The sequence below is a fragment of the Pseudomonas delhiensis genome (assembly GCF_900187975.1).
GTDB lineage: Bacteria > Pseudomonadota > Gammaproteobacteria > Pseudomonadales > Pseudomonadaceae > Pseudomonas > Pseudomonas delhiensis.
Map to the genome: position 1 here is coordinate 1 of NZ_FZPC01000013.1, position 112,693 is coordinate 112,693.

The 112,693-nt window shown below is 68.4% G+C and carries 99 protein-coding genes and 2 pseudogenes; 50 read left to right on the plus strand and 51 right to left on the minus strand.

Translation table 11 applies throughout. The features are described from left to right. Positions 1-443 precede the first annotated feature (443 nt). The 5 genes and pseudogenes from CHC02_RS13180 to CHC02_RS13200 form a co-directional block, all read right to left on the minus strand. Positions 444-872 (minus strand): annotated as a pseudogene (locus tag CHC02_RS13180) (proteasome-type protease); the annotation flags it as partial. Between the two features lie 363 nt (positions 873-1,235). Then, entirely contained in the window at positions 1,236-1,970 is a 735-nt protein-coding gene (locus CHC02_RS13185) for a proteasome-type protease (RefSeq protein WP_089391908.1), read from the minus strand. Positions 1,971-2,040: 70 nt separating this feature from the next. After that, positions 2,041-2,835, minus strand: a complete 795-nt coding sequence (locus CHC02_RS13190) for a transglutaminase family protein (RefSeq protein ID WP_089391909.1) — start codon at positions 2,833-2,835, stop codon at positions 2,041-2,043. Further along, on the minus strand, positions 2,832-3,782 hold the full coding sequence (locus CHC02_RS13195) for an alpha-E domain-containing protein (RefSeq protein ID WP_089391910.1): 951 nt from the start codon (positions 3,780-3,782) through the stop codon (positions 2,832-2,834). The genes CHC02_RS13190 and CHC02_RS13195 overlap by 4 nt, the downstream gene beginning before the upstream one ends. Before the next feature lies 1 nt (position 3,783). Then, a complete protein-coding gene (locus tag CHC02_RS13200; RefSeq protein WP_089391911.1) occupies positions 3,784-5,193 on the minus strand; it encodes a circularly permuted type 2 ATP-grasp protein in 1,410 nt (469 codons plus the stop codon). A gap of 372 nt (positions 5,194-5,565) precedes the next feature. Here CHC02_RS13200 and ydcS point away from each other — a divergent pair, with 372 nt between their 5' ends. The 5 genes from ydcS to CHC02_RS13225 all read left to right on the plus strand — a co-directional run bounded on the left by ydcS (position 5,566) and on the right by CHC02_RS13225 (position 11,080). Beyond that, positions 5,566-6,705, plus strand: coding sequence for a putative ABC transporter substrate-binding protein YdcS (gene ydcS / locus CHC02_RS13205; protein WP_089391912.1), 1,140 nt, complete (start codon positions 5,566-5,568; stop codon positions 6,703-6,705). 182 nt (positions 6,706-6,887) lie between these two features. Continuing rightward, positions 6,888-7,907, plus strand: coding sequence for an ABC transporter ATP-binding protein (locus tag CHC02_RS13210; RefSeq protein WP_089391913.1), 1,020 nt, complete (start codon positions 6,888-6,890; stop codon positions 7,905-7,907). Beyond that, entirely contained in the window at positions 7,904-8,809 is a 906-nt protein-coding gene (locus tag CHC02_RS13215; RefSeq protein ID WP_089391914.1) for an ABC transporter permease, read from the plus strand. Before CHC02_RS13210 ends, CHC02_RS13215 begins: the two co-directional genes overlap by 4 nt. Next, on the plus strand, positions 8,799-9,605 hold the full coding sequence (locus CHC02_RS13220; RefSeq protein ID WP_089391915.1) for an ABC transporter permease: 807 nt from the start codon (positions 8,799-8,801) through the stop codon (positions 9,603-9,605). Before CHC02_RS13215 ends, CHC02_RS13220 begins: the two co-directional genes overlap by 11 nt. A gap of 50 nt (positions 9,606-9,655) precedes the next feature. Further along, a complete protein-coding gene (locus tag CHC02_RS13225; protein WP_089391916.1) occupies positions 9,656-11,080 on the plus strand; it encodes a gamma-aminobutyraldehyde dehydrogenase in 1,425 nt (474 codons plus the stop codon). A 478-nt stretch (positions 11,081-11,558) separates the two neighbouring features. On the opposite strand, the gene CHC02_RS13230 is transcribed toward CHC02_RS13225, so the two are convergent. The 5 genes from CHC02_RS13230 to CHC02_RS13250 all read right to left on the minus strand — a co-directional run bounded on the left by CHC02_RS13230 (position 11,559) and on the right by CHC02_RS13250 (position 18,273). After that, positions 11,559-12,521, minus strand: coding sequence for a PDR/VanB family oxidoreductase (locus tag CHC02_RS13230; RefSeq protein ID WP_089392057.1), 963 nt, complete (start codon positions 12,519-12,521; stop codon positions 11,559-11,561). A 62-nt stretch (positions 12,522-12,583) separates the two neighbouring features. After that, the gene (locus tag CHC02_RS13235; protein ID WP_089391917.1) at positions 12,584-14,032 is read right to left on the minus strand and encodes an NAD-dependent succinate-semialdehyde dehydrogenase; all 1,449 of its coding nucleotides are present in this window, start codon (positions 14,030-14,032) and stop codon (positions 12,584-12,586) included. A gap of 52 nt (positions 14,033-14,084) precedes the next feature. Beyond that, complete coding sequence (locus tag CHC02_RS13240; RefSeq protein ID WP_089391918.1) at positions 14,085-15,206, minus strand: aromatic ring-hydroxylating oxygenase subunit alpha; 1,122 nt, start codon at positions 15,204-15,206, stop codon at positions 14,085-14,087. 137 nt (positions 15,207-15,343) lie between these two features. Beyond that, complete coding sequence (locus CHC02_RS13245; protein ID WP_089391919.1) at positions 15,344-16,948, minus strand: BCCT family transporter; 1,605 nt, start codon at positions 16,946-16,948, stop codon at positions 15,344-15,346. Positions 16,949-17,187: 239 nt separating this feature from the next. Further along, positions 17,188-18,273, minus strand: coding sequence for a tartrate dehydrogenase (locus CHC02_RS13250; RefSeq protein ID WP_089391920.1), 1,086 nt, complete (start codon positions 18,271-18,273; stop codon positions 17,188-17,190). A gap of 135 nt (positions 18,274-18,408) precedes the next feature. Between CHC02_RS13250 and CHC02_RS13255 the strand changes: the two genes are divergently transcribed. Further along, positions 18,409-19,323, plus strand: a complete 915-nt coding sequence (locus tag CHC02_RS13255; protein WP_089391921.1) for a LysR substrate-binding domain-containing protein — start codon at positions 18,409-18,411, stop codon at positions 19,321-19,323. A gap of 174 nt (positions 19,324-19,497) precedes the next feature. On the opposite strand, the gene ung is transcribed toward CHC02_RS13255, so the two are convergent. Continuing rightward, on the minus strand, positions 19,498-20,193 hold the full coding sequence (gene ung, locus CHC02_RS13260) for a uracil-DNA glycosylase (protein WP_089391922.1): 696 nt from the start codon (positions 20,191-20,193) through the stop codon (positions 19,498-19,500). Between the two features lie 71 nt (positions 20,194-20,264). On the opposite strand from ung, the gene CHC02_RS13265 reads away from it, so the two are divergent. Further along, the gene (locus tag CHC02_RS13265) at positions 20,265-21,134 is read left to right on the plus strand and encodes an HDOD domain-containing protein (RefSeq protein ID WP_176450326.1); all 870 of its coding nucleotides are present in this window, start codon (positions 20,265-20,267) and stop codon (positions 21,132-21,134) included. A gap of 6 nt (positions 21,135-21,140) precedes the next feature. Here CHC02_RS13265 and CHC02_RS13270 read toward each other — a convergent pair whose 3' ends face one another. After that, positions 21,141-22,022 (minus strand): AraC family transcriptional regulator, encoded by an 882-nt coding sequence (locus CHC02_RS13270; protein ID WP_089391923.1) that lies wholly within the window; start codon positions 22,020-22,022, stop codon positions 21,141-21,143. Positions 22,023-22,164: 142 nt separating this feature from the next. Here CHC02_RS13270 and CHC02_RS13275 point away from each other — a divergent pair, with 142 nt between their 5' ends. From CHC02_RS13275 to CHC02_RS13295, 5 genes are all read left to right on the plus strand, one after another. Next, on the plus strand, positions 22,165-23,328 hold the full coding sequence (locus tag CHC02_RS13275; protein ID WP_089391924.1) for an isobutyryl-CoA dehydrogenase: 1,164 nt from the start codon (positions 22,165-22,167) through the stop codon (positions 23,326-23,328). A gap of 280 nt (positions 23,329-23,608) precedes the next feature. Next, entirely contained in the window at positions 23,609-24,427 is an 819-nt protein-coding gene (locus CHC02_RS13280) for an enoyl-CoA hydratase (RefSeq protein ID WP_089391925.1), read from the plus strand. Between the two features lie 10 nt (positions 24,428-24,437). Beyond that, entirely contained in the window at positions 24,438-25,541 is a 1,104-nt protein-coding gene (locus CHC02_RS13285; protein WP_089391926.1) for an enoyl-CoA hydratase/isomerase family protein, read from the plus strand. Positions 25,542-25,686: 145 nt separating this feature from the next. After that, a complete protein-coding gene (gene mmsB / locus CHC02_RS13290) occupies positions 25,687-26,577 on the plus strand; it encodes a 3-hydroxyisobutyrate dehydrogenase (protein WP_089391927.1) in 891 nt (296 codons plus the stop codon). Between the two features lie 108 nt (positions 26,578-26,685). Next, entirely contained in the window at positions 26,686-27,327 is a 642-nt protein-coding gene (locus CHC02_RS13295; RefSeq protein WP_089391928.1) for an NAD(P)-dependent oxidoreductase, read from the plus strand. A 306-nt stretch (positions 27,328-27,633) separates the two neighbouring features. Here the strand turns inward: CHC02_RS13295 and CHC02_RS13300 are convergent, their stop codons facing one another. Then, positions 27,634-29,619 carry an alkyl/aryl-sulfatase gene (locus tag CHC02_RS13300; protein ID WP_089391929.1) on the minus strand — a complete coding sequence of 662 codons (1,986 nt, stop codon included), beginning with the start codon at positions 29,617-29,619 and terminating at the stop codon, positions 27,634-27,636. 100 nt (positions 29,620-29,719) lie between these two features. On the opposite strand from CHC02_RS13300, the gene CHC02_RS13305 reads away from it, so the two are divergent. Then, complete coding sequence (locus CHC02_RS13305) at positions 29,720-30,649, plus strand: LysR family transcriptional regulator (protein WP_089391930.1); 930 nt, start codon at positions 29,720-29,722, stop codon at positions 30,647-30,649. A gap of 30 nt (positions 30,650-30,679) precedes the next feature. Here the strand turns inward: CHC02_RS13305 and CHC02_RS30205 are convergent, their stop codons facing one another. Next, positions 30,680-30,841, minus strand: coding sequence for a hypothetical protein (locus CHC02_RS30205; protein WP_167364830.1), 162 nt, complete (start codon positions 30,839-30,841; stop codon positions 30,680-30,682). A 108-nt stretch (positions 30,842-30,949) separates the two neighbouring features. After that, positions 30,950-31,195: a DUF1145 domain-containing protein gene (locus CHC02_RS13310; protein ID WP_089391931.1), complete on the minus strand. Its 246-nt coding sequence runs from the start codon at positions 31,193-31,195 to the stop codon at positions 30,950-30,952. 265 nt (positions 31,196-31,460) lie between these two features. Between CHC02_RS13310 and CHC02_RS13315 the strand changes: the two genes are divergently transcribed. The 12 genes from CHC02_RS13315 to cobA all read left to right on the plus strand — a co-directional run bounded on the left by CHC02_RS13315 (position 31,461) and on the right by cobA (position 46,958). Next, entirely contained in the window at positions 31,461-32,534 is a 1,074-nt protein-coding gene (locus CHC02_RS13315; protein WP_089391932.1) for a DUF2157 domain-containing protein, read from the plus strand. Continuing rightward, positions 32,534-33,358 (plus strand): DUF4824 family protein, encoded by an 825-nt coding sequence (locus CHC02_RS13320; RefSeq protein ID WP_089391933.1) that lies wholly within the window; start codon positions 32,534-32,536, stop codon positions 33,356-33,358. Before CHC02_RS13315 ends, CHC02_RS13320 begins: the two co-directional genes overlap by 1 nt. Before the next feature lie 312 nt (positions 33,359-33,670). Continuing rightward, positions 33,671-34,867: a CmpA/NrtA family ABC transporter substrate-binding protein gene (locus tag CHC02_RS13325; RefSeq protein WP_089391934.1), complete on the plus strand. Its 1,197-nt coding sequence runs from the start codon at positions 33,671-33,673 to the stop codon at positions 34,865-34,867. Between the two features lie 13 nt (positions 34,868-34,880). Further along, on the plus strand, positions 34,881-35,459 hold the full coding sequence (locus CHC02_RS13330) for an ANTAR domain-containing response regulator (protein ID WP_089391935.1): 579 nt from the start codon (positions 34,881-34,883) through the stop codon (positions 35,457-35,459). Positions 35,460-35,681: 222 nt separating this feature from the next. Continuing rightward, positions 35,682-36,374, plus strand: a complete 693-nt coding sequence (locus CHC02_RS13335; protein ID WP_089391936.1) for a polysaccharide lyase family 7 protein — start codon at positions 35,682-35,684, stop codon at positions 36,372-36,374. A gap of 82 nt (positions 36,375-36,456) precedes the next feature. After that, positions 36,457-36,903, plus strand: coding sequence for a thioesterase family protein (locus CHC02_RS13340; protein ID WP_089391937.1), 447 nt, complete (start codon positions 36,457-36,459; stop codon positions 36,901-36,903). Positions 36,904-37,225: 322 nt separating this feature from the next. After that, on the plus strand, positions 37,226-38,437 hold the full coding sequence (locus CHC02_RS13345) for a nitrate/nitrite transporter (RefSeq protein WP_089391938.1): 1,212 nt from the start codon (positions 37,226-37,228) through the stop codon (positions 38,435-38,437). Between the two features lie 317 nt (positions 38,438-38,754). Next, positions 38,755-40,428 carry a bifunctional protein-serine/threonine kinase/phosphatase gene (locus CHC02_RS13350; protein WP_089391939.1) on the plus strand — a complete coding sequence of 558 codons (1,674 nt, stop codon included), beginning with the start codon at positions 38,755-38,757 and terminating at the stop codon, positions 40,426-40,428. 254 nt (positions 40,429-40,682) lie between these two features. After that, complete coding sequence (gene nirB / locus CHC02_RS13355; RefSeq protein WP_089391940.1) at positions 40,683-43,133, plus strand: nitrite reductase large subunit NirB; 2,451 nt, start codon at positions 40,683-40,685, stop codon at positions 43,131-43,133. A gap of 19 nt (positions 43,134-43,152) precedes the next feature. Next, entirely contained in the window at positions 43,153-43,479 is a 327-nt protein-coding gene (gene nirD / locus CHC02_RS13360; protein ID WP_089391941.1) for a nitrite reductase small subunit NirD, read from the plus strand. A gap of 25 nt (positions 43,480-43,504) precedes the next feature. Further along, positions 43,505-46,213, plus strand: a complete 2,709-nt coding sequence (locus CHC02_RS13365; protein ID WP_089391942.1) for a nitrate reductase — start codon at positions 43,505-43,507, stop codon at positions 46,211-46,213. A gap of 10 nt (positions 46,214-46,223) precedes the next feature. Next, complete coding sequence (gene cobA, locus CHC02_RS13370; RefSeq protein WP_089391943.1) at positions 46,224-46,958, plus strand: uroporphyrinogen-III C-methyltransferase; 735 nt, start codon at positions 46,224-46,226, stop codon at positions 46,956-46,958. Positions 46,959-47,711: 753 nt separating this feature from the next. Here cobA and CHC02_RS13375 read toward each other — a convergent pair. The 8 genes from CHC02_RS13375 to ppsA all read right to left on the minus strand — a co-directional run bounded on the left by CHC02_RS13375 (position 47,712) and on the right by ppsA (position 56,066). Next, a complete protein-coding gene (locus tag CHC02_RS13375) occupies positions 47,712-48,770 on the minus strand; it encodes an OmpA family protein (RefSeq protein WP_089391944.1) in 1,059 nt (352 codons plus the stop codon). A gap of 117 nt (positions 48,771-48,887) precedes the next feature. Continuing rightward, positions 48,888-49,478, minus strand: coding sequence for an RNA polymerase sigma factor SigX (gene sigX, locus CHC02_RS13380; RefSeq protein WP_089392059.1), 591 nt, complete (start codon positions 49,476-49,478; stop codon positions 48,888-48,890). Between the two features lie 71 nt (positions 49,479-49,549). Continuing rightward, positions 49,550-50,374, minus strand: coding sequence for a mechanosensitive ion channel family protein (locus CHC02_RS13385; RefSeq protein ID WP_089391945.1), 825 nt, complete (start codon positions 50,372-50,374; stop codon positions 49,550-49,552). A 2-nt stretch (positions 50,375-50,376) separates the two neighbouring features. Beyond that, complete coding sequence (locus CHC02_RS13390; protein WP_089391946.1) at positions 50,377-50,625, minus strand: CrfX protein; 249 nt, start codon at positions 50,623-50,625, stop codon at positions 50,377-50,379. 54 nt (positions 50,626-50,679) lie between these two features. Continuing rightward, entirely contained in the window at positions 50,680-51,678 is a 999-nt protein-coding gene (locus tag CHC02_RS13395; protein ID WP_089391947.1) for a zinc transporter ZntB, read from the minus strand. Between the two features lie 73 nt (positions 51,679-51,751). Beyond that, the gene (gene rraA / locus CHC02_RS13400; protein ID WP_089391948.1) at positions 51,752-52,240 is read right to left on the minus strand and encodes a ribonuclease E activity regulator RraA; all 489 of its coding nucleotides are present in this window, start codon (positions 52,238-52,240) and stop codon (positions 51,752-51,754) included. A 391-nt stretch (positions 52,241-52,631) separates the two neighbouring features. After that, complete coding sequence (locus CHC02_RS13405) at positions 52,632-53,621, minus strand: alpha/beta fold hydrolase (RefSeq protein ID WP_089391949.1); 990 nt, start codon at positions 53,619-53,621, stop codon at positions 52,632-52,634. 75 nt (positions 53,622-53,696) lie between these two features. Next, on the minus strand, positions 53,697-56,066 hold the full coding sequence (ppsA, locus tag CHC02_RS13410) for a phosphoenolpyruvate synthase (RefSeq protein ID WP_089391950.1): 2,370 nt from the start codon (positions 56,064-56,066) through the stop codon (positions 53,697-53,699). 167 nt (positions 56,067-56,233) lie between these two features. Between ppsA and ppsR the strand changes: the two genes are divergently transcribed. The 4 genes from ppsR to CHC02_RS13430 all read left to right on the plus strand — a co-directional run bounded on the left by ppsR (position 56,234) and on the right by CHC02_RS13430 (position 60,317). Beyond that, positions 56,234-57,052, plus strand: a complete 819-nt coding sequence (gene ppsR / locus CHC02_RS13415) for a posphoenolpyruvate synthetase regulatory kinase/phosphorylase PpsR (RefSeq protein ID WP_009618715.1) — start codon at positions 56,234-56,236, stop codon at positions 57,050-57,052. A gap of 203 nt (positions 57,053-57,255) precedes the next feature. Further along, positions 57,256-57,795, plus strand: coding sequence for a retropepsin-like aspartic peptidase RloA (gene rloA, locus CHC02_RS13420; protein ID WP_089391951.1), 540 nt, complete (start codon positions 57,256-57,258; stop codon positions 57,793-57,795). 5 nt (positions 57,796-57,800) lie between these two features. Then, the gene (gene rloB / locus CHC02_RS13425) at positions 57,801-59,327 is read left to right on the plus strand and encodes an osmotic stress tolerance membrane protein RloB (RefSeq protein ID WP_089391952.1); all 1,527 of its coding nucleotides are present in this window, start codon (positions 57,801-57,803) and stop codon (positions 59,325-59,327) included. A gap of 3 nt (positions 59,328-59,330) precedes the next feature. Next, a complete protein-coding gene (locus CHC02_RS13430; protein WP_089391953.1) occupies positions 59,331-60,317 on the plus strand; it encodes an alpha-L-glutamate ligase-like protein in 987 nt (328 codons plus the stop codon). Positions 60,318-61,156: 839 nt separating this feature from the next. On the opposite strand, the gene CHC02_RS13435 is transcribed toward CHC02_RS13430, so the two are convergent. The 7 genes from CHC02_RS13435 to CHC02_RS13465 all read right to left on the minus strand — a co-directional run bounded on the left by CHC02_RS13435 (position 61,157) and on the right by CHC02_RS13465 (position 71,971). Next, on the minus strand, positions 61,157-62,326 hold the full coding sequence (locus tag CHC02_RS13435; RefSeq protein ID WP_089391954.1) for a MalM family protein: 1,170 nt from the start codon (positions 62,324-62,326) through the stop codon (positions 61,157-61,159). 11 nt (positions 62,327-62,337) lie between these two features. Then, on the minus strand, positions 62,338-63,936 hold the full coding sequence (locus CHC02_RS13440; RefSeq protein WP_089391955.1) for an outer membrane protein transport protein: 1,599 nt from the start codon (positions 63,934-63,936) through the stop codon (positions 62,338-62,340). Between the two features lie 18 nt (positions 63,937-63,954). Then, positions 63,955-64,959, minus strand: coding sequence for a transporter (locus CHC02_RS13445; RefSeq protein WP_089391956.1), 1,005 nt, complete (start codon positions 64,957-64,959; stop codon positions 63,955-63,957). Positions 64,960-65,005: 46 nt separating this feature from the next. After that, positions 65,006-65,767 (minus strand): C39 family peptidase, encoded by a 762-nt coding sequence (locus CHC02_RS13450; RefSeq protein ID WP_089391957.1) that lies wholly within the window; start codon positions 65,765-65,767, stop codon positions 65,006-65,008. Between the two features lie 74 nt (positions 65,768-65,841). After that, on the minus strand, positions 65,842-66,306 hold the full coding sequence (locus tag CHC02_RS13455; RefSeq protein WP_009618705.1) for a DUF6160 family protein: 465 nt from the start codon (positions 66,304-66,306) through the stop codon (positions 65,842-65,844). Between the two features lie 231 nt (positions 66,307-66,537). Further along, the gene (locus CHC02_RS13460) at positions 66,538-69,258 is read right to left on the minus strand and encodes a helix-turn-helix transcriptional regulator (protein ID WP_089391958.1); all 2,721 of its coding nucleotides are present in this window, start codon (positions 69,256-69,258) and stop codon (positions 66,538-66,540) included. A 1-nt stretch (position 69,259) separates the two neighbouring features. Continuing rightward, positions 69,260-71,971: a winged helix-turn-helix domain-containing protein gene (locus CHC02_RS13465; protein ID WP_089391959.1), complete on the minus strand. Its 2,712-nt coding sequence runs from the start codon at positions 71,969-71,971 to the stop codon at positions 69,260-69,262. Between the two features lie 174 nt (positions 71,972-72,145). Here CHC02_RS13465 and pabB point away from each other — a divergent pair, with 174 nt between their 5' ends. Next, entirely contained in the window at positions 72,146-73,516 is a 1,371-nt protein-coding gene (pabB, locus tag CHC02_RS13470; protein ID WP_089391960.1) for an aminodeoxychorismate synthase component I, read from the plus strand. Here pabB and CHC02_RS13475 read toward each other — a convergent pair. From CHC02_RS13475 to CHC02_RS13490, 4 genes are read right to left on the minus strand one after another with little or no spacing between them, the layout of a single operon-like run. Then, entirely contained in the window at positions 73,513-74,835 is a 1,323-nt protein-coding gene (locus tag CHC02_RS13475; RefSeq protein WP_089391961.1) for a sensor histidine kinase, read from the minus strand. The genes pabB and CHC02_RS13475 overlap by 4 nt on opposite strands. Further along, entirely contained in the window at positions 74,832-75,509 is a 678-nt protein-coding gene (locus CHC02_RS13480) for a response regulator transcription factor (protein ID WP_089391962.1), read from the minus strand. The genes CHC02_RS13475 and CHC02_RS13480 overlap by 4 nt, the downstream gene beginning before the upstream one ends. Then, on the minus strand, positions 75,509-75,814 hold the full coding sequence (locus CHC02_RS13485; RefSeq protein WP_089391963.1) for a PepSY domain-containing protein: 306 nt from the start codon (positions 75,812-75,814) through the stop codon (positions 75,509-75,511). The genes CHC02_RS13480 and CHC02_RS13485 overlap by 1 nt, the downstream gene beginning before the upstream one ends. Then, the gene (locus CHC02_RS13490; protein ID WP_089391964.1) at positions 75,814-76,122 is read right to left on the minus strand and encodes a PepSY domain-containing protein; all 309 of its coding nucleotides are present in this window, start codon (positions 76,120-76,122) and stop codon (positions 75,814-75,816) included. Before CHC02_RS13490 ends, CHC02_RS13485 begins: the two co-directional genes overlap by 1 nt. Positions 76,123-76,274: 152 nt before the next feature. Here CHC02_RS13490 and CHC02_RS13495 point away from each other — a divergent pair, with 152 nt between their 5' ends. Continuing rightward, on the plus strand, positions 76,275-77,354 hold the full coding sequence (locus tag CHC02_RS13495) for a hypothetical protein (protein ID WP_089391965.1): 1,080 nt from the start codon (positions 76,275-76,277) through the stop codon (positions 77,352-77,354). 477 nt (positions 77,355-77,831) lie between these two features. On the opposite strand, the gene CHC02_RS13500 is transcribed toward CHC02_RS13495, so the two are convergent. From CHC02_RS13500 to hmpA, 3 genes are read right to left on the minus strand one after another with little or no spacing between them, the layout of a single operon-like run. Then, complete coding sequence (locus CHC02_RS13500; protein WP_089391966.1) at positions 77,832-79,022, minus strand: NnrS family protein; 1,191 nt, start codon at positions 79,020-79,022, stop codon at positions 77,832-77,834. After that, the gene (locus CHC02_RS13505; protein WP_089391967.1) at positions 79,009-79,266 is read right to left on the minus strand and encodes a transmembrane sensor/regulator PpyR; all 258 of its coding nucleotides are present in this window, start codon (positions 79,264-79,266) and stop codon (positions 79,009-79,011) included. The genes CHC02_RS13500 and CHC02_RS13505 overlap by 14 nt, the downstream gene beginning before the upstream one ends. A 55-nt stretch (positions 79,267-79,321) precedes the next feature. Then, the gene (gene hmpA, locus CHC02_RS13510; RefSeq protein ID WP_089391968.1) at positions 79,322-80,503 is read right to left on the minus strand and encodes an NO-inducible flavohemoprotein; all 1,182 of its coding nucleotides are present in this window, start codon (positions 80,501-80,503) and stop codon (positions 79,322-79,324) included. A 156-nt stretch (positions 80,504-80,659) separates the two neighbouring features. Between hmpA and norR the strand changes: the two genes are divergently transcribed. From norR to queD, 5 genes are all read left to right on the plus strand, one after another. Beyond that, positions 80,660-82,207, plus strand: coding sequence for a nitric oxide reductase transcriptional regulator NorR (norR, locus tag CHC02_RS13515; protein WP_089391969.1), 1,548 nt, complete (start codon positions 80,660-80,662; stop codon positions 82,205-82,207). Between the two features lie 148 nt (positions 82,208-82,355). Beyond that, positions 82,356-82,775 carry a DUF3592 domain-containing protein gene (locus tag CHC02_RS13520; protein ID WP_167364829.1) on the plus strand — a complete coding sequence of 140 codons (420 nt, stop codon included), beginning with the start codon at positions 82,356-82,358 and terminating at the stop codon, positions 82,773-82,775. Further along, on the plus strand, positions 82,772-83,344 hold the full coding sequence (locus tag CHC02_RS13525) for a hypothetical protein (protein WP_089391971.1): 573 nt from the start codon (positions 82,772-82,774) through the stop codon (positions 83,342-83,344). Before CHC02_RS13520 ends, CHC02_RS13525 begins: the two co-directional genes overlap by 4 nt. 177 nt (positions 83,345-83,521) lie before the next feature. Continuing rightward, the gene (locus CHC02_RS13530; protein ID WP_089391972.1) at positions 83,522-84,010 is read left to right on the plus strand and encodes a carboxypeptidase-like regulatory domain-containing protein; all 489 of its coding nucleotides are present in this window, start codon (positions 83,522-83,524) and stop codon (positions 84,008-84,010) included. A gap of 87 nt (positions 84,011-84,097) precedes the next feature. Continuing rightward, on the plus strand, positions 84,098-84,454 hold the full coding sequence (queD, locus tag CHC02_RS13535) for a 6-carboxytetrahydropterin synthase QueD (protein WP_089391973.1): 357 nt from the start codon (positions 84,098-84,100) through the stop codon (positions 84,452-84,454). A 944-nt stretch (positions 84,455-85,398) separates the two neighbouring features. Here the strand turns inward: queD and CHC02_RS13540 are convergent. After that, a complete protein-coding gene (locus tag CHC02_RS13540; protein ID WP_089391974.1) occupies positions 85,399-86,160 on the minus strand; it encodes a GntR family transcriptional regulator in 762 nt (253 codons plus the stop codon). 386 nt (positions 86,161-86,546) lie between these two features. On the opposite strand from CHC02_RS13540, the gene CHC02_RS13545 reads away from it, so the two are divergent. Together CHC02_RS13545 and CHC02_RS13550 are read left to right on the plus strand one after the other, a co-directional pair. Then, entirely contained in the window at positions 86,547-87,896 is a 1,350-nt protein-coding gene (locus CHC02_RS13545; RefSeq protein ID WP_089391975.1) for an NCS2 family permease, read from the plus strand. Between the two features lie 65 nt (positions 87,897-87,961). After that, the gene (locus tag CHC02_RS13550) at positions 87,962-88,588 is read left to right on the plus strand and encodes a LysE family translocator (RefSeq protein WP_089391976.1); all 627 of its coding nucleotides are present in this window, start codon (positions 87,962-87,964) and stop codon (positions 88,586-88,588) included. A 380-nt stretch (positions 88,589-88,968) separates the two neighbouring features. On the opposite strand, the gene uraH is transcribed toward CHC02_RS13550, so the two are convergent. After that, on the minus strand, positions 88,969-89,322 hold the full coding sequence (gene uraH, locus CHC02_RS13555; protein ID WP_043272145.1) for a hydroxyisourate hydrolase: 354 nt from the start codon (positions 89,320-89,322) through the stop codon (positions 88,969-88,971). Positions 89,323-89,732: 410 nt separating this feature from the next. On the opposite strand from uraH, the gene puuE reads away from it, so the two are divergent. From puuE to CHC02_RS13585, 6 genes are all read left to right on the plus strand, one after another. Continuing rightward, positions 89,733-90,662, plus strand: a complete 930-nt coding sequence (puuE, locus tag CHC02_RS13560) for an allantoinase PuuE (protein ID WP_089391977.1) — start codon at positions 89,733-89,735, stop codon at positions 90,660-90,662. Beyond that, positions 90,659-91,174, plus strand: coding sequence for a 2-oxo-4-hydroxy-4-carboxy-5-ureidoimidazoline decarboxylase (uraD, locus tag CHC02_RS13565; RefSeq protein WP_089391978.1), 516 nt, complete (start codon positions 90,659-90,661; stop codon positions 91,172-91,174). Before puuE ends, uraD begins: the two co-directional genes overlap by 4 nt. A gap of 38 nt (positions 91,175-91,212) precedes the next feature. Next, entirely contained in the window at positions 91,213-92,208 is a 996-nt protein-coding gene (alc, locus tag CHC02_RS13570) for an allantoicase (protein ID WP_089391979.1), read from the plus strand. A gap of 135 nt (positions 92,209-92,343) precedes the next feature. Further along, the gene (locus CHC02_RS13575) at positions 92,344-92,850 is read left to right on the plus strand and encodes an ureidoglycolate lyase (protein WP_043272149.1); all 507 of its coding nucleotides are present in this window, start codon (positions 92,344-92,346) and stop codon (positions 92,848-92,850) included. 52 nt (positions 92,851-92,902) lie between these two features. Next, complete coding sequence (locus CHC02_RS13580) at positions 92,903-94,219, plus strand: urate hydroxylase PuuD (RefSeq protein ID WP_089392060.1); 1,317 nt, start codon at positions 92,903-92,905, stop codon at positions 94,217-94,219. Between the two features lie 472 nt (positions 94,220-94,691). Then, positions 94,692-96,038: a nucleobase:cation symporter-2 family protein gene (locus CHC02_RS13585; RefSeq protein WP_089391980.1), complete on the plus strand. Its 1,347-nt coding sequence runs from the start codon at positions 94,692-94,694 to the stop codon at positions 96,036-96,038. A gap of 430 nt (positions 96,039-96,468) precedes the next feature. Here CHC02_RS13585 and CHC02_RS13590 read toward each other — a convergent pair whose 3' ends face one another. Continuing rightward, positions 96,469-98,172 (minus strand): methyl-accepting chemotaxis protein, encoded by a 1,704-nt coding sequence (locus tag CHC02_RS13590; RefSeq protein ID WP_425262412.1) that lies wholly within the window; start codon positions 98,170-98,172, stop codon positions 96,469-96,471. 72 nt (positions 98,173-98,244) lie between these two features. Further along, a complete protein-coding gene (gene gstA / locus CHC02_RS13595; RefSeq protein WP_089391982.1) occupies positions 98,245-98,847 on the minus strand; it encodes a glutathione transferase GstA in 603 nt (200 codons plus the stop codon). A 128-nt stretch (positions 98,848-98,975) separates the two neighbouring features. On the opposite strand from gstA, the gene CHC02_RS13600 reads away from it, so the two are divergent. Continuing rightward, positions 98,976-99,314, plus strand: coding sequence for a winged helix-turn-helix transcriptional regulator (locus CHC02_RS13600; protein ID WP_089391983.1), 339 nt, complete (start codon positions 98,976-98,978; stop codon positions 99,312-99,314). 34 nt (positions 99,315-99,348) lie between these two features. Here CHC02_RS13600 and CHC02_RS13605 read toward each other — a convergent pair whose 3' ends face one another. Further along, entirely contained in the window at positions 99,349-99,915 is a 567-nt protein-coding gene (locus CHC02_RS13605; RefSeq protein WP_089391984.1) for a DUF4124 domain-containing protein, read from the minus strand. Between the two features lie 206 nt (positions 99,916-100,121). On the opposite strand from CHC02_RS13605, the gene dusA reads away from it, so the two are divergent. After that, positions 100,122-101,120: a tRNA dihydrouridine(20/20a) synthase DusA gene (gene dusA, locus CHC02_RS13610; protein ID WP_089391985.1), complete on the plus strand. Its 999-nt coding sequence runs from the start codon at positions 100,122-100,124 to the stop codon at positions 101,118-101,120. 62 nt (positions 101,121-101,182) lie between these two features. Continuing rightward, entirely contained in the window at positions 101,183-102,103 is a 921-nt protein-coding gene (tal, locus tag CHC02_RS13615) for a transaldolase (protein ID WP_089391986.1), read from the plus strand. A 76-nt stretch (positions 102,104-102,179) separates the two neighbouring features. Here the strand turns inward: tal and rssC are convergent, their stop codons facing one another. The 4 genes from rssC to CHC02_RS13635 form a co-directional block, all read right to left on the minus strand. Then, on the minus strand, positions 102,180-102,662 hold the full coding sequence (rssC, locus tag CHC02_RS13620; RefSeq protein WP_043266908.1) for an anti-sigma factor antagonist RssC: 483 nt from the start codon (positions 102,660-102,662) through the stop codon (positions 102,180-102,182). Beyond that, positions 102,659-103,843: a two-component system response regulator RssB gene (gene rssB, locus CHC02_RS13625; RefSeq protein ID WP_089391987.1), complete on the minus strand. Its 1,185-nt coding sequence runs from the start codon at positions 103,841-103,843 to the stop codon at positions 102,659-102,661. The genes rssC and rssB overlap by 4 nt, the downstream gene beginning before the upstream one ends. A 171-nt stretch (positions 103,844-104,014) precedes the next feature. After that, positions 104,015-104,719 carry an MlaA family lipoprotein gene (locus CHC02_RS13630; RefSeq protein ID WP_089391988.1) on the minus strand — a complete coding sequence of 235 codons (705 nt, stop codon included), beginning with the start codon at positions 104,717-104,719 and terminating at the stop codon, positions 104,015-104,017. Positions 104,720-105,949: 1,230 nt separating this feature from the next. Continuing rightward, entirely contained in the window at positions 105,950-106,666 is a 717-nt protein-coding gene (locus tag CHC02_RS13635) for a UTRA domain-containing protein (RefSeq protein ID WP_089391989.1), read from the minus strand. A 123-nt stretch (positions 106,667-106,789) separates the two neighbouring features. Between CHC02_RS13635 and pcrP the strand changes: the two genes are divergently transcribed. From pcrP to CHC02_RS13650, 3 genes are all read left to right on the plus strand, one after another. Further along, a complete protein-coding gene (pcrP, locus tag CHC02_RS13640) occupies positions 106,790-107,539 on the plus strand; it encodes an HAD superfamily inactivated hydrolase PcrP (protein WP_089391990.1) in 750 nt (249 codons plus the stop codon). Next, entirely contained in the window at positions 107,536-108,117 is a 582-nt protein-coding gene (locus tag CHC02_RS13645; RefSeq protein ID WP_089391991.1) for a phosphonate degradation HD-domain oxygenase, read from the plus strand. The genes pcrP and CHC02_RS13645 overlap by 4 nt, the downstream gene beginning before the upstream one ends. 77 nt (positions 108,118-108,194) lie before the next feature. Further along, entirely contained in the window at positions 108,195-108,458 is a 264-nt protein-coding gene (locus CHC02_RS13650; protein ID WP_089391992.1) for a DUF4404 family protein, read from the plus strand. A 47-nt stretch (positions 108,459-108,505) separates the two neighbouring features. Here CHC02_RS13650 and CHC02_RS30535 read toward each other — a convergent pair. The 5 genes and pseudogenes from CHC02_RS30535 to CHC02_RS13670 all read right to left on the minus strand — a co-directional run. Further along, positions 108,506-108,657 (minus strand): annotated as a pseudogene (locus tag CHC02_RS30535) (outer membrane porin, OprD family); the annotation flags it as partial. 75 nt (positions 108,658-108,732) lie between these two features. Continuing rightward, complete coding sequence (locus tag CHC02_RS13655) at positions 108,733-109,584, minus strand: HpcH/HpaI aldolase/citrate lyase family protein (protein ID WP_089391993.1); 852 nt, start codon at positions 109,582-109,584, stop codon at positions 108,733-108,735. Next, on the minus strand, positions 109,581-110,066 hold the full coding sequence (locus CHC02_RS13660; protein WP_167364827.1) for a MaoC family dehydratase: 486 nt from the start codon (positions 110,064-110,066) through the stop codon (positions 109,581-109,583). Before CHC02_RS13660 ends, CHC02_RS13655 begins: the two co-directional genes overlap by 4 nt. Positions 110,067-110,101: 35 nt before the next feature. Beyond that, positions 110,102-111,400, minus strand: a complete 1,299-nt coding sequence (locus CHC02_RS13665) for a CitMHS family transporter (RefSeq protein WP_089391995.1) — start codon at positions 111,398-111,400, stop codon at positions 110,102-110,104. A gap of 109 nt (positions 111,401-111,509) precedes the next feature. Beyond that, entirely contained in the window at positions 111,510-112,655 is a 1,146-nt protein-coding gene (locus CHC02_RS13670; protein ID WP_089391996.1) for a CaiB/BaiF CoA transferase family protein, read from the minus strand. Positions 112,656-112,693: the final 38 nt, after the last annotated feature.

Consider the following 112,693-nt stretch of genomic DNA (forward strand, 5'->3'; position numbering starts at 1 on the left):
ATGTTCATCGTGACTCCCCCTCCGGGACTGTTGCCAACACATCAGTCTGGCACCTAGATGCCGTAGGAGGGAGGAGTCCATTTCATTGCCCTACGAGTTTGCCGGCTGACTCTGCGTTATCCGACAGCTCGGGACAGCCCCCTCTCCCTTCAGGGAGAGGGTTGGGGAGAGGGGACGGACTTCGCTCTGGCACCTCTGCCAACCCTGACTCCGCTCCCCCTCCCTAACCCTCCCCGCAAGCGGGAGAGGGGACCGTTCGGTGTGATGCGAAACCACGAAGCTCCCGGATTCCCATGTAGGGCGCATAACGCCTACGGCGTTATCCGCCAAATCGCGGACAAGGTCCGCGCCTACGGTTCCAGGAAGCACAGTCGTAGGAGCGGACTCCGTCCGCGATTGCCCCCCGCCACACAAAACCCTCCGGTGGCACAGCCCTCCCCCGGCTAGATGTTGTACTCCGGCGGCGGCGCCGGCAGTTGCGCCAGCAGTTCGTGCAGCCCCGCCGACCACTGCTTGCGGATGCTCGCGTAGTAGGCGTCCTCCTCCGTCACCCGGTAGCCCGCCGGGACGATCAGGCTGTCGCGGTGGTACACCAGCAGGTCCAGCGGCATGCCCACCGAGAGGTTGCTTCGAATCGTCGAATCGAAGGACACCAGCGCGCAGCGCAGGCCTTCGGCCAGGCTGGTGGTGAACTCCAGGTTGCGGTCGAGGATCGGCTTGCCGTACTTGCTCTCGCCCAGCTGCAGGAAGGGCGTGTCTTCCGTGGCCTGGATGAAGTTGCCCTGGGGGTAGATGCTGTACAGCTCCGGCGGGCCGCCGGCGATCTGCCCGCCGACCAGGAAGGAGCAGCTCAGGTCGGTGTTGCCGGCCAGGGGCGCGCCCTACGAGTTTGCCGGCTGACTCTGCGTTATCCGACAGCTCGGGACAGCCCCCTCTCCCTTCAGGGAGAGGGTTGGGGAGAGGGGACGGACTTCGCTCTGGCACCTCTGCCAACCCTGACTCCGCTCCCCCTCCCTAACCCTCCCCGCAAGCGGGAGAGGGGACCGTTCGGTGTGATGCGAAACCACGAAGCTCCCGGATTCCCATGTAGGGCGCATAACGCCTACGGCGTTATCCGCCAAATCGCGGACAAGGTCCGCGCCTACGGTTCCAGGAAGCACAGTCGTAGGAGCGGACTCCGTCCGCGATTGCCCCCCCGCCACACAAAACCCTCCGGTGGCACAGCCCTCCCCCGGCTAGATGTTGTACTCCGGCGGCGGCGCCGGCAGTTGCGCCAGCAGTTCGTGCAGCCCCGCCGACCACTGCTTGCGGATGCTCGCGTAGTAGGCGTCCTCCTCCGTCACCCGGTAGCCCGCCGGGACGATCAGGCTGTCGCGGTGGTACACCAGCAGGTCCAGCGGCATGCCCACCGAGAGGTTGCTTCGAATCGTCGAATCGAAGGACACCAGCGCGCAGCGCAGGCCTTCGGCCAGGCTGGTGGTGAACTCCAGGTTGCGGTCGAGGATCGGCTTGCCGTACTTGCTCTCGCCCAGCTGCAGGAAGGGCGTGTCTTCCGTGGCCTGGATGAAGTTGCCCTGGGGGTAGATGCTGTACAGCTCCGGCGGGCCGCCGGCGATCTGCCCGCCGACCAGGAAGGAGCAGCTCAGGTCGGTGTTGCCGGCCAGGGGCGCGGCGTCGCGGGCCACCACCTCGCGCACGGTGGCGGCCACCAGGGCGGTGGCTTCGTAGAGGGTGGGCACGCTGTGCAGGTTGGCCTGGGCGGTGTCGCCCAGGCGTTGCTTCAGCAGGTTCACCACCGACTGCGAGGTGGCCAGGTTGCCGGCGCTCTGCAGCACGATCAGGCGCTCGCCGGGCACGCCGAAGGTGAACAGCTTGCGGAAGGTGGCGATGTGGTCGATGCCGGCGTTGGTCCGCGAGTCCGAGGCGAACACCAGGCCCTCGTCCAGGCACATGGCTACGCAATAGGTCATGGGATGGCCTTCTTCTGGGGTGCCCGGGGAATACTAGACCACCGGGCGCCTTCGCCCGGCCCCGTCGGGCTCACTGCTGGCCGCGCAGCAGCGGCGCCACCACCCGCGCGTGCATCTGCTCGCCCAGGCCGCTGCCGCGGCGCATGCCGCGCACCGGGCAGGCGTCCAGGTAGTCCAGGCCCACCGCCAGCTTCAGGTGGCGCTCCGGGCGCGCCAGTTCGTTGGTCACGTCGAAGCTGTACCAGGCATCGTCCAGCCAGGCCTCGGCCCAGGCGTGGTTGGCCAGGTCCTGGTCGCCGCCGCGGTACAGGTAGCCGGAGACGAAGCGCGCCGGGATGCCCAGGCTGCGCGCGCAGGCGAGGAAGGCATGGGTGTGGTCCTGGCAGACCCCGGCGGCGCCGGCGAAGGCCTCGGCGGCGGTGCTTTCCACCCCGGTGGAGCCCGGCTGGAACGGCATCTGCGCGTGCAGGGCGTGCATCAGCCTGATCAGCGCCGCGCGGTCGCGGGCCTCGCCGCACTGCGCCAGGGCGAAGGCGCGCAGGGCGTCGTCGGGGGTGGTCAGGCGAGTGTGGCGCAGGAACGGCAGCGGCGACAGGGCATCGTGCTCGGCCTCGCGGCTCTCGTCGATCTCCACCAGGCCGCGGGCGCGGATCACCACGGCCTCGTGGGGTTCGTCGATGCTCAGCACGTGCAGCACGTTGCCGTAGGGGTCGCGCTGGGCGCGGGCCGGGCGCGGCAGCGTGAGCTCCCAGCTGAGCACGTGCTGGCGCTCGCTTTCCTGGGGCGTCAGGCGCAGGTACTGGATGCTGGCGCGCACCGGGTCGTCGTAGCGGTAGGTGGTGTCGTGGCTGATGGCGAGTTTCATACGGCCTCCAGATAGGAACTGTGGATTGCCCGGGCCAGTTGGCGGACCAGCAGGATGAAGTCGGTGAGCCAGGCGTGCAGGCCGTCACCGAGGATCTCGTCGATCGCCGTGTAGCGCAGGCGCGCGGCCAGCTCGGCGGCCAGGCGCTGCGCCGGCCGGCCGTTGTCGCCGGGCAGGGTGGAAAGGATGCCGTCCAGTTCCTCCACGCAGGCTTGCAGGGAACGGGGCACCTCGGCACGCAGGAGCAGCAGTTCGGACACGTGGCGGGCATCGGGCGAGCCACGGTAGATCTCGTTGTAGGCTTCGAAGGACGAGAGGGCGCGCAGCAGCGCGCTCCACTGGTAGTAACCGCGCGCCGAGGTGTCGCTGACCTCCTCGGCCTCCTCGCCGAGCAGCTCGTAGCGGGCGTCGAGCAGGCGCAGGGTGTTGTCGGCGCGTTCGATGAAGGTGCCCAGGCGGATGAAGCTGGAGGCCTCGCCGCGCATGATGGTGCCGTAGGTGGCGCCGCGGAACAGGTACGAGCGCTCCTTCACCCATTCGCAGAAGCGGCTGATGCCGTAGCGGCCCAGGCCCTGCTGGGCGATGCTGCGCATCTCCAGCCAGGTGGCGTTGATGTTCTCCCAGATGTCCGCGGTGATCCGCCCGCGCACCGCGTGGGCGTTGCCGCGGGCGGCCTGCAGGCAGCGGTAGATGCTCGCCGGGTTGTCGGCGTCGAGGGCGAAGAAGTGCAGCATGCGCTCGGGCTGCATCTTCCCGTGGCGCTCCAGGTAGTCGTCCATGGTGCCGGTGATCAGCAGCGGCATGGCCAGCTCGTCGGCGCCGCCGCCGCGGTCGTCCGGCGGCATCAGCGACAGCGAGTAGCTCACGTCGAGCATGCGCGCGAGGTTCTCCGCGCGCTCCAGGTAGCGGGACATCCAGTACAGGTCGGCTGCGGTACGGCTCAGCATCTCAGTCCTCCACCACCCAGGTGTCCTTGGTACCGCCACCCTGTGACGAATTGACGACCAGCGAGCCTTCGCGCAGCGCCACGCGGGTCAGCCCGCCGGGCACCAGGCGCGTCTCGCGGCCGGACAGCACGAAGGGCCGCAGGTCGATGTGGCGCGGGGCGATGCCGCTGTCGACGTAGGTCGGGCAGGTCGACAGGCACAGCGTCGGCTGGGCGATGTAGGCGTGCGGGCGGGCCTTGATGCGTTCGCGGAAGGCCTCGATCTCCTGGCTGCTGGCCGCGGGGCCCACCAGCATGCCGTAGCCGCCGGAGCCCTGGGTTTCCTTGACCACCAGTTCCGGCAGGTGCGCCAGCACGTGGGACAGGTCCTGGGGCTTGCGGCACTGCCAGGTGGGTACGTTCTTCAGGATGGGTTCCTCGGACAGGTAGAAGCGCACCATGTCGCCGACGTAGGGGTAGATCGACTTGTCGTCGGCCACCCCGGTGCCGATGGCGTTGGCCAGCACCACGTTGCCGGCGCGGTAGGCCGCCAGCAGGCCGGGCACGCCGAGCATCGACTCGGGGTTGAAGGCCAGGGGGTCGAGGAAGGCGTCATCCAGGCGCCGGTAGATCACGTCCACCGGGCGCGGGCCGGCGGTGGTGCGCATGTACACGCGCTCGTCGCGGACGAACAGGTCGGCGCCCTCCACCAGCTCCACGCCCATCTCGCGGGCCAGGAAGGCGTGCTCGAAGTAGGCGCTGTTGAAGCGCCCGGGGGTCAGCACCACCACGCTGGGGTTGTCCAGCGGGCTGGAGCTGCGCAGGGTCTCCAGCAGCAGGTTCGGGTAGTGGTCGATGGGGGCGATGCGCTGCACGGCGAACAGCTCGGGGAACAGCCGCATCATCATCTTGCGGTCCTCGAGCATGTAGCTCACGCCGCTGGGGGTGCGCAGGTTGTCCTCCAGCACGTAGTAGCTGCCGTCGGCGTCGCGCACCAGGTCGACGCCGGCGATGTGGGCGTAGAGGTCGCGGTGCAGGTCCAGGCCCTGCATGGCGATCTGGTAGCCCTCGTTGGTCAGCACCTGCTCCGCCGGGACCACCCCGGCCTTGATGATGCGCTGCTCGTGGTAGAGGTCGGCGAGGAACATGTTCAGCGCCCGCACCCGCTGGATGCAGCCGCGCTCCACCACGCGCCATTCGCTCATGGGAATGCTGCGCGGGATGGTGTCGAACGGGATCAGGCGCTCGGTGCCCTGCTCGTCGCCATAGAGGGTGAAGGTGATGCCGGCGCGGTGGAACAGCAGGTCGGCCTCGCGCCGGCGCTGCTCCAGCGTCTCCGGCGGCGCCGCCGCCAGCCAGCGGGCGAATTCGCGGTAGTGCGCCCGGCACTGGCCATTCGCGTCATACATCTCATCGTAGAAAGTGCGGGACATGCCGAACTCCTTGTCGCCACCAGTACTCTTGCCATCGCAAGCCCCGTGCCATCGAAACAAAGCCTTTCGCTTCAACGACTTGCAAAACACGCCCTGCCCTGGCGCGCCACTTTGGTGCAGCCGGCGCGGGCAACGGGCCGGCACCGCCCCGTTTGGCGCCAACCGGGTCAGTCTAGGCCAGCGGCGGCAACCGGCCCGCCGGACTTGGGCCTATGCTTATGCCTGGACGGCGGCCGTGGGCTTGTAGCCCCCGCAGGGCGCGACTAGGCTGCCAGAGATGTCGATCTGCCATGACATGATGCTGTGCCCAGGTGCCCCGCCCGCGGTGCGGTACGGCCGCAGAGGCTCCTAACCCCTTACAGGAGTCCGACCATGCCTTCCCCGAAATTCGCCCCCCTGGCCTTCGCCGGCGTCTGCGCCCTGGCCAGCGCCGCCTCGCAGGCCGCCCAGAGCGGCGCGCCCGAGGGCGCCCTCGACATCATCGCCTGGCCCGGCTACATCGAACGCGGCGAGAGCGACAAGAACTACGACTGGGTGACGCCCTTCGAGAAGGAGACCGGCTGCAAGGTCAACGTGAAGACCGCCGCCACCTCCGACGAGATGGTCAGCCTGATGGCCAAGGGCGGCTACGACCTGGTCACCGCCTCGGGCGATGCCTCGCTGCGCCTGGTCTACGGCAAGCGCGTGCAGCCGATCGACGTCGGCCGGATCCCCAACTGGAAGAACGTCGACCCACGCCTGCAGGACGCGCCCTGGCACACCGTCGCCGGCAAGCACTACGGCACGCCCTACCAGTGGGGCCCGAACGTGCTGATGTACAACACCAAGGTCTTCCCCAAGGCGCCGGAAAGCTGGAGCGTGGTGTTCAAGGAACAGCAGCTGCCCGACGGCAAGAGCAACAAGGGCCGCGTGCAGGCCTACGACGGCCCCATCTACATCGCCGACGCCGCGCTCTACCTCAAGGCCACCGAACCCTCCCTGGGCATCCAGGACCCGTACCAGCTCACCGAGGACCAGTACGCCGCGGTGCTCAAGCTGCTGCGCGCCCAGCACGCGCTGATCCACCGCTACTGGCACGACGCGACCGTGCAGATGAGCGACTTCAAGAACGAGGGCGTGGCCGCCTCCGGCTCCTGGCCCTACCAGGTCAACGCCCTGCAGGGCGAGAAGCAGCCGATCGCCTCGACCATCCCCGCCGAGGGCGTCACCGGCTGGGCCGACACCACCATGCTGCACGTCGACGCCAAGCACCCGAACTGCGCCTACAAGTGGCTGAACTGGTCGCTGGAACCCAAGGTGCAGGGCGACGTCGCCGCCTGGTTCGGCTCGGTGCCGGCGGTGCCGGCCGGCTGCAAGGAAAGCCAGCTGCTCGGCGCCCAGGGTTGCGCCACCAACGGCTACGACCAGTTCGAGCGCATCGCCTTCTGGAAGACGCCGCAGGCCGAGGGCGGGAAGTACGTGCCCTATAGCCGCTGGACGCAGGATTACATCGCGATCATGGGCGGCAGGTAGCGCTCCGGCAACCGTAGGGCGAATAACCGTTCGCGGTTATCCGCCGCCTGGCCTCGGTTACCGCCCCACTCGGGTTCGACCCTGGGTGTAACGGCGTACAACCGCGAACGGTTGTACGCCCTACGTCGGGCGCTCCCCCATGCACTACCCTGTTAGAGCACACCAGCCACGCGGGTAGCGCCATGACCACAGCCGTCCAGTTCACCGAGGTGAGCCGCCACTACGGCGAGGTGAAAGCCGTCGACCGGGTGTCCATCGAGATCAAGGATGGCGAGTTCTTCTCCATGCTCGGTCCCTCGGGCTCCGGCAAGACCACCTGCCTGCGGCTGATCGCCGGGTTCGAGCAACCCTCCTCCGGCTCCATCCGCATCCATGGCCAGGAAGCCGCCGGGCTGCCGCCCTACGAGCGCGACGTGAACACGGTGTTCCAGGACTACGCGCTGTTCCCCCACATGAACGTGCTGGACAACGTCGCCTATGGCCTGAAGGTCAAGGGCGTGGCCAAGGCCGAGCGCCTGAAGCGTGCCGAAGAGGCCTTGAACATGGTCGCCCTGGCCAACTACGGCAGCCGCAAGCCGGCGCAGCTGTCCGGCGGCCAGCGCCAGCGCGTGGCCCTGGCCCGCGCCCTGGTCAACCGCCCGCGCGTGCTGCTGCTGGACGAGCCCCTGGGCGCGCTGGACCTGAAGCTGCGCGAGCAGATGCAGGTGGAGCTGAAGAAGCTGCAGCGCCAGTTGGGCATCACCTTCATCTTCGTCACCCACGACCAGGGCGAGGCGCTGTCCATGTCCGACCGCGTGGCGGTGTTCAACAAGGGTCGCATCGAGCAGGTGGACACCCCGCGCAACCTCTACATGAAGCCGGCCACGCCCTTCGTCGCCGAGTTCGTCGGCACCGCCAACGTGCTGCGCGGCGACCTCGCCCGGCGCCTGCTCGGCGAGGCCGGGGCCTGGTCGCTGCGGCCGGAGCACGTGCGCTTCGGCCAGGCGCGCGAGGGCGAACTGCAGGTCGCCGGCACCCTGGTGGACGTGCAGTACCTGGGCGCCGCCAGCCGCTACGAGATCGCCCTGGACGACGGCGGCCGGCTGGTGGCCGCGCTGCCCAACGGCGAGCGCGAGGAACTGCGCCCGCAGCCCGGCGAGGCGGTCAGCGCCTGCTGGGCGCGCAGCGCGCTGGTGCCGCTGCGCGAGGAGCCGCTGCCATGATGCGCGCGGTCTCCAGCTTCCTCTACCGGCGCGGCAACCTCTACCTGCTGATGCTGCTGATCCCGCCGCTGCTGTGGTTCGGGGTAATCTACGTCGGCTCGCTGTTCGCCCTGCTGTGGCAGAGCTTCTACACCTTCGACGACTTCACCATGGCGGTGACGCCGGAGCTGACCCTGGCCAACTACAAGGCGCTGTTCAACCCGGCCAACTACGACATCGTGCTGCGCACCCTGGGCATGGCCGTGGCGGTGTCCCTGGCCAGCGCCGTGCTGGCCTTCCCCATCGCCTACTACATGGCGCGCTTCGCCGGGCCCAAGGAGAAGGCCTTCTTCTATATCGCGGTGATGCTGCCGATGTGGGCCAGCTACATCGTCAAGGCCTACGCCTGGACGGTGATCCTGGCCAAGGGCGGCATCCTCTACTGGATCATCGAGAAGCTGCACCTGCTGGGGCCGCTGAACCTGCTGCTGGACGTGCCCGGCGTGGGCGGCAACACCCTGTCCACCTCGCACCTGGGGCGCTTCTGGGTGTTCACCTACATCTGGCTGCCGTTCATGATCCTGCCGATCCAGGCCGCCCTGGAGCGCCTGCCGCCGTCGCTGCTGCAGGCCAGCGCCGACCTGGGCGCGCGGCCGCGGCAGACCTTCGCCCAGGTGATACTGCCGCTGGCCTTCCCCGGCGTGGTGGCCGGCTCGATCTTCACCTTCAGCCTGACCCTGGGCGACTTCATCATCCCGCAGCTGGTCGGCCCCAGCGGGCTGTTCATCGGCACCATGGTCTACGTGCAGCAGGGCTCCATCGGCAACATGCCGCTGGCCGCGGCCTTCACCCTGGTGCCCATAGTGCTGATCGCCATCTACCTGTCCATCGCCAAGCGGCTGGGGGCCTTCGATGCACTCTGAGCGAGCTTCCTGGCCCCTGCGCCTGGCCGCCTGGGGCGGGCTGGTGTTCCTGCACTTCCCGATCCTGGTGATCCTGCTGTACGCCTTCAACACCGAGGAGTCGGCCTACAGCTTCCCGCTGCAGGGCTTCACCCTGCGCTGGTTCGCCGAGGTGGCCCAGCGCGGCGACGTGCTGGAGGCCATCTGGCTGTCGGTGAAGATCGCCTGCGTCGCCACCCTGGTGGCCATGGTGCTCGGCACGCTCGCCGCCGGCGCGCTGTACCGTCGCGACTTCTTCGGCAAGGAGGGCATCTCGCTGATGCTGATCCTGCCCATCGCCCTGCCCGGCATCATCACCGGTATCGCCCTGCTCTCGGCGTTCAAGACCCTCGGCATCGAGCCCGGCTTCCTGACCATCGTCATCGGCCACGCCACCTTCTGCGTGGTGATCGTCTACAACAACGTGATCGCCCGTTTCCGCCGCACCTCGTTCAGCCTGATCGAGGCCTCCATGGACCTGGGCGCCGACGGCTGGCAGACCTTCCGCTACATCGTCCTGCCGAACATCGCCACCGCCCTGCTGGCCGGCGGCATGCTGGCCTTCGCGCTGTCCTTCGACGAGATCATCGTCACCACCTTCACCGCCGGCCACGAGCGCACCCTGCCGCTGTGGCTGCTGAACCAGCTCACCCGCCCGCGCGACGTGCCCATCACCAACGTGGTGGCCATGCTGGTGATGCTGGCGACCATGCTGCCGATCCTCGGTGCCTACTACCTGACCCGCGGCACCAGCGACGTGGCCGGCGGCGGCAAGTGAACAGGCCCCCGCCCGGCGGGGAAGCAGCCACCGAACCAGAGGAGCCCGCCATGCAAAGCAAACTGCTGATCAATGGCCAGTTCGTCGCCGGCGAAGGCGAGAAGCTGGACATCCTCAACCCCTCCACCGGCGAAGTGCTGGGCCGGATAGCCGAAGCCAGCGAGGCCCAGGTGGACGCCGCCGTGCGCGCCGCCGACGCGGCCTTCGACGGCTGGTCGCAGAGCACCCCGAAGGACCGCGCGCTGCTGTTGCTGCGCCTGGCCGACAAGATCGAGGAGCACGCCGAGGAACTGGCGCGCCTGGAATCGCAGAACTGCGGCAAGCCCTACGCCGCCGCGCTGAACGACGAGATCCCGGCCATCGCCGACGTGTTCCGCTTCTTCGCCGGCGCCTGCCGCTGCCTGCCCGGATCGGCGGCCGGCGAATACCTGCCCGGCTTCACCTCGATGATCCGCCGCGACCCGGTGGGGGTGATCGCCTCCATCGCGCCCTGGAACTACCCGCTGATGATGGCCGCCTGGAAGCTCGGCCCGGCCCTGGCCGCCGGCAACTGCGTGGTGCTCAAGCCCTCGGAGCAGACGCCGCTGACCGCCCTGCGCCTGGCCGAGTTCATCGCCGAACTGTTCCCCGCCGGGGTGGTCAACCTGGTGTTCGGCCGCGGCCCCACGGTGGGCAGCCCGCTGGTCAGCCACGCGCTGGTGCGCATGGTCTCGCTGACCGGCTCGGTGGGCACCGGCAAGAGCATCATCCGCAGCGCCGCCGACAGCGTGAAGCGCCTGCACATGGAGCTGGGCGGCAAGGCCCCGGTGATCGTCTTCGACGACGCCGACCTGGCCGACGTGGTCGAGGGCATCCGCACCTTCGGCTTCTACAATGCCGGGCAGGACTGCACCGCGGCCTGCCGCATCTACGCCGGCAGGAAGATCTACGACAACTTCGTCGCCGACCTGGCCGGCGCCGTGTCCAGCCTCAAGACCGGCCTGCAGGACGACCCGGCCACAGAACTGGGCCCGCTGATCACCGCCAGCCAGCGCGAGCGCGTGTCCGGCTTCGTCGAACGGGCCAAGGCCAGCCCGCACATCCGCATCGCCACCGGCGGCAGCGCGGTGGCCGGCCAGGGCTTCTTCTACCAGCCGACGGTGGTGGCCAACGCCCAGCAGGACGACGAGATCGTGCGCAACGAGGTGTTCGGCCCGGTGGTCTCGGTGACCCCGTTCAGCGACGTCGAACAGGCCATCCGCTGGGCCAACGACTCCGAGTACGGCCTGGCCAGCTCGGTGTGGACCCGCGACGTGGGTCGCGCCAGCCGGGTGGCAGCGCGCCTGCAGTACGGCTGCACCTGGGTGAACACCCACTTCATGCTGTGCAGCGAGATGCCCCACGGCGGCTTCAAGCAGTCCGGCTACGGCAAGGACCTGTCGATGTACGGGCTGGAGGACTACACGGTGGCGCGGCACGTGATGATCAAGCATTGAGGCCGGCTATCGCGGACGGAGTCCTACGCCATGCCCCGCCTGCAGGAGCGGGCCCTGCCCGCGATTCGCGCGCAAGGCGCGCTCCTGCAGGTTGAAGCTGAACTACGCATTCATGCCGGACAGCCCCCTCTCCCGCTTGCGGGAGAGGGTTGGGGAGAGGGAACGGCGTCAATCCGCAGCACGGTGCCGCCGGTGAACGCCATTCGCGGACGAAGTCCCCTACGCCATGCCCACCTGGAGCGGGCCTTGCCCGCGAATCGCGCGCAGGGCCCGCTCCTGCAGGTTGAAGCTGAACTACGCACTCATGCCGGACAACCCCCTCTCCCGCTTGCGGGAGAGGGTTGGGGAGAGGGGACGGCGTCAATCCGCAGCACGGTGCCGCCGGTGAACGCCCTTCGCGGACGGAGTCCTACGCCATGCCCACCTGTAGGAGCGGGCCCTGCCCGCGATTCGCGCGCAAGGCGCGCGTTTCTCGGTGTCAGAGGTCGATCACCAGCCGCGGCGTGCGCGAGCGGGAGACGCAGAGCATCAGGCTCTGCTGCGAAGCCTTTTCCTCGTCGCTCAGGTACTGGTCGAAATGCTCCGCCTCGCCTTCGAGGATGGCCGTCTCGCAGGTGCCGCAGACGCCCTCGCGGCACAGGCACTCGACCTTGGCCGCCTTCACGTTCTCGATGGCCTGGAGGATGGTCATGCCCTCCTCCACCCGCAGTTCGCGGCCGGAGCGGGCCAGCACCACGGTGAAGGCGGCGCCTTCGGCCGGGGCGGCGGCGAACTGTTCCCAGTGCACGCGCTCATCGCCGATGCCGGCTGCTTTCGCGCCTGCGATCACCGCGTCGATCAGCGGCTTGGGCCCGCACACGTATACATGTGCATCCTCGGCCAGGCCGGCGAACAGCGCCTCCAGGTCGAGCTTGCGCGCCAGGCTGTCGATGTAGAAGCGCACGTGTTCGGCGTGCGGGCCCTGTTCCAGCTCGGCCTGGAAGGCGCCATGCTCCGGGCTGCGGAACGCGTAGTGCAGCTCGTAGGGCGTGGCGCCGCCTTCCAGGTCGTGCAGCTGGGCCAGGAACGGGGTGATGCCGATGCCGCCGGCGATCAGCACGTGGCGGCCGGCGCCGGGGTCCAGGGCGAACAGGTTGTTCGGGGTGGAGATGGTCAGCCGGGTGCCGACCTCCACCTGCTGGTGCATGAAGGCCGAGCCGCCCCTGGACTGCTCCTCCAGGCGCACGCCGATCTGGTAGTGGCTGAGGTCGCGCGGGTCGCTCATCAGCGAGTAGGCGTTGCTGAAACTGCCCGCCGGGTCCTGCACGATCACGTGGCTGCCGCCGCTGAAGGCCGGCATCGGCTGGCCGTCCTCGCGCACCAGGGTAAAGCGCCTGATCAGCGGCGTCGCCTGTTCCACCGCGCTGACGCGGACGCTGAACATCTCGTATTTGTTGGCCATCATTCACCTCGACTGCATCGGCGCGCGGCAGGCCCTGCCGCGCGCCGGAACCCGTTGCCCGCTCAGACGGCGAGGCACAGGTACTTGATTTCCAGATAGTCCTCGATGCCGTACTTCGAGCCCTCGCGGCCCAGGCCGGACTGCTTCACCCCGCCGAACGGCGCCACCTCGTTGGAGATCAGCCCGGTGTTGACGCCCACCATGCCGTACTCCAGGCGCTCGGCGACCTTGAACACGCGGCCGAGGTCGCGGCTGTAGAAGTAGGCGGCCAGGCCGTACTGGGTGGCGTTGGCCAGCTCGATCACCTCGGCGTCGGTGGAGAAGCGCACCAGCGCCGCCACCGGGCCGAAGATTTCCTCTTCCAGCAGCGCCATGCCCGGGCGGATGCCGGCCAGCACGGTGGGCTCGAAGAAGCCGCCGCCCAGCGCGTGGCTGCGGCCGCCCAGCACCAGCTCGGCGCCCTTGCCGACGGCGTCGTCGATCAGGCTGCGCACCTTGGCCACCGCCTTGTCGCTGATCAGCGGGCCGACCTGGGTGCCCTCGGCGCTGCCATGGCCGACCTTCAGTTCGCGCACGCGTTCGACGAAGCGGGTGGCGAAGCGCTCGTACACGGCGTCGTGCACATAGAAGCGGTTGACGCACACGCAGGTCTGCCCGGCGTTGCGGTACTTGGCGACCAGCGCGCCTTCCACCGCCGCCTCGATGTCCGCGTCGTCGAAGACGATGAAGGGCGCGTTGCCACCCAGTTCCAGGGAGACCTTCTTGATGGTCTCGGCGCACTGGCCCATCAGCAGGCGGCCCACCGGGGTCGAGCCGGTGAAGGTCAGCTTGCGCACCAGCGGGTGGCCGGTGAGCTGCGCGCCTATGGCCACGGCGTCGCCGGTGACGATGCTCAGCAGCCCGGCCGGCAGCCCGGCGCGCTCGGCCAGTTCGACCAGCGCCAGGGCGCTGAAGGGCGTCTCGTTGGCCGGCTTGAGCACCACGCTGCAGCCGGCGGCCAGGGCCGGGGCGACCTTGCGGGTGATCATCGCCGCCGGGAAGTTCCACGGGGTGATGGCCGCGCATACGCCTATGCCCTGCTTGATCACCAGCAGGCGCTTGTCGTTGCTCGGGCTGGGGATGACGTCGCCGTAGATGCGCTTGCCTTCCTCGGCGAACCACTCGACGAAGGAGGCGGCGTAGCGGATCTCGCCCAGGGCCTCGTGCAGCGGCTTGCCCTGCTCGAAGGTCATCAGCCGGGCCAGGTCGTCCTCGTTTTCCAGCAGCAGCTCGAACCAGCGGCGCAGCACCTGGGCGCGCTCCTTGGCGGTTTTCGCGCGCCAGCCTTGCAGGGCGGCGTCGGCGGCCTCGATGGCGCGGACGGTCTCGGCGCCGCCCATCAGCGGCACCTGGCCCAGCAGCTCGCCGGTGGCCGGGTCGGTCACCGCGACGGTGCGGCCGTCGTCGGCGTCGCACCAGGCGCCGGCGATGTAGGCCTGCTGGCGGAACAGTTTCGAATCGTTGAGTTTCACGCAAGTCTCTCCAGGCGCCGCCGCCGGCCGCACGGGCCGGCGGCGGTCGGCCTCAGGCGTCCAGGTGGGCGACGGCGATCAGGTTGTGGAAGTGGGCGATGCCGTGCTCGCTGATGCCGCTGCGCTGCTTGTCCACCATGATCCGGCCCTGGCCGCGGTAGCCGCGGGACTTCAGGCCCTTCTGCACGCTTTCCACCAGGCGCAGGTCCTCGGGGCGGAACACGTCGCGGTACCACTCCACCAGCACCTTCTGCTCCTCGGTCAACTCCTTGTCGAGGAAGTAGATGTCGTAGTGCTGCAGGGTGGTCTCGGCGTCCACCGGGAACTCGTAGATCACGGTCATGAAGTTGGCGCCCGGCGGCACGTTGAACATGGTGCAGGGCCAGGCCCAGAAGCCGGCGAAGGACGGGTCGGTGACCGACTCGTCGACCTTGAACGACTGCTCCGAGGACTTGGCGATGCCGTACTGCAGCGACCAGTTGCCGTGCAGGGTGTGGCCGTACTGGCCGACGTCCACCGAGTCGGCGAAGCTGGGGTGCGCCGGGCCGCAGTGGTAGCACTCCATGTAGTTGTCGACGATGGACTTCCAGTTGGCCGGGGTGCTGGTGACGAAGCGCGCCGCCAGCTGCAGGTCGTCGATCACCGCGCAGGCCTGGCGCATGCGGGCTTCCAGGCCCGGCAACTGGTCCTCGACGCTGCCGGCGTCGTTGTCCATGTTGATGAAGATGAAGCCGGCGTACTCCTCGACGCGCAGCGGCACCAGGCCGTAGTCGCCCTTGTCGAAACCCTGCACGGCGTCGCAGTTGCGCACGTGGGTCAGCTCGCCGTCGAGCTTGAAGGTCCAGGCGTGGTACGGGCAGGCGATGACGTTCTTGGCCTTGCCGCTGCCTTCCAGCAGCTGGTGGCCGCGGTGCGGGCAGACGTTGTAGAAGGCGCGCAGCACGCCGTCGCGGCCACGCACGACGATGATGCTTTCGCCGATCACCTCGCGGGTGATGTAGGCGTTGTTCTCCGCCACTTCGCTGCGGTGCGCCACGCAGATCCAGCTGCGGGCGAAGATGGCTTCCTTCTCGTGCTCGTACACCGCCTTGCTGGTGTAGAAGTGCGCGGGGATGGTGAAGGCTTCTTCGTGGTTGGCGCAGAAGTCGGCTGGCAGGCGTTGGAAGTCGTTCATCGGTTGGTCTCCGGTGTCGGGCACGGGCGTAGCCGTGCTTTTTACTTATTGGTTAACGGACATCTATTGGTTAACAAGCCGGGCAAAAAAATTTGCCGCAAGGTGCCCGCCTCCGCTCGGGAGGCGGGCCGTATCGCTTACTGCGCGGGCGCCGCGGCGGCCACCGGTTGCGGCTCGGCGTGGGGCTCCTCGCCGGCCAGGCGGGTGGCCTCTTCCTCGATCAGGTGCGCCGGCATCTGGCCGTAGTCCTGCACCATCCACTTGAGGAAGCCGTAGATCTTCACCAGCAGGATCGCCATGAACGGGATGGCGGTGAGCACCACGGCCGTCTTCATGGTCGACAGCGAGGCCTTGGCGAAGAGCATGGCCAGCGGCACCAGGGTCAGGGTCACGCACCAGAACAGCCGGTGGGTCGGCGTCGGGTCGTCGCCTTCCTGCAGGTTGCGGGTGCTGGTGGCGGCCACCGCGTAGGCCGCGGCGTCCATGTGCGAGGCGCAGAACACCGCCATGATGAACAGGTACACGGCGAGGAACGCCTTGCCCATCGGCAGGGCCGCCAGCAGCGTTTCCACCGCGCTCTCGCCGCCGTGCTCGCTGAGGATCTTCGGCACGTCGATGGCCCCGCTGATGAACTGGTGCATGCTGTAGCTTTCCAGCGCGCCGAAGAAGAACCAGCAACCGAAGCTGCCGCCCATCAGCAGGGCGAACACCACTTCCTTGATCTGCCGGCCGCGCGACACGCAGGTCACGAACATGGCCACGCCGGGCGCGTAGGACACCCACCAGAGCCAGTAGAACACCGTCCAGTTGCGGGTGAAGGCGCCATCCCCCGCCGGGTCGGTGAACAGGCTCATGTGCACGTAGTTCTGGATCATCAGGCCGATGGAATTGGCCGTGTTGTTGATGGTGAACTGCGTCGGGCCGACCAGCAGCACCACCGCGGCGAACACCAGGGCGCCGTAGCAGACCATCTTGCTCAGGTGCTGCAGGCCGCCGTCGATGCCGATGTAGGAGCTGAGCGAGAAGAGCACGGCGATCACGCCGATCACCAGCAGCTGCACCATGAAGGTGTCGGGGGTGCCGACCAGGCCGGACAGGCCGCGGGTGAGGGTCGAGGCGGTGAGCGCCAGGGACACGGTGAGCGCGCCCATCATGGTCAGCAGGAAGATCAGGTCCACCGCGCGGCCCACGGGGCCCGTGGCCTTGAAGCCGGTGACGGCCTCGACGATGGAGGCCAGGTTCAGGCCGCTCTTCTTGCGCACGTGGAAGTGGTAGGCCATGGCCAGCGAGGCCAGCGCGTAGATCGACCAGGCACTGATGCCCCAGTGGAAGAACGAGTAGCTGACGCTGTATTCCAGCGCCTGGGCCGACTCCGGCACCATGTTCAGGCCGGGGGTCTGGTAGTAGTAGGCCCACTCCATCACGCCCCAGTACAGGGTCGAGGAGCCCATGCCGGCGCAGATGAACATGAACACCCAGGTGGCGGTGGAGTATTCCGGCTTGCCGCTCCCCAGGCGGATGTTGCCGTACTTGCTGAAGGCCAGGTACAGCACCACCAGGGAACTGCCGAACACCAGCAGCTGCACGCTGGTGCCGAAGGTACGGGTGGAGAGTTCGAACAGGGTGTTGGCCAGTTGCCCGGACTGTTCCGGGAAGGCGGCCAGGCCGACCACGGTGAGCAGCACGGCGACAAGGCTTACGGTTATCAGGAACACATCAATCTTTTTGTTCTTGTGCGACATCAATCGACTCCTGGAGCTATGGAAGTCTCCCCGCCCGCGGGTAGGCAAATCCCGTCTGTGGGGTGGGAAGGGTTATTTCGTTCGGCTGGGCTCGCTCTCCTTTCTGTTAACCTTAAGTTAACTAAAATCCAATGGTTAACAGTTTGCCTGTAACTCCTCTTGCCTGCAAGCCTGAGGCGCAGGTCTCACGCGGCTTTCCGGATGATCGGCGGCCCGCGTCCCGGGCCGCCAGGGCGCACTCAGCCGGCGACGCGCGCGGCGATGGCCTCGCCCACTTCCCGGGTGGAGCGTTGGCCGCCCATGTCGCGGGTCACCTCGCCCGCGGCGATGACCTGCTCGATGGCCGCGAGGATGTCGTCGTGGGCGGCGCGGTAGCGCGCGTCGCCCTGGCCGAGGAAGTCCAGCATCAGCGCGCCGGACCAGATCATGGCGATGGGGTTGGCGATGTTCTGGCCGTAGATGTCCGGCGCCGAGCCGTGCACCGGCTCGAACAGCGAGGGGAACTTGCGCTCCGGGTTGAGGTTGGCCGAGGGCGCGATGCCGATGGTGCCGGCGCAGGCCGGGCCGAGGTCGGAGAGGATGTCGCCGAACAGGTTGGAGGCCACCACCACGTCGAAGCGCTCCGGCTGCAGCACGAAGCGCGCGCAGAGGATGTCGATGTGCTGCTTGTCCCAGGTGATGTCCGGGTACCCGGCAGCCATGGCCGCGGTGCGCTCGTCCCAGTAGGGCATGCTCACGGCCATGCCGTTGGACTTGGTGGCCGAGGTCAGGCGCTTGCGCTCGCGGGTCTGGGCCAGGTCGAAGGCGTACTTGAGGATGCGGTCGACGCCGCGGCGGGTGAACACCGACTCCTGCAGCACGAACTCGTTCTCGGTGCCCTCGAACATGCGCCCGCCCAGGGAGGAATACTCGCCCTCGGTGTTCTCGCGGATCACCACGAAATCGATGTCGCCGGGCTGCTTGTTGGCCAGCGGGCACGGCACGCCGGGGAACAGGCGCACCGGGCGGATGTTCACGTACTGGTCGAACTCGCGGCGGAACTTCAGCAGCGAGCCCCACAGGGAGATGTGGTCCGGCACCTTGTCCGGCCAGCCGACGGCGCCGAAGTACAGGGCGTCGAAGCCCTTGAGCTGCTCGAACCAGTCGTCGGGCATCATCTTGCCGTGCTGCAGGTAGTAGTCGCAGCTGGCCCACTCGAAGTGCTCGAACTCCAGCGCCAGGCCGTGCCTGGCCGCGGCCGCCTGGACGACGCGCAGGCCTTCGGGAAGGACTTCGTTGCCGATGCCGTCGCCGGCGATGGCGGCGATGCGATAGGTCTTGCTCATGCTGGGCACACTCTTGTTGGTATCAGGGCTGGTTGGTATCAGGGCTTGTTGGGTGTAGGGAAAGCGTGCCGCCCATGCTATAAGCGCCAATCGAAAACATAATCCCGCCATCCATGGATTCTTAAGACACGAATCGTGAACAATCTGCCGAACCTGGAAGACCTCGCCGTCTTCGTCCAGGTCGCCCGGCGCGCGAGCTTCGCCGCCGCCGCCGGCGAGCTGGGCATGTCCACCGCCTTCATCAGCAAGCGCATCCGCCTGCTGGAGCAGAACCTCGGCGTACGCCTGCTGCACCGCACCACCCGGCGGGTGTCGGTGAGCGAGGACGGCGAACGCGTCTACCACTGGGCGCTGCGCATCCTCGACTCGGTGCAGCGCATGGGCGACGAGGTCTCGGCGCTGCACCGCGAGCCCAGCGGCCAGCTGCGCATCGCCAGCAGCCTGGGCCTGGGCCGGCGCTTCGTCGCCCCGGCGCTGTCGGAACTGGCGGCGCGCTACCCGCAGCTGGACATCCGCCTGGACGTCCACGACCGTCTGGTGGACCTGCTGGCCGAGGGCGTGGACCTGGACATCCGCGTGGGCAACGAGATCGCCGCCAACCTCATCGCCAAGCCCCTGGCGCGCAACCGCCGGGTGCTCTGCGCGGCCCCGGAATACCTGGAAAGACGCGGCACGCCGCGCAGCCTGGCCGAGCTGACCAGCCACGACTGCCTGGTGATCAAGGAGCGCGACCACCCCTTCGGCATCTGGCACCTGGAAGGCCCGGACGGCGAGGAAAGCGTGAAGGTCACCGGTCCGCTGTCGTCCAACCACGGCGAGGTGGTGCACCAGTGGTGCCTGGACGGCCGCGGCGTGCTGCTGCGCTCCTGGTGGGACGTGCACGACAGCCTGGCCGACGGGCGCCTGGTGCAGGTGCTGCCGGAGTACCAGCAGGCGGCGGACATCTGGGCGGTGCACGCCTCGCCCCTGGCCAGCTCGGCCAAGGTGCGGGTGGCGGTGGAGTTCTTCCGCCAGTACTTCGCCGAGCGCTACACGCTGCCGGAGGGCTGAGCGCAGCGCGGGTTTCAATCCGATGGCACGGCCAACGGCGGATAACCGCGAACGGTTATTCGCCCTACGGTCGATTGCCCCCTCCACACGGAACCACCCGGTGGCACGCTCGTAGGGCGCATAACGCCTACGGCGTTATCCGCCATCGGACACCGGTGTTCCCCGGCAGCCCCCTCAAACCTCCGGCAACGCCCAGTCGATCGGCGCCTTGCCGTTCTGCTCGAGGAACTTGTTGGTCCGGCTGAAATGCCCGTTGCCGAGGAAGCCGCGGTAGGCCGACAGCGGCGAGGGGTGGGCGGACTTGAGGATCAGGTGCTTGCGCGGGTCGATCAGCTTCTGCTTGCTCTGCGCGTGGGAGCCCCAGAGCAGGAAGACCACGCCGTCGCAGCGCTCGTTGACCACCTCGATCACCCGGTCGGTGAAATGCTGCCAGCCGGCCTGGGCATGGGAACCGGCGCGGGAGTGCTCCACCGTCAGCGAGGTGTTGAGCAGCAGCACGCCCTGCTCCGCCCAGTGCTGCAGGTAGCCGTGGCTGGGAATGGGGATGTTCAGGTCGCGCTGCAGCTCCTTGTAGATGTTCTGCAGCGACGGCGGCGCCGGCACCCCCGGCTGCACCGAGAAGCACAGGCCGTGGGCCTGGCCGGGACCGTGATAGGGGTCCTGGCCGATGATCACCACCTTCACCTTGTCCAGGGGGGTGGAGTTGAGCGCGTTGAAGATCAGCGGGCCCGGCGGGTAGATCACCTTGCCGGCAGCCTTCTCCCTGCGCAGGAATTCGCCCAGCTCGCGCATGTACGGCTTGTCGAACTCCTCGCGCAGGGCACTCTTCCAGCTCTCTTCCAGTTTGATACGATCGTCGCTCTCGGTCATGGGACACCTGATGGAACATGGCCGCCGCACCCTAAGAAAAGCTCCCGCCCCTTGTCAATGCGGCATAGTCCATGGATCCCTCGGAAAGCTCCCCTGCCATCCCCCCTGCCGACGCCGTGCGCTTCGCGCTGTACAACCGTTTCCTCAAGGGCGAGGCCAAGGTGCCGCAGATGCCCGAGGCGCACCTGCGCGTGCGCCGCCTGCTGGGCGATGCACGCACTTCGCTGGAGCAGTTGGCGCGGGTGATCAACGCCGACCCGCCGCTGGCCGCCTACCTCATGCAGTTCGCCGAGAGCCCGCTGCTGCGCGGCGCGCGCCCCTGCGCCTCGCTGCGCGACGTTTTGGCGCGCCTGGGCACCCGGCGCCTGGGCAACCTGGTGCTGGGCTTCTCCCTGCGCAACCTCTACATCGGCAAGGAGCGCATCCTCCAGCAGATGTTCCGCGCGCGCTGGAACGCCGCCCGCGAGCGCGCCGCCTACAGCGCCCTGCTGGCCCAGCACGGCCGGGTGGCCGGGGCCGACGACGCCATCCTCGCCGGCCTGCTGCAGGACGTCGGCAGCCTGCCGCTGCTGGCCGAGCTGGAGCGCTGGCCGGACTACCCGCGTGACGCCGAGTCGCTGCAGCGCCTGTGCGAGCAACTGTCCGGCGACATCGGCGTGGTCATCATGACCGTCTGGAAGCTGCCCACCCTGACCATCGAGTGCGCCCGCCAGCGCACCCGCTGGGCCCGCGAGCACGACGGCCCGGCCGACCTCGCCGACCTGGTGCAGGTGGCCGAGCAGCTGCGCGACCCGGCCCTGGCCGGCGACGCCCTGGCCGAGCTGCCGGCGTTCCGCCGCCTGGCGCGGGCCTGCCCGGCGCTGCAGCAGCCGGTCCCTCAGCTGCGCAAGCAATTGGCGGAAGAAGTGAAGCTCTGGCAGCGCCTGCTGGCCGGCCGCTGAGCCGCCCTACCCCTGGTGCAGCGCCCGGTAGTGACTGGGCGCCATGCCCACCACCCGCTTGAACAGCCGCGAGAAGTAGTAGGCGTCGGCGTAGCCGAGCTGCTCGGCCACCTGGCGCACCTCCAGGTGGCCCTGGTCGAGCAGGCGGCAGGCGTGGGTCATCTTCAGCCGGATGAAGTCCTGGATCGGCGCCTGGCCGGTCAGCGCGCGGTAGGTCTTGGCGAAATGGAAGCGCGACAGGCGGAACTGCGCGGCCAGCTCGTCGAGGTTGAGGCTGCTGTCCAGGTGCTCGCGCATCAGCGCCTGCACCGCCTCGATGTCCAGCACCGCGCCGGACTTCAGCCGCGCCCGCACCGGGCGCAGCGCCAGGGAGGTCAGCAGGGCCTGCAGCAGCTGCGCGGCATGGATGAAGTGCGGCAGGCTCAGGCCCTGGCGGCGCAGCGCCAGCAGCGCGTCGAACTCCCCGCGCAGGCGCGGCTGCACGCCCACCCGCAGGCGTGGCGAGGAACCCAGCGGGCGCAGGAACTCCTCGGCCAGGGCGCCGTCCAGGTGCACCCAGTAGATCGACCAGGGCCGCTCGACCGCCGCGCCATAGGCATGCACGCGCCCCCGGGGCAGCACCAGCAGGTCGCCGGCGAGCACCTCGAATCGTCCATCCACCGTCTCCAGCCAGCCCTCCCCGGCGCTGCAGTAGATCAGCAGGTGGTCGTCCGGCGCCTGGCGCTCCATGCGGTGCCCGGCGGCGGCCGGGTAATAGCCCAGCGCCAGCGGGTAGCAGGCCTGGCCCAGCGGGTGCCGCGCCAGGGCGCGGCGCAGGCGCGGCGGGGTGATGAAGCGGACGCCCTGCTGCGGCAGGGGCCAGGCCGAGAGAAGCGGGCTGCCGGACATGCGGACGAGCACCTCGATGAAGTCGATCCAATACCAAGATCGTCCATCCCCGGGGCAAGATCGTCAATCCACAGCGGGGCCCGCCTCGCGCTATAACCGTGGCAGGCTGTCCCACTTCACAAGAACAAACCGAGGAAGCTCCATGGAATTCGATCTCAGCGAAGAACAGCGCCTGCTGGTGGAAAGCGCCAGGGCCTTCGCCCGCCACGAGCTGGCGCCGCACGCCGCGGACTGGGACCGCGAGCACCACTTCCCGGTGGACGTCATCCGCCGCGCCGCCGAGCAGGGCTACCTGGGCCTGTACATCGCCGAGGACGACGGCGGCCTGGGCCTGTCGCGGCTGTCCGCATCGCTGATCTTCGAGCAACTGGCTGCCGGCTGCGTGGCCACCACCGCCTACATCACCATCCACAACATGGCCACCTGGATGCTCGCCAGCTTCGGCGACGCCGCGCTCAAGGCGCAGTGGCTGCCCGGGCTGATCGGCGGCGAGTCGCTGGCCTCCTACTGCCTCACCGAGCCGGACGCCGGCTCCGACGCCGCCCACCTGCGCACCCGCGCCCGCCGCGACGGCGAGGAGTACGTGCTGGACGGCGCCAAGACCTTCATCTCCGGCGCCGGCGCCACCGACGTGCTGATCGTCATGGCGCGCACCGGCGCGGACGGCGCCAAGGGCATCTCCTGCTTCCTGGTGCCGGCCAACGCCGAGGGCATCCGCTACGGCCGCAACGAGGACAAGATGGGCTGGAAGGCCCAGCCCACCCGCACCATCACCTTCGAGGGCGTGCGCATCCCGGCGGGCAACCGCATCGGCCCCGAGGGCCAGGGCTTCGTCTACGCCATGAAGGGCCTGGACGGCGGCCGCCTGAACATCGCCAGCTGCTCCCTGGGCGCGGCCCAGGCGGCGCTGGAGCAGTCGCTGCGCTACGTCGAGGAACGCAAGCAGTTCGGCAAGGCCCTGGCCGAGTTCCAGGCCCTGCAGTTCAAGCTGGCCGACATGCTCACCGACCTCACCGCCAGCCGCCAGATGGTGCGCCTGGCCGCGCACAAGCTGGACCACAGGGATGCCGAGGCGACGCTGTACTGCGCCATGGCCAAGCGCTTCGCCACCGACCGCTGCTTCGCCCTGTGCAACGAGGCGCTGCAGCTGCACGGCGGCTACGGCTACCTCAACGACTACCCGCTGGAGCGCTGGGTGCGCGACAGCCGCGTGCACCAGATACTCGAAGGCACCAACGAGATCATGCGGGTGATAGTCGCGCGCCGCCTGCTGGACCAGGGCGGCATGCTCGACCGTTTGCTGTAGCGCCTTTGATCTTCGTAGGAGCGAGCTTGCTCGCGAACAATTGCGACAGGTTCGCGAGCAAGCTCGCTCCTACGAAAAGCGGAAAGCACGAAGCCCCGTAGGATGGGTCGAGCGAAGCGATACCCATGCCACGAAAAGCACCGCGCAGATAAATGGAAAAAACGCCCGGCCACGCGGTCCAATTCGAACGCAACGGACATGGACGCCCAGGCCCGGGCCCCCTAGAGTCCCCGCATACCCCGGCGCCGGCCACGGCCCGCGCCCTGCCAAGGAGAACCCCATGAGCACCGCCGTCGAACCCTACAAGCCCGGCCACTTCGACCTGACCCACAAGCTCACCGTGGAGAAGCACGGCCACACCGCGCTCATCACCATCAACCACCCGCCGGCCAACACCTGGGACCGCGACTCGCTGATCGGCCTGCGCCAGCTCATCGAGCACCTCAACCGCGACGACGACATCTACGCCCTGGTGATCACCGGCCAGGGGCCGAAGTTCTTCTCCGCCGGCGCCGACCTGAACATGTTCGCCGACGGCGATAAGGCCCGCGCCCGCGAGATGGCCCGGCGCTTCGGCGAAGCCTTCGAGGCCCTGCGCGACTTCCGCGGCGTGTCCATCGCCGCGGTCAACGGCTACGCCATGGGCGGCGGCCTGGAATGCGCCCTGGCCTGCGACATCCGCATCGCCGAGCGCCACGCCCAGATGGCCCTGCCCGAGGCCGCGGTGGGCCTGCTGCCCTGCGCCGGCGGCACCCAGGCGCTGGCCTGGCTGGTGGGCGAAGGCTGGGCCAAGCGCATGATCCTCTGCGGCGAGCGGGTGGACGCCGACACCGCCCAGCGCATCGGCCTGGTGGAACAGGTGGTGGACAGCGGCGAGGCCCGCGGCACCGCCCTGCTGCTGGCGGCCAAGGTGGCGCGGCAGAGCCCGGTGGCGGTGCGCACCATCAAGCCGCTGATCCAGGGTGCCCGCGAGCGCGGCCCGAACACCTGGCTGCCGGAGGAGCGCGAGCGCTTCGTCGACCTGTTCGACGCCGACGACACCCGCGAGGGCGTCAACGCCTTCCTGGAGAAACGCGAACCGAACTGGCGCAACAAGTAAGGACCGCCCCATGAACGTACTTTTCGAGGAACGCCACGGCCTGCACGGCTTCCGCATCGGCATCGCGACCCTGGACGCGGAGAAGAGCCTCAACGCCCTCAGCCTGCCGATGATCGAGGCGCTGCTGCAGCGCCTGAAGATCTGGCGCGACGACCCGCACATCGCCTGCGTGCTGCTGCGCGGCGCCGGCTCCAAGGCCTTCTGCGCCGGCGGCGACGTGCGCAAGCTGGTCGACGCCTGCCGCGAGCGCCCCGGCGAGGTGCCGGAGCTGGCGCGGCGCTTCTTCGCCGACGAATACCGCCTCGACCACCTCATCCACACCTACGGCAAGCCGCTGATCTGCTGGGCCCACGGCTACGTCATGGGCGGCGGCATGGGCCTGATGCAGGGCGCCGGGGTGCGCATCGTCACCCCGTCCAGCCGCCTGGCCATGCCGGAGGTGAGCATCGGCCTGTACCCGGACGTCGGCGCCAGCTGGTTCCTCGCCCGCCTGCCGGGGCGCCTGGGGCTGTTCCTCGGCCTGGGCGCCACCCAGATGAACGCCCGCGACGCGCTGGACCTGGACCTGGCCGACCGCTTCCTGCTCGACGGCCAGCAGGAGGTCCTGCTCACCGGCCTGGTCCAGCTGAACTGGCGCGAACAGCCGGAGGTGCAGTTGCACAGCCTGCTCCGCGCCCTGGAGCACGAGGCCCGCGGCGAACTGCCCGAGGCCCAGCTGCTGCCGCGCCGCGAACGCCTGGACCAGTTGCTCGACGTGGCCGACGCCAGCGACGCCTGGCAGGCCCTGGCCGCCGTGCAGAACGACGCCGACCCGCTGCTGGCCAAGGCGGCCAGGACCCTGGCCGGCGGCTGCCCGCTGACCGCCCGGCTGGTCTGGGAACAGATCCGCCGCGCGCGCCATTCGTCGCTCGCCGAGGTGTTCCGCATGGAGTACGCCATGAGCCTGAACTGCTGCCGCCACCCGGAGTTCCCCGAAGGCGTGCGCGCCCGGCTGATCGACAAGGACAACACGCCGCACTGGCACTGGCCGGAGATCGCTGCCATACCTGAGGCAGTGGTGGACGCGCATTTCGAGGCGACCTGGGAGGGCGCGCACCCGCTGGCGGATCTCTAGCCCCGCCCCCTCCCCCGTAGGAGCGAGCTTGCTCGCGAACGCTTTTCCCTGACGCCGCGGGTGCCAGGCGGGTTCGCGAGCAAGCTCGCTCCTACGAAAAGAAAAGCCTCGCGGCGTTCACCCTGGCAACCAGAGGAGAACGCGGATGAAACAGATAGCCTTCATCGGCCTCGGCCACATGGGCGCGCCCATGGCCGCCAACCTGCTCAAGGCCGGTTACCTGCTGCGGGTCTTCGACCTGGTGCAGAGCGCCGTCGACGGCCTGGTGCCGCTGGGCGCCAGCGCCGCGCGCAGCGCCCACGACGCGGTGGACGGCGTCGACGTGGTGATCACCATGCTGCCGGCCAGCCAGCACGTCGAGGGGCTCTACCTCGGCGAGCAGGGCCTGCTGCAGCACATCGCCCCCGGCACCCTGGTGCTGGAATGCTCGACCATCGCCCCGGCCTCGGCGCGCAAGGTCCACCACGCGGCGGCGGAACGCCGCATCCCCATGCTCGACGCACCGGTCTCCGGCGGCGTCGGCGGCGCCGTGGCCGGCACCCTCACCTTCATGGTCGGCGGCGACGCCCAGGTGCTGGAGAAGGCTAGGCCGATCTTCGCCGCCATGGGCCGCAACATCTTCCACGCAGGCCTCGACGGCGCCGGGCAGGTGGCCAAGGTGTGCAACAACCAGCTGCTGGCCATCCTCATGATCGGCACCGCCGAATCCCTCGCCCTGGGCGTGGCCAACGGCCTGGACCCGCTGGTGCTGTCCGAGATCATGCGGCGCAGCTCCGGCGGCAACTGGGCGCTGGAGGTCTACAACCCCTGGCCCGGGGTGATGGAGAACGCCCCGGCCTCGCGCGGCTACGAGGGCGGCTTCCTCAGCGCGCTGATGGCCAAGGACCTCGGCCTGGCCCAGGAGGCCGCGCAACTCACCGGCAACGCCACGCCCCTGGGCAGCCTGGCCACCAGCCTCTACCGCCTGCTGCTCAAGCAGGGCTTCGGCGACAAGGACTTCTCGGTGGTGCAGAAGCTGTTCGACCAGGGATTGTGAAGCGCAGCTTACGAGTGCATGGCGGCCCGGCCGGTTTTTCCCGCGCCGGGCAAGGTCGATCATGGGCGCCATTCCGCCGTGCCACGGCCTTTCCCATGGAGTCGCAAGATGAAGATCGCCCTGATCGGTGCCACCGGCCACGTCGGCCATTATTTCCTGGAAGAAGCGCTGCGCCGCGGCCTACTGGTGACGGCGCTGGCCCGTGACCCGGCCAAGCTGGCCAACCGCGCCGGCCTCACGGTCGTGCGCGCCGACGTCTACGACGCCGCGCAGGTGGCCAGGGCCGTCGCCGGCCATGACCTGGTCATCAGCGCCTTCAACGCCGGCTGGGGCAACCCGGACATCCGCGCCGCCCACGCCCGCGGCAGCCGCGCCATCCTCGAAGGCGCCAAGGCCGCCGGGGTGAAGCGCCTGCTGGTGCTTGGCGGCGCCGGCAGCCTGGAAATCGCCCCCGGCCAGCGCCTGGTGGACAGCCCGGAGTTCCCGGAAGCCTGGAAACAGGGCGCCCTCGGCGCCGCCGACGCCCTCGACCAGCTGCGCGGCGAAAAGGACCTGGACTGGGCCTTCCTCAGCCCGGCCATGCTCCTGGAAGGCGAACAGCGCACCGGCAAGTTCCGTATCGGCGGCGACCAGGTGCTGTTCGACGCCCAGGGCGAAAGCCGCATCTCCCTTCCCGACCTGGCCGTGGCCATGCTCGACGAGGCGCAAACCCCCGCCCACCATCGCCAGCGCTTCACCGTGGCCTATTGAGCGGAACAATGTAGGAGCCATCGCGGACAAGGTCCTACGGGGAAATGCCGTGCCTCACGACAGACTGTAGGAGCGGGCCCTGCCCGCGATTCGCGCGCAGGGCGCGCTCCTACAGGGGAATACCGCGGGTGGGGCGGCGTAGGGCGAATAACCGTTCGCGGTTATCCGCCGCCTCACCTTTCCCATCGACCCTGCCTCGGTCGATCCGGAAATGCATGACCAGCGCCAAGCTCGACACCGAGCGGGCCGGTAACCAAGGTCAAACGGCGGATAACGCCTGGGGCGTTATGCGCCCCACGGCCCCGATCACCCCTCGCGCTGCGCCGGCGTGGCGATGTCGAACCAGAAGTCGAAGTCGTCCAGCATGCCGAACAGCTTCGCCAGCAGCAGCGGGTTGCCCGAGCTCTTCAGCTTGCCCTGGGCGATCAGCACCACCGGGTTGACCTCCTTGAGCAGCAGGCGGTTGAGGTCGGCGCGGTCGAGGGTCACCGTCTGCCCGGCGTCCTCGCTGCGCACCCCGCGGATGTTGTTCAGGTGCGAGTTCTTCAGCTCCAGCAGGTATTCCTGGCCGATGTCCGGCAGCACCAGGTTGATGGCGAAATCCTCGCCCTCGGCCTTGCCGGCGTTCAGGCGCACGCCCAGGTAGTCGAACAGCAGGCCGGTGTCCATGGCCGCCAGGGCGTCGGCGCTGGAGGTCTTCAGCGGCGGCAGGTCGCGCGGCACGCCATGGCGCAGCTCGTCCGCCGCGGCCAGGTAGCTGTTGCGCCAGCCGGCGTTCTCCGCCTGGTAGCCCAGCTGCTCCAGGGCGTCGGCCTGCAGGCGGCGGGCGGCCTGGTTGCCCGGCTCGGCGAAGACCAGCTTGTTGACCACCTCCACCACCCAGCGGTACTCGCCCTGGTCGAAGGACTTCCGCGCCATCTGCAGCACATGCTCGGCGCCGCCCATGAATTCCACGTACTTCTTCGCCGAATCCTCCGGCGCCAGCGGGTTGAGGGTGGCCGGGTTGCCGTCGTAGTAGCCCAGGTACTTGTTCACCACCGCGCGCACGTTGTGGCTGACCGAGCCGTGGTAGCCGCGGTTGTACCACTCGTTGGCCAGCTCCGGCGGCAGCTGGAAGCGCTCGTGGATCTGGTTGATGGTCACGCCCTGGTTGGCCAGGTGCAGGCTCTGGTCGTTGAGGTAGCCGTAGAGGTCGCGCTGCTTCTCCAGGGTGCGGACGATGTCGTCGTGGCCCCAGCGCGGCCAGTTGTGCACGGCGAACATCACCTCGGCCTGGTTGCCGTAGCGGTGCAGCGCCTCGTTGATGTACTTGCTCCAGCCCAGCGCGTCACGGACCTCGGCGCCGCGCAGGGTGTAGAGGTTGTGCAGGGTGCCGGTGACGTTCTCGGCCATCAGCAGCGCCTTCTGCTTCGGCAGCCAGACGTTCATCTCCGACGGCGACTCGGTGCCGGGGGTGTTCTGGAAGGCGAGGTCGACGCCGTCGATGCGCAGCTGCTCGTCGGGCTTGTCGATGGTGCGGGTCGGCGCGATCAGGCTCATGGGGCCGTGGGCCACGGCCTTGCCGATGGCCATGTCGACCAGGCCGCGCGGGCCCTGGGGCAGCTGGGTGCCGTACTGGTAGGTGGCGCGGCGCAGCATGGCGTTGCCGGCCAGCACGTTCTCCTTGATGGCCGACTCCATGAAGCCCTTGGGCGCGATGATCTGCACCTCGCCCTCGTCCACCTGCTCCTGGCTCACCAGGCCCTTCACCCCGCCGAAGTGGTCGACGTGGGCGTGGCTGTAGATGATCGCCTTGATCGGCCGCTGCCCCAGTTCCTGGCTGACCAGGGCGTAGGCGGCCCTGGAGGTGGCCGGGGTGGTCAGGGTGTCGATGACGATCCAGCCGCTGTCGCCCTGGACGAAGGTGATGTTGGCCAGGTCGAAGCCGCGCACCTGGTAGATGCCGTCGGCGACCTTGTACAGCCCGTACTTGAGGTTGAGCAGGGCCTGGCGCTGCAGGCTGGGGTTGATGCTGTCGATGTCCCGGCCGGCGTCGAGGAAGCCGAAGCCGCCCAGTTGCCAGGCCACGCTGCCGTCCTCGTTGCGGATCACCAGCTGTTCCGGGCGCTTGATCAGGCCCTGCTCGACGCGGGCGAAGTCGGCGCGGTCGCCGAACGGCAGCGCCTCGCGCACCTTCTGCTGCAGGGCCACGGTGAAGGCGCTGGGCGGCTTGGGCGCATCGGCGGGGTCGTCGGCGGCCAGCAGGAGGGGCGACAGGCCGGCCAGCAGGACGGCGGCGGAAAGGCGCAGCATGGAAGACTCCGGTTCTTGTTATGGGAATGCCTGGCACTATGCCGGCAGGCATGCTCATAATTCCAATGCATTCCTTTACCAACTTCGATGCAAATCAAGCATGATCGACCTGCGCCAGCTCCGCCATTTCGTCGCCCTCGCCGAACACGGCCACTTCGCCCGCGCCGCCGAGGCGGTGAACCTCAGCCAGCCGGCGCTCTCACGCAGCATCCAGGCCCTGGAAAGCCAGCTCGACTGCCGTCTGCTGGACCGCAACCCGCGCGGCATCAGCCTCACCGCCCACGGCCGGCTGGTGCTGGAACACGCGCGCCGGCTGCTGGCCGGCAGCCGCGCGCTGGACAACGCGGTGAGCCAGCTGGGCAACCTGGAGGCCGGCGAGCTGCGCCTGGGCGCCGGCCCCTTCCCCGCCGCGCGCCTGCTGCCGCAGACCCTCGCGGCCTTCAGCCGGGCCCACCCGCGGGTCAGCGTGGCGCTGGCCATCGAGAACTGGCAGGTCCTGCACCGGCGCCTGCTGGACGACGAGCTGGAGCTGTTCGTCGCCGACTGCCGCGAACTGCAGGACGACCCGCGCCTGGATATCCACCCGCTGCGGGTGCACGACAGCCTGCTGTTCTGCCGCCCCGGCCACCCGCTGCTGGCCCGCGGGCCACTGGCGATCGACGACCTGCGCGCCTACCCGCTGGCCGGCCCGCGCCTGCCGCGCGACGCCCAGCAGCGCCTGGCGCATACCCTGGGCCGCGAACAGCCGCTGGACGTGCAGTGCGACGACGTGCTGATGCTCAAGGAACTGGTGCGCGGCAGCGACGTGCTCTGCCTGGCGGTGGCCGACGTGGTGGCCGCCGACGTCGCCGCCGGGCGCCTGGCCACCCTGGCCTGGCCGCGCCAGGCCGGCGACGCCGCGCTGCGCGGCTCGGCCTACGGCCTGGTGCGCCACGCCAGCCGCAGCCTGTCGCCGGCGGCGCAGGCCTTCGTCGAACGGCTGCTGGAGGTCGACGGCCAGCCCACCGAGGGCCCGGCGCAGAACGACTGACGGCACCCGAGGGTGCCGTCAGCGGTGGCATCAGCGACGCCAGTAGTAGCCGGGGGCCGGCGCGTAGCGCGGCGGCGGCGGGGGCGGCGCGTAGTAGCGGTGGCCGCCGCGCCAGCCACCGTGGTCGTGTTCGTAGACCACGCAGCCGGACAGCGGCAGGAACAACAGCAGGGCAACGAGAAGACGACGCATGGCTAACTCCTGATCGGCATCCGCTTCGAACCAGCGGCTTATACGATCAGACCCGCCGCCCCCATGGCAGTGCCCGGCCACAGGGTAAAGCTTATGTAAATCACCTATTTACCTCAGGGCAGGCAGGTGCAGGACGCCGAAGAACAGCACCTGCAGGCGTTCCAGCCAGGGCTGCGGGCGTGCCTTCAGGCGCCGGCCCAGCAGCAGCACCTCGCCGGCATGCACCGCCAGCAGCACGACCGAGAGCAGCAGCAGCGGGCGGTACAGCTCGCCGAAGGGGTACAGCAGGTTGACCGCGGCGGCCAGCCAGAACATGGCCAGCGCGCCCTTGGCGAAGGACAGCAGGTGCGACATGGGCGACTCCGATGGGGTGGATGGTCCGCGCAGTCTGCCGCGGCGCGCAAGCCGGCCGACACCGACTTTCGACTGGCGCGCCTGGCTCGCCAGCCGCGGCTGAGCGCCGCAGTGGAGCGCCGCCGCGGGAGTCGCTAGAGTGGAAGAGTGACCGCCCCACTCCAGCGGATGAGCGCACTCGCAGGATGGGTTGAGCCTGCGAAACCCATGCTGCGCAGAGCGATTCGGTGCAGTCGGCAAGACAGTCGTCCCCACGAGGTGCTCCATGCCCACGCTCAGCCATCACGATGCCCAGCAGCGGGTCAATGACATCCACGCCTTCACCCGCGAGCTGCAGCGCCTGGGCGAGGAAGGCGCACTGAGCCTGGACGCGGCCCAGCGCGAGGGCCTGCAGGCGCACCACCTGCGCCTGCTGGACAGCTACCGCGAGCAGTTCGACATCGACCGCGACAGCCAGGACAGCCGCCTGTCCCTGGGCATGCGCATCGCCTCCTTCCTCGGCGCGCTGGCCCTGGCAGCCAGCCTGTTCTTCCTCTTCTACCAGTTCTGGGGCCTGTTCGGCGAAGCCGTGCAGGTGGCCATCCTCATCGGCGCCTCGCTGCTCACCCTGCTGGCCACCTTCTGGCTGCAGCGCCGCGACGCCTCGGGCTACTTCGCCAAGCTGGCGGCCATGCTGGCCTTCGCCGCGCTGGTGCTGAACATCAGCATGCTCGGGCAGATCTTCAACATCACCCCGTCCGAGCGCGCCCTGCTGCCCTGGGCGGCCTACGCCCTGCTGCTGGCCTACCTGTGCGACGCGCGCCTGCTGCTGGCCGCCGGGCTGCTCTGCCTGATGGGCTTCATCGCCGCGCGCATCGGCACCTGGAGCGGCGTCTACTGGCTGGACGCGGGCGAGCGCCCGGAGAACTTCTTCCCCGCCGCCGTGCTGGTGTTCCTGGTGCCGCTGGCGTTCGAGCAGCGCCGCTTCGACGGCTTCGCCGCGCTGTACCGGGTGTTCGGCCTGCTGGCGCTGTTCGTCCCCATGCTGGTGCTGGCCAACTGGGGCAACGGCAGCTACCTGCCCTTCGCCCCGCACCGCGTCGAGGGGCTGTACCAGGTGCTCGGCTTCGCCTGCGCCGCCGCGGCCATCTGGCTGGGCGCGCACCGCGAATGGCCGGAGGTGGTCAACACGGGCCTGGCGTTCTTCGTCATCTTCCTCTTCACCAAGTTCTACGACTGGTGGTGGGAGGTGCTGCCCAAGTACCTGTTCTTCCTCGCCCTGGGCGTGGCGGCGGTGCTGATCCTGCTGTTCCTGCGCTACCTGCGCAACGCCCATGGCCTGCTGGGAGGACGCCTGTGATGAACTTCACCCGCAACCACGGCCTGCTGCTGGGCCTGGGCCTGATCCTGCTGAGCAACGCCGCCGCCCTCGGCGCCGCGGCCTGGAACCGCAGCGGCGAGCCGGACAGCCGCCTGAGCCTCGGCGAGCGCGAGCTGCAGCGCAACAGCGACTGGCACCGCGAGAACAGCGGCGTCAGCCTGCGCCTGCTGTGGCGCATCCCGGGCGACGAGGCCAACGCCGCCTGGGCGCCACGCATCCCCCTGGAGACCATGCGCGCGCTGGGCTTCCAGGTGCCCGGCAAGGTCGACCGCGACAGCGCCCTGGCCTTCGACCGCCAGCAGGCCCGCGACGCCCTGCTGGTGCTGGAGCTGGACGGCCCGCTGTACCAGCGCGAGCTGGGCCTGGCCCGCGAGCGCCTGGCCCAGGCGGAGAAGCGCCTGGCCGCCAGCCCCGACGACGTGCACCTGAAGAGCGAACGCGACTTCCAGCGCAACGCCCTGGACAACGAGGAACAGCGCGCCAGCCGGCTGTTCCTGGCCGACGCCGGCACCGACCTGCAGGCCCTGCGCCAGCGCTACCCGGACCGCCAGCGCTACGCCATCGTCCACGGCCAGGTGCGGCCCATCTCGCTGTACCGCAACCGCGCCTGGGCCCTGGGCGGCAGCGCCAGCACCGAGGGCGTGCGCGCGCTCAACGTGCCGCAGCGCTGGCACGACGAACTGGAGGGCCTGGCCCCGCGCGCCGAGCAGCGCGCGGCCCAGGAGCAGCCGCAGCCCTTCGGCGCCGAGGTGGCCTTCGGCCAGCGCCTGGAGCCCTGGATCGAGCGGATCCAGGCGCGCTGAGCGGGCCCGGCCAGGTGCCAGCAGGACTTTGGGCCTAATACCTATTGCACATTGCGCCACCGCGCCAGCGGGCTAAGGTGAAACACAGGCCCTGCCGATATCCGCGACGGAGCCCGTGCCAGTTGTAATGTCTCGAGGATTGCTCCCTTCCTCCCAGCCCCGCCACCCGGCGGGGCTTTTCTTCATGGCCTGGCACTCCCCTTGCTAGAACTTCCCCGGCACGGCCCAACGGCGGGTCGTGTCCACCGACACCGGCGTCCCTTCGCCCGCCCGTCGCGGCGCGAAGCGGCGCCTTTTTGCCCCGAGGTAGCGATGACCGACATTACCGCCAAGCTGCACCCACTGGCCTGGGTCGCCGGCTCCGATGCACCAGAAAAGAGCGTGCTCGACCTGGGCTTCATGGCCCTGAGCGACGCCGCCTCGCTGATAGTCGCGGCCACCCAGGGCTTCGCCCAGCCCTACGGGCTGACGCTCAACCTGCGCCGCCAGGGCTCCTGGGCCATGCTCCGCGACGGCCTGCTCGGCGGCCAGCTGGATGCCGCCCATTGCCTGTACGGGCTGGTCTACGGCGTGCAGCTGGGCATCGGCGGGGTGCCGGCCACCGACATGGCGGTGCTCATGGGCCTGTGCCGGAACGGCCAGGCGATCAACCTCTCCGCCGCCCTGCAGCGCGACGGCGTGACCAGCGCCGATGCCCTGCGCCAACTGGTCCTGGGCCAGGGCGCGCGGCTGACCCTGGCGCACACCTTCCCCACCGGCACCCACGCCCTGTGGCTCTACTACTGGCTGGCCAGCCTGGGCATCCACCCGCTGCGCGACGTCGACACCCTGGTGGTGCCCCCCACGCAGATGGTCGAGCACCTGCGCGCCGGGCGCATCGACGGCTTCTGCGCCGGCGGGCCCTGGGGCGCCCTGGCCATCGACGAAGGCATGGGCTTCACCGTCGCCACCAGCCAGTCCATCTGGCCGGACCACCCGGAGAAGGTCCTGGGCGCCACCCGCGCCTTCGTCGAGGAGTGCCCCAACGCCGCCCGCGCCCTGGTCATGGCCCTGCTCGACGCCAGCCGCTTCATCGAGGCCAGCGAAGAGAACCTGCGCGGCACCGCCCAGCTGATCAGCGGCAGCGACTACCTCGACGCCCCCCTGGCGAGCATCGAGCCACGCCTGCTCGGCCACTACCAGGACGGCCTCGGCCACGCCTGGAAGGACGCCCACCCGCTGCGCTTCCACGACGCCGGGCGGGCCAACCAGCCCTGGCTGTCCGATGGCCTCTGGTTCATCACCCAGTTCCGCCGCTGGGGCCTGCTGCGCGGGGAGCCGGACTACCAGGCCGTCGCCGCGCAGGTGCAGCAACAGGCGCTGTACCGCGAGGCCGCCCAGGCCCTGGGCATCGCCGTGGACGAGCGCGGCCTGCGCAGCTCGACGCTGATCGACGGCAAGCCCTGGAACGGCGAGGACCCGGCCGGCTACGCCCGCGGCTTCGCCCTGCACGCCCTGAACGATGCCTGAGGGAGCTGCGAAGATGCTGCGCATCCTGCTGATCAACGACACCGCGAGCAAGGTCGGGCGCCTGCGCGCCGCCCTGGTCGAGGCCGGTTTCGAGGTGCTCGACGAATCCGGCCTGAGCGTCGACCTGCCGGCGCGGGTCCAGGCCCTGCACCCGGACGTCATCCTCATCGACAGCGCCTCGCCCGGCCGCGACGTGCTGGAGCAGGTGGTGCTGGTCAGCCGCGACCAGCCGCGGCCCATCGTCCTGTTCACCGACGAGCACGACCCCCAGGTGATGCGCCAGGCCATCCGCTCCGGGGTCAGCGCCTATATCGTCGAAGGCATCCAGGCCGCGCGCCTGCAGCCGATCCTCGAAGTGGCCATGGCCCGCTTCGAGAGCGACCAGGCCCTGCGCGCCCAGCTGCAGGCCCGCGAGCAGCAGCTGGCCGAGCGCAAGCGCATCGAGCTGGCCAAGGGGCTGCTGATGAAGATGAAGGGCTGCCCCGAGGAAGAGGCCTACACCCTGATGCGCCGCCAGGCCATGAGCCGCCAGCAGAAGCTGGTGCAGGTGGCCGAGCAGATCATCGCGATGCACGAGATGCTGGGGCACTGACACGCGGCCAGTGGCCAGCGGCGGCACCGCGCGATCACCGCGCCAGCGCCGCTGCTGGCCCAGCCCGCGAGCGAAGCGGCCTATGCTGCCGCCGCCCCGCCCCACCGGCGGGGCCAGCATCCGCTTCCGCCGCCTACGCGGAAGCCCGCAGTGGGCGTGCGCGGCCAGGCACCCGGACGCCCATCCGTCAGCGCCGGCGCGCCGGCCCGAAAGAGGCACCCCATGCTCGACATCAGCACCTGGAACCTCAGCGTTCCCACCGACCCCAGGCCCACCGAGGTCACCACCCAGCAGATCGCCCGCGGCTACCAGAGCCACTTCTTCACCCGCAACAGCGCGCGCATGAGCTTCTGGGTGCCGGTCACCGGCTCGCACACCTCCGACAGCGTCTTCCCGCGCAGCGAACTGCGCGAGACGCTGCCCGACGGCTCCATCTACAACTGGTACTACCGCGCCGCCGACAACGAGCTGCGCGCCACCCTGGCGGTGGAGCAGGTGCCGTCGAAGAACAAGGTGATCATCGGCCAGATCCACAGCAAGTCGCCCTACAGCAACGACGGCGAGCCGCTGGTCAAGCTGCAGTACCACTACATCCCTGGCCAGGAAAGCGGCCGCATCGAGGCCCTGGTGCGCAACCACCCCGACGATTCCGCCGTGGTCAACGTGCCCCTGCTCAACGGCGTGCAGCTGGGCGAGCGCATCACCTACAGCCTGCGCGTCACCTCCTCGGGCAACCTGGGCATCCGCGCGCGCAGCGCCGACGGCGCGGAGAACTACTACAGCAAGGCGCTCAGCAGCACCTGGTCGAAGCAGCTGCTGTACTTCAAGGCCGGCGCCTACATCGCCGACAACTACGGCCCCAGCGACGAGGGCGCGCGGGTGACCTTCTACCACATCAACATCGCCCACCGCTGAAATCACCCGCCGGCAGGATGCCCGGGCGGGCCGCCAGGGCCTAGAATCGGCGCCTTCTTCCACCGCTTCGCGCAAGGTACCCATGGCCCGCCTCGACCTGCAGTTCCCCGAGGAACTGTTCTGCTACCAGACCCAGCTGACCGTCCGCGTCACCGACATCAACGGCGCCCGCCACCTGGGCAACGACTCCATGATCTCGATGATCTCCGAGGCCCGCGCCCGCTTCCTGTTCGACTTCGGCATCAGCGAGGGCGTCGGCGCGGACGGCATCGGCATCATCGTCACCGACCTGGCCACCACCTACCGCGCCGAGGCCCATGCCCGCGACCGCCTGCTGTTCGAGGTGGGCGTGATGGACTTCAACAGGTACGGCGGCGACATCATCTTCCGCATCAGCCGCCCGGCCGACGGCACCCTGGTGGCCATGGCCAAGTCCGGCTTCGTGTTCTTCGACTACCGCCAGCGCAAGGTGGTGCCCATGCCCGAAGCCATGCGCACGGCCTTCCCGGCGTTCAACCGGGTGGACTGAGCGCCCCATCGGCGGGCACCGGGCCCGCCCCGGCGCCCCCTTCTGGTTCGCCCGCGCGCCGGGCGGCCGGCCAGGTACCCGATTCCACGCCACTTGCGCGGTTGGCCCGGCCCTTGCTGGGGCCCCTGCGGTGGCGATCAACGGCGATCCCCCATTCACACGACAAAGGCGTCGCATCCGCACCTGCCCCCTGGGTAGTGCGCGGAGCGACGCCTTTTTCGTTTCACCCCGGCGCAGGGGTGTGCGGGACCTGAACGAGACGCGCGACCGCCGCTGATGGCGGCGCCACGACCCCCTCTACCGTTGCTGACGAGGTACCCCCATGAACACCAGCTTCTGGAAAGCCGGCCACGCGCCGACGCTGTTCGCCGCCTTCCTCTACTTCGACCTGAGCTTCATGGTCTGGTACCTGCTCGGCCCGCTGGCCGTGCAGATCGCCGCCGACCTGCAGCTGACCACCCAGCAGCGCGCCCTGATGGTCGCCACGCCGATCCTCTCCGGCGCCCTGCTGCGCTTCGTCATGGGCCTGCTGGCCGACCGCTGGTCGCCCAGGCGCGCCGGCCTGTTCGGCCAGGTGATCGTCATCGCCAGCCTCGCCGGAGCCTGGAGCCTGGGCATCCACAACCTGGAGCAGGCGCTGCTGCTGGGCGTGCTACTGGGCATGGCCGGCGCCTCCTTCGCCGTGGCCCTGCCGCTGGCCTCGCAGTGGTACCCGCCGCAGCACCAGGGCAAGGCCATGGGCATCGCCGGCGCGGGCAACTCCGGCACCGTGTTCGCCGCGCTGTTCGCCCCGCTGCTGGCCGCCGCCTTCGGCTGGCAGAACGTCTTCGGCTTCGCCCTGATCCCGCTGCTGCTGACCCTGGCGGTGTTCGCCCTGCTCGCCCGCAACGCCCCCGAGCGCCCCGCGCCCAAGGCCCTGGGCGACTACCTCAAGGCCCTGGGCGACCGCGACAGCTGGTGGTTCATGTTCTTCTACAGCGTGACCTTCGGCGGCTTCCTCGGCCTGGCCGCCACCCTGCCCGGCTACTTCCACGACCAGTACGGCCTGGACCCGGTCACCGCCGGCTACTACACCGCCGCCTGCGTCTTCGCCGGCAGCCTGATGCGCCCGCTGGGCGGCGCCCTGGCCGACCGCATCGGCGGCATCCGCAGCCTGCTGGCGATGTACACGGTGGCCTCGGTATGCATCGCCGCGGTCGGCTTCCACCTGCCCAGCGCGGTGGCCGCCCTGGCCCTCTTCGTCGCCGCCATGCTCAGCCTGGGCGCCGGCAACGGCGCGGTGTTCCAGCTGGTGCCGCAGCGCTTCCGCCAGAGCATCGGGGTGATGACCGGGCTGATCGGCATGGCCGGCGGCATCGGCGGCTTCTGCCTGACCGCCGGCCTGGGCGCCGTCAAGCAGGCCAGCGGCGACTACCAGCTGGGCCTATGGCTGTTCGCCGCCCTCGGCGTGCTGGCCTGGTTCGGCCTGCACGGCGTCAAGCGGCGCTGGCGCACCACCTGGGGTAGCGCCGCGGTGACTGCGGCGCGGGTGTGACGGAGAAAGGCTCCTACGACCGTGCTTCCCTGGAATTGTAGGAGCGGGCCCTGCCCGCGAATCGCGCGCAGGGCGCGCTCCTACAGGGGAATGGCGTGGGCGGGAAAGCGTAGGAGCGGACTCCGTCCGCGATTCGCCGTCGTTGAAAACGGCGGACCGGGAATGACGAGGTGAAAGGATGATGCCGATCCCCCGGGCCACTCCGAACGGCCCCCTCTCCCTCTGGGAGAGGGCTGGGGGTGAGGGCGCGGAGTCAACCTGATTCACCGCAGCCCAACCCCCTTCGCGAGCAAGCTCGCTCCTACGAAGAGCCCCCCATGACACTGCAACTGACCATCGCCCAGGCCAGCGCCACCGGCCCGCGGGCGGAGAACCAGGACGCCCTGCGGGTGGTCACCCCGCCGGCCGACCTGGCCGCCAGCAAAGGCCACCTGTTCGCCCTCGCCGACGGCGTCAGCCAGTGCGCCGATGGCGGCCTGGCCGCGCGCCTGACCGTGCAGGCGCTGGCCAACGACTACTACGCCACCCCGGAGACCTGGGCCGTCGCCCAGGCCCTGGACCGCCTGTTGCTGTCGCAGAACCGCTGGCTGCAGGCCAACGGCGGCGGCCAGCCGCTGCTCACCACCCTCACCGCGCTGGTGCTGCGCGGGCGGCGCTTCACCCTCGCCCACGTCGGCGACTGCCGGCTGTACCGCTGGCGCGACGGCGCGCTGGAATGCCTGACCGCGGACCACGTCTGGGAGCAGCCGGGCATGCAGCACGTGCTCAAGCGCGCCCTGGGCCTGGACCAGCACCTGGTGGTGGACTACCGCGACGGCGAGCTGAGCGGCGGCGAGAGCTTCCTGCTGGCCAGCGACGGCGTCTGGGCCACCCTGGGCGACGCCGGCATCCGCCGCATCCTCGGCGACGCCCGCGAGCCGCGCGGCGCCGCCGAGGCCCTGGTCAAGGCCGCGCACCTGGCCGGCAGCCAGGACAACGCCAGCGCCCTGCTGGTGCGCGTCGACGCCCTGCCCGCCAGCGGCCTGGGCGACACCCTGGCGCAACTGGAGCACTGGCCGCTGCCGCCGGAACTGCGCGCCGGCCAGGCGTTCGAGGGCTGGCAGGTCGAGGGCCGCCTGGCGCAGTCGCGGCAGTCGCTGATCTACCGGGTGCGCGACGCCCAGCAGCGCCCCTGGCTGCTGAAGACGCTGCCGCCGGCGCTGCACGACGACCCGCGGGCCAGCCAGGCGCTGCTGCTGGAGGAATGGTTCCTGCGCCGCGTGCAGGGCCGCCACTTCCCCGAGCTGCACGGCCTGCCGCAGCGCCAGCACCTGTACTACCTGATGCGCGAGTACCCCGGGCAGACCCTGGCCGAGCGCCTGGGCCAGGGGCGCCTGCCGCTGGCCGAATGGCTGTCCCTGGCGCCGCGCCTGTTGCGCGCCCTGGGCCAGCTGCACCGGCGCAACATCCTGCACCGCGACATCAAGCCGGAGAACCTGCACCTGGGCGAGGATGGCGAGCTGCGCCTGCTGGACTTCGGCCTGGCCTACTGCCCGGGCCTGTCCGGCGACGAGGCCCACCAGTTGCCCGGCACGCCCTCCTACCTGGCCCCGGAAAGCTTCCAGGGCGTGGCCCCGGCGCCGGGCCAGGACCTCTACGCCGCCGGCGTGACGCTCTACCGCCTGCTCTGCGAGCGCTACCCCTACGGCGAGATCGAGGCCTTCCAGCACCCGCGCTTCGCCACCCCCACGCCGGCCAGCCGCTACCGCCCCGACCTGCCCGCCTGGCTCGACGCCTGGCTGCTGCGCGCCGTGGCCGCCGACCCGGCGCAGCGCTTCGAGACCGCCGAGGAAGCCCTGCTGGCCCTGGAGCAGGGGGAGCGCCAGGCCGGCCTCGGCCAGCGCCCGCGCGCCCTGCTGGCGCGCAACCCGCTGGGCTTCTGGCGCGGCCTGGCGCTGGCCTCGCTGCTGCTCAACCTGCTGTTGCTGGCGTGGCTGCTGCACCGCCCCTGAGCACGCACCAGTTCGAGCCGCCCGCGCCTCATCGCGGTGCAGGAAACCCCCGCCGCAGCCTGGAACCCCCAGGAAATCCGGCCTCCGGCAACCTGGCACGGCACCTGCAAAGGCACTGGCAACAATCTACAAAAGCGCGTCCCTCAACGAAGAGGCTCGCACTTCCCGATCGATCGGGACTTGGACAAAGGCGTCCTCGCCGGGCAACCGGCGGGACGCCTTTTTTGTTTTCCGCGATTCCTGGAGCCACTCCCATGAAGAAGCTCAAGCTCGTCCTGATCGGCAACGGCATGGCCGGTATCCGCACCCTCGAGGAACTGCTGAAGATCGCGCCGGACCTCTACGAGATCACCGTGTTCGGCGCCGAGCCCCACCCCAACTACAACCGCATCCTGCTCTCGCCGGTGCTGGCGGGGGAGCAGACCTTCGAGGACATCGTCCTCAACGACCTCAACTGGTACGCCGACAACGGCATCCGCCTGCTGCTCGACCGCAAGGTGGTGAAGATCGACCGCCGCCTGCGCAAGGTCTTCGCCGCCGACGGCAGCGAGGCCGAGTACGACCGCCTGGTGATCGCCACCGGCTCCAACCCCTTCATCCTGCCGGTGCCGGGCAACCGCCTGGAGGGCGTGATCGGCTACCGCGACATCGCCGACACCCAGGCGATGATCGAGACGGCGAAAACCCACAGCCACGCCGTGGTCATCGGCGGCGGCCTGCTCGGCCTGGAGGCGGCCAACGGCCTCAAGCAGCGCGGCATGGAAGTCACCGTGGTGCACCTGTCCGACTGGCTGCTGGAACGCCAGCTCGACCGCACCGCCGGCAAGCTGCTGCAGTCGGCCCTGGAGGCGCGCGGCATCCGCTTCCGCCTGAACACCGTCACCGACGAGCTGGTGGACAACGGCGACGGCCGCGTCTGCGCCGTGCAGTTCAAGGACGGCGACGTGGTGGCCGCCGACCTGGTGGTGATGGCCGCCGGCATCCGCCCCAACACCGAGCTGGCGGAAAGCGCCGGCATCCCCTGCAACCGCGGCATCCTGGTCAACGACACCCTGCAGACCTACGACCCGCGCATCTACGCCATCGGCGAATGCGCCAGCCACCGCGGCATCGCCTACGGCCTGGTGGCGCCGCTGTTCGAGCAGGCCAAGGTCTGCGCCAACCACCTGGCCCAGTTCGGCTTCGCCAGCTACAAGGGCTCGGTGGTCTCCACCAAGCTCAAGGTCACCGGCATCGACCTGTTCTCCGCCGGCGACTTCATGGGCGGCGAAGGCACCGAGACCATCACCCTCTCCGACCCCATCGGCGGCGTCTACAAGAAGCTGGTGATCAAGGACGACGTGCTGGTCGGCGCCTGCCTGTACGGCGACACCGCCGACGGCGGCTGGTACTTCCGGCAGATCCGCGAGAACCACAACGTGGCGCAGGTCCGCGACCACCTGATGTTCGGCGAGAGCAGCCTGGGCGACGCCGGCCACCAGGGCCAGAGCAGCGCCGCGAGCATGCCCGACAGCGCCGAGGTGTGCGGCTGCAACGGCGTGTGCAAGGGCACCATCGTCAAGGCCATCCAGGAGAACGGCCTGTTCAGCGTCGACGAGGTGAAGAAGCACACCAAGGCGGCCAGCAGCTGCGGCTCCTGCGCCGGGCTGGTGGAGCAGATACTCATCAGCACCGTGGGCGGCGCGGCGGACGTCAAGCCCAAGAGCGAGAAGGCCATCTGCGGCTGCAGCGAGCTCAACCACGGCCAGGTGCGCAAGGCCATCCGCGAGCACCACCTGACCTCCATGGCCGAGGCCATGCGCTTCATGGACTGGAGCACGCCCAACGGCTGCGCCACCTGCCGCCCGGCGCTGAACTACTACCTGATCTCCACCTGGCCGGGCGAGGCGAAGGACGATCCGCAGTCGCGGCTGATCAACGAGCGCGCCCACGCCAACATCCAGAAGGACGGCACCTACTCGGTGGTGCCGCGCATGTGGGGCGGCGTGACCAACCCGGCCGAGCTGCGGCGCATCGCCGACGTCGCCGACAAGTACCGGGTGCCCATGGTCAAGGTCACCGGCGGCCAGCGCATCGACCTGCTGGGGGTGAGGAAGGAAGACCTGCCGGCGATCTGGAAGGACCTCGACATGCCCTCCGGCCACGCCTACGGCAAGTCCATCCGCACCGTGAAGACCTGCGTGGGCAGCGAGTTCTGCCGCTTCGGCACGCAGAACTCCACCCAGCTGGGCATCGACCTGGAGCACGACCTGTTCAACATGTGGTCGCCGCACAAGGTCAAGCTGGCCGTCTCCGGCTGCCCGCGCAACTGCGCCGAGGCCGGCATCAAGGACATCGGCATCATCGGCGTGGACTCCGGCTGGGAGCTGTACATCGGCGGCAACGGCGGCATCAAGACCGAGGTGGCGGAGTTCTTCGTCAAGCTCAAGAGCGCCGACGAGGTCCGCGAGTACAGCGGCGCCTTCCTCCAGCTGTACCGCGAGGAAGCCTTCTACCTGGAGCGCACCGTGCACTACCTGCAGCGCGTGGGCATGGAGCACATCAGGAAGGCCGTGCTGGAGGACGCCGAGAACCGCAAGGCGCTCAACGCCCGCCTGCAGTACGCCCTGTCGCTGGAACAGGACCCCTGGCAGCAGCGCATCGAGCAGCCGCAGCTGAAGAAGGAATTCGAGCGCATCGCGCTCAAGCAACTGGAAACGGCCTGACCGCCCTCGGGAGAACAGCATGAACTGGCAAGACATCTGCGCCCTGGAAGACATCCAGCCGCTGGGCTCGCGCGTGATCGCCGGCCCGCGCGGCGACATCGCCCTGTTCCGCACCGCCGACGACGAGGTCTTCGCCCTCGACGACCGCTGCCCGCACAAGGGCGGGCCGCTGTCCCAGGGCCTGATCTTCGGCAAGCGGGTGGCCTGCCCGCTGCACAACTGGCAGATCGAGCTGGACAGCGGCAACGCCGTGGCCCCCGACGTCGGCTGCGCCCACCGCCACCCGGTGAAGGTGGAGAACGGCCGCGTACTGCTGGCCCTGAAAGACCTGGCCGCCTGCGCCTGAAGCGGCCGCGACACGGGAGAGCCCCATGAGCGAACGCCAAGTCACCGCCAGCACCTGCTGCTACTGCGGGGTGGGTTGCGGCGTCCTGATCGAGCACGACGGCGAGCGCATCCTCGGCGTGCGCGGCGACCCGCAGCACCCGGCCAACCTCGGCCGCCTGTGCAGCAAGGGCTCCAGCCTGCACCTCACTGGCGACCGCGCGGCCCGCGCGCTCTACCCCGAGCTGCGCCTGGGCAAGGCCCTGGCGCGCGCCCGGGTGGACTGGGACAACGCCCTGGAGCACGCCGCCGGAGTGTTCGCCGAGACCCTCCGCGAGCACGGCCCGGACAGCGTGGCCTTCTACGTATCCGGGCAACTGCTCAGCGAGGACTACTACGCCTTCAACAAGCTGGCCCGCGCCCTGGTCGGCAGCAACAACATCGACAGCAACTCGCGGCTGTGCATGTCCTCGGCGGTGGTCGGCTACAAGCGCAGCCTAGGCGCCGACGCACCGCCCTGCTGCTACGAGGACCTGGAACAGAGCGACTGCGTGCTGATCGCCGGCAGCAACATGGCCTACGCCCACCCGGTGCTGTTCCGCCGGCTGGAGGCGGCCAGGGCGGCGCGGCCGCAGATGAAGGTGATCGTCATCGACCCACGGCGCACCGACACCTGCGAGCTGGCCGACCTGCACCTGGCCATCCAGCCCGGCACCGACGTGGCGCTGTTCCACGGCATCCTCCACCTGCTGCTGTGGGAGGGCTGGGTCGACCGCGCCTACATCGAGGCGCACACCCAGGGCTTCGACGAACTGAAGAACCTGGTGCGCGACTATGGCCCGCTGGCGGTGGCGGAAATCTGCGGCATCGCCGTGGAGGACCTGCAGCGCTGCGCCGAATGGATCGGCCGCGCGCCCAGCTTCCTGTCGCTGTGGTGCATGGGCCTGAACCAGTCCAGCGCCGGCAGCGCCAAGAACAGCGCGCTGATCAACCTGCACCTGGCCACCGGGCAGATCGGCCGCCCCGGCGCCGGGCCCTTCTCCCTCACCGGCCAGCCCAACGCCATGGGCGGCCGCGAGACCGGCAGCCTGGCCAACCTGCTGCCCGGCCACCGCGACGCCGGCGATGCCGCGCACCGCGCCGAGGTGGCGGGCTACTGGGGCGTCGAGGCGCTGCCGGAAGCCCCCGGGCTGACCGCCATCGAACTCTTCGAGGCGGTGCGCGCAGGAAGCGTCAAGGCGCTGTGGATCGCCTGCACCAACCCCGCACAGTCCCTGCCGGACCAGCAGCGCGTGCGCGAGGCGCTCCAGGCCTGCCCCTTCGTGGTGGTGCAGGAAGCCTTCGCCACCAGCGAGACCTGCCGCTACGCCGACCTGCTGCTGCCGGCCGCCAGCTGGGGCGAAAAGGAAGGCACCGTGACCAACTCCGAGCGCCGCGTCAGCCACGTGCGCCGCGCCGTGCCGGCCCCCGGCGAGGCCCGCGCCGACTGGTCCATCGCCTGCGACTTCGCCCGCCGCCTGGAGCGCCGGCTGCGCCCCGGCCAGCCGAGCCTGTTCGACTTCGCCGGGCCCCAGGCGCTGTTCGACGAGTACCGCCCGCTCACCCGGGGCCGCGACCTCGACATGGGCGGCATCAGCTACGCCCTGCTGGACGCGCGCGGCCCGCAGCAATGGCCGTTGCCCGAGGGCAGCGAGCAGGGCCGCAAGCGCCTGTACGCCGACGGCAACTTCGCCACCGCCAACGGCCGCGCGCGCTTCATCGCCGAGGCCTATCGCGCGCCGAAGGAGCGCCGCGAGGCGCGTTACCCGCTGATCCTCAACACCGGCCGGTTGCGCGACCAGTGGCACGGCATGACCCGCACCGGCACCGCCGCCACCGCCTTCGGCCACGTCGAGGAGGCCTGCCTGGGCCTGCACCCGGCGGAGCTGCGCCGGCGGCGCCTGGCGGACGGCCAGCTGGTGCGCCTGAGCAGCCGCCGCGGCAGCCTGGTGCTGCCGGTGCAGGCCGACGACGGCCTGCTGCCCGGCCAGGCCTTCCTGCCCATGCACTGGGGCGAGCGTTTCCTCAAGGGCCTGGGGGTGAACGCCCTGACCCTGCCCGCCTTCGACCCACTGTCGCGGCAGCCGGAACTCAAGCACGCCGCGGTGGAAGTCACCGCCGTCGAACTGCCCTGGCAGTTCTATGCCCTGGTGGAAGGCGAGGTGCAGCAGCGCTTCGCGGCCCTGCGCCCGCTGTTCGACGCCCTGGACTACGCCAGCTTCACCCTGGTGGGCCGCGAGCGCCCTGCCCTGCAGGTTCGCGCCGCCCACGCCGAGGCACCGGCGGCCGGCTGGTTGCAGCAGGTCGATGCGCTGCTCGAACTGCTCGACGGCCCGGTGCTGGCCTACGACGACCCGCGCCGCGTCCAGGGCAAGCGGGTGCGCCTGGACAACGGCCGCATCGGCGGTCTGCGCCTGGCCGGCAGCGGCATCGCCAGCGACTGGCTCAAGGCGCTGTGGCTCTCCGGCGAAAGCGACGCCGACCTGCGCCGCAAGCTGCTCGCCCCGCCCGGCGCGCAGACCGCCGCGGCCAGCGACAAGACCCTGTGCAACTGCAGGAACGTGCGCCTGAGCCAGGTGCGCGAAGGCATCGGCCGGGGCCTGGACCTCGACGGCCTGAAGCGCGAGCTGGGCTGCGGCAGCCAATGCGGTTCCTGCGTTCCCGAAATACGGCGGTTGCTGGCCAGCGAAGCCGGCGCCCTGGCCGCCAATGCCTGAGGAGATGAAGATGAGCGGAAAAGTCTGGTTGATCGGCGCCGGCCCCGGCGACCCGGAACTGCTGACGCTGAAGGCCGTGCGTGCGCTGTCCGGCGCGCAGGTGGTGCTGCTCGACGACCTGGTCAACCCCCAACTGCTGGAGCATTGCCCGGCGGCGCGGGTGGTGCGCGTGGGCAAGCGCGGCGGCTGCCGCTCCACGCCCCAGGACTTCATCCAGCGCCTGATGCTGCGCTATGCCCGCCAGGGCTACCGCGTGGTGCGCCTGAAAGGCGGCGACCCCTGCATCTTCGGCCGCGGCGGCGAGGAAGCCGCCTGGCTGGAGGCCCGCGGCATCGCCTGCGAACTGGTCAACGGCATCACCGCCGGGCTGGCCGCCGCCACCACCTGCGGCATACCCCTAACCCTGCGCGGCATCAGCCGCGGCGTCAGCCTGGTGACCGCGCACACCCAGGACGACAGCGAGCCGAACTGGGCGGCCCTGGCCCAGGCCGGCACCACCCTGGTGGTCTACATGGGCGTGGCGCGCCTGGCGGAAGTCCGCGACGGCCTGCTGGCGGGCGGCATGCGCCAAGGCATGCCGGTGGCGATGATCGAGAACGCCTCGCTGCCGCAACAGCGCGAATGCCGCAGCAGCCTGGCCGCGATGCTCGACGACGCCGCCGCCTTCGGCCTGCGCAGCCCGGCCATCCTGGTGATCGGCGAGGTGGCCGCCGAGGCCACCCAGGCGCTGGCGCGCAGCGCCTGAACGCAATGCCGTTCATCGGGATGGCGCCTGGGTTCAGCGAAGGCGCCCTCCTTTCCCTCATCATTCCCACGAACACCGTAGGGCGAATAACCGTTCGCGGTTATCCGCCGCTGGCGGTGCTACCGGGGCGTCCGGCGTGGCCGGTGAGTCCAATCGCGGACGGAGTCCGCTCCTACGCCCGTGCTTCCTGGAACCGTAGGAGCCGCGATTCGGCGGATAACGCCGTAGGCGTTATGCGCCCTACGGGGAGCCCGGGAGCTTCGCGGTTTCGCATCACGCCGAACGGTCCCCTCTCCCGCTTGCGGGGGAGGGTTAGGGAGGGGGAACGGAGTCAGGGTTCGCGAGCAAGCTCGCTCCTACGAAGAGCCAAAGCGGCTCTTGATTTTGGATTTCCAGAGAAACATCCGCGCGCACCGGAACGCCCCTTCAGAAGGCCGAGCGAAACCGGCGCTCAGGAGGTCATGCGACATGGATGTCGCTAGAGCCCCGATCAGCACAGGGACGTGCTGTCGGGGCGGGCCTCCGTGGCGGGGGAATTCGTGAGGGTAGCCCGGCTTCATCGGGCCCGTATGCGGGGCAAGCCTTCTTGGTTACTTCTTTGGCGTTTGAAAGAAGTGACTCGCCCGAGGGGGCGAAACAAGAAGGTCGGGCAGACTCGGAGCGGCGCGCTACACCAAGCCCCCAAGCCAATTGGGTTCCCACAGGCAAAGAAAAACCCGGCCTAGGCCGGGTTTTTCCTGGAACTCAGACCAATTACTGCTGCTTGGCCTGGGCTTCCACTTCGGCTTCTACGCGACGGTTGACCGCGCGGCCTTCAGCGGTGGCGTTGTCGGCAACCGGACGGCTCTCGCCGTAGCCGACTGCGTTCACGCGGCCGCCTTCCACACCGTACTCGTTGACCAGTACGTCACGAACGGCGTTGGCACGACGCTCGGACAGTTTCTGGTTGTAGGCGTCGGTGCCGACGGAGTCGGTGTGGCCTTCAACGGTGGTGCTGGTGGACGGGTACTGCTTCATGAAGTCAGCCAGGTTCTTGATGTCAGCGTAGCTGTTCTCTTTGACCTTGGACTTGTCGAAGTCGAATTTCACGTCCAGCTGGACGCGGACGACTTCGGCGACGGCCGGGCAGCCGTTGGCGTCAACGGTGACGTTGGCCGGGGTGTTAGGGCACTTGTCGACGTTGTCGCAGACACCGTCGTGGTCTTCGTCGGAGCAGACTTCGGCAACCGGCTCCGGAGCCGGGGCGGCCTTGCCACCACCGAAGTTCATGCCGACGCCGACGCCAGCCATCCACTCGCCCTGGTGGCCGTTGTCACGCTTCTCCAGGCCGTACTGGCCGTCGAGGCTGGCCTTGGCGAAGAAGTTCTCGGTGAAGTAGTACTTCAGGCCGGCGCCGATGTTGGCCATGGTCAGGTTCTGACGGCCGCCGTTGGCGCTGTTGACGTTGGTCAGGCTCTGGTGGCCCAGGCCGGCGGACACGTACGGACGCAGGCCAACACCCGGGGTGCCGAAGTGGTAGATGGCGTCCAGCGAGGCCAGGTTGCCATGGACCTTCTTGTTGCCGGACTCGTAGGTGCCACGAATGTCGTGGTACTCACCGTAGGACAGGGCCAGCTCGACGTCGTCGGTCAGGAAGTAGCCGACGGAACCGCCGTACAGGTCGCCATTCTTCATGTTGCGGGTGCTGTCAGTGAAGTAGCGCTTGCCGAAGGCTTCGGCTTCTACAGCGCCTTGGCCTTGAGCGAAAGCATTCACGGCGGAAGCGGCGATCATGGAGCCGATCACGACGCCCAGGGTGTTCTTCAGTTTCATCCGTTAAATCCCCATCTTGGTGGTCAGTAAGCCGATGACTGCCCACAAAAGGCAGGCCATACAACTTGCGGGCAAGTTTATCAGAACTTGCGAATTAGAGAGACAACATTTGCCCAACTATGTTTCGGATATTCCCGAAAACTTTTCACGGAGCCGATCGAGTGCCCGCTTGTATCGCATCTTGGTCGCACTCAGGCCCATGTGCATGATGTCGGCGATCTCCTGGAATTCAAGCTCTGCGACAAATCGTAGCACCAGAATTTCCCGATCAATGGGATTGACATGCACCAGCCATCGGTCCAGCCCCCCCCGTTCCTCGACCTTCGGCGCCTTCTCCTCGGAGGCCTCCTCGACCGGGTCCAGACTCAGCGCATCGAGCAGCCGGCGCTTTCGTCTTTCCTTGCGATATTGGGTAATGCACTCGTTGTAAGTGATGCTGTACAACCAAGTCTTGAACTTCGACTTGCCCTCGAAGTTCTTCAGGCCATACAGCACCTTCAGCATCACTTCCTGGCATACGTCGTCGGCATCCCGATCGTTGCCCAGATAGCGCGCGCAGACGTTGAACAGCGTGCGCTGGTATCGGCGCATCAGCTCCTCGTACGCCCGGGTGACGTGGAACAGCTCGTCATGGGCGCGCTCCACCAGCTCCTCGTCGGTCAGCTGGCGCGGGTCGTAGCGCTGGGACAATGGTTGCGGCTTGTTCAAGTCGGGTCGGGCCAGGTCATGTCGGCCGCCGACGCGGCTTCGAAGCGGCGTCGGCATTGCACGGGATCATCTCAGCGGCTGGTCACACGGCGCTCGAGGAGCACGCGGTTGGCAATGGACACCAACTCGCCCTCATCGGTCATCAGAATAGTCTTGATGGTGCCGATTTCTTCGATGATGCCTTCGACATCGTCCACTTTCACCTCTTGCCCGACCTGGTACAGCTCGCGCACGTAGATGCCGGCGATGATCTGCCCGGCGATCTCCCGGCTGCCCAGGCCCAGGGCCAGGGCGGCAGCGAGGCCGACGGTGATCAGCACGATGGCGATGATGTAGTTGAGCAGGTCGGTCTTGACCTCGAGCTGGCCGATGGCCACCGAGATGCTGATGATGATCACCAGCCACTGGGCCACGCGGCCCAGGCCGCCGGCGTATTCCAGGCCGACGCCTTCGGCGGCGCCGCGCACCACGCTGTTGAGCAGTTGCGCCAGGAGCACGCCGACGATCAGCACCAGGGCCGCGCCGAACACCTTGGGCAGGTACAGGGCGAGCACGTCGAGGGTGGCGGAGACGCGCTGCAGGCCGAGGGACTCGGCGGCGGACACCAGGAACACCAGCAGCACGAACCAGTAGACGATCTTGCCCACCAGGGTCGAGACCGGCACCTGGATGCCGACGCGGGCCATCAGCTTGGTCAGGCCGGTGCCGCCCATCAGGCGGTCCAGGCCGAGCTTGGCCAGCAGCTTGGACAGCAGGGCGTCGAGCAGCTTGGCCACGACGAAGCCCAGCAGCACCACCACCAGGGCACCGAGCAGGTTCGGGATGAACCCGGCGAGCTTGCCCCACAGGGTGTTCATGGCGGTGAGCAGGCTTTGCGTCCAGATATCGAATTGCATCTTCAGTCGGCCTTGTCAGCGGAAGGGGCGGAATTCTGCGGGCGCCGGGACACCGGCGCAAGGTGGGCGGCACCGCGGCTCACGCCCAGGCTCAGGGCTTCCAGCCAGTGGCCCATGAGGCTGAACAGGTCGCCGGCGCCGACCTGGCGGTTGGCGGTCTTGAGCACGCGACCCAGGCGCGCGTCGTCCTCCGGCGCCTGGGCCGGCATGCGCAGCAGGTTGCGCAGGGATTCTTCGAACGGGTCGTGCATGCACAGCTCTCCTTCGTGTGCTGCCTTGACGCGGCACAGGCCCCGGAAGTCACATCACAGCCAGCGCAGGCGGCGGAAGACCCACCACTGGAAACCGGCCACCCCGACCAGCAGCACGCAGGCGACGGGAAAGCCGTAGGGCGCGCTGGAACCGGGAATGCCGCCGACATTGATGCCCAGCAGCCCGGTGATGAAACTCATGGGCAGGAAAAAGCCGGTGATGATACCAAGAATGTACATGGTCTTGTTCATCCGCTCGGTGATCCGCCGGTGCTCGGCCTCCTGGATCAGCGAGATGCGCTCGCGCACCAGCTCCAGTTCCTCGAGGTTGCGCGTCAGGCGGTTGTACAGCTCGTTCCAGTAGTCGGCGTCGTCGGCCAGGGTCCAGGACAGCTTGATCCGCGTCAGCTGCGCGTAGATGTCGCGTTGCGGCGCCAGGTAGCGCCGCAGGCCCGCGGAGCGCCGGCGCAGGGCGCGCAGCTCGGCCTGGTCGGGCACGTTGCGCTCGTCTTCCTCGATGGCCTCCTCCATGGCGTCGAGTTCGTCGGCCAGGCCGCCGATCAGGGTGTCGATGCGGTCGGTGAGGTAGTGCGCCAGGCTCAGCACCAGTTCCGAGGCGTTCTTCGGGCCGCGCCCGGCGGCCAGGTCGGTGCGCAGGTCGGCCACCGCCTTGAGCGGGCGCAGGCGCAGGGAAATCACCCGCTGCTTCTCGGCGAACACCCGCAGCGAGACCATGTCCTCGGGCACCGCGCCGGGGTTGAGGTTGACGCCGCGCAGGAACAGCAGCAGGCGCTCGGCGCCCAGGTCCAGCAGGCGCGGGCGGGTCGCCTCCTCCAGCAGCAGGTCGCAGGTGAACTCGTTCAGCCCGCTGGATTCGCGCAGCCAGGACTGCGCCTCGGGGACGCCGCGGTCCCAGTGCACCCAGAGGCTTTCCTCGGGCTTGAGGTCGATCAGGTGCAGTTCCGCCCGGCTGATCTGCCGGCCACCGCCACGGCCATCGAGGACGTAGCCGTAGATGAGTCCGCGCTCGGTTCCGCTTTCGTATTGCTGCATCGCGTGTTCCATGAGGTGCCGGGCGCCGCCGGCAGGTGCGTCCATTGACCGGCGAAAGCGCCCGGCGTTCGGCTCACTCGGGCATTTTCAGGGCCTGGGGGGAGATGATGATGCCGTTGTTGTCGGCATAGACGAACTCGCCCGGGCGGAAGGTGACGCCGCCGAAGGTCACGGCCACGTTGAGGTCGCCGATGCCGCGCTTGTCGGTCTTCATCGGGTGGCTGGCCAGGGCCTGCACGCCCAGGTCGGTCTGCGCGATCACGTCGACGTCGCGGATGCAGCCGTAGACCACGATGCCTTCCCAGCCGTTCCTCGCCGCCTTCTCGGCCAGCATGTCGCCCAGCAGCGCGCGGCGCAGGGAACCGCCGCCGTCGACCACCAGCACCTTGCCCTTGCCGTCCTTGTCGACCTGCTCCTTGACCAGGGAGTTGTCCTCGAAGCACTTGATGGTGACGATTTCGCCGCCGAAGGAGTCGCGACCGCCGAAGTTGCTGAACATGGGCTCGACGACCTGGACCAGGTCGGGGTAGGCGTCGCACAGATCAGGGGTGACGTATTGCATGGAGAGACTCCTTGGAGTGTCGGATGAACGGGCAGCGGACCGGCAAAGCGGCGATGACGCCCGGAATGACCGGAACCTGGCTTGGCGTCACAGTCTAGCGACTGTCACGCCATCCGCCTACGCCCGCCGCCCTGCCCCGCGGCTTCGCGGCCGCCAGGCGGACAAGGTAGGAGCGCGCCCTGCGCGCGAATCGCGGGCAGGGCCCGCTCCTACAGGTTGCCGTGAGGCATGGCATTTCTCCCGTAGGACTCCGTCCGCGATTGGATTCACCGGCCGCACCGGACGCCCCGGCGGATAACCGCGAACGGTTATCCGCCCTACGGTCTCCCCGCCACTCACCGTAGGGCGCATAACGCCTACGGCGTTATCCGCCGTTTTCGCCGGACACCAATTATCCGCCCTGCGCCGCCCCACCCGCGCCATTCGCCTGCAGGGGCAGCGCCTGGCGTTCCAGCCAGTGCAGGACCTGCGGCCAGACCTCGCGCTGGGCAGCCTTGCTCACCAGCATCTCGACGTGCCCGAAGTTTTCCGAAAAGCCCTGCCGGCGCCCCAAACAGAGGTACTCACGGACCTCGGAGCCGAACTGCTCGAACAGCTTGCGGCAGGCCCAGGGCGGGTCCTGGCGGTCGCCCTCGGCGCTGACCGCCAGCACCGGCGCCCGCACCTCGGCCAGGCCGGCCCACCAGTCGTTGCCGCGCTCGCCGAAGCGGCCGAACAGGCCGTACCAGCGCAGGGCCTCCAGGGCCAGGCCGATGGGCTCGTCCTCCGGGCCGCGGCGCAGGCGCGGGCCGGGGATCACGCCCATGCGCTTGAGCAGGAAGCGCCCGCTCCAGACCACCGGCGGCAGCTTCAGCGCCCAGTAGTCGCGGCTGACCTGGCTGCCGAACAGCGCCACGCTGGCGACCTGCTCCGGCGCCAGGTAGCCGCCGCCCAGGGCCGCGGCCAGGCTGGTGCCGCCCAGGGAATGGCCGATCCAGTGCGGCGCCTGGCCGCCCTGCTCGACGACGAAGGCGGCGATGGCCGGCAGGTCGAAGCGCGCGTAGGCGGCGACGCTGTTGCGCGAATAGTCGAGGTTGCGCGGCGACAGGCCGTGGCCACGCATCTCCGGTATCCACACGTCGAAGCCGGCGCGCGCCAGGTAGGGCCCGAGGCCGATGGCCCTGGGCGAGTACCAGAAGCGCCGGTTGGAGAAGCTGCCGTGCACCAGGATCACCGGCGCGCCGCGCTGCTCGCGGCCCGGCAGGCCCAGGCGGGTCAGCGCCAGCTCGACGCTGGGGTCCGGGCTGTTGTTGGGTTTCAGGCGGTAGACGTCCTCGGTGAGGTCGCCACGCAGTTCGGCGCTGACGAGCGCCACGGGGAAGAGTCGGCTACTGCTGTGCATGTCGTTGGATGGGCTGGCACGAAAAAGGGCGGGTGCAAGCACCCGCCCTTCCTGGACCCGCAGGTCCGGTTGGCGTCAGGCCTGGCCTTCGGCCAGGAAGAACCAGGTGTCGAGCACCGAGTCGGGGTTCAGCGACACGCTCTCGATGCCCTGTTCCATCAGCCACTTGGCCAGGTCCGGGTGGTCCGAGGGGCCCTGGCCGCAGATGCCGATGTACTTGCCGGCCTTGTTGCACGCGGCGATGGCGTTGGCCAGCAGCTTCTTGACCGCCGGGTTACGCTCGTCGAACAGGTGCGCGACGATGCCCGAGTCGCGGTCCAGGCCCAGGGTGAGCTGGGTCAGGTCGTTGGAGCCGATGGAGAAGCCGTCGAAGAACTCCAGGAACTCCTCGGCCAGCAGGGCGTTGGACGGCAGTTCGCACATCATGATGACCTTCAGGCCGTTCTCGCCGCGCTTCAGGCCATTGGTGGCCAGCAGTTCGACCACCTGCGAGGCCTCGCCGAGGGTGCGCACGAAGGGCACCATCAGCTCGACGTTGGTCAGGCCCATCTCGTTGCGGACCTTCTTCATCGCCCGGCATTCCAGCTCGAAGCAGTCGCGGAAGGATTCGCTGATGTAGCGCGAGGCGCCGCGGAAGCCGAGCATCGGGTTCTCTTCTTCCGGCTCGTAGAGCTTGCCGCCGATCAGGTTGGCGTACTCGTTGGACTTGAAGTCCGACAGGCGCACGATGACCTTCTTCGGCCAGAAGGCCGCGGCCAGGGTGCTGACGCCCTCCACCAGCTTCTCGACGTAGAAGCCCACCGGGTCGTCGTAACCGGCGATGCGCTTCTCGACGCTGTCCTTGATGTCCGCCGGCAGGCTGGCGAAGTTCAGCAGCGCCTTGGGGTGCACGCCGATCATGCGGTTGATGATGAATTCCAGGCGGGCCAGGCCCACGCCCTCGTTGGGCAACTGGGCGAAGTCGAAGGCGCGGTCCGGGTTGCCGACGTTCATCATGATCTTGAACGGCAGCTCGGGCATGGCGTCCACCGAGTTCTGGCGCACGTCGAAGCCCAGTTGGCCTTCGTAGATCAGGCCGGTGTCGCCTTCGGCGCAGGACACGGTGACCTGCTGGCCGTCCTTCAGCACGGCGGTGGCGTTGCCGCAGCCGACCACCGCCGGGATGCCCAGCTCGCGGGCGATGATCGCCGCGTGGCAGGTACGCCCGCCTCGGTTGGTGACGATGGCGCTGGCGCGCTTCATCACCGGCTCCCAGTCCGGGTCGGTCATGTCCGAGACCAGCACGTCGCCGGGCTGCACCTTGTCCATCTCGGACACGTCGTGGATCACCTTCACCGGGCCTGCGCCGATGCGCTGGCCGATGGCGCGGCCTTCCACCAGGACCTTGCCCTTCTCCTTGAGCAGGTAGCGCTCCATCACGGTGGCGCTGGCGCGGCTCTTCACGGTTTCCGGGCGGGCCTGGACGATGTACAGCTTGCCGTCGTCGCCATCCTTCGCCCACTCGATGTCCATCGGGCGCTGGTAGTGCTTCTCGATGATCAGCGCCTGCTTGGCCAGCTCGGTGACCTCGGCGTCGCTCAGGGCGAAGCGCGCGCGGTCGGCCTTCTCCACGTCGACCACCTTGACCGACTTGCCGGCCCTGGCTTCGTCGCCGTAGATCATCTTGATCGCCTTGCTGCCCAGGTTGCGGCGCAGGATCGCCGGGCGGCCGGCTTCCAGGGTGGGCTTGTGCACGTAGAACTCGTCGGGGTTCACCGCGCCCTGCACCACGGTCTCGCCGAGGCCGTAGGCGCCGGTGATGAACACCACGTCGCGGAAGCCGGACTCGGTGTCCAGGGTGAACATCACCCCGGCGGTGCCGGTTTCCGAGCGGACCATGCGCTGCACGCCGGCGGACAGGGCGACCAGCTTGTGGTCGAAGCCCTGGTGCACGCGGTAGGCGATGGCGCGGTCGTTGAACAGGGAGGCGAAGACTTCCTTGGCCGCGCGGATCACGTTGTCCACGCCGCGGATGTTCAGGAAGGTCTCCTGCTGGCCGGCGAAGGAGGCGTCCGGCAGGTCCTCGGCGGTGGCGGAGGAACGCACGGCGACGGCCATGTTGGCGTTGCCGCCGGCCATCTCGGCGAAGGCCTTGCGGATGTCGGCGTCCAGCTGGACGGGGAACTCGGCGTCCATCACCCACTGGCGGATCTGCGCGCCGGTCTTGGCCAGGGCGTTGACGTCGTCGACATCGAGGGCGTCCAGGGCGGCGTGAATGCGGTCGTTCAGGCCACTCTGCTCGAGGAAGTCACGGTAGGCCTGGGCGGTGGTGGCGAAGCCACCGGGAACCGAAACCCCAGCACCGGCGAGGTTGCTGATCATTTCGCCCAGGGATGCGTTCTTGCCCCCCACACGTTCGACATCATGGACGCCGAGCTTATCGAGGGAAACTACGTACTCTACCAAGGTGATCTCTCCACTGAATGTTGGAAAAGCTCAAACGGGCCACCGCGACGCTGCCCCCTTTTCTGGCCGACGCCAGAAAAATAAGTGACAATGTCCCGGCAGGAGGCCTTGCAAAAGCGCGGCCTATCATACTCAGGATTCTTTCCTACATTAAGGCCCGCAGCGCAATGAAACGTACGGCTTTCTTCATTTCCGACGGAACCGGCATCACCGCCGAAACCCTCGGCCAGAGTCTCCTTGCGCAGTTCGAGAACATCCATTTCCACAAACTGACGCGGCCGTACATCGACACCGAAGAAAAAGCGCGCGTCATGGTACAGCAAATCAACGCGGCTGCGCAGGCGGACGGTGCCCGCCCGATCATCTTCGACACCATCGTCAACCGTGAGATCCGGGCGGTCCTGGCCCAGTCGAACGGCTTCATGATCGACATCTTCTCGACCTTTTTGTCCCCGCTGGAGCAGGAATTATCCGCGGACTCCTCGTATTCCGTCGGAAAGTCCCACAGCATCGGCCACAATCCGCACTACATGGAGCGGATCGACGCGGTGAACTTCGCCCTCGACAACGACGACGGCGCCCGCACCCACTACTACGACAAGGCCGACCTGATCCTGGTCGGCGTGTCGCGCTGCGGCAAGACGCCCACCTGCCTCTATATGGCAATGCAATATGGCATTCGTGCGGCGAACTACCCGCTGACCGAGGAGGACATGGAGCGCCTGCAGCTGCCCAACGCCCTCAAGCCCTACAAGGGCAAGCTGTTCGGCCTGACCATCGACCCCGACCGGCTCACCGCCATCCGCAACGAGCGCAAGCCCAACAGCCGCTACGCCAGCTTCGCCCAGTGCGAGTTCGAGGTGCGCGAGGTGGAGAACCTGTTCCGCCGCGAGAACATCGCCTACATCAACTCCACCCACTTCTCGGTGGAGGAGATCGCCGCCAAGATCATGGTGGAGAAAGGCGTCGAGCGCCGCCTGAAGTAGCCCCGCCCGGCCCTGTGACACGGCTCACGCTGCCGCCCGCCGGGGCCCGGCGGGTGTCGTCACACGGGACCTGCGTGCTAGAATCGCGCCCCCGCATCCCTCCTGGGGGCCCACCCGCCCAGCCAAGGATGACTCGCCCGCAGGCCGTGGCGTTTGCCGGATGCCCCCGTTCACTGGCCTACGGCCCCCAGCGCTCAGGACTTATGAGACTCAAGCCCACAGCCCTGCTGCTCCTGCTTTTCCTGGCAGCCTTCGGCGGCCCCGCCGGCGCCGCCGGCAAGACCGTCTACGGGCTCATCGAATACGCCCACGTCGGCCAGCTCGACCAGGTGCTGGCGGCCAAGCTCGACACCGGCGCCAAGACCGCCTCCCTGAGCGCCCGCGACATCAAGCGCTTCAAGCGCGACGGCGAGACCTGGGTGCGCTTCTACCTGGCCACCGACGCCGCCGACAGCCAGCCGCTGGAGCGGCCGCTGGCGCGCATCAGCAAGATCAAGCGCCGCCACGGCGACTTCGACCCCGACGAGGGCAAGGCCTACACCGCCCGCCCGGTCATCGAGCTGGACGTCTGCCTGGGCAGGCTGCGCCGTACCATCGAAGTGAACCTTACCGACCGCAGCGCATTCCAATACCCCCTGCTGATCGGTTCCGACGCGCTCAAGCGCTTCGGCGCCCTGGTCGATCCCAGCCTGAAATACGCCGCCGGCCAGCCCGGCTGCCCCGTTGCGAAACCTGCCGAGTAAAGCCCATGCGCTCCATCAACCTGCACCTGAAGATCCTGATCGCCCTCCTGGTGGTCCTGGGCGTTTCCATCACCGCCTACCAGATCTTCATCCTCGGCATACCCATGACCGAGGCGGAAACCGACGACCTGTGGAACATCGACGCCAAGGTCGAGTTCGTCGCCACGCCGAAGACCCCGGTCAAGGTGCAGATGTTCGTGCCGCCGCTGACCCAGGGCTACGTCAGCCTCAACGAGAGCTTCGTCTCGAACAACTACGGGGTGAGCATCAACCGCGCCGACGGCAACCGCAAGGTGACCTGGTCCTCGCGCCGCGCCAACGGCAAGCAGACGCTCTACTACCGCCTGGTGCTGACCAAGCGCTTCAGCGGCGAGCAGCCCAAGGAGAAAGGCCCGATCTTCCGTGACAGCCCGCCCCTGGAAGGCCCGGAGAAGATCGCCGCCGAGGCGCTGATCGCGCCCATCCGCCAGCATTCGGCGGACATCGAGACCTTCGTCAGCGAAACCATCAAGCGCGCCAACAACCTGGCCGACGACAACGTCAAGCTGCTGCTGGCCGGCGACACCAGCCTGGAGAAGCGCTCCTACATCGTCGAGACCCTGCTGGCCCAGGCCCACGTGCCCATGGAGCGCGTGCACACCCTGCGCCTGCTGGCCAACCAGGCGCAGAGCCCGGAACTGTGGCTGCGCAGCTACAACGGCAAGGACTGGCTGTACTTCAACCCGGAAACCGGCGAGCGCGGCCTGCCCGCCGACCGCCTGATCTGGTGGCTGGGCGACGAGCCGCTGCTGGCGGTGGAAGGCGGCAAGAAGGCGCTGATCAGCTTCAGCCTGAACAACAGCGAGATGAACGCCATCCGCCTGGCCAAGCTGACCAACGAGAACACCGACGCAAGCTTCCTCGACTACTCGCTGTACGGCCTGCCGCTGTCCACCCAGCAGACCTTCCAGATCATGATCATGATCCCCTTCGGCGTGCTGGTGATCCTGGTCCTGCGCAACCTGATCGGCATCCAGACCCTCGGCACCTTCACCCCGGTGCTGATCGCCCTCGCCTTCCGCGAGACCGGCCTGCAGTGGGGCATCGGCCTGTTCACCGTGATCACCGCCCTGGGCCTGTCGCTGCGCTCGTACCTGGAGCACCTGAAGCTGCAGATGCTGCCGCGGCTGTCGGTGGTGCTGACCTTCGTGGTGGTGATGATCGCCGCCATCAGCCTGCTCAGCCACCGCCTGGGCTTCGAGAGCGGCCTGTCGGTGGCGCTGTTCCCCATGGTGATCCTGACCATGAGCATCGAACGCCTGTCGATCACCTGGGAAGAACGCGGCGCCGCCCACGCCATGAAGGCCGCCATCGGCACCCTGTTCGCCGCGGCCCTGGCGCACATCCTGATGCGCGTGCCGGAGCTGGTGTACTTCGTGTTCACCTTCCCCGCGGTGCTGCTGCTCCTGGTGGCCTTCATGCTGGCGATGGGCCGTTACCGCGGCTACCGCCTGACCGAGCTGTTCCGCTTCAAAGCCTTCCTGAAGGACTGAGCCATGTTCGGCCTGATCAAGCGGTGGAAAGCCCTGGAAGCCAAGGGCATCATGGGCATCAACCGGCGCAACGCGGACTTCGTGCTGAAGTACAACAAGCGCCACCTGTACCCGATCGTCGACGACAAGATCATCACCAAGGAGCGCGCCATCGCGGCGGGCATCCACGTGCCGGAGATGTACGGGATCATCTCCACCGAGAAGGAGATCGAGAAGCTCGACAGCATCATCGGCGAGCGCAACGACTTCGTCATCAAGCCGGCGCAGGGCGCGGGCGGCGACGGCATCCTGGTGATCGCCGACCGCTTCGAGGGCAACTTCAAGACCGTCTCCGGGCGCATCATCAGCCGCGAGGAGATCGAGTACCAGCTCTCCAGCATCCTCACCGGCCTGTACTCCCTGGGCGGCCACCGCGACCGCGCGCTGATCGAGTACCGCGTCACCCCCGACCAGATCTTCCGCAGCATCAGCTACGAGGGCGTGCCGGACATCCGCATCATCGTCCTCATGGGCTACCCGGTGATGGCCATGCTGCGCCTGCCGACGCGCCAGTCCAACGGCAAGGCCAACCTGCACCAGGGCGCCATCGGCGTGGGCGTGGACCTGGCCACCGGCATCACCCTGCAAGGCACCTGGCTGAACCGCAAGATCGCCAAGCACCCGGACACCACCAACGCGGTGGACGGCGTGCAGCTGCCGCACTGGGACGGCTTCATGAAGCTGGCCGCCGGCTGCTACGAGTTGTGCGGCCTGGGCTACATCGGCGTGGACATGGTGCTGGACCAGGACAAGGGCCCGCTGATCCTCGAACTCAACGCCCGCCCCGGCCTGAACATCCAGATCGCCAACGACTGCGGCCTGACCGGCCGCGCCCAGGCGGTGGAAGCCCACCTGGTGGAGCTGCAGGCCAAGGGCGTGGAGGAAACCCCGGAAGAGCGCGTGCGCTTCTCCCAGAAGCTGTTCGGGCACGTGCCGGCGCGGGAGATCTGAGGCAGGGCGAACAACCGTTCGCGGTTATCCGCCGCCGTCCGTACCAGCGGGGCGTCCGGCGTGGTCGGTGAATCCGATCGCGGACGGAGTCCGCTCCTACGGGGGAGAAATACCGTGTTTCCCGGCAACCTGTAGGAGCGGGCCCTGCCCGCGAAATCGCGCGCAGGGCGCGCTCCTACATGGGAATGCTGTCGGTGGGACGGCGTAGGAGCGGATCTCATCCGCGAATCGCGCCTGAACCTCCGGCTATCGCGGACAAGGCCCGCTCCTACGGGGGAGAAATACCGTGTTTCCCGGCAACCTGTAGGAGCGGGCCCTGCCCGCGAAATCGCGCGCAGGGCGCGCTCCTACATGGGAATGCTGTCGGTGGGACGGCGTAGGAGCGGATCTCATCCGCGAATCGCGCCTGAACCTCCGGCTATCGCGGACAAGGTCCGCTCCGGGGGAGAAGTGCCGTGTTTCCCGGCAACCTGTAGGAGCGGGCCCTGCCCGCGAAATCGCGCGCAGGGCGCGCTCCTACATGGGAATGCTGTCGGTGGGGCGGCGTAGGAGCGGATCTCATCCGCGAATCGCGCCTGAACCTCCGGCTATCGCGGACAAGGTCCGCTCCTACGGGGGAGCAATACCGTGTTTCCCGGCAACCTGTAGGAGCGGGCCCTGCCCGCGAAATCGCGCGCAGGGCGCGCTCCTACATGGGAATGGTGTCGGTGGGACGGCGTAGGAGCGGACTCTGTCCGCGATTTGGCGGATAACGCCGTAGGCGTTATGCGCCCTACGAACTATCGCGAACGCGGGACCCCAAGCTCGCTCCTACAGTCCCGGGCCAGCCGCGGCGCCCCTCACCGCACCACCGCCAGCTCGAACCCGCCCTGGTCCGCGTGCTCGCGCACCTTCATGCCCTCCCCGTTCACCGCCAGGTTTTCCAGCGGCCGCTTGTAGGGCTTGTTGTCCAGGGTCTGCAGGGCGCGGTCCTCGTCGGTGGTCAGCAGCAGCACGTAGCGCTCGCCCTGGTTGGCGCGCACCGGCACCGTGCCTTCGATGAAGGCGTAGCGGTACCAGGTTTCCGGGTTGAGCTTGTACACCGCGTCGCTGACCAGGCGCGTCGGGCGCTTGCGTTCGTCGAGGAACAGCAGCGACGGGTAGACCACCTGGTGGTTGGAGAAGCTGCGCACGCGCAGGCCGTAGACCTGCTGCGAGGCCGGCAGCTTCATGGCCACGTAGTAGCTCTTGCCCATGGGGAAGTCGAAGCTGGGGGAGAACTTGTTGAGCTCCTCGTAGCGCGGCTCGTCGGCGTTCAGTTCGGTGAACTCGGCGTCGGCTATCTGCTCGCAGCAGCGCCGCTGCAGGTCCTGGTAGAGGTCGTCGAGGGTCTTGCCGCTGCCCTTGAGCAGGGCCTTCATGGCGTCCGTCTGCTCGCCGCTGCCGTCCAGCCCGGGCAGGGCCTGCGGGCGCTGCCTGAACTGCACCTCGCGGCCTTCGGTGAAGGCGACCTGGCTGCGGCGGATGCCGTCGGCGCGGTCCTGGGCGGTGATCGGCGAGTTGTGCATGCGGCCCTGCTCGTCGACCCAGGTGTAGTACGGGTTGCCGTTCTCGCTGCGGACGAAGCCCTTGTCCTCGTAGGCCTCGGCGTCGATGTACTCGGAGGAGTGGTCGCCGTTGGGCAGCACGTAGTCGCCGCGCCCGGCGGGCACCTGGTTGCCGGCGTAGAAGCTGTTCTGCAGGTTGCCCTGGCCATCCACCCAGGTGAAGTAGCGGCGCTTGCTCTCCCCCGCCGGCGCGCTGCCGGGCCAGAGGGTGCCGCCGTCGTCGCGCTGGCGGGCGCGGTCGCTCTGGTCGATGCGCTTGGCCGCCTGGCGCTGCTGCTGGCCGTAGCCGGCGTCGACGAAGGTGTTGTGCACCTGGCCGCTGTCGTCGATCCACGACAGGTAGCGCCCGGCGTCGGCCAGCGCCGGCAGCGGCGCGGCCGCCGTGGCCAGCAGGCAGAGGAGCAGGTGGCGGGAACGCTGCATCCGTCCGGTCCTCAGAAGGTGGTGTTGTAGGTCAGTGCGAAGATATAGGCCTTCACCGTGGTGTGTACATCCATGCCGGCATAGGGGTTGTAGACCAGGTTGTCGATGCCGGTGCAGGTCAGGTTGCAGCTCTGCCCGTTCTTGATGCTCTGCTTGGAGACGAAGTAGTTGAAGCCCAGGTCGATGTTGGTGTCCTTGTCCCAGCGGTAGCCCAGGCCCAGGCCGTACAGGTTGGCGTCGCCGATGGGCACCAGGGCGTCGGCCTTGCTCTTGGGGATCGCCGAGGGCCGGTACTCGTAGCCGGCGCGCAGCTGCAGGCGGTCGTTGACGTCGTACTGCACGCCCATGGCGTAGCTCCAGGTGTCGCGGTAGCCACGGTCGAGGATGATGCTGTGGTCGGTGGCGCCGTTGGGGGCGAAGTTCTTGGCGATGCGCAGCAGGTCCAGTTCCTTGTCGAACTCGATCTCCAGGTTGTTCCAGTCGCTGTAGCCGCTCCACTTCAGGTCGAAGTTGAACTGCCAGTCGTCGAACGGGCGCAGCTTGATGCCGGTGGAGAAGTTGTCCGGGTTGGTCATCTTCAGCGTCGCCACGCCGTGCTCCTCGTCGGCGTTGCCGTAGGGGAACAGCGGGCTGAGGAAGGCGCCGAACACCGAGTTCTGCAGGCCGGACCAGAAGCCCTGCCAGTCCTTGGTGTAGTCCACCCGGTACTTGCCCTTGAGCTTCATGCGCGACTCGCTCTGGTACACCGCGCCCCAGGCGAACCAGTCGTTGGGCTCCCAGAGCACGCCGAGGTTGAAGCTGGGCGAGAGGGTCTGCTGCATGTCCAGCTTGAGGTTGGCCAGGGTGTCGTAGGGGCCGATGCGGCCGCCGCAGACGTTGAACACCAGTTCGACGATCTCCTGGGCGCCGGGCACGCAGGTGGTGTCGTGGAGGGTCTGCAGCAGGCCGGTGAGCAGGCCCGGGTTGCGGAAGTCGGTGTCCAGGGCCATGGCCTGGTGCGAGAAGCCGACGGACAGGCCGAACGACAGGCTGTCGTTCATCTGGTAGCCCACCGAGGGCGAGAAGTAGGTCAGCCGCTGCAGCGACACGCGGCGGCCGTCGTAGCGCCCCGGGTCGCTGTCCGAGTCCCGCGAGTAGCCCAGCGCCTGCGGCGTGTAGACGTTGGTGGCGAAGGTGAACTTGGAGCCCGGCGGGTTGATCGACAGGCCCGCCAGGGGCGCCACCAGCATGGGCACGTCGGTCATGCCGCCCAGGCCCGGCAGGTACATGGTCGGCGTCATGGTGCGGCTGTGGGAGTTGGCCACCGGGTCGTCGGACACGCCGAAGGTGCTCTCGCCGTAGTTCGGCGGCGCGTGGAAGCCGGCGCGGATGTCCATTACCCCGCTGACCAGCTTCACCGTGGTCTGCCGGCCCTTGAGCTTGGTCAGGGCGGCGGGGTTGTAGTGCACCGCGTCGATGCCGGTGGAATCGGCGGTGACCGCGTTGCCCAGGGCCATCGCCTTGGGGTTGCCGATGGTGATGTCGTTGGCCAGTTGGGCCTGGGCCGGCAGAATCCAGCCAAGCCCCGCCCCTGCCATCGCCAGCAACAGTGGCGAAATGCGCTTCGTCATGGGAACTCCGCTCGCCGTTTAGTCGGGCTTCAGGCCCTTGATATCCAGGGGCAGGGAAACCCCCAGCAAGATATCCGGTGAGTCTTCGGTCAAGCCGAAGCCGGCGTTCACGTTGACGATGTAGTCGGGCGAGGTTCGCAGGCCGAGCGAGAAGTTCATGACCGCGCTGGTCTGCTCGGGAGCCTCCACCGTGCGGGTGTCGAAGTGGTAGCGGCTCTTCATCTGGTAGGCCATCTGGTAGGAGGTGGCCAGGGACACGTCGTAGGACAGCGCGTAGGCCATGCCCATGGCGAAGTTCAGGGTGTCGCCCGGGGTGACCTTGTTCAGCTCCTCGCCGTACTGGTTCTGGTGGATGTTGTCCACCTTCAGGTTGTAGGTGTAGCCGAGCGAGCCGTAGAGCACGACGGGGTCGATCACGTAGGACATGTTGGCGCCCACGCCCAGGCTGTAGTAGCCGTTGCCGGTGGAGACGTCGTCGTCCGGGTTCATGTCGAACGGGCTGTCGCCGGTGGGCAGGCCGAGGGTGGCGTAGAAGGTGGTGACCGGGCGCCCGCGCATCGCCGCCCAGGGCTGCCAGCGCAGGGTCGCGGAGATGTCGCCGAGGCTGTAGGCGTGGATGTCGCGCTCGGTGTCGTACTTGGCCACGAAGGGCAGGCGCAGGCTGAAGGTCAGGTTGTCCCAGACGCCGTAGTCGAAGGTGAAGGAGTTGGTGAAGGTGTGCTGCGCCTCGCTCTGCGCCAGCACGCTGTAGACGCTCTCGCCGGTGCGCACCTGCTGGATGCGGGTGTCGCGCATCATCGAGTAGTCCAGGCCGTAGGTGAGGGTCCGCTCGCCCTTCTTCAGCAGGGTGTAGCTCTTCTCCGCCGCCTGGAACACCTCTTCCAGGGCCTTGGCGCTGTCGGCATCGTCTTCCTTCTTGGCCAGCGCGTCACGCGCCTGGTCGACCGAGCCTTCCTCGGCAGGCGCCGGGCCCGAAGCCAGCAAGGCCAGTATGGCGGCGCACGCATACCCCCTGAATCTCATGATGCAATCCCCAGGTCTTGTTCTTATGGAAGGATGGAAACGCCGCTCACTTGCTGCGTATGAATTGCACGTCGCCCTTGGACGCGGCCTCGATCATCCGGTTGCTGGTGAACTTGCTCATCTCCGGGAACTCGCGGAAGGCCAGCAGGCTCACGGTGCGGTCGTCCACCAGGCGCAGGTCCTGCTCCTTCAGGGCCAGGGCGTTGTGCGGCTCCTGGCCGCCGGGGTAGATGACGAAGAGCACGTTCTGGTCCCAGATGGCCTCGAAGCGGCTGCGGGTGAAGCTGATGTTGCCCAGGGCGGGATCGGCGACGAAGACGTGGTCGTTGTAGACGTCGCGCACCACCACGAAATGCTTGAAGCCGCCGTAGTGGATGGGCACCAGCGCCGGGTGCTCCAGCGAGTCCAGGTCGGCGAACTCGGCGCGGAAGCCGCCGCTCTTGTAGCCCAGCGCGGCCGCGTAGCGCTTCATGTCCAGCAGCGAGAAGCCGCGGCGCTGGACGATCTTGTCGGCCTCGCCGTACTTCAGCAGGCCTTCCATCACCTGGCGTTCCTGCAGGTTGCGGCCCAGGTAGTAGTCCAGCAGGGTGGTCAGCGCCGCCGATCCGCAGCTGTAGTCGTAGGCCTGGCGGATGACGTTGCGGAACTGCACCTGACTCATGGGTTCGAGCTGCACGGACTCGCGGAAGGGGCCGTTGGGCGTGAGCTGCTGGGTGATGTTCACCGTGCCCTGGGATTGCGGTTTGGTGTCCACCGTCTGGGTGAAACCGAACAGGCCGAGCAGGCTTCCCAGCAGTATCTCGAACATCCCCTCTCCTCTCTCCTGGAAAAACCCTTGCCGGCACGGGCCGGCAAGGGGATACGCGTCACACGACCGATGGATCAGTGGCCCCAGATGCGGACCTGGGAACCGGCCATGTTCAGGTTGGAAACGGTCAGCGAACCGATGCTGGCGGCACTGGTGTCGCCCACCTTGATGGCGCCCACCGAGACGTCGCCGGTCATGCCCGGCAGGCCCAGGGCCAGTTGCTGGGTGTCGGCGGTGCCGATCTTGGTGGTGACCACGTCGACGGTCAGCGGGTTGGCGTCGTCGATCTTCAGGGCGGTGCCGCCCGGGCCGGTCAGGGTGATGTTCTCCAGGCGCAGGGAACCGGACTTGGTGTCGTCGATCTTGTCGGTGTAGACCACCGCCCCGATGCTCGCCTTGAAGTCACCGGCGATGCTGATGCCGTCCTGGCCGGTCACGCCGGCGAGTGCGGAGTCGTCCATGGATTTGAGATCGGCATGGGCCAGGAAGGGAGCGGCCAGAACAGCGCTTGCAAGAACCAGTTGTTTGATTTTTTTCATTCTTGTTTCTCTCCAGTGTTCAGGTGGGATTGCCCCAGGGCACTGCAGGAGGCGTCCTGCCCCGCTGCAGGTTGGCCGGCCAAGCCGACCCTCCAGACCCGCGCCGGCTTCCCTAGGTGCCGCGGGCATGGATTCGTGAAGCACCAGGCTTCGCGTCCTGTTTTCCAAGCTACTGGCCAACCCCCCACCTGCCAGCCCATCCAAGGGATGGAGCCGGACGATCCCCGCGCATCAGGCTTCGCTGAGCAATCCCAGGCTCTTGCCCTTGAGTACCGCCTGCGTGCGGCTGCGCACCCCCAGCTTGGCGAACAGGTTGTGCAGGTGCCACTTGATGGTGGCCTCCGACAGGTGCACCGCCTGGGCGATGTCGCGGTTCGAAAGCCCTGCCGCCACCAGCCGCAGGATTTCCCGCTCGCGATGGCTAACATCTTGATTTTCCTCGAAACCAGCAGGGTCCACGGACAGCCTGCGGCACTGTTCGCGGAGCAGTTCGGCCACCCCCTGCCAGGCCGCCGCGCGCTTGGGCTCGGCCTCGCGCCAGGCATCCCAGAACGGCAGCAGCCAGACGGCGTCGTCCTGGAACAGCCGGCGGTAGCCCAGGTTCCAGGCTTCCTCGAGGGTGGGGGCGAACAGGGCGAAGGCCTTTTCGCTGTTACCTTTCTGCCAATACGCCACAGAAAGTAACAAGGCCAGGCGCAACCGCCGGTCGCGCTGGTAGGGCGAGGCGTTCGCCGCCAGCGCCGATTCCAGGCGCTGCTGGGCGCGCTCGGCGCGCCGTTCCGACAGCGCCACCCGCGCCTCGGCCAGGGCCAGCGCGGCCTGGGCGTCGGCATAGCGTTCGGTGGAGAGGCCCGAGAGGTGCCGCGCCAGCTGCAGGCAGACGCGCTCGGCCTCGTTCGGCCGGCGCAGCCACAGCAGCAGCTGCACCTTGCAGCCCATGGCCAGCGCATAGACGCGTTCGTAGCCCGGCGACTGCAGGCCGGCCAGCCATTCGTCGAGCTGCGCCAGGCCCTGTTCGGCCTCGCCGGCGAAGAACCGCGCCTTGGCCATCACCAACTGGCCGCGGCTGATCAGCTCCATGGGCGTGGCGACGTCGCGCCAGGTGGTGGCCAGCGGCAGTTCGGCGAGGATGGCGGCATGGCGGTCCTGCTCGTAGAGGATGTCGGCATAGGCCAGGGCCAGCGGCCCGCCCACCCGGCTGCGCCGGCCGAAGACGCGCTCGACGCGGCTGCGCGCGCCCTCGGCGATGGTCCGGCCGCGCTCCAGCTCGCCGCTCTCCTTGCAGATCAGCGCCTCGATCATGCTCGCCACCACCTGCAGGTACTCGCTGTCGGCCATGCGCAGGCACTCGCGGGCCACGCCGATGGCGCCGGCGGCCTCGGCGTAGTCGCCCAGCAGCGCGTGGGCGGCGGCGAGGATGCAGGCCAGGCTGGCGCGGAACACCGGCTGGTTGGCCGGCACCAGCGCCAGCCACTGGCGCGACACCTTGAGGCTGGCCTCCAGCTTGTCCTGGTACAGCAGCACCAGGGCCTTGAGCACCTGGGCCACGGCCAGCAGCTCGGCCAGGCCGAAGTTGCGCGCCTTGCCCTGCCCCATCAGCAGGCGGGCGCTGAGTTCCTCGATGAGCGCCTCGGCCTCGGCGAACTTCTGCTCGAAGGCCAGCTGCCAGGCGTAGAAGATCTGGAACACCGGGTGCTCGCGGATCACCTCGGCGGGAATGCCGCCGAGCATGCCGAGGATGCTGTACACCCGGTTGCCGGCGATCAGCCGGGCGCCCTGGCGCTCCAGCAGGTCGGCGGCGAAGGCGTAGTCGCGGGCGCGCAGGGCGTAGCGCACGGCGCGGTCGGCCATGTCGCGGCTTTCGCACCAGCGTGCGGCGGCATTGAGCAGCGGCGTGGGGTCGGCGCTGCGGGTCAGGCGGCCCTGGAGGAAGTCGGCGAACAGGTGATGGTAGCGGAACCACTCGCGCGCATCGTCCAGGGGGATGATGAACAGTTGCTCGTTCTGCAGGCGCATGAGCATGTCCAGGCCGTCGCGGCGCCCGGTCAGGGCGTTGCACAGCTCGGCGCAGAACTCGTCGAGCACCGAGGTCTGGTCGAGGAACTGCTGCAGCGCCGGCGGCAGGCTGGCCAGCACGTCCTCGGCGAGGTAGTCGGCGATGTCCCGCTCGGTGCCCGACAGGCCGCGCAGGAAGCCTTCGCGGTCGCTGTGCCGGGCCAGCGCCAGGGCGGCCAGGTGCAGCGCGGTGATCCAGCCCTCGGTGCGCTTGTACAGCAGGCCCAGCTCGGCGTCGTCCAGCTGCAGGCCCTTGAGTTCCAGCAGGTAGGTGTCGGCTTCCTCGCGGGTCAGGCGCAGGTCGGCGCCGTTGAGGCAGAAGGCCCATGGCGCCAGCGCCGGCTCGTCCACCAGGAAGCGCGGGCGGTAGCGGGTGCTGGTGACCAGGCGGACGTTGTCCGGCAGGTGCTCGATCAGGTAGCGCGCCCCCGGCTGCAGGGCCGGGTGGCGGATCTGGTGGAAGTCGTCGAGGAACAGGTAGAGCGCCCCGTCGATGCGCTTGAGGTCGGCGAGGAAGGCATCCAGCAGCCCTTCCAGCGGCAGGGTCATGTCCGACTGCAGCAGGTTCGAGGTGTTGGCGCCGAAACCGGGGGCGACGCTGCGGATGCTCTCCACCAGGTACTGCAGCAGGCGCTGCGGCTCGCTGTCGCCCTCGTCGCAGGACAGCCAGGCGACCAGCGCGCCGCTGGCCAGCAGGCGCTCGCGGAACAGGCTGAGCACGGTGCTCTTGCCGAAGCCGGCCGGCGCGCTGAGGATCAGCGCGCGCTGCTGGCGCGCCGCGAACAGGCGGTCGATGAGCGCGCGCCGCGGCAACAGCAGCGTGCCCTCGGTGCGCGGCGGGAACAGCTTGGTGCGCAACAGCGGCAGGGGCGGCTGCTGGGAATTGAGTGTGGTCATGTCAGAGCAGGCTCAGCTCGCGGGCACGGCGAATCGCTTGGGTCCGATTGCGCACCTTGAGCTTCTCGTAGATGTTGTGCAGGTGCCATTTGACGGTGCCCAGGGCCAGCGACAGCCGCTGGCCGATCTCCTCGTTGGAGAGCCCCAGGGCCGCCAGGCACACCACTTCCCGCTCGCGGTCGGTCAGCCCTTCCTCGAGCACGTCCTGTGCCTTGCGCGTTTCCTGGCCGGGCCAGAGCCCCAGCAGGCTGCGGATGAACACCTGCAGCGCCGGCTGGCGCTCGGTGGCCTCCAGTTGCTGGAGCATCAGGCGGATGCCCTCGCCCTCCTCGATGAACAGGCTGCGCACGCCTTCGCGCTCGGCGCCCACCAGGCATTGCCCGAGCAGGCTGTTGGCGCGCTCCTGGTAGCCCAGGCGCTGGTAGCTGAGGGCCGCCAGCAGGTCCAGGCGCAGGCGCTGCAGGCCGTGCCAGTTGGGCTGCAGCAGGCCGCGCAGCTGGGTGATCTCGTGCAGCGCCTCGCTGAAGTGGCCGCGCGCCTGCAGCAGGCGCACGCGGCTCAGGCCGCGCACCCAGAGCACCGGGTTGAACGGCCCCTGGCGGTAGGAGGCGGCGAGCTTCTGCCAGTCGATGCCGTTCAGGCGCTGTTCGGCGCGCTTGCAACGGTCCGCCGCCGGCTCCTGGAGGATCAGGTTGATCTCCTCGCCCACGGCCATGGCGAAGATGCGCCAGGAATGGTTGCGCGAGGCCAGGCTCTGCATCAGCCCGAGAGTCGCCAGGGCCTCCTTGCCGCGCCCCTGCAGGCGCTGCACCCGCGCCAGGCACTGCATGCCCTGGGCATAGAGGTCGATGGGGTTGATCACGTCGACGCGCCCCAGCGCCCAGCGCAGGCGCTCTTCCAGGCCATCGACGTCCATGCGGTAGTAGGCGGTCAGGCTCTCGGTGATGGCTGGCAGGGCCAGCGCCTGGGAACGCCGGTCGAACAGCGGCACGGCCTGCTGCTTGACGCGCTCCACCAGCAGCTGCGCCTGCTTCACCTGGCCCTGTTCCAGGGCCAGCATCACCTCGATGGTGGACAGTTGCATGTGCAGGTAGCGGCCGTCGAGGAAGTGGTTGCGCTGCTGCGCCAGGCCCATCAGGCGGCGCGCCTGCTCGGGCTGGCCGTGCATGACCTGGGCGAAGGCGGCGACCAGCAGCACGGCGCATTCGAGGAAGGCCGAGTTCTGCCCCAGCTGGCTCTCCACCCGGCGGGCCAGGGCGATGCACTGCTCGAGGTCGTCCTTCTGCAGCGCCAGCACGGCCTTGACCGCCAGCGCCGAGAGGTACTGGTCGCCCATCGGCGTCTGCGGCTTACCGTCGCTCCAGCGCGCCAGCAGCTCGTCGAGCATGCGGTTGGCCTCGGGCAGGCTCAGCTCGCTGGCGCGGGTCCAGACGTCGCTGAGCACCAGGATGGGGTAGCGCGCGGCGATCTCGTCGGGCACCTGCCGGCGCCAGCGCGAGATCAGGTACAGCTGGCCGCGGTTGATCAGTTCCAGGCCGTAGCCGTCCACCAGCGCGGCGAGCATCTCCGGGTCCTCGGCCAGGCAGGCGTGCTCGATGGCCAGGGTCGGCATGTGGTGGTTGGTGAACCACAGGCTGGCGTTGAAGTGCAGTTGCTTGAAGCGCTCCGGCTCGCGTTCGCGCAGGTGCGCGCGGAGGAAGTCGGCGAACAGCTGGTGGAAGCGGTACCAGTGGCGCTCGCGGTCCAGCGGCATGAGGAACAGCTGCAGGCTGTCCAGGCGCTCCAGCAGGGCCTGGCCGTCCTGGCGGCCGGTCAGGGCGTTGGCCAGCTCGCCATTGAAGCGGCTCGCCACGCTGAGCGTCAGCAGGCTGTCGCGGATGTCCCGGGGCAGGCGTTCGAAGACGCTGCGCAACAGGTAGTCGCCGACCTCGGCGGGGCCGCCGCCGAGCCCGGCCAGGTCGCGCTGGGCACCGGCGGGCGGCTGGCGCAGCCACAGGCCGAACAGCTGCACGCCCATCACCCAGCCCTCGGTCCGGGCGTACACGGCCTTCAGGGCGGCCTCGTCGAGCTCCACGCCTTCGCCGCGCAGGTACTCGCCGGTCTGCTCCTGGCTCAGGCGCAGCTCTTCCACCCCCACTTCCAGCAGCAGGCCCTTGGCCCGCCAGGTGGCGAGGCTCAGCGGCGGCTGCGAGCGGCTGCCGATGGCCAGGGTCAGGCCCGGCGGGGCGTACTGCACCAGGCGGTTGAGGCCGGCGAAGATGTCCGGGTGGGTGATCCGGTCCAGGTCGTCGAGCACCAGCAGCAGCGGCACGTCGACCCGCAGCAGGTCGCAGAGCAGGCTTTCCATGACCGCCACGGCCGGCACCCGCAGCGTATTGTGCAGGTAGGCGGCGGCATCCGCGCCGACGTCCGGCAGGCCGGCGGCCAGGGCCTCGGTGAGCTTGCCGCAGAAGCGCCCGGGGTCGTCGTCGGAGCCCTCCAGGGAAAGCCATACCACCTTCTGCCCCTGCGCTTCGCGGCGCTCGGCGAGCAGGGCCAGCGCGGCGCTCTTGCCGAACCCGGCGGGGGCGCTGAAGAGCAGGACGCGATGCTGGGTGGAACGCTCCAGGGCAGCCTGGAGCTGGGGGCGGTACTGGTATTCGGCAGGCACCCCGGAGGATGTCGATCTGGTACGCAGAAGGCTGCCGGCTGCGGTTTTTAGCACTACGTCCACGGCCTCTATCCCTGTTTCATTATCGTTGTGGTACGGAGCATGGCTTCCGCGGGATAATCCAATTCTTATCAGAATGCTTACCTTGCGTAAACCGAAGAGAAGGGCTCTAGCATCGACTCTTCGGGCGTGCGCAGGAATGGCTCTCAGCCTAGCCCAGGGTTCCTGTTCCTACCTATGTCCCGCTACTTCGTACACCCGCTCCCCTACCGGGAAGACCCGACGGCGCGCTTCGCCCGTATCGCCGGCGCGCCCGGCGCCGTGCTCCTGGACGCCGGCAGGCCTGGCGCCGACCGTGGACGCTATGACCTTATGAGCGCCTGGCCATTGGCAGAACTGGCGCCAAGTGCCGACGAATCGGCCAAGGCGTTCTTCGCCCGCCTGCGCACGGCGCTGCAGAGCCTCGGACAGGCCGAAGCGGCGGAAGTGCCGGACCTGCCATTCGTCGGCGGGCTGATCGGCTACCTGGGCTACGACCTGGGACGGCGCATCGAACGCCTGCCGCAGCACAGCCGGGACGACATCGGCCTGCCCGACGCACGGGTCGGCCTGTACGCCTGGGCGCTGGTCACCGACCACCAGCTCGGCAGCAGCCAGCTGGTGTTCCACCCGCGCCTGGAAGCCGCCGAGCGCCAGCGCCTGCTGGCGCTGTTCGAGGCCGACGAGGCGCCGGCGCCGCTGCCGCCCTTCCGCCTGCACGCCGGCTTCCGCCCGGACCTGAGCCGCGAGCAGTACCGCCAGGCCCTGGAGCGGGTGCAAAGCTACATCCTCGCCGGCGACTGCTACCAGGTGAACTACACCCAGCGCTTCCGCGCGCCCTGCAGCGGCGCGCCCTGGCAGGCCTACCTGGCCCTGCGCGCGGCCTGCCCGACGCCCTTCGCCGGCTACCTGGGCCTGGGCGAGGGCGCCATCCTCAGCCTGTCGCCCGAGCGCTTCATCCGCATGCACCGGCGCCAGGTGGAGACGCGCCCGATCAAGGGCACCCGCCCGCGCGGCCGCACGCCCGCGGAAGACGCGGCCAACGCCGGGGAACTGCTGGCCAGCCCCAAGGACCGCGCCGAGAACCTGATGATCGTCGACCTGCTGCGCAACGACCTGGGGCGCAGCTGCACGCCCGGCACGGTGCGGGTGCCGGAGCTGTTCGCGCTGGAGAGCTACCCCAACGTGCACCACCTGGTCAGCAGCGTGACCGGCGAGCTGGCCGCCGGCAAGGACGCCCTCGACCTGCTGCTGGGCAGCTTCCCCGGCGGCTCCATCACCGGCGCGCCCAAGGTCCGCGCCATGCAGATCATCGACGAGCTGGAGCCCAGCCGCCGCGGCATCTATTGCGGCAGCCTGTTCTACCTGGACGTGCGCGGCGAACTGGACAGCTCCATCACCATCCGCACCCTGCTGGTGAAGGACGGCCAGGTCAGTTGCTGGGGCGGCGGCGGCATCGTCGCCGATTCGGACTGGGAGGCGGAGTACGCCGAGTCGCTGACCAAGGTGGACGTGCTGCTGCGCACCCTGGAACGCCTCGGCGACCGAGCGCCGGGCGGCGCGCCCTAGGCCGCCGCCCGCCTCGGCAGGGCCACCCGCACCCGCAGCCCGCCCAGCTCGCTGCCCTCCAGCGCCAGGCTGCCGCCGCAAGCCTCGGCGATGTCGCGGGCGATGCCCAGGCCCAGGCCGTGGCCGGCCACCTGCTCGTCCAGGCGGGTGCCGCGTTCGAGCACGCTGTCGCGCAGTTCCTCGGCGATGCCCGGGCCGTCGTCGTCCACCAGCAGGCGGTAGCCGTCCTCGCGCTTCTCCACCTGCAGGCGTACCTCGCCGGCCGCCCACTTGCAGGCGTTGTCCAGCAGGTTGCCGAGCAGTTCCAGCAGGTCCTCGCGGTCGAACGGCAGGCGCAGGCCGGGCTCCGCCGCGCAGGTGATGCGCAGGTGCTGGCCGTGGATCAGCTGGAGCATCTCGCGCAGGCTGGGCAGCTCGGCGTCGCAGTCGAAGTGCGCGCCGGGCAGCGCCTCGCCCACCAGGCGCGCGCGGCCCAGCTCGCGGGCCAGGCGCTGGTCGATCTGCTCCAGCTGCTCCTGCAGCACCCGCTTCAGCTCCGGGTGCTGCTGCAGCTCCTCGCGCTCGGCCAGGCTGATCAGCACCGCCAGCGGCGTCTTCAGCGCATGGCCGAGGTTGCCCAGGGCGTTGCGCGAGCGGCGCAGGGTTTCCTCGGTGTGCTGCAGCAGGTGGTTGACCTGCTCCACCAGCGGCTCCAGCTCCTGCGGCACCTGGGTGTCCAGTTGGCTGCGCTGGCCGTCCTGCAGCTGGGCGATCTGCTGGCGCACCCGCTCCAGCGGGCGCAGCGCGCGGCGCACCGTCAGGCGCTGGAAGAACAGGATCAGCAGCAGCGCCAGCACCCCGGCGCCCAGGCCGATGTTGCGCAGGCGGTTGAAGCTCTTGAGGATCGGCGTGTAGTCCTGCGCCACGCTGATCCGCAGGTTGCGGCCGTAGCGCTTGTAGTCGCCGCGGAAGACCAGCAGGCGCTGGCCTTCCGGGCCCTTGGCCAGGCCTTCGCGCAGGCCCGGTTGGGCCGGCACCTTCAGCTCGTGGTCCCACAGCGAGCGGGAGCGCCAGTCGGTCTGCTCGAAGTGGATCTGGAAGTAGCGCCCGGAGAACAGCCGCTCGTAGGCGCCGTCGACGCGCTGCGGGTCCAGTTGCAGCCCGGCCGGGCCGCGGATGATCGCCACCAGCAGGCTTTCCGCCTCGTCCTGCAGGCCGCTGGCGAGGTAGCGGCGCAGGCCCTGGTCGAACAGCCAGAGCCCGGCCTGGGCCAGCGCCAGGCCGATCACCAGCAGCACAGCGGCGAGGCCGAAGCCCAGGCGCCGCTGGATCGAGATCAAGCCGCGCCCCCGGCGCTGCCGGCGAAGCGGTAGCCCTGGCCGCGGCGGGTTTCGATGATCTCGCGGCCGAGCTTGCGGCGCAGGTGGTTGATGTGCACCTCGATGACGTTGGAGTCGCGCTCGGTCTCGCCGTCGTAGAGGTGCTCGGCCAGGTGCGACTTGGACAGCAGCTGGCCCGGGTGCAGCATGAAGTAGCGCAGCAGGCGGAACTCGGCGGAAGTCAGGTCGACCTCCCGGTCGCCCTGCAGCACGCATTGGCGCGCCTCGTCCAGGCGCAGGCCGCCGGCCTCCAGCTGGGCCTGGTTGGCCACGCCGTGGGCGCGGCGCAGCAGGGCCTGGATGCGCAGGAAGAGTTCCTCGGGGTGGAAGGGCTTGGTCAGGTAGTCGTCGGCGCCGGCCTTCAGCCCGTCGATGCGCTCGGCCCAGGAACCGCGCGCGGTGAGGATCAGCACCGGGGTGGCCAGGCCCAGGCCGCGCCATTCGCGCAGCACGTCCAGGCCGGGGCGGCCCGGCAGGCCGAGGTCGAGGATGATCAGGTCGTAGGGCTCGCTGGCCCCCTGCACCGCGGCGTCGCGGCCGTCGGCCAGCCAGTCCACGGCGTAGCCCTGGCGGGTCAGGCCGGCCAGCAGTTCGTCGGCGAGGGGGACGTGGTCCTCCACCAGCAGCAGACGCATCAGTCGTCTTCCTTATCCTTGAGGATGCGCCCGTCACGGGCATCCAGTTCCAGTTCGCGGACCACGCCACCGGGGGTGAGCAGTTCTATCTCGTAGATGTAGGTGTCGTGCTCCTTCTCAAGCTCCGCCTCGAGCAGGCGCGAGCCGGGGTAGCGCTGCAGCGCCGCCGGCAGTATCGACTCGAAGGGGCGGATCACCCCTTCGCGGGTCAGGCGCAGGGCCTCGTCCTGGCTGAGGTCGTGGGCCAGCGCCGGCCCGGCGACGCACAGAGCGGCGAGCAGGGCGTAACGCAGAGGATAGGTCATCAGTGATCCTGGCGGTCCTTGAGCACTTCGCCGCTCACCGCGTCCAGTTCGACGTCCCATTTCACCCCCTGGGCGTCCTTGACGTCGACCTTGTACAGGTAGCGGCCGTGTTCCAGTTCAAGCTCGCTATCGTACACGGTTCCGCCGGGGTGCTTGCCCAGCGCGGCCTGGTTGAGGCGCTGGAAGTCCTGGATGGTGCCGGCGTCGCGCAGGCGCAGGGCCTCGTCGGGGCCGATGTCGTGGGCCAGCGCCAGGCTGGAGGCGCCGAGCAGGCCGGCGGCGGCGATCAGGCGGATAAGGGTTTGCATGGGGAAGACTCCTGCGAATTGCCAATGAGCGCAGGCTATCGAAGGGCCATTAACCCAAGCTGAATGAGGCGGGGCGGATCATTCACCGGCTGAAGGATGCTGCCTAGGAAAATACAACGCTTATAATCGCCGCCTCGCCGGAGAGAGCCCCCATGACCGCCATCCACATCAAGTCCCCCGCCCTCGTCCTCAAGGCCGGTGCCCGCGCCCTGCGGCGCATCCGCGAACGCGGCCTGGCGCCCGCCGACGTCGGCATCCTCCCCGGCGCCGCCGGCGGGCCGAAGGCGCTGGGCATCCAGGGGCTGGACCTGGCGCTGTTCGGCGAATGGCTGCCGCGCGCGCCGCGCGAGCGCTCGCTGATCGGCGCCTCGATCGGCTCCTGGCGCTTCGCCAGCGCCTGCCTGCCGGACGCCGCCGCCGGCATCCGCCGCCTGGGTGAGCTGTACACGCAGCAGCGCTTCTCGCGCAACGCGGACATCGCCGAAGTCTCGGCCAGCTGCACGCGGATGCTCGACGACCTGCTCGCCGGGCAGGACGCCAGCGTGCTGGCCAACCCGCACTACCGCCTCAACGTGGTGGTGGTGAAGAGCCACGGGCGCCTGGCCGACGACGGCAAGCGCACCCTCGGCCTGGGCCTGGGCGCGGTGATCCGCGACAACCTGCTCGGCCGCCGCCACCTGCACCGCCACTTCGAACGGGTGATCCTCCACGACGCGCGCCTGGCCCCACCGCTGGCGCCGCTGCAGGACTTCCCCTCGCGCTGCCTGCCGCTGGGCCTGGGCAACCTGCGCCATGCCCTGCTCGCCTCCGGCTCCATCCCCATGGTCATGCAGGGCGTGCGCGACATCCCCGGCGCGGGCCGGGGCACCTACCGCGACGGCGGCCTGCTCGACTACCACCTCGACCTCCCCTACGCGACCGACGGCGTGGTGCTCTACCCGCACTTCACCGACAAGGTCATCCCCGGCTGGTTCGACAAGGGCCTACCCTGGCGCCGCGGCGACGCCACCCGCCTGCAGGATGTGCTGCTGCTCGCCCCGTCCCGCGAGTACCTGGCCCGCCTGCCCCACGACAAGCTGCCGGACCGCAAGGACTTCAAGCGCTACCTGGGCGACGACGCCGGCCGCGAGCGCTACTGGAACAAGGCGATGGACGAAAGCCGGCGGCTGGGCGACGAATTCCTCGAACTGGCCGACGGCGGCCGCCTGGGAGAAAGGCTGGTCCCCCTGTAGGGCGCATAACGCCTACGGCGTTATCCACCATTTGGCCTTGGCCATACGCCGGGCAAGGAGCCGCCGTCAGGTTCAGCCATGGAGTGGCTGGCAAGGAAGGTGTAGCGGCGGATAACCGCGAACGGTTATTCGCCCTACGTCCATGGTGGGCTTGGCGTAGGGCGAATAACGCGAAGCGTTATCCGCCGTTTGACCGCGGCCCCATCCCGCTCGCTGCCGAGCACGGAGCCGCTGTCCAAGCCGCGCCGGGCTCAACAGGGAAGCACGTACGTAGGAGCAACTGTCTTCTGGGCTCCCTCGTTCGCGGGGGTGACTGGATCAAAATTCGCGTCTCCCATGTCGCCCCATTGTAGGAGCGGGCCCTGCCCGCGATTCGCGCGCAGGGCGCGCTCCTACAGGGGAATGGCATGGCTCGGGCAGCGTAGGAGCGGACTCCGTCCGCGATGGACCGCGCCCACACCCCACAGGATGACTCCCCTACCCCGGCTGCCCGTCGATCCGAGCCTTCCACAGCATCGGCCCGTAGTACCCGGCGAAGATCAGGAACGCCAGCGACCAGCACAGCGCCGCCAGCTGCAGGCCGCCCAGCGGCAGCCACCACACCACCACCACCCGCGCCAGCACGCCCAGGTTGAGCAGGGCGAAGCCCCAGGCCATCGCCTTCGGCGGCTGCAGCGCGCGGCCGGTGTGGCCAAGGCTGACGCGGGCGATCATCGCCAGGATCAGCCCGCCGACGCCGCCCACGGTCAGCGCGTGCAGCGGCAGGCTGGACGGCAGCGCCGCGCCGGCCGCGGACGCCGCCAGGCCGAACAGCGCCAGGGTCATCCAGGCATACGCCAGGTGCAACGACCACAGTAGCGGCACGTTCCACAGGTCGCGGTCGTACCAGCGCCACAGGCGCACCAGGTGGCCCAGGCCGAGCAGGCCGAACAGCACCGCCAGCACCGGCCCCGGTTGCAGGGCCGGGCCAGTGGCGCTGAGCACCGCCAGCAGCGCGCCGCCCAGCAGCAGCGCCCAGTCCAGCCACGGCCAGGCCGGCACCTGGGCGGTACGCCCCAGGCCGCGCTGGGTGAAGAAGGGAATCACCCGCCCGCCGATCAGGCTCATCAGCGCCACCACCAGCCACAGCGCCGCCAGGACGCCGCCGCGCTGCCAGGCCTCATTGCCCAGCGCCTGGCCGGCCATGACCTGGGCATCGGCCAGGGTCAGCAGGACCAGCACCATCAGCACCGGGTAATTGCGCGTCTGCCGCACCTGGTAGAGGCTGCGGCCGACGAACCAGGCCAGCGCCGGCGGGAAGGCCAGCTCCAGCACGGCCGCCAGCCACCAGGGCGCGCCCAGCAGCCAGGCCAGCCGCGCCGCCAGCCAGAGCAGCGCCAGGTTGCGCAGCGGCGCGCCGCTAAGGCCCGGGCGGCCGGTCCAGGTCTGCACCGCGGTGAGCAGGAAGCCGGCGATGATCGCCAGGGCGAAGCCGAACACCATCTCGTGGCGGTGCCAGCCCAGCCAGCCGCCCAGCGGCTGCCACCCGGGCAGCCAGCCGGCCAGCGCGGCGAGCCAGAGGAAGATGGCGAGCGCCGCGAACAGCGCCCCGCCGAGGAAGAAAGGACGGAAACCCAGCCGCCACAGCGGCGGGATCGCCAAAAGAACCTTGCGATCAACCAACAGCACAACAGACCTCCCAGCCCGGTTGGCGCATCTGCCGCTGGGCGATCAGGCGCAGCACGTAGCCCAGCTTGATGGCGGTCGGCCCGAGGACGGTCAGGGCGTGGGCGGCCACCAGTTGCGGCAGGTTGAGGAAGGCGTCGATGAAATAGGCGCCGAAGATGCCCCCCAGCAGCATAGCGGCACCTGCGCTGAGCAGGGCGTTGGAATGGCCGAGATTGCGTTGCGGACAGGAGAAGAAGCCTTTCATCACACACCTCCGGTAGTACAGGGTGGCCGGCCCGCGGGGGCCGGCCGGTCTTGCGTCAGGCCTCCAGCGCGCTGGCGGGGCCGAAGAACTCGTAGTGGCACTGCTTTTCGGGCACGCCCAGCGCGCGCAGGTGGCGCTTCACCTGGGCCATGAACGGCTTGGGCCCGAGGAAGTAGGCGTCCAGGTCGCGCTGCGCCGGCAGCCAGTTGCTCAGCAGCTGCTGGCTGATGAAGCCCTCGGCATCGGCCTGGTCCTGCTCGCGCGGCTCGCTGTAGCAGAAGAAGTGCAGCAGCGTCGGGTGCTTGCGCGCCTGGTTCTCGATGAACTCGCGGAAAGCGTGCACGCCGCCGTGGCGCGCGCAGTGGATGAAGTGCACCACGCGGCCGGCGTCCAGCGCCTGCTGCAGCATGGCCAGCGACGGGGTGATGCCGACGCCCGCGGTGATCAGCGCCAGCGGCTTGTCGCTGTCGCCCAGGACGAAGTCCCCGGCCGGCGGGAACAGGTCGATCTCGTCGCCCTCCTGGACCTGGTCGTGCAGGTAGCTGGAAACCCTGCCCTCGGGCTCGCGCTTGACGCTGATGCGGTACTCGCGGCCGTTGGCCGGGGCCGACAGCGAATAGTTGCGGCGCACTTCCTCGCCATCCAGCTCCAGGCGCAGGCCGATGTACTGGCCCGGTTCGAAGTCCAGCAGCGCGCCGCCGTCCACCGGTTGCAGGTAGAAGGAGACGATCTCCTCGCTCTCGGCCACCTTGCGCGCCACGCGGAAGCGCCGCGCACCGCGCCAGCCACCCTCTTCGGCGGCATTGCGGGCGTACACCGACTCCTCGGCGCCGATCAGGATGTCGGCCAGTTGCTGGTAGGCCGCGGCCCAGGCGGCGATCACCTCGTCGGTGGCGATTTCCTCGCCGAGCACCTCGCGGATGGCGCGCAGCAGGCAGGAGCCGACGATGGGATAATGTTCCGGGAGAATCTGCAGCGACACGTGCTTGTTGACGATCTGCCCCACCAGCGGGCCGAGGCGCTCGAGTTCGTCGATGTGACGGGCGTACATCAGCACGCCGTTGGCCAGGGCCCGTTGCTGGTCGCCGGACGCCTGGTGGGCCTGGTTGAAGAGCGGGCGCACCTGCGGGTACTCGGTCAGCATCAGCTGGTAGAAGTGCCGGGTCAGGGCTTCGCCACCGGTTTCCAGCAGCGGGACGGTCGCCTTGATCAGGGTGCGGTGTTCGTTGGACAGCATGCGGATCTCCTTGGAACGCAAGACAGGGTGGGATCTGCCTGGGATACTTCAGGAAGCATGCCAAGGTCGCAGCCCGGTATTTCCGGGACTTTCGCCACGGCAGAAGTCATAATGACCAGCATTCACTCGAGTCATATGGACTGCCTAGAGGTCAAAATGACCAGAAACCCCTTGCTTGCCACCCTGCTCCCCCTGGTCGACGACCTGTCCCGCGAGTTGCCCGACGAGGAACGTTACCGCCGCCTGCTGGAAGCCCTGCGCGAACTGCTGCCCTGCGATGCCAGCGCCCTGCTGCGCCTGGAAGGCGAGCAACTGGTGCCGCTGGCGGTGGACGGCCTGAGCCCGGACACCCTCGGCCGCCGCTTCAAGATCACCGAACACCCGCGCCTGCGGGCCCTGCTGGAACGCCCGGGGCCCACCCTGTTCGACGCCAACTGCGGCCTGCCCGACCCCTACGACGGCCTGGTGGAAGGCGTGCACCTGGAAGTGCACGACTGCATGGGCTGCCCGCTGTACCTGGACGAGCAGCCCTGGGGCCTGCTGACCCTCGACGCCCTCGAGCCCGGGCGCTTCTCCAGCGGCGACCTGGACAACCTGCAGGCCTTCGCCAGCCTGGCGGCGGCCACGGTGAAGGCCAGCCAGCGCATGCTCGACCTGGCCCTGCGCGCCGAGCACGAGCAGCAGCGCGCCGACGCCTACCAGCGCGCCGCCGGCGAAGCCCCGCGCGAGCTGGTCGGGCAGAGCCCGGCGCACCGCCAACTGGTGGACGAGATCAAGCTGGTGGCCGGCAGCGACCTCAGCGTGCTGGTCACCGGCGAGACCGGCGTGGGCAAGGAACTGGTGGCCCAGGCCATCCACCAGCGCTCGCTGCGCCACACCCAGCCGCTGGTCAGCCTGAACTGCGCGGCGCTGCCGGAAACCCTGGTGGAGAGCGAACTCTTCGGCCACGTGCGCGGGGCCTTCTCCGGCGCCGTGGGCGAGCGCCGCGGCAAATTCGAGCTGGCCGACGGCGGCACCCTGTTCCTCGACGAAGTGGGCGAGCTGCCCCTGGCGATCCAGGCCAAGCTGCTGCGCGTGCTGCAGAGCGGCCAGCTGCAGCGCCTGGGCTCGGACCGCGAGCACCGGGTGGACGTGCGCCTGATCGCCGCCACCAACCGCGACCTGGCCGCGGAAGTGCGCGCCGGGCGCTTCCGCGCCGACCTCTACCACCGAATGAGCGTCTACCCGTTGCACGTTCCGCCGCTGCGCGAGCGCGGCAACGACATCCTGCTGCTGGCCGGCTACTTCCTCGAGCAGAACCGCCCGCGCCTGGGCCTGCGCAGCCTGCGCCTGAGCGCCGAGGCCCAGGCCGCCCTGCTCGGCTACCCCTGGCCGGGCAACGTGCGCGAACTGGAACACCTGATCGGCCGCGCCTCGCTCAAGGCCCTGGCCGCAAGCCCCGAGCGCCCGCGCATCCTCACCCTGGAGCTCGACGACCTCGGCCTCGACCAGGGCCTGCCGCTCCCCGAGGCCGGCAAGGCCACGCCCAGCCGCGAACTGCCGAAACCCGGCGTCGAACTGCGCACCGCCCTGGACGACTTCCAGCGCCAGCTGATCGCCGCCAGCCTGCAGCGCCACGCCGGCAACTGGGCGGCGGTGGCCCGCGAACTGGGGGTGGACCGGGCCAACCTGAACCGCCTGGCGCGGCGGCTGGATCTCAAGTGAGGGGATGGGTCGGATAACAGGCGGCCCTCCGGCCGCTACCCCAAACGTTCATCGAAAAATATCGTCATATATCAGGCGGAGTGCCAGCATTCCTACCGTCTTCGGATAGGTGCTAGAAAGCATGGCTTGTCGATGGAGAACGCCTGGCATGGAGCACGAGTCCCCTTCCCCCTCACCGGTTCGCATCATCATCATCGGCCTGATCGGCATCGCCTTCCTGATTGCTGCCGCATCGACGGCAATGAAGACAATCGACTTTCTGGAAAGCGCTGAAGTGACGCCCGGAGTGGTCAGCCGGTTGACTGCCGGCGGTTCTCATCCGGAAATCCGCTTTACCACCCTGTCAGGCCAGCAATATGAGTTCCCGCAAGGGGGATTCATCTTTGGCTATGAGAAAGGAATGGCGGTGGACGTCTATTACCTCCCCGAAGATCCGGGCAGGACAGCGGTGATCAAGGACCCCGGCGCAATCTGGGTTATACCGGCAACTTTCGGAGTGTTCTCCATCTTCGCCCTGACACATGCAGTACTGGGGATTCGACGGCGCAGAAAGGAATGTGGCAAATGAGCGCTCTTCAACTGAGCCTGCGCAAAAGCTGGTGGAACTACAGCACTTCCGCAACAGGCGGCGCAACGATCGGGTTCATGGCTGGCTCAGGGGGAGCCATCACGCTGATTTCCCCTTACCAAGTTTTTCATACCTATAGTTTTGCCGGCGCAGGACTCGGCTTTGGGGCGATGGGACGACTCCCCCGATTCGGCAAGGTCAATCTGAACATCCGGAGCCGCAGCGTAGGCGGCGCGGGTGCCGCAGAATCATTTCCAAGCTACGGCTCAGTATTCGCTTCCGGCAACATCGTCAAACGCGACCTGTCGCCTGCCGACTTCCGCGGCCCTTGCCTGTACGTGGAAGCTGGGGTCGGGCTCGCCGCAGGCATTTCCGGCAATGCATTGCTGTTTGGCCTCGATCCTCTACGCTTGGCTGCTCTGCTGCCCATGACCGCAAGTCCCCTCAGTGCAAACCTGGCCATTCAACTCCTCATAGAATCGGCAAACGGCGCAATACTGATGATCGGCACTAATGTCGGCGCACAATTTGGAGGAGGAGCTGCCGCCTATATCGGCGGAATCTTCTGACGTTTCCTTACTGATCGATCATTGCAGTTCCAGCTAAACTCCATCAGCGTCGACAGATTCGCGAACCGCACTATCACACTCACAAACCTCCTGCCATCTGCACGGATACCAGCGAGGCCCGCCCCGGCTATCTTCAAGGCCACTGCGCGAACAGCGGCCAACCAGAAGGAAAAGCCCATGCGCCACCTGCTCGTCGCCCTGCTCGGCCTCGCCCTGGCCGGCTGCATCTCGCCCAACCAGGGCCGGCCGCTGCATTTCGACGAGTTCCCCAGTGCCGAGTACCAGGCGCTGCCGGTCCACGGCAATGGCAGGATCGATGGCCGCGCCTTCCTCCGCACCCGCGCCGGCACCGTTAAGCCGGCGGCCGGCAAGGACGTGGCGCTGATCCCGGCGACGCGCTACATGGCGCCGCTGTACAAGGCCTACCAGGAGCGGCGGCCGCTAGGCGAACCCGATGCCCGGGCAAAAATTTACACCCGCACGGTGCGCGCCGATGCCGAGGGTCGCTTCAGCTTCGGCCAGGTGCCGGCGGGGCGCTATTACCTGAGCTGCGAGGTGACCTGGGAAACCACCGGCGCCACTGGCCCGACCACGGTGGGCGCGACCGTCATGGCGCCGCTGACCCTGCGCGAGGGCGAGGAAGTCCAGGTCGAGCTGACGCGCTGACCAGCCGGCGGGGGTATGCCCGGCCGCTCGGCAAAGTGGGTACAATAGGCGGTTGCAATTGCCCACTGATGATCTGAAGGCCACCTCTTGGAACTGTTCAAGGAATTCACTTTCGAGTCCGCCCACCGCCTGCCCCATGTCCCGGAGGGCCACAAGTGCGGCCGCCTGCACGGCCATTCGTTCCGCGTGGCGCTGTACATCGAGGGCGAGGTCGACCCGTATACCGGCTGGATCCGCGACTTCTCCGAGATCAAGCAGATCTTCAAGCCGATCTACGAGCAGCTCGACCACAACTACCTGAACGACATCCCCGGCCTGGAGAACCCCACCAGCGAGAACCTCTCGCGCTGGATCTGGCAGCAGGTCAAGCCGCTGTTGCCGGAGCTGTCGCGGGTGCGGGTGCATGAGACCTGCACCAGTGGGTGTGAGTATCGCGGGGACTGAGGTCGCGCGACGCGCTGTAGGAGCGAGCTTGCTCGAGAACCTTGGCCCCCGCACCTCCCTTAACCTTGTCATTCCCGCGAACGCGGTAACCCAGTGGCTTGGGGGCTTGGTGTAGCGCGCCGCTCCGAGTGCGCTGAGATCTCTCGTTTCGCCCCCTCGGGCGAGTCACTTCTTTCAAACGTCGGGAAGCCGAACCTCAAAGAAGTAACCAAGAAGGCTTGCCCCGACATACGGGCCCGATGGAGCCGGGCTACCCTCCCGAATTCCCCCGCCACGGAGGCCCGCCCCGACAGCACGTCCCTGTGCTGATCGGGGCTCTCGCGACATCCATGTCGCATGACCTCCTGAGCGCCGGTTTCGCTCGGCCTTCTGAAGGGGCGTTCCGGTGCGCTCGGATATTTCTCTGGAAGTCCCAAACGCCAGAGCAAAAGCGCTTTTGCTTTTCGTAGGATCGAGGGGGACGCCTAGTTCTTGCTCGCGAACCCTGGGCCCACGTTCGCGACAACCCGTAGGGCGCATAACGCCTACGGCGTTATCCGCCGTTTGCGTCGAACCTCGGTGCATTGGTCAACGGCGGATAACCGCGAACGGTTATTCGCCCTACGAGTTTGCCGGCTGACTCTGCGTTATCCGACAGCTCGGGACAGCCCCCTCTCCCTTCAGGGAGAGGGTTGGGGAGAGGGGGACGGACTTCGCTCTGGCACTTCTGCCAAACCCTGACTCCGTTCCCCCTCCCTAACCCTCCCCCGCAAGCGGGAGAGGGGACCGTTCGGCGTGATGCGAAACCGCGAAGCTCCCGGGTTCCCACGTAGGGATTCACCGGCCATGCCGGACGCCCCGGAGGCACGGATGGCGGCGGATAACCGCGAACGGTTATTCGCCCTACGTGCACGTCCACGAAAAAGCCCCGCACTCAGGCGGGGCTTTCTTTCATGGGGCAAGCCTCAGCGCGCCGCGGTGCGGCCGCCCTTCTTCTTGCCGCCGAGCAGGTGCGAGAACACCGCGTGCAGGTCGCCCGAGGCGCTGTCGCCTTCCAGGTTCAGCTTGTCGTCGATGTGCGCCATGTGGTGCATCATCAGGGTCACGGCCTTTTCCTTCTCGCCTTTCTCGATAGCGTCGAGGATTTCGTTGTGCTCGTCGAACGAGCAGTGCGAGCGGCCGCCCGCCTCGTACTGGGCGATGATCAGCGAGGTCTGCGACACCAGGCTGCGCTGGAAACTGACCAGCGGGGCGTTCCTGGCCATCTCCGCCAGCTTGAGGTGGAATTCGCCGGACAGGCGGATGCCCGCGCCGCGGTCGCCACGGGCGAAGCTGGCCTGTTCCTGCACCACCATCTCGCGCAGCTCGGCGAGCAGCTCGGCGCTGGCGTTGTCCACCGCCAGCTCGGTGATGGCGCGCTCGACGGTGCGCCGGGCGAAGAGGATCTGCCGGGCCTCGTCGATGCTCGGGCTGGCCACCACCGCGCCGCGGTTGGGGCGCAGCAGCACCACCTGCTCGTGGGCCAGGCGCGACAGGGCGCGGCGGATGATGGTGCGGCTGACGCCGAAGATCTCGCCCAGCGCCTCCTCGCTCAGCTTGGTGCCGGGCGCCAGGCGCTGTTCGAGGATGGCGTCGAAGATGTGCGCATAGACGATCTCGTCCTGCGTGCCGGTGCGGCTCTTGCCATTGCGCGCCGGCTTCTTGATCTGTTGCAGCGGGTCGGTCATGGATCCTCAACCTTGTTGGGCGGACCGGCGGCCTGGGCAATCCGCTGCCAGGTACGCGGGCGCGACGAAATGATGGGCACCAGTGTACACAAAATGCCCAGCGCCGCGCACCCGGCGCATCCCCCCTGCCCTGCGGCATTCGGCCGTATCCGCTGTACAAATTCTGCGCAATGTCGGGACGAATTTTCCGATGAATTGTTTGGAAGAGGCCGAGCGATAGGTACGAAACATTATTTGATTTTTTTGTATACAACCTCATAATCGCCGGCGTGACTTCCTGACTCGCAAGTCAAGAACACACCCTCACAGCCTTCCGCCGAGCCAGGGACGCAGGTGAACCAGCCGACGGCAAGGACCAACAACAAGAGCGTTGAGGAGTACCCGCTGTGGAAAGCACCAAACAAGAACAACAAACCGCTGTCGCCTCCAGCCCACCCGCCACCGGCCTGCTCGAACGCCTGTTCAAGCTCAGCCAGCACGGCACCACGGTGAAGACGGAACTGGCCGCCGGCCTGACCACCTTCATCACCATGGCCTACATCATTTTCGTCAACCCCAACATCATGGCCGACGCCGGCGTCGACCACGGCGCGGCCTTCGTCGCCACCTGCCTGGCCGCCGCGCTGGGCTGCTTCCTCATGGGGCTGTACGCCAACTGGCCGGTGGGCCTGGCGCCGGGCATGGGCCTCAACGCCTTCTTCACCTACACCGTGGTCAAGACCATGGGCTACAGCTGGGAAATCGCCCTGGGCGCGGTGTTCATCTCCGGCGTGCTGTTCATGGTGCTGACCTTCTCGCGTATCCGCGAATGGCTGCTCAACAGCATCCCGCCGAGCCTGCGCTTCGCCATGGGCGCGGGGGTCGGGCTGTTCCTCGGGCTGATCGGCCTGAAGACCGCCGGCATCGTGGTCGCCAGCCCCGCCACCCTGGTGCACCTGGGCGACCTGACCAAGCCCGGCCCGCTGCTGGCGGCGATCTGCTTCCTGATGATCGCCGTGCTGGAGTACCGCCGGGTGTTCGGCGGCATCCTCATCAGCATCCTCACCGTCACCGTGGCCGGCATCGCCCTGGGCCTGGTGCAGTTCGGCGGGGTGTTCTCCATGCCGCCGAGCCTGGCGCCGACCTTCCTGGCCATGGACATCGCCGGTGCCTTCAACGTGACCATGATCAGCGTGATCCTGGCCTTCCTCTTCGTGCACATGTTCGACACCGCCGGCACCCTGATGGGCGTGGCCCAGCGCGCCCACCTGGTGCGCGAGGACGGCCGCATCGAGAACCTGTCCAAGGCGATGAAGGCCGACAGCGCCTCCAGCGTGGTCGGCGCCGTGCTCGGCGTGCCGCCGGTGACCAGCTACGTGGAAAGCGCCGCGGGCGTGGCCGCCGGCGGCCGCACCGGGCTGACCGCGGTGACCGTCGGCGCGCTCTTCGTCGCCGCCATGTTCTTCGCCCCGCTGGCCGGCATGATCCCCGCCTACGCCACCGCCGGCGCGCTGATCTACGTGGCCATGCTGATGATGGGCGGCCTGGCCCACATCGACTGGCAGGAGCACACCGAGACCATCCCGGCCATCGTCACCGTGATCATGATGCCGCTGACCTTCTCGGTGGCGGACGGCATCGCCATGGGCTTCGTGACCTACGTGGCGATGAAGGTCTTCACCGGCCGCCACAAGGACGTGACCGTCAGCCTGTATGCACTCTGTGCGATATTTGTAGCCAAATTCATCTTCCTGTAATCTGGACGAGCCCCGCCACGGCCCCGGCGCACACACGCCGGGGCCTTTGCATTCGAGAGTCCGCGATGAACCTGGAAACCTGGCTGCTCTACAGCAGCGCCGCCCTGATCGTGATCCTGATTCCCGGCCCGCTGTCGCTGCTGATGGTCAGCAACAGCCTCAACTATGGCCTGCGCCGTTCGCTGCCGGCCTTCCTCGGCGGGGTCAGCGCCTCCATCTGCCTGCTCAGCGCCTCGGCCCTGGGCCTGGGCGCGCTGCTGCTGGCCTCGGAGAAGCTGTTCAGCGTGCTCAAGGTGCTGGGCGCGCTCTACCTGTTCTACCTGGCCTGGCAGAGCTGGCAGGAATCCCGCATCACCGGCCAGCCGCGCGCCGCCGAGGAACTGCCGGTCAACCCGGGCTTCCGCAGCCTGTACTGGAAGGCCTTCGGCCTGGGCGCCAGCAACCCGAAGGACATCCTGTTCTTCGCCGCCTTCCTGCCGCAGTTCCTCAGGGCCGACCACCCGCTGTGGCAGCAACTGCTGGTGATGATCCTCACCTGGGCGGCGCTCGACTTCGCCTGCAAGCTGTTCTACGGCCTCGGCGCCCGCGGCGCCGCGCGCTTCCTGCGCTCGGGCAAGGGCCAGGCCTGGTTCAACCGCGGCAGCGCAGCGCTCTTCGCTACCGCTGGCGGGGCCTCGCTGCTCAGCCGCTGAGGCCATAGAACCGTTCGCGCTCAAGCTCGCTCCTACGAAAAGCGCTGGCACCTGGAGCGAGCTTGCTCGCGAACGGTGTTTACCGGCAGCAATGATGTTTAGGGTTAACTCCGCCCCCTCTCCCTGGGAGAGGGGGCTGTCCGGCGCGGACGAGAGGTTCGGCATCAACCTGTAGGAGCGGGCCCTGCCCGCGATTTCGCGCGCAGGGCGCGCTCCTACATGGGAACGCGGTGTGGATGGGGCGGCGTAGGATGGTGGAGCGAAGCGACACCCAGCCTACGAAAACACCCCGGAGTAAGAACACACAGGCAAAAAAGGACCCGCCAGAGGCGGGTCGATGGGACTCCACGAAGAGTCGGGGTGGGAAGCCGGATGGCGGCCTAGCTGCCGCGGTAGGTCGAGTAGCTGTACGGCGAGATCAGCAGCGGCACGTGGTAGTGGTCGCTTTCCGAGGCGATGCCGAAGCGCAGCACCACCTGGTCGAGGAAGGCCGGTTGCGGCAGTTGCAGGCCACGGGCGCGGTAGTAGTCGCCGGCGTTGAACTGCAGCTGGTAGACCCCGGCGCGGAAGTCCTCGCCCTGCAGCAGCGGCTCGTCGCAACGGCCGTCGTCGTTGGTCACGCGGGTGGCGACCAGTTCCAGCTGCTGGCCTTCCACGCGGTAGAGCTCGACCTTGATGCCATGGCCGGGGCAGCCGTGGGCGGAATCCAGTACGTGCGTCGTCAAACGTCCCATGGGCTCTGGGCATCCCCGGCGCGGCCGGCGGACGCCGTCCTCCTTCTCGGTGTGGTGTGGGTTGCGCCCCGTCGGCGCAGGGCGGCGGGGCGGGTTGGATGGAACGAAAATACGCCATCACATAAATATTGTATACAAAAAACTTGCTTCCACGCCCCGAAACGGCGCCACCGCCCCAGCATGCGGCATTCCGATCCGCTGCCGGTACGCTTGAGGCCGGAGGCCACCGAGCTGACCGGTTGGGCAGGTAATTTGCTTGCCCTGCCGACGGATGCGGATGACGACGGATGGCGAAACCGGGGTGCGGGATTGTATTTACATTCGGCCACACAACTTGTATACAATATCTCGCAACATGGTGGCGCACGCCCTACCGCCCCGCGCCGCCCCCAACAAGAAGGAACACTGCAGTGAGCGCTGACTACCCACGCGACCTGATCGGTTACGCCGACAACCCTCCCCACCCGCACTGGCCGGGCGACGCGCGCATCGCGCTGTCCTTCGTGCTCAACTACGAGGAAGGCGGCGAACGCTGCATCCTCCATGGCGACAAGGAATCCGAGGCCTTCCTCTCCGAGATGGTCGCCGCCCAGCCGCTGCAGGGCGCGCGCAACATGAGCATGGAGTCCCTCTACGAATACGGCAGCCGCGCCGGCGTCTGGCGCCTGCTCAAGCTGTTCCGCAAGTACGACCTGCCGCTGACCATCTTCGCCGTGGCCATGGCCGCCCAGCGCCACCCGGACGTGATCAGGGCGATGGTCGCCGCCGGCCACGAGATCTGCAGCCACGGCTACCGCTGGATCGACTACCAGTACATGGACGAGGCCCAGGAGCGCGAGCACCTGCTGGAGGCCATCCGCATCCTCACCGAGCTGACCGGCGAACGCCCGCAGGGCTGGTACACCGGCCGCACCGGCCCGAACACCCGGCGCCTGGTGCGCGAGGAAGGCGGCTTCCTCTACGACTCCGACACCTACGACGACGACCTGCCCTACTGGGACCCGGCCAGCACCGCCGCCAAGCCGCACCTGGTGATCCCCTACACCCTGGACACCAACGACATGCGCTTCACCCAGGTGCAGGGCTTCAACAAGGGCGACGACTTCTTCGAATACCTCAAGGACGCCTTCGACGTGCTCTACGCCGAAGGCACCGAGGGCGCGCCGAAGATGCTCTCCATCGGCATGCACTGCCGCCTGCTGGGCCGCCCGGCGCGCCTGGCCGCGCTGGAGCGCTTCATCCAGTACGTGAAGGGCCACGAGAAAGTCTGGATCGCCCGCCGCGTCGACATCGCCCGCCACTGGCACGAAAAGCACCCGTTCAAGGAGAGCCAGGCATGAGCCGCTTCCAGACCCTGACCCCGGCCAGCCTCGACCGCGCGGCCTTCGTCGCCGCCTTCGCCGACATCTACGAACATTCCCCCTGGGTGGCCGAGAAGGCCTACGACCTGGGCGTGGACGAGAGCCTCAACGACATCGAGGCGCTGCAGCAGCGCATGGCCGACATCCTCCTGTCGGCCAGCCATGAAGCCCAGCTGGCACTGATCAACGCCCACCCGGACCTGGCCGGCAAGGCCGCCGTGCGCGGCGAGCTGACCGCCTCCAGCACCTCCGAGCAGGCCGGCGCCGGCATCCACGAATGCACCGCCGAGGAGTTCGCCCGCTTCAACGAACTCAACGACGCCTACAAGGCCAAGTTCGGCTTCCCCTTCATCAAGGCGGTGAAGGGCAGCAACCGCCACCAGATCCTCGCGGCCTTCGAGGAACGCATCCACAACACGCCGGAGCAGGAGTTCCAGACCGCCCTGGCCGAAATCAACAAGATCGCGATGTTCCGCCTGCAGCAGCTCTGAGCCCGCGGCTGGAAATTCACGTCACCAAGGAGAACAAGATGAGAACCTACAACGCTCCCTTCGAGAAATTCGTCAACCTGGCCGACGAGCGCCTGGGGAGCAAGGTGATCAGCGTCACCGACGAATGGTTCGCCGCTGCCAGCCGCATGCTGCAGCCCACCCCCGCGGTGTGGAAGGAAGGCGTCTTCGACGACAACGGCAAGTGGATGGACGGCTGGGAATCCCGCCGCAAGCGCTTCGAGGGCTACGACCACGCGGTGATCCGCCTGGGCGTGCCGGGCTCGATCAAGGGCGTGGACATCGACACCAGCTTCTTCACCGGCAACTTCCCGCCGTCGGCCTCCATCGACGGCTGCTTCGTGGCCGAGGGCGAGCCGAGCGACGACACCCAGTGGACCGAAGTGCTGTCCTCCGTCGAGCTGCAGGGCAACAGCCACCACTACCACGCAATCGACGACGAGCGCCCCTACACCCACCTGCGCCTGAACATCTACCCGGACGGCGGCGTGGCGCGCCTGCGCGTGTACGGCATCCCGTTCCGCGACTGGGCCAGCCAGAACCCCGACGAACAGGTCGACCTCGCCGCCGCGCTCAACGGCGGCCGTGCCCTGGCCTGCTCCGACGAGCACTTCGGCCGCATGAGCAACATCCTGAACCCCGGCCGCGGCGTGAACATGGGCGACGGCTGGGAAACCGGCCGCCGCCGCACCCCGGGCAACGACTGGGTGATAGTCGCGCTGGGCCACGCCGGCATCGTCGAGAAGATCGTCGTCGACACCCTGCACTTCAAGGGCAACTACCCGGAGAGCTGCAACATCCAGGCGGCCTTCGTGAAGGGCGGCACCGACAGCCAGATCGCCACCCAGAGCCTGTACTGGCGCGAATTGCTGCCGAGCCAGAAGCTGCAGATGCACAACGAGCACACCTTCATCGAGCAGATCAGGGAACTGGGCCCGATCACCCACGTGCGCCTGAACATCTTCCCGGACGGTGGCGTCAGCCGTCTGCGCCTGTTCGGCAAGGTGGCCAGGTAAGCGCAACACCTCCCCCGTCATCCCCGCGAACGCGGGGATCCAGAGACACTGGGCTCCCGCGTTCGCGGGAGTGACGCAAGGAAAAGCGGTCCCCGGCTCGCCCGGGCACAGAACAACGAACACAAGTGACCAGCCATGCGTACCCTGAAGATCGAACCGTTGACCAAGGAAGCCTTCGCCCCGTTCGGTGATGTCATCGAGACCGAGGGCAGCGCCCACTTCATGATCAACAACGGTTCCACCCGCCGTTATCACAAGCTCGCCACGGTCGAGACCGCGCAGCCCGAGGATAAGGCGATCATCAGCATCTTCAGCGCCGAAGCACTGGAGATGCCGTTGCGCATCCGCATGCTGGAGCGTCATCCGCTGGGCAGCCAGGCCTTCATCCCGCTGCTCGGCAACCCCTTTCTGGTCGTGGTCGCGCCACTTGGCGACGTACCTGTACCGGGCCTGGTCCGTGCCTTCCTGACCAACGGAAGGCAGGGCATCAATTACCACCGCGGCGTCTGGCACCACCCGGTGCTGACGATCGAAAAGCGGGATGACTTCCTGGTGGTCGATCGCAGCGGTTCCGGCAACAACTGCGACGAGCATTTCTTCACCGAGGACGAGCAACTGCTCCTCGACCCCCAACTAAACTAATAAGAGAGGCCCGTCCGCCGCGACGCCGGTGGCCGGGCAAGAGGTAATGACTGTGGAAGCACATCTCATCGAATGGGCGAACCTGCTGGTTCGCTGGATTCACATGATCGTCGGCATCGCCTGGATCGGTGCCTCGTTCTACTTCGTCTGGCTGGAGAACAACCTCAACCGCGTCAACCCGCGCGAAGGGCTCTCCGGTGACCTCTGGGCGATCCACGGTGGCGGCATCTACCACCTGGAGAAATACAAGCTGGCGCCGCCGAAGATGCCGGACAACCTCCACTGGTTCAAATGGGAGGCCTACTCCACCTGGCTCTCGGGCGTATGCCTGCTGACCATCGTCTTCTACCTGAACCCGAGCCTGTACCTGGTGGCCCCGGGCAGCGACCTGGCGCCCGCCGCGGCCGTGGCCATCGGCATCGGCTCGCTGATCGCCGGCTGGTTCATCTACTCCACCCTGTGCGACTCGCCGCTGGGCAAGACCCCCGCCCTGCTCGGCGCCATCCTGTTCGCCCTGCTGGTGCTCGCCGCCTACCTGCTCAGCCAGGTGTTCAGCGGCCGCGGCGCCTACCTGCACGTGGGTGCGATCATCGGCACCATCATGGTCGGCAACGTGTTCCGGGTGATCATGCCGGCCCAGCGCGCGCTGGTTAAGGCCATCGAGGAAGGCCGCGAGCCCGACCCGGTGCTGCCGGCCAAGGGCCTGCTGCGTTCGCGCCACAACAACTACTTCACCCTGCCGGTGCTGTTCATCATGATCAGCAACCACTTCCCGAGCACCTACGGCAGCCACTATAACTGGCTGATTCTGGCGTGCATCGCGGCGCTGGCGGTGATAGTGCGGCATTACTTCAACACCCGCCACAACGGCAACGGCATGGCCTGGGCCCTGCCCGCCGGCGCCGTGGGCATGATCGCGCTGGCCTTCGTCACCGGCCCGACGCTGCAGAGCGCCGCTCCCGTCGGCAACGCCGCGCAGGTGCAGTACCAGCCGTTGCCGGAAACCGCCATCGGCGGCAAGACCGCCGCCGAGCGCGCCAAGGAAGACGGCGAGAAGGCCGCCGCTCCGGCGCAAGCCCAGGCGCAGGCCGCCAGCGCCGGTGGCAATGGCGACTTCGAGAAGGTTCATCACGTCATCCAGGAACGCTGCACCGTGTGCCACTCGGCCAAGCCGACCAGCCCGCTGTTCAGTGCCGCCCCGGCCGGCGTGATGTTCGACACGCCGCAGCAGATCCAGGCGCAGACCGCGAAGATCCAGGCGCTGGCCGTGGCCTCCCAGGTCATGCCGCTGGGCAACATCACCCAGATGACCCAGGAGGAGCGCAACCTGATCGGCTCCTGGATCGCCAAGGGCGCCCAGACCAACTGAGCCACCGCGGTTCGCCGGAACCAGGAAAACCGCACCTTCGGGTGCGGTTTTTTTATGCCCGCAGGCTTTTCGTAGGAGGACTCCGTCCGCCATTCCGCCGGCAAGGCCCGCGCCCGATGTTTCGCCTGCACCGCCCAAGCCCTGTAGGAGCGCGCCCTGCGCGCGAATCGCGGACAAAGTCCGCTCCACAGGAACACCGACTCCACGGAATAAAACTGTAGTCCCACCCGACCTACGGCTACATCCCGCCAAGACCACGTAACACGCGGCCTAGAGCGACCCGAAACCCGTCATTCACAAGCCGACTAGCTAGTTGTATACAAAAACATATTGAAGCGAATACACATCAACGCTATAAAGTCCCGCACCGCTTCACCCGCACGGCCCCGGGGGTGTGGCGAGCCAGTACTACCCGGTCGCCGAGCCTGATCGGCGCCCACCAGTGACACAACAATAAAAATCGAGGTGTTGCATGTCCGAGGTAACTGAGCGCCACGCTGCCGGCTCGTCCGCCGACCAGCGTCTGCCGTTGCTGCAACTGCTGCTGGTGGGATTCCAGCACGTGCTCCTGATGTATGGCGGCGCCGTGGCCGTCCCGCTGATCGTCGGCCAGGCCGCCGGCCTGTCCCGCGAGGAAATCGCCTTCCTGATCAACGCCGACCTGCTGGTCGCCGGCATCGCCACCGTGGTGCAGTCGCTGGGCATCGGCCCCGTCGGCATCCGCATGCCGGTGATGATGGGCGCCAGCTTCGCCGCCGTCGGCAGCATGGTGGCCATGGCCGGGATGCCCGGCGTGGGCATCAACGGCATCTTCGGCGCCACCATCGCCGCCGGCCTGTTCGGCATGCTCATCGCGCCCTTCATGAGCCGCATCGTGCGCTTCTTCCCGCCGCTGGTGACCGGCACCGTGATCACCTCCATCGGCATGTGCCTGTTCCCGGTGGCCATCAACTGGGCCGGTGGCGGCAAGGGCGCGGCCAACTTCGGCGCCCTGGAGTACCTGTTCCTGTCCAGCCTGGTGCTGGCCGCCATCCTGCTGGTCAACCGCTTCCTCAAGGGCTTCTGGACCAACGTCTCGGTGCTCATCGGCATGCTGCTGGGCTACGTCGTCGCCAGCGCCATGGGCATGGTCGACCTGTCCGGCATCGACGCCCGCCCGGCCTTCGAGGTGGTCACCCCGCTGCACTTCGGCGCGCCCAGCTTCCACCTGGCGCCGGTGCTGTCCATGTGCCTGGTGGTGCTGATCATCTTCGTCGAGTCCACCGGCATGTTCCTCGCCCTGGGCAAGATCACCGGCGACGAAATCTGCCCGCGCCGCCTGCGCCGCGGCCTGCTGTGCGACGCCACGGCGTCCTTCTTCGCCGGCTTCATGAACACCTTCACCCACTCCTCCTTCGCCCAGAACATCGGCCTGGTGCAGATGACCGGGGTGCGCAGCCGCTTCGTCACCGTGGCCGCCGGCGGCTTCCTGATCCTCCTGAGCCTGATGCCCAAGGCCGCCTACGTGGTCGCCTCGATCCCGCCGGCTGTGCTGGGCGGGGCCGGCATCGCCATGTTCGGCATGGTCGCCGCCAGCGGCATCCGCATCCTCCACGAGGTGGACATCGTCGACCGCCGCAACCAGCTGCTGGTGGCGGTGAGCATCGGCATGGGCATGGTCCCGGTGGTGCGCCCGGACTTCTTCGCCGCCCTGCCCGCCTGGATGGAGCCGATCACCCACAGCGGCATCGCCATGACCGCGATCTGGGCCGTGCTGCTCAACCTGCTGTTCAACATCCTCGGCGAACGTGGCCGCGACGCCCTCTGCGGGCACCACTGAAGCCGACGCTTTCGGCAGGCCCATCCCGACGCCTGCCGCTTCCAGCCGCGCCTCACTCCTGCGCGGCTTTTTTCATTCCCAGCCGCACGAACCATCCGCCGGCACGGTCCGTAGGGCACATAACGCCTACGGCGTTATCCGCCAAATCGCGGACAGAGTCCTACAGGAGATGTCATGTCTCACCAGGGACTGAGCGGACCTTGTCCGCGATTCGCGCGCAGGGCGCGCTCCTACAGGTGGAACAGCGGTGGCGGGGTAGGACTCCGTCCGCGATTGGATTCATCGGCCACGCCGGACACCCCGACAGCCCGGCAACCCGGCCAACGGCGGATAACCGCGAACGGTCATTCGCCCTACGCCAAACGGCCGCCCCCAAACGAAAAGGCCGCGCATCCTGCGATGCACGGCCTCACCTTCCACCGCCCGGCATTCACCGGGCCGCCGCAGCTTCCCGCCGCATAGGGCTGCGCAGCGCCGGCGTCTCGCTCAGCGGCATGCTCTCGGGCCGGTAGCCCAGGCGCAGGCCGCCCCAGTGGCGGCCGTTGACGAAGATCGGCACCGACAGGTCGTGCATCAGCTCGCCGGTATCGCGGCAGTAGGTCTGCAGCAACAGCGCCTGCTGGTGGCTGCCGCAGCGGATCCCGGTGCGGTCGTCGAACAGGCGCTTGCTGCGGCTCTTCAGGCGGTCCACCTCGGGGTCGCCGGTGGGCGGCTGGGCGAAGGCGCGGTTGTGCGTCGGCACGTAGCCCTCGGCGGTGCAGGCGATGGCGAACACCAGGCCCTCGTGGCGCTGCAGCAGGTCTTCCTGGATCTTCGGCAGCACCTCGTCGGTGTAGCGGTCGAAGCGCGTGCCGTACTTCTGCGGCTCGGTGCCGGGGATCGGCTGGTAGTGGCGGTCGAACAGGTCCTCGACGCTGATCCGGCCGTCGTCGAGGTCGGCGGCGAAGCGCGCCCCTATGCTCGACGCCCCTTCGCGGGCCAGGTCGTAGACGCGCTGGTGGTAGTCGTCCAGGCCGACCTCGGCCAGGCGCTCGCTGATGGCCTCGGCCTGGGCCTCCAGGTGCACGGCGGCGTCGGCCAGGCGGTGGGTCTGCTCGTCGCTGACGCGGATGTCGCCGCGCATGCTCTCCACCGCGGCGAACAGGTTGTCCAGCTGGTGGCGATTGATCTCGGCACCCTCGGCGATCTCGGTGATCTGCCGCTCGACGCCGGCGGCCAGCCCGGCGATGCCTTCCAGTTGCCCACCGGTGCTTTCCACCTGGGCCAGGCCCTCGTCGAGGTCGGCGGCCAACTGGAGGATCTGCTCGGCGACCTGGGCGGTACGCTGCTGGATGTCCTCGACCATCTGCCCCACTTCCTCGGTGGCCTCGGCGGTGCGCGCGGCCAGCCCGCGCACCTCGTCGGCGACCACCGCGAAGCCGCGGCCGTGCTCGCCGGCGCGGGCCGCCTCGATGGCGGCGTTGAGCGCCAGCAGGTTGGTCTGGCTGGCGATGGACTGGATCACCTGGGTGACGCGCTGGATGTCCTCGCTGCGCTGGCTCAGCGCCTCGATCAGCGCCCGGCTCTCGCCGGCGCGGCCGCTGAGCTGGTGCATGCGGGCGATGGCCTGCTGCAGCTCGGCGCGCCCCGCATCGCTGCCGGCGCGGGCCTGGGTGGCGGCCTCCATGGCCTGGCGCGCCAGGCTGGAGGTGGCGCGCTCGGTGTGGATCATCACCTCGGCGCTGCCGACGATCTGCTCGGCCGCCACCAGCTGCGACGCCAGGCGCTCCACCAGGCGCTGCACGGAATAGGACACGCCGGCGGCGGACAACGCATTGTGGCTGGTGCTGCGGGACAGGTCGCGGGTCAGCGCGGCCAGCTCCGGCGCCGCGGACGATACGCCGGGCAGGCTGCGGCGCTGGCCGACGAACCAGGGCAGCCAGAGCAGCGCGAAACCGAGCAGCAGGCACAGCGACAGCGGCCAGCCACCCAGCGACTGGGCGATGAACAGCGCGAGAAGGCCGGCAGTCTGCAGGGAAAGAACGAGGAAGATACGCGAACGTGTCGGGTCCATGAGGGCACCTCTCCAGCCACCGCCCGCCCCGTGGAACACCCCGGGTTGGCGCAGGCCCTGAATTATTGTTGTCAGGGCCATTAGGCGACCATTTGTCAGCCGCGGCTATCGTCCCTTAGTCGGTAGTGTGGCCGTCATTCCGGGTTGGCGCACCTACTGCGCTTCGGCGTTCAGCGCGGCGCGCACACTGTCGCGGACAGCCACCCGCGCGACAAAGCGCTGCAACGCCGGCCAGTTGGCCAGGTCGATGCCCAGGCGCTGCGTCCAGCCCAAGACGGTGAACAGGTAGGCATCGGCCACGCCGAACCCTTCGCCCAGTAGGTAACTGGAGCGCTCCAGGGCCGGAGCCGTCTGTTCCAGGCGCTTGCCGACCTGATCGCGGAACCGCGCCTTCAGCGCCTCCGGCAGCGCGCCGTCGAACAGCGGGTTCATGCCGGCGTGAATCTCGCTGCCGATGAAGTTCAACCATTCCTGCAGCCGCGCCCTCGCCAGGCCGCCAGACGCCGGGGCCAGCCCCGCCTCGGGGCGCAGGTCGGCCAGGTACTGGAGAATGGCCGGCCCCTCGGTGAGCACCTGGCCGTCGTCCAGCTGCAGGGCGGCGACATAGCCCTTGGGGTTGATGGCGAGGTAGTCGGCGCCATTGGCGGTACGCTTGCTGCGGTTGTCCACCCGCACCAGTTCGAAAGGCAGGCCCAGTTCGCGCAGGGTGATGTGGGAAGCCAGCGAACAGGCGCCGGGGGCGTAGTACAGCTTCATGGGGAAAGCTCCTTTCATGGATGTCGCACAGGAGTATCCGCAGCCTGGTATATCTTTTAAAGAAGGGAGAAAAATGGTGTATAGGTACAAAAAATATACCTATGACCTGCCATCATGAGGAACCGGCCATGAAGAAGAACGTTTCCGGCTGCTCGGTGGAAGAAGCCATGCACCTGCTGGGTGGGCGCTGGCGCCTGCTGCTCGTGTCCTACCTGCTCGACGGCCCCAAGCGCTTCAACGAACTGCGCCGCGACATGCCGAACATCTCCCAGCGCATGCTGACCCTCGATCTGCGCGCCCTGGAGGAGGCCGGCCTGGTGACGCGCACGGTCTACCCGGAAGTACCGGTGAAGGTGGAATACCGCCTGAGCGTGGATGGCGAGCGGCTGCGCAAGGTGGTGGAGGTGGTGAAGGAGTTCGGCCTGTGGCTGAAGGCCCGGGCGCCGGCCGAAGCCGCCGCGGACTGAGAACGCGCGGCCCGTGGGCCGCGCGAGGTGGCGCTCAGTTGCTCGAACCGGACTGGTAGGTGTTCATCACGCAACCATTGGCATCGTAGTTGATGCTGAAGAAATTCAGGTCCTTGTCGTTCCAGTAGGTGCTGCTGCCGGGGCCGTGGAAGCTGGCCTGGTCGCTCGGGGTGCCGAACATGTCCTCGATTTCCTTGCGGCTCATGCCCGGGACGATTTCCTTGCGCACCATGGCGGTCCGCAGGTCGCGCTCGGAGAGCCCGGTGGAACAACCCGGCCGCTCCTGCGAGCCACCCACCACGGTCACCCGCGTGCCGCCGACCGGCGCCGGGGTGGCCGGTGGCTGTGCCGGATAAGCCCCCGCCGGGGCATGGTCCGCAGGCGGCGCCTGGAGCGCCGGCTGCGCCATCACCGCCCCTTCGCCGCTGCCGCTGGGCCGGCGGTTCTCCACGTTCAACTCGACACCGGCGTTGCCGCCGTTGGGGCAGGCCTGCTTGGTGAAGGTCACCTTGCCCTGCGCATCGACGCACTTGTAGATCGTATCCGCCTGCGCCCAGGCGGCGCAGAACAACAGCGGAACCGCAACGAGAACACCCTTCATACAGCCTCCCTGGCTGATCAGTGGCAGATTGACACCTCAGACCGCCGCCCCGGCGAAAGTTCCAGGGCCGATACATGAAATCCTAACCGTATCGCCAGGAACAACCCACACCCCGGCATCTTCGCCCTTTCTGCTAGAATACCCGCCCCTTCACCGATCCCGCGCCGCGCCGGCCCCCGCCGCCGTGGCCGAAGCCCGTACCCAGCATGCCGCAAGACACCCGCCCGCAACGCCCCGAGCCCTCCCGCCGCTTCTCCGTGGCGCCGATGATGGACTGGACCGACCGCCATTGCAGATTCTTCCTGCGCCAGCTGTCGAGCCATGCCCTGCTCTATACCGAAATGGTCACCACCGGGGCCCTGCTGCACGGCGATGCCGCGCGCTTCCTGCGCCATGACGAGTGCGAGCACCCGCTGGCCCTGCAGCTGGGCGGCAGCGTGCCGGCGGAGCTGGCGGCGGCCGCGCGGCTGGCCGAGGCGGCCGGCTACGACGAGGTGAACCTGAACGTCGGCTGCCCCAGCGACCGGGTGCAGCACAACATGATCGGCGCCTGCCTGATGGCCCATCCGGCGCTGGTGGCCGAGTGCATCGTGGCCATGCGCGAGGCCGTTTCCATCCCGGTCACGGTCAAGCACCGCATCGGCATCAACGGCCGCGACAGCTACGCCGAGCTGTGCGACTTCGTCGGCCAGGTGCGCGAGGCCGGCTGCCGCAGTTTCACCGTGCATGCGCGCATCGCCATTCTCGAGGGCCTGTCGCCCAAGGAGAACCGCGAGGTGCCGCCGCTGCGCTACGAGGTGGCGGCGCAGCTCAAGCGGGATTTCCCGGACCTGGAGATCGTCCTCAACGGCGGCATCAAGACCCTGGAGGAATGCCGGGAACACCTGCGCACCTTCGATGGCGTGATGCTCGGCCGCGAGGCCTACCACAACCCCTACCTGCTGGCCCAGGTGGATGCCGCGCTGTACGGCGCCACGGCCCCGGCCATCAGCCGCGCCGAGGCGCTGTCGCGGATGCGCCCGTACATCCAGCGGCACATCGCCGAGGGGGGCGCCATGCACCATGTGACGCGCCACGTGCTCGGCCTCGGCCAGGGCTTCCCCGGTGCGCGGCGCTTCCGCCAGCTGCTTTCGGTGGACGTGCACAAGGCCGCCGATCCGCTTCGGGTGTTCGACCAGGCCGTCGAACTTCTGGCCGGCCGCTAGGTCCCGTTGAGCGCCGTCCGGGCCTCGGGTAAGGTCATGGCATCGCCACCGGAAGAGTTGCCATGACCTCCAAGCTGGAACAACTGAAGCAGTACACCACTGTCGTCGCCGATACCGGCGATTTCGACGCCATTGCCCGCCTGAAGCCGGTGGATGCCACCACCAACCCTTCCCTGCTGCTCAAGGCCGCCGCCCTGCCCCGCTACGCCGAGCACCTGGCCCGCGCCACCGCGGCCAGCGGCGGCGACGCGGGCCTGGCCTGCGACCGCTTCGCCGTGGCGGTGGGCAAGGACATCCTCGGGGTCATTCCCGGGCGCGTTTCCACCGAAGTGGACGCCCGCCTGTCCTTCGACACCGAAGACACCCTGGCCCGCGCCCGCCGGCTGGTCGAGCTGTACGACGAGCAAGGCGTCGGCCGGGACCGCGTGCTGATCAAGATCGCCGCCACCTGGGAAGGCATCCGCGCCGCCGAGCAGCTGGAGCGCGACGGCATCCAGACCAACCTCACCCTGCTGTTCTCCTTCGCCCAGGCCGCGGCTTGCGCCGACGCCGGGGTGTTCCTCATCTCGCCCTTCGTCGGCCGCATCTACGACTGGTACAAGAAGGCCAACGCCCGCGACTACGTCGGCGCCGAGGACCCGGGCGTGCAGTCGGTGTCGCGCATCTACCGCTACTACAAGGCCAACGGCTACCGCACCGTGGTGATGGGCGCGAGCTTCCGCAACCTCGGGCAGATCGAGCAACTGGCCGGCTGCGACCGCCTGACCATCAGCCCCGACCTGCTGCAGCAACTGGCCGACGCCCAGGGCGAGCTGCCCCGCACCCTGCAGCCCGGCGGCGGCGAGGCGCGCCAGGTGCTGGACGAGAGCGCCTTCCGCTGGCAGATGAACGAGGACGCCATGGCCACCGAGAAGCTGGCCGAGGGCATCCGCCTGTTCGCCCGCGACCAGGAGAAGCTGGAAGCCCTGCTCGGCGGCCGCTGAAAAGCGCGCGCAACAAGACGAACCGGCGCCCCAGGGCGCCGGTTTGCGTTCTATCTATCGACGGGCTTCGCGCGGATCAGTGGTGCTCGAGGGCACTCACCAGGTCGTGGAAGGCTTCACGGTTGGACTCGTTCAGGCCCATGAGGATGCGGTGGGCCTCCAGCACCTTGCTGCGCACCACCTCCTCGGACTGGTCCTGGGGCGGCAGGTCGGTGAGGCAGTCCGTGCAGGGGATGGGCCGGTCGACGATGTTGAACACCTGGTCGAAGCCCATGGACTGCAGCAACCGGGTGATGTCCGGGTTGGTGGTCACCAGGGTCGGCAACAGCCCCACCTTCTGCCGCGAGAGGATCGACAGCTTGGCCAGCAGGCCCAGGGTGGTGCTGTCGATGCTCTGGGTTTCCGTGAGATCGATGATGATCGCCGTGAAATTCAACGCGGCGAAGATTTTTTCAATGGTGGCATCCAGCGCCGAACACAGGGTCAGTCGGACTTCGCCCACGAACTTCAGGACGAATGAGCCATCCTGCTCGGCGAACTGGATTTTACCGGTACTCATGCAAGGTTCCTGCTCAACACCAGCAAGGCGATATCATCCGGCATCTCGGACAACTTGGCCAGCCCGAAGACCTGGCGCAGGCCGTCCAGCGTCCCGCCGGCGGCGACGACCTGCTCGGGCAGGGCCGTCTCCTTTTCTTTCAATGTAGCCCCGGGCAGCACGTCCAGTATGCCGTCGGAGAACAACGACAGGCTGAAGGACCTGGGCAGGTCCAGGGTCCGGTCGTCGTAGGTGGCGTCCTCGAACAGGCCCACGGGCAGGCCGCGGCCCTCGAGGTAGCGTGCTTCGCCGTCGACATAGAGTACCGGCAGCGGCAGGTGGCCGCCGATGCTGTAGGTCAGGCGATCGGTTTCCAGGTCGATCACCCCGCCGAGCATGGTCACGTGCTTGCCCAGCCTGGTGTTGATCAGCCCGCGGTTGATGTGCCCGAGCACCTCGGAGGGCTTGAACTCGGGCAGCGTGCCCGCGCGCCGCGACTCGTACAGCAGGCGGGTGGTCATGAACTTCAGCAGCACGGTCACGAACGCCGAGGAGGCGCCATGGCCGGAGACGTCGGCGAGGTAGAAGCCGATGCGCCGCTCGTCGACGCGGAAGTAGTCGACGAAATCGCCGGACAGGTACAGCGACGGGATGATCTGGTGGGCGAACTTCAGCCCCTCGGCTTCCCAGGGCGTCACCGGCAGCATGTTCATCTGCACCTGGCGCCCGGCGTTCTGGTCTTCCTGCAGCAGGTTCAGGCTGGCCTGCAGTTCGCGGTTGGCGGTTTCGAGCTTCTCGCGGTAGCGGCGGTTCTCCGACCGCAGGTAGGCGCGGTCCAGGGCGCGGCGCACCGAGTGCTCCAGCACCGCCAGGTCTTCCAGGGGCTTGATCAGGTAGTCCGCGGCGCCCAGGCGCAGGGCCTCGACCACGTCGCTCATCACCCCGGCGCCGGAAAGCACGATGACCGGCGTTTCCACCGCCATCTCGCTGACCCGGCGGATCAGTTCCAGGCCGTCCATCTGCGGCATGCGCAGGTCACAGATGACCAGGTCGGGCAGTTCGTGCTGGAAGACCTGCAGGCCCTGCTGGCCGTTGGTCGCCTGCAGGACTTTGAAACCGCTGTCTTCCAGGTAGGCGGCGAGGCTTTCGCGAACGGCCTCGTCGTCGTCGATGATCAGCAGCGTGGCACTGGGTTTGTGCATGGGTTATCCAGGCAAACGGCGCCGGAGGTGGTGGATGTGGGCGCGCATGGCAATGAAAACGGCGCGGGTCGGGTGCGACAAGGCGCAGACACTACTCCCATCCGCCCGAGGGTTCAAGACGGCGGCTCGGCGCGCTTGCGGCAGCCCCGGGGCGGATGGGTGGCGAGGGTGTCAGAAGTCGTCTTCGACCTGGCCGTCCTTGACCTTGAACTCGCGGTTCTGCAGGTAGGCGTTGCGGATGAAGGTGTACTTGTCGCCGGAAATCAGCTTCTCGGACTTCAGCAGGTCGGCGCGGGTGTCCACCACGTCCACCGCGCGGATGCTGTTGCGCACCGACACGTCGTCGATGTACGGGTACATGCCGGTGTAGGCGTCCGGGATCTTCGACGGCGCGTCGCGCAGGGTGCTCGGGCCCAGCAGCGGCAGCATCACGTACGGGCCGCTGCCCAGGCCCCAGTAGCCGAGGGTCTGGCCGAAGTCCTCGTCGTTGCGCTGCAGGCCCATGCGGGTGGCCACGTCGATGAAGCCGGCCAGGCCGAAGGTGGTGTTGAACAGCAGGCGACTGGTGTCGACCCCGGCGTGCTCGAGCTTGCCCTGCAGCAGGTCGTTGACCAGGTTGCGCACGTCGCCGATGTTGCTGAAGAAGTTGTGGACGCCGTCCTGCACGAAGTTCGGCGTAACCTTCTGGTAGCCCTGCGCCAGCGGTTTCAGCGCATAGGTGTCGAGGGTGTCGTTGAACACGAAGATCGGGCGGTTGACGCTCTCCCAGGGGTCGTCCTCGCTCGCGGCCTGGGCCAGGAGGGGAAGCATGGCCAGGCTGGCTCCGGCCAGCAGGCGAGCGGTGCGCTGCATCCAGTTGACGCCGTATGGGCGCATCGGGTTTCTCCTTTGAAAGTCTCATGAGGCCGCCGCCGCGGCCTCGAACCGCTGCGCAGTATATAGTTCCAGATTCGATTTGCAGATATCGGATTGTTTCTAACGCCTTCGCACCGGGAACGCGGCTGGAAGCGTCGCCCTCCCCCTCACGATAGCCAAGAGCCAGCTTTTGTGCCGATGGGATTCTCTTGCCGATTGGGTTGGAAGGCTCTTCGTAGGAGCGAGGGGGAGGCCTAGTTCTTGCTCGCGAATGGAGTTTCCCGGTGGCTGGGGTGTTGGGGGTAAGAGCGCCCTCTCCCCAACCCTCTCCCTGAAGGGAGAGGGGGCTGTCCTGAGCAGTGCGTCGGTCAGGCGCCATCCTCCCCCCCCTAACCTCACCCCGTCATTCTCGCGAACGCGGGAACCTAGCTGCCTTGGATTGGGTGTTTCTGCGCCGCTCCGAGTCTGCCCGACCTTCTTGTTTCGCCCCCTCGGGCGAGTCCCTTTTGTCAAACGCCACAAAAGGAACCAAAAAGGCAGCCCCGCATACGGGCCCGATGGAGCCGGGCTACCCTCACGAATTCCCCCGCCACGGAGGCCCGCCCCGAGGGTACGTCCCTGTAGCCCATCGGGGCTCTCGCGACATCCATGTCGCATGACCTCCTGAGCGCCGGTTTCGCTCGGCCTTCTGAAGGGGCGTTCCGGTGCGCTCGGTTGTTTCTCTGGAAACCCGTAGGGCGCCGGCCACGCCGGACACCTCGGTGGCACGGCCAACGGCGGATAACCGCGAACGGTTATTCGCCCTACGAGTTTGCCGGCTGACGCTGCGTTATCCGCTTGCTCGGGACAGCCCCCTCTCCCTTCAGGGCGGGCCGCGTAGGCGAGGGTTGGGGAGAGGGAACGGACTTCGCTCACGCACCTCTGCCAACCCTGACGCCGCCCCCCTCCCTAACCCTCCCCCGCAAGCGGGAGAGGGGACCGTCCGGCGCGATGCGAAACCATGAGGCTCCCGGGCTCCTCGTAGGGCGCATAACGCCTACGGCGTTATCCGCCGAATTGCGGACAGAGTCCGCGATTGGTTTCACCGGCCACGCCGGATACCTCGGTGGCACGGCCAACGGCGGATAACCGCGAACGGTTATTCGCCCTACGGCTGGGCAGGGTCGTAGAAGCAACCACTGTTCGCGAGCAAGAACCAGGCGTCCCCCTCGATCCTACGAGAAGCCGTGCTCGCCTCCCCGCGCCCGCGAGTCAGTCCGGATAGCAGGCCTGGATGACGATCTCCAGGGCGTCCGGGCGCCAGAACTCCCGGTCCAGCTCCACCACCCGCCCGCCCTCGGCGTAGCTCAGGCGCTCCAGGTACAGCCCCGGCGCGCCCGGCGCCAGCTGCAGCGGCGCGGCCTGGTCCGCGCCCAGGGCGCAGGGGTGCATGGCCAGCTCGCAGCGCCGCGGGCGCTTGCCGAAGCGCTCGCGCAGCACTTGCGTGAGGGAGCCGTCCAGGTCCTCCTCCAGCAACCCCGGGCACCAGGCGGCGTCCAGCAGGATGCGCTCCAGCAGCACCGGGCGCCGGTCGATCCAGCGCCGCCGCTCGATGGCGAACAGCAAGGCGCCCTCCTCCAGGCCCATGCGCCAGGCGGTCGGCGCGTCGGCGGCGTACTCGCGGCGGCTCAGGGTCTCGGTGCGCGGCTGGCGGCCCTGGGCGGCGACGTATTCCATGAAGCCCTGGGTGCGGGTGGGGTTGTAGCGCACCCGCGGCGGCGCGACGAACCAGCCGCGGCGGTTCTCGCGGTACAGCAGGCCCTCGGTCTCCAGCTGCTGCAGGGCCTCGCGTAGGGTCACCCGGGTGCAGCCGAAGCGCTCGGCCAGCTCGCGCTCACCCGGCAGCTTCGCGGCCAGGCCGCCCTGGCGGATGTCCCCGGCCAACTGGTCGCGGATGCGCAGGTAGTGCAGGGGTCGTTCGGCCGCCATGGTGGGCTCTCCAGCGAAAGGCGCGCCATTATAAAGGCAGCGGGTACGCGCGCAGACCGGCTTCACCGGATCGTCACAATGGGCGTCTAGTCTGGCCTAGACCATCGTCCAGACCACCGCGCCATGCCCGCCTCGACACCCGCCGACCTGCCCCGCTTCACCTCCCTGCTCTTCGGACTCGCCGGCGACCTGGTGGACTTCGGCGCCCGCACCCTGCCCCGCGCCCTGCAGCAGAGCTGCCCGGAGTGCCCGCAGGAGCGCCTCGCCGAAGCCGCCACCCTGGCCCCGCAGCAGGCCCTGGGCCACGTGCTCGGCCGCCTGCCCAGCGCCGAGGAGACAGCGCGCTTCCGCAGGCGCCTGGCGGAAGCCGCCGACGCCCATGCCGAACCCATCGCCGAAGCCCTGCCGGCGCTCCGCCAGCTGAACCGCCAGGGCGTGCCCTGCGCCTGGCTGGAGGAGCTGCCGGAGCCGGCCAGCGAACGCCTGGCCGCCGCCCTCGACGGCGCCCTGGACAACGGCATCGCCCACGCCGGCCGCCCCTGGCCGGCGCCGGACGCCTGCTGGCGCGCGCTGATGGAGCTGGGCACGCCGCAACTGGACGGCTGCGTGCTGGTCAGCAGCCAGCCGCGCCTGCTCCAGGCCGGCTTGAACGCCGGGCTGTGGACCATCGGCCTGGCCGCCAGCGGCCCGTTGTGCGGCCTCTCGGCGCGCGACTGGGAGGCGCTGGACGGCCCCCGGCGCGACCGGCGCCGCGCCCAGGCGACCTTCGGCCTGTACCGCCTGGGCGTGCACTCGGTCATCGACCACCTGGGCGAGCTGGACTCCTGCCTGCAGGACATCGCCAGCCGCCGCGCCAAGGGAGAAAAACCATGAACCGCGCCCGCCACGCCTTCCTCGACGAGCTGGCCGAACGCTTCGCCAGCCACGGCGCCGAGCCCTACGGCGAATCCGTGAGCCAGGCCGAGCACGCCCTGCAGTGCGCCACCCTGGCCGAACGCGCCGGCTGCGCCGACAGCCTGGTGATCGCCGCCCTGCTGCACGACATCGGCCACCTCTACGAGAACCCCGACGAGATCGAGGCCTGCGACCTGCGCCACGAGGAAGTCGGCGCCAATCTGCTGCGCCCCCTGCTGCCCGAGGCGGTGTGGCAGCCGATCCGCCTGCACGTGGCCGCCAAGCGCTACCTCTGCGCGGTGGACGCGGCCTACCACGCCGGCCTGTCGCCGGCCTCGCGGCACAGCCTGGCGCTGCAGGGCGGGCCCTTCGACGAGCGCGGCGCCAGCGCCTTCCTCGGCGCCCCCTACGCCCAGGACGCCATCACCCTGCGGCGCCTGGACGACCTCGGCAAGGACCCGGCCATGCGCACCCCGGAGCTGGCGCACTTCTTCCCGCTGCTGGAACGCCTGCTGCGCATTGACGGGCATCAGACAGGGTCGCGTCCGGCGAGTTAAGCTGTGTGGCATGGAGATGGATTTTTCGCCGCCGCGCGGCGGTCCATCCTGGGTAGCCACCGCAGAAGGAAACCACCATGCCCACACGTCAACTGCATGAAGAACTGCAGCGACTGCGCGACCAACTGGAACAGCAGCCGCCGCTGAGCGAAGAACAGCGCTCGGAGCTGCAGACACTGATCCAGGACATCGAACTGCAACTGGCCAACGAGGAAGCGCTGGCCGACGAAAGCCTGCTGGACGGCGTCAACCTCGCGGTGGAGCGCTTCGAGGTCAGCCACCCGACCCTCGCCGGCACCCTGCGCTCGATCATGCAGAGCCTGGCCAACATGGGCATCTGAACCCCTCTCCCGGCGGCCCGCCCCTCCCGGCGCGGGCCGCATCGCCTTTACCAGAGCGGCAATGTGTAACCAATGATGACGCGGGTTTCGTCCAGGTCGTTGCCGAAGCCGGTGTCGCCTCCCATTCCCCGCCGTCGCCCTGGCCGCCCAACAGGTCGATGTCGTCGTCGCGCAGGTAGCGCGTCATGAAGGTCATGCCCCCAGGCGCTAGGTGAAGCGCGCGGCTGTCGACGTTGCTGTCTCTTCCGGATTGGTTTTTCCATGAGGGACGGGGCTATCCGCACCCCGGCGAACGCCCCGCCGCTTCGAGAATGCGCAACGCCTGCCGGAACAGCGGCTCGTCGATCATCTGCCCATCAAGGGCGGCCACCCCTCCCTGCGCGCCCTTCATGGCGCCGAGCACCGCCTCCGCCCAGCGGCATCGCGCCTCGTCGGGCCTGAAGGCCTCGCGGATCAAAGCCACGTGCGACGGATGAATGCAGGCTTTGGCGCGGAACCCCAGGTCCGCGGCCTCGCGTGACTCCCGGGCCAGCCCCTCGACATCGGCGATGTCGATATGGACCGCGTCGATGGCCGCTTTTCCATGGCTGGCGGCCGCCAGCAGAACGCTGCCGCGGGCCTGCTCGATCAACGGGTAGTAGCGCCCCGACGGGTCACGGCTGCGGCAGCCGCCCAGGTCCGCGACCAGGTCCTCGCCGCCCCAGAACAGCGCGACGCAATTGGCCGAGGCCGCCAGCGCGCCGGCGTTGGTCACGCCCCTTGCGGTTTCGCAAAGCGCAACCAGCGAGAAATCGCCCAGGTGTTCGAGCTGCGCCGGGCTCTCCGCCTTCGGCAACATCAGCCACGGGGCGACCTGCTTCTGCTCGCGCAGCTCCCGCAGGGCCTTCAGGTCTTCGTCATGCCAGGCCGAGGCCGAGGCCGAGGCATTGATCCGAACCATGACCCTGTCCCCCAGCCGCGGCAGGGCGTCGATCACGCAACGCCGGGCCCGGGCCTTGGCGGCCGGGGAAACCGCGTCCTCCAGGTCCAGGATCACCCGGTCGGCCCTGGCCAAGGCCTTTTCGTAACGATCCGGCCGGTCGGCCGGGCAGAACAGGATGGCCTCCCCGAGGCGAAAGTCGCTCATCGGCACGCCTCCGGCCCACGCTTCATCAACGCATAGCGCCTGGCCACGGCGACCAGGACACCGTGCTGGTTGTAGCCGCGGTGCACCATCAGAACCACTCCCGCGTCAGGCCGGGATTTCGACAAGCGTTTTTCCTCTATCTCGGTTTCCGCGTACAGGGTGTCGCCGGCCACGACAGGGGCGGGAAAGCTGACCTCGGTGAAGCCGAGATTGGCGACCAGCGTCTTCTGGGTCAGGTGCCCGACGCTGAGGCCGACCAGGGTGGAAAGCGTCAGCATGCTGTTCATCAGCCGCCCGCCGAACTCATTCTCCGCCGAGGCACAGGCATCCAGGTGAATGCTGGCCGGGTTCATCGTCAAAGCGGAAAACAGGCTGTTGTCACCGTCGTCCAGGGTGCGTCCGGGCGCGTGGCGGTAGACGACATCCATTTCGAGTTCGTCGTAGTACAGCCCCCTTTGTTGCGAATACCTCTTCTGGCTCATGCTCATACTCCTGGCTGGAACCGGATGCCCATCGTTCAGAACGGGAAGACCCCGAGAATGGCGGCGGCGATGGTCATCACCACGCTGGCTGCCAATAGGAAGGGAATGGTGAATTTCTGGTGTTCGGCCAGGTCGACCCGCGTCAGGCCGACGATCAGGAAGGTGGCCGGGGTCAGCGGGCTGACCGGGAAACCCGTGGTCATCTGCCCCAGCAAGGCCGCCTGGCCCATCTGGATACGCGGGACGTCGAGCATTTCCGCGCTGTTGGCCAGCACGGGCAGAACGCCGAAGTAGAAGGAGTCCGGGTCGAACAGCAGGCTCAGGGGCATGGACAACAGCCCGAGGATGAACGGCATGTGCCCGGCATGCTCGTTAGGCACGTGCCGCACCAGGGCCTCGGCCATGGCCTTGAGCATGCCCGACTCGCCCATGATGCCGGTGAAGACTCCCGCGGCCAGCAGGACGCTGGCCATCATCAGTGCGGCCCTGGCGTGGGCGTCGATGCGGGCCCGTTGCTCGGCCACGCAGGGGTAGTTGATCACCAGCGCGAGCACGGTCCCCAGCATGAAGATGAGGACCGGCGGGACCCAGCCGGCGATGAGCACGGTCAGTACCACCAGGGTGACCACGCAATTGACCGCGAAGCGCCCAGGGCGGCGCAGCGCCGCCTGCTCGGCGGTGACTTCCGGCATGTGGATCTCCAGGCCACTGCCCGCGCCGCCCAGCCCCAGGCGTCGCTCCTCGCGCAGCCCCAGCAGGTAGCAGGCGCCGAAGACGAAGACCAGGCCGACCAGTTGCACAGGCAGCAGCGGATAGAACAGCTCGGTGGTCGGGATGTTCAATGCCGCGGAGGCCCGCAGCATGGGGCCGACCCAAGGCAGGAAGTTCACCCCGGCGGCCAGCGACACCGCGCAGGCCAGAATCCGCCGATCCATGCCTAGGCGTTCGTACAGGGGCAGCATGGCGGGGATGGTCACCAGGAAAGTCACGGCGCCGGAACCGTCCAGGTGGATGATCAGGGCCAGCAGCGCGGAGCCCATGACGATATAGCGCGGCCGTCCGCCCACCGCTCGCAATATCCGCCTGATGATGGGATCGAGCAGGCCGGCGTCGGTCATCACGCCGAAGAAGATGATGGCGAAGATGAACATGCCCACCACGGGGCCGATGTTCTTGATGCCGTGGACGACGAATTCGCTGGTTTGCATCCCGAAGCCGCCCAGCAACGCCGCCACCACCGGGACGACGATCAAGGCCACCAGGGGCGAAAGGCGTTTCGACAGGATGAGCAGAAACAGGCTGACGATTGCCAGCAGTCCGATACTTGCGAGCATGTGCGTTCCCCGTGGGAAGAACCGCGCGCCGCCCGCCGGAGGGCAGGCGCGCGGAACCCGCTGATTGTTGTTATATGCAGTCGCGTTCCCGGTCTTGCGCAGGCGGGGCTCAGTCGTCCCGTCTGCGCAAGACCTCCTGGCTGTGCTCCCCCAACCCTGGCGGCTGGGCGCGGTAACTGGCCGGCGTGCGGCTGAGGCGAATGGGCGAAGCGATGCCACGGTAGTCGTCGCCAATGCTCACCAGCATGCCGCGGGCGGCCACCTGCGGCAGGGCGAGCGCCTGCGGCACATCGAGCACCGGGCCACAGGGCACCCCGGCGCGGATCAGGCGTTCACACAGCTCTTCCGCGGCGTGCCGCTGCAACCCTTCGGCCAGAGCCTCGCGAAGCGCCTGCCGATGCCGGTTGCGCAGCTGGTTGCTGCTGAAGCGCGGGTCCTCTATCAACCCGGGCAGTTCCAGATAACGGCACAGCGTGGCGAACTGGGCATCGTTGCCCACGGCCAGGAACACCTCGCCGGTGGAAGTGGCGAACTTGTCATAGGGCGTGATGTTGGGATGCGCATTGCCGCTGCGCCGCGGGGCCTGCCCCGCATACAGGTAATTGGCCGAATGCGGGTGGAGGATCGAAAGCGCGCAATCGAACAGGGCCGCTTCGATGAACTGGCCCTTGCCGCTGAGCTTGCGCTCGTGGAGCGCCATGAGGATGCCCAGCGCGGCGTTCATGCCGGTGACCATGTCGACGATGGGGACGCCAACCCGCAGCGGGTCGCCATCCTGCTCGCCGTTCACGCTCATCAGGCCGCTCATGGCCTGGATGGCGGCATCGTAGCCCGGCATGCCGGCATAGGGCCCTTCGTCGCCGAACCCGGAAATCCGGCAGTGGATCAACGCGGGGAAGCGTTCGCTCAGGACCTGCCGGCCCAGCCCCCAGCGCTCCAGGGTGCCGGGCTTGTAGTTCTCCACCAGCACGTCGGCATCCTCCAGCAGCGCCAGCAACCGCTGGCGGTCCGCCGCATCGCCGAGGTTGAGGGTGGCGCCCCGCTTGTTGCGGTTGACCCCCAGGAAATAGGCGGAGGCACGCTCGCGTACCGGCGCGCCCCAGCCCCGCGTCTCGTCGCCATTCGGGGGCTCCACCTTGATCACGTCGGCGCCGTGGTCGGCGAGTATCTGCGTACAGTAAGGGCCGCCCAGGACCTTGGACAGGTCGACGACCTTCAGCCCCGTCAGGCTGCCCGGGAGTGCGTGAACATGCATCGGCGTTTCCTCTGCTTATTGTTCTCGTTGCGTCTGGG

Excerpts from the sequence above, each read along its gene's own strand:
- ung (WP_089391922.1), bottom strand. The coding sequence starts at position 20,193 with ATGACCGAGAGCGACGATCGTATCAAACTGGAAGAGAGCTGGAAGAGT.
- gstA (WP_089391982.1), bottom strand. The coding sequence starts at position 98,847 with ATGAAGCTGTACTACGCCCCCGGCGCCTGTTCGCTGGCTTCCCACATC.
- CHC02_RS13390 (WP_089391946.1), bottom strand. The coding sequence starts at position 50,625 with ATGCACGACCCGTTCGAAGAATCCCTGCGCAACCTGCTGCGCATGCCG.
- CHC02_RS13665 (WP_089391995.1), bottom strand. The coding sequence starts at position 111,400 with ATGCTCGCAAGTATCGGACTGCTGGCAATCGTCAGCCTGTTTCTGCTC.
- CHC02_RS13430 (WP_089391953.1), top strand. The coding sequence starts at position 59,331 with ATGTTCGGCCTGATCAAGCGGTGGAAAGCCCTGGAAGCCAAGGGCATC.
- rraA (WP_089391948.1), bottom strand. The coding sequence starts at position 52,240 with ATGCAATACGTCACCCCTGATCTGTGCGACGCCTACCCCGACCTGGTC.
- CHC02_RS13210 (WP_089391913.1), top strand. The coding sequence starts at position 6,888 with ATGACCACAGCCGTCCAGTTCACCGAGGTGAGCCGCCACTACGGCGAG.
- CHC02_RS13385 (WP_089391945.1), bottom strand. The coding sequence starts at position 50,374 with ATGCAATTCGATATCTGGACGCAAAGCCTGCTCACCGCCATGAACACC.
- CHC02_RS13295 (WP_089391928.1), top strand. The coding sequence starts at position 26,686 with ATGAAGATCGCCCTGATCGGTGCCACCGGCCACGTCGGCCATTATTTC.
- CHC02_RS13300 (WP_089391929.1), bottom strand. The coding sequence starts at position 29,619 with ATGCTGCGCCTTTCCGCCGCCGTCCTGCTGGCCGGCCTGTCGCCCCTC.
- CHC02_RS13585 (WP_089391980.1), top strand. The coding sequence starts at position 94,692 with ATGTCCGAGGTAACTGAGCGCCACGCTGCCGGCTCGTCCGCCGACCAG.
- CHC02_RS13495 (WP_089391965.1), top strand. The coding sequence starts at position 76,275 with ATGACCGCCATCCACATCAAGTCCCCCGCCCTCGTCCTCAAGGCCGGT.
- ydcS (WP_089391912.1), top strand. The coding sequence starts at position 5,566 with ATGCCTTCCCCGAAATTCGCCCCCCTGGCCTTCGCCGGCGTCTGCGCC.
- CHC02_RS13655 (WP_089391993.1), bottom strand. The coding sequence starts at position 109,584 with ATGAGCGACTTTCGCCTCGGGGAGGCCATCCTGTTCTGCCCGGCCGAC.
- mmsB (WP_089391927.1), top strand. The coding sequence starts at position 25,687 with ATGAAACAGATAGCCTTCATCGGCCTCGGCCACATGGGCGCGCCCATG.
- CHC02_RS13660 (WP_167364827.1), bottom strand. The coding sequence starts at position 110,066 with ATGAGCCAGAAGAGGTATTCGCAACAAAGGGGGCTGTACTACGACGAA.
- CHC02_RS13285 (WP_089391926.1), top strand. The coding sequence starts at position 24,438 with ATGAACGTACTTTTCGAGGAACGCCACGGCCTGCACGGCTTCCGCATC.
- CHC02_RS13450 (WP_089391957.1), bottom strand. The coding sequence starts at position 65,767 with ATGTTCGAGATACTGCTGGGAAGCCTGCTCGGCCTGTTCGGTTTCACC.
- CHC02_RS13190 (WP_089391909.1), bottom strand. The coding sequence starts at position 2,835 with ATGAAACTCGCCATCAGCCACGACACCACCTACCGCTACGACGACCCG.
- CHC02_RS13270 (WP_089391923.1), bottom strand. The coding sequence starts at position 22,022 with ATGTCCGGCAGCCCGCTTCTCTCGGCCTGGCCCCTGCCGCAGCAGGGC.
- CHC02_RS13455 (WP_009618705.1), bottom strand. The coding sequence starts at position 66,306 with ATGAAAAAAATCAAACAACTGGTTCTTGCAAGCGCTGTTCTGGCCGCT.
- CHC02_RS13320 (WP_089391933.1), top strand. The coding sequence starts at position 32,534 with ATGAACTTCACCCGCAACCACGGCCTGCTGCTGGGCCTGGGCCTGATC.
- CHC02_RS13240 (WP_089391918.1), bottom strand. The coding sequence starts at position 15,206 with ATGAACGACTTCCAACGCCTGCCAGCCGACTTCTGCGCCAACCACGAA.
- nirD (WP_089391941.1), top strand. The coding sequence starts at position 43,153 with ATGAACTGGCAAGACATCTGCGCCCTGGAAGACATCCAGCCGCTGGGC.
- rloB (WP_089391952.1), top strand. The coding sequence starts at position 57,801 with ATGCGCTCCATCAACCTGCACCTGAAGATCCTGATCGCCCTCCTGGTG.
- CHC02_RS13540 (WP_089391974.1), bottom strand. The coding sequence starts at position 86,160 with ATGACCGACCCGCTGCAACAGATCAAGAAGCCGGCGCGCAATGGCAAG.
- uraD (WP_089391978.1), top strand. The coding sequence starts at position 90,659 with ATGAGCCGCTTCCAGACCCTGACCCCGGCCAGCCTCGACCGCGCGGCC.
- dusA (WP_089391985.1), top strand. The coding sequence starts at position 100,122 with ATGCCGCAAGACACCCGCCCGCAACGCCCCGAGCCCTCCCGCCGCTTC.
- CHC02_RS13670 (WP_089391996.1), bottom strand. The coding sequence starts at position 112,655 with ATGCATGTTCACGCACTCCCGGGCAGCCTGACGGGGCTGAAGGTCGTC.
- CHC02_RS13605 (WP_089391984.1), bottom strand. The coding sequence starts at position 99,915 with ATGAAGGGTGTTCTCGTTGCGGTTCCGCTGTTGTTCTGCGCCGCCTGG.
- rssC (WP_043266908.1), bottom strand. The coding sequence starts at position 102,662 with ATGAGTACCGGTAAAATCCAGTTCGCCGAGCAGGATGGCTCATTCGTC.
- CHC02_RS13645 (WP_089391991.1), top strand. The coding sequence starts at position 107,536 with ATGAACCGCGCCCGCCACGCCTTCCTCGACGAGCTGGCCGAACGCTTC.
- CHC02_RS13375 (WP_089391944.1), bottom strand. The coding sequence starts at position 48,770 with ATGAAACTGAAGAACACCCTGGGCGTCGTGATCGGCTCCATGATCGCC.
- CHC02_RS13505 (WP_089391967.1), bottom strand. The coding sequence starts at position 79,266 with ATGAAAGGCTTCTTCTCCTGTCCGCAACGCAATCTCGGCCATTCCAAC.
- CHC02_RS13195 (WP_089391910.1), bottom strand. The coding sequence starts at position 3,782 with ATGCTGAGCCGTACCGCAGCCGACCTGTACTGGATGTCCCGCTACCTG.
- CHC02_RS13590 (WP_425262412.1), bottom strand. The coding sequence starts at position 98,172 with ATGGCCCTGACAACAATAATTCAGGGCCTGCGCCAACCCGGGGTGTTC.
- CHC02_RS13575 (WP_043272149.1), top strand. The coding sequence starts at position 92,344 with ATGCGTACCCTGAAGATCGAACCGTTGACCAAGGAAGCCTTCGCCCCG.
- CHC02_RS13650 (WP_089391992.1), top strand. The coding sequence starts at position 108,195 with ATGCCCACACGTCAACTGCATGAAGAACTGCAGCGACTGCGCGACCAA.
- CHC02_RS13230 (WP_089392057.1), bottom strand. The coding sequence starts at position 12,521 with ATGGCCAACAAATACGAGATGTTCAGCGTCCGCGTCAGCGCGGTGGAA.
- CHC02_RS13490 (WP_089391964.1), bottom strand. The coding sequence starts at position 76,122 with ATGCAAACCCTTATCCGCCTGATCGCCGCCGCCGGCCTGCTCGGCGCC.
- norR (WP_089391969.1), top strand. The coding sequence starts at position 80,660 with ATGACCAGAAACCCCTTGCTTGCCACCCTGCTCCCCCTGGTCGACGAC.
- nirB (WP_089391940.1), top strand. The coding sequence starts at position 40,683 with ATGAAGAAGCTCAAGCTCGTCCTGATCGGCAACGGCATGGCCGGTATC.
- CHC02_RS13245 (WP_089391919.1), bottom strand. The coding sequence starts at position 16,948 with ATGTCGCACAAGAACAAAAAGATTGATGTGTTCCTGATAACCGTAAGC.
- CHC02_RS13315 (WP_089391932.1), top strand. The coding sequence starts at position 31,461 with ATGCCCACGCTCAGCCATCACGATGCCCAGCAGCGGGTCAATGACATC.
- CHC02_RS13480 (WP_089391962.1), bottom strand. The coding sequence starts at position 75,509 with ATGCGTCTGCTGCTGGTGGAGGACCACGTCCCCCTCGCCGACGAACTG.
- CHC02_RS13310 (WP_089391931.1), bottom strand. The coding sequence starts at position 31,195 with ATGTCGCACCTGCTGTCCTTCGCCAAGGGCGCGCTGGCCATGTTCTGG.
- hmpA (WP_089391968.1), bottom strand. The coding sequence starts at position 80,503 with ATGCTGTCCAACGAACACCGCACCCTGATCAAGGCGACCGTCCCGCTG.
- CHC02_RS13520 (WP_167364829.1), top strand. The coding sequence starts at position 82,356 with ATGGAGCACGAGTCCCCTTCCCCCTCACCGGTTCGCATCATCATCATC.
- CHC02_RS13530 (WP_089391972.1), top strand. The coding sequence starts at position 83,522 with ATGCGCCACCTGCTCGTCGCCCTGCTCGGCCTCGCCCTGGCCGGCTGC.
- CHC02_RS13395 (WP_089391947.1), bottom strand. The coding sequence starts at position 51,678 with ATGCAGCAATACGAAAGCGGAACCGAGCGCGGACTCATCTACGGCTAC.
- CHC02_RS13265 (WP_176450326.1), top strand. The coding sequence starts at position 20,265 with ATGGATCCCTCGGAAAGCTCCCCTGCCATCCCCCCTGCCGACGCCGTG.
- cobA (WP_089391943.1), top strand. The coding sequence starts at position 46,224 with ATGAGCGGAAAAGTCTGGTTGATCGGCGCCGGCCCCGGCGACCCGGAA.
- CHC02_RS13305 (WP_089391930.1), top strand. The coding sequence starts at position 29,720 with ATGATCGACCTGCGCCAGCTCCGCCATTTCGTCGCCCTCGCCGAACAC.
- CHC02_RS13275 (WP_089391924.1), top strand. The coding sequence starts at position 22,165 with ATGGAATTCGATCTCAGCGAAGAACAGCGCCTGCTGGTGGAAAGCGCC.
- CHC02_RS13635 (WP_089391989.1), bottom strand. The coding sequence starts at position 106,666 with ATGGCGGCCGAACGACCCCTGCACTACCTGCGCATCCGCGACCAGTTG.
- CHC02_RS13550 (WP_089391976.1), top strand. The coding sequence starts at position 87,962 with ATGAACCTGGAAACCTGGCTGCTCTACAGCAGCGCCGCCCTGATCGTG.
- CHC02_RS13215 (WP_089391914.1), top strand. The coding sequence starts at position 7,904 with ATGATGCGCGCGGTCTCCAGCTTCCTCTACCGGCGCGGCAACCTCTAC.
- uraH (WP_043272145.1), bottom strand. The coding sequence starts at position 89,322 with ATGGGACGTTTGACGACGCACGTACTGGATTCCGCCCACGGCTGCCCC.
- CHC02_RS13220 (WP_089391915.1), top strand. The coding sequence starts at position 8,799 with ATGCACTCTGAGCGAGCTTCCTGGCCCCTGCGCCTGGCCGCCTGGGGC.
- CHC02_RS13435 (WP_089391954.1), bottom strand. The coding sequence starts at position 62,326 with ATGCAGCGTTCCCGCCACCTGCTCCTCTGCCTGCTGGCCACGGCGGCC.
- CHC02_RS13460 (WP_089391958.1), bottom strand. The coding sequence starts at position 69,258 with ATGACCACACTCAATTCCCAGCAGCCGCCCCTGCCGCTGTTGCGCACC.
- pcrP (WP_089391990.1), top strand. The coding sequence starts at position 106,790 with ATGCCCGCCTCGACACCCGCCGACCTGCCCCGCTTCACCTCCCTGCTC.
- CHC02_RS13405 (WP_089391949.1), bottom strand. The coding sequence starts at position 53,621 with ATGCACAGCAGTAGCCGACTCTTCCCCGTGGCGCTCGTCAGCGCCGAA.
- CHC02_RS13630 (WP_089391988.1), bottom strand. The coding sequence starts at position 104,719 with ATGCGCCCATACGGCGTCAACTGGATGCAGCGCACCGCTCGCCTGCTG.
- CHC02_RS13525 (WP_089391971.1), top strand. The coding sequence starts at position 82,772 with ATGAGCGCTCTTCAACTGAGCCTGCGCAAAAGCTGGTGGAACTACAGC.
- CHC02_RS30205 (WP_167364830.1), bottom strand. The coding sequence starts at position 30,841 with ATGCGTCGTCTTCTCGTTGCCCTGCTGTTGTTCCTGCCGCTGTCCGGC.
- ppsR (WP_009618715.1), top strand. The coding sequence starts at position 56,234 with ATGAAACGTACGGCTTTCTTCATTTCCGACGGAACCGGCATCACCGCC.
- CHC02_RS13200 (WP_089391911.1), bottom strand. The coding sequence starts at position 5,193 with ATGTCCCGCACTTTCTACGATGAGATGTATGACGCGAATGGCCAGTGC.
- rloA (WP_089391951.1), top strand. The coding sequence starts at position 57,256 with ATGAGACTCAAGCCCACAGCCCTGCTGCTCCTGCTTTTCCTGGCAGCC.
- CHC02_RS13185 (WP_089391908.1), bottom strand. The coding sequence starts at position 1,970 with ATGACCTATTGCGTAGCCATGTGCCTGGACGAGGGCCTGGTGTTCGCC.
- CHC02_RS13345 (WP_089391938.1), top strand. The coding sequence starts at position 37,226 with ATGAACACCAGCTTCTGGAAAGCCGGCCACGCGCCGACGCTGTTCGCC.
- CHC02_RS13350 (WP_089391939.1), top strand. The coding sequence starts at position 38,755 with ATGACACTGCAACTGACCATCGCCCAGGCCAGCGCCACCGGCCCGCGG.
- CHC02_RS13280 (WP_089391925.1), top strand. The coding sequence starts at position 23,609 with ATGAGCACCGCCGTCGAACCCTACAAGCCCGGCCACTTCGACCTGACC.
- CHC02_RS13485 (WP_089391963.1), bottom strand. The coding sequence starts at position 75,814 with ATGACCTATCCTCTGCGTTACGCCCTGCTCGCCGCTCTGTGCGTCGCC.
- rssB (WP_089391987.1), bottom strand. The coding sequence starts at position 103,843 with ATGCACAAACCCAGTGCCACGCTGCTGATCATCGACGACGACGAGGCC.
- CHC02_RS13365 (WP_089391942.1), top strand. The coding sequence starts at position 43,505 with ATGAGCGAACGCCAAGTCACCGCCAGCACCTGCTGCTACTGCGGGGTG.
- alc (WP_089391979.1), top strand. The coding sequence starts at position 91,213 with ATGAGAACCTACAACGCTCCCTTCGAGAAATTCGTCAACCTGGCCGAC.
- CHC02_RS13445 (WP_089391956.1), bottom strand. The coding sequence starts at position 64,959 with ATGAGATTCAGGGGGTATGCGTGCGCCGCCATACTGGCCTTGCTGGCT.
- CHC02_RS13250 (WP_089391920.1), bottom strand. The coding sequence starts at position 18,273 with ATGAGCAAGACCTATCGCATCGCCGCCATCGCCGGCGACGGCATCGGC.
- CHC02_RS13600 (WP_089391983.1), top strand. The coding sequence starts at position 98,976 with ATGAAGAAGAACGTTTCCGGCTGCTCGGTGGAAGAAGCCATGCACCTG.
- CHC02_RS13225 (WP_089391916.1), top strand. The coding sequence starts at position 9,656 with ATGCAAAGCAAACTGCTGATCAATGGCCAGTTCGTCGCCGGCGAAGGC.
- CHC02_RS13335 (WP_089391936.1), top strand. The coding sequence starts at position 35,682 with ATGCTCGACATCAGCACCTGGAACCTCAGCGTTCCCACCGACCCCAGG.
- pabB (WP_089391960.1), top strand. The coding sequence starts at position 72,146 with ATGTCCCGCTACTTCGTACACCCGCTCCCCTACCGGGAAGACCCGACG.
- tal (WP_089391986.1), top strand. The coding sequence starts at position 101,183 with ATGACCTCCAAGCTGGAACAACTGAAGCAGTACACCACTGTCGTCGCC.
- CHC02_RS13340 (WP_089391937.1), top strand. The coding sequence starts at position 36,457 with ATGGCCCGCCTCGACCTGCAGTTCCCCGAGGAACTGTTCTGCTACCAG.
- CHC02_RS13330 (WP_089391935.1), top strand. The coding sequence starts at position 34,881 with ATGCTGCGCATCCTGCTGATCAACGACACCGCGAGCAAGGTCGGGCGC.
- CHC02_RS13440 (WP_089391955.1), bottom strand. The coding sequence starts at position 63,936 with ATGACGAAGCGCATTTCGCCACTGTTGCTGGCGATGGCAGGGGCGGGG.
- CHC02_RS13325 (WP_089391934.1), top strand. The coding sequence starts at position 33,671 with ATGACCGACATTACCGCCAAGCTGCACCCACTGGCCTGGGTCGCCGGC.